Origin of the sequence: Legionella gratiana (assembly GCF_001467695.1) — a bacterium.
Classification (GTDB): domain Bacteria; phylum Pseudomonadota; class Gammaproteobacteria; order Legionellales; family Legionellaceae; genus Legionella; species Legionella gratiana.
Map to the genome: position 1 here is coordinate 492,368 of NZ_LNYE01000020.1, position 115,343 is coordinate 607,710.

Here is a 115,343-nt window from a genome sequence, read left to right on the forward strand (position 1 = left end):
GTAAAAAGCAACAGACACACGCGGTTTATTCAATGTTCCTCTTAAGACCGAACATTTAACCATTGAGTTTTGAGAGAAAATTTCCCGCCAGCGATAGGGGAGATTTAAATAAAAATTCTCTCCATATAAGATCTTCAAATCAAAAGGATTTAATAATTTTAAAGCCTTTCGGGTATCTGCGATGAGTGTTTTGGTGGGCTCTATGGTTTCATCAATTCGGATACCTAAAAAGAATAGTCCCGATGGTGAATAATCATCCTCAGCAACATACTGTAATGCTGCGTTTTCAATGTGAAAATCAAGCTCTACTTCAGAACCCAATCCTGTATAATCAAATTGATTTTGGGCTTGTGGTGTTAAATTATTAACAAGCTCTTGCCCCTCAAAATAGATGGAGTAGGGTTCGCCCACCAAAGCAGCAAAAGCAGTGATGATGTTTTCACTCAAGGTTCCTGATTTAAACAGTTTGCCTGTTTGCTCGAAGGTTGGACTTCCATGAATGTTTTCATCGATGGGAACATTGTTAATCACTATTGCCGAAACTAGTCTATTAGTACTACGTTGGCTTGTAAGCGTATTAATTAATGTTTCGGGTAATATCGTGTATATTTTTTTTCGGAGCAATTGGATATAGTGCTCTCCCCCTAAAGGGTTATATACAATTTCGTTAAACTCCTGTACTAGTTTTTGTTTCTCCTCAGTACCCAGAGTGATTTCAATAATACTTTTTTCGTCCATGGTAATTCCATATTTAAATCCTGTACTTCTGATTAAAAATCAGTCCTGCTTTTTTGCCAAAAGCTATTTTTTAGCTGCGAGGCTTTATATCAAACGTTTCTTGGCAGTTTTAATTAGCGAGGGGATCCTAGGCCAATATTCAAGATAAAATTACCGTAATAAATACGGTATAGATGTAAATTTATAGCTCTCGTGAAACAAAAAAACTTAGCATTTAGGGAATTTATTTAATATTATTAAGGGGCGCAATGTGTAAAATATTTATCTTAATTCAAGATGTTATATATGCATTGCAAAATTTGGTATGAAATCTGAATTGAGCACAATAATTAGAATTAGATTATAATCAGGCTAAGGTAAAATTGAGCGGGAGGCTAATTGAGATGAGTCTAATAGTATGCCCAAGTGAGATAAAATATTAGCTTACAACCAAGTTGATACAAATGTTTTGCAAGGATATCAACTGATAAAGAGTTGTGTATGAAGTATAGGGACTACGATTTACACCAAGAAAAATTGATTCAACCTCATCAAAATGGCATTAAATTGTGTAAGCCTAACGAGATAGTGGATGACTCAATGACTATAAAAGATATATTTAATATGCCACTGAATGTCTATTTTACTAACCATGAAAGTAAAATTTTAAGTCTAAATGATTCTACAGCAAAATTAACCGGATTTTCTTCTACCAACGCCGCTATTGGTAATACAATCGAACGAGTAACGAATAGAGTTACTGCTAGTATCTCCCTCGAACATGATAAACGTGTCCGCAAACATGGTGAAATGAAAATTGTTGAAGAACATTTTTCGCGTTTAGACGATATAAGCTACCCTGCTCTTTCCATTAAATTTCCTTGGTATAATTCAGAAAATAAGATAATAGGTGCCTTTGGATTTTCTATTGTTATGGGAGAATATGCGGAGGCTTCATTAGCTGAATCATTGATGCATATTTTCAATACTGGCTTATTTGTTAAAAAAAATCATTTGCAATCCATAAATAATATTTTACCTGGACATGAGTTAGATGGAGTCTATTTATCTAAACGAGAAATAGATTGTCTTCAGCACCTGATTCAAGGAAAAACAACTAAAATGACAGCAAAAATACTTAGGCTTTCGCCTCGGACTGTTGAATATTACTTAGAAAATATAAAGGCCAAACTTGGAGTTAATTCAAAAGCAGAATTAATTCATAAAGTAATGAGAAAAGTATTAGTTTAATTTAAAAGAGACACATGGAACATATAATTTTAATACTTGGTTCTTATAACAATGATCAAGGTGAGTTGTCTCACATTGCTACTGCTCGATTAATGAAAGGCATATCAGATTATAAAGAACATGGAAATTCTAAAATACTATTAACTGGTGGTTATGGTGATCATTTTAATCGCACAGATAAGCCTCATACCTTTTATGCAAAACTTTTCCTTATAGAAAATAAGATATCAGAAGATGATATTTTAGAAGAGGTAGAAAGTACCTATACTTTAGAAGATGCTTTATTGTCTAAGGAAATTATTGATAAACATTCTCCTGAAAAAATAATAATAGTAACTTCTGATTTTCATATGTCTCGGGTTCAATTTATTTTTAATTCTATTTTTAATGGCTATCAGTTGCAGTATTCTGCTGCAACCACTTATGTTTCAACAGAAGAATACAATGCGATTCTTTCTCAAGAAGAAAAAAAATTAGAGACAATCAAACAAAAAATAGGATACCCGAATGGAATTCCATACTAGTAACTTACCGATCATTATTAATACATCTTATCCAACCGTAGCTATATTAACGAGCACAAATCATTCTTCATTTGTAATACATTTACTTAAAGACTACTTTCCTAAGAGCAAAATAATTGTTGATTCACCATCAGAAATAAAACGTGTGCAACATGCCCACTTAATCATTCTATTGAAAGTAGATAATAGTGCCATAGAGGGTTCTTTTTCAATCCAAAATGGCAATATATCCAATTGTCCTGCCATTAATATTGTTGGTGGAGGTATTGCTGGTGTTGTTTATGCGGTACGCGCATTACAAACTAAAATCAAACAAGAAGATTCTATTTTCATTGACAGTTTAACTATTCATGAGTTTCCCTCTTTGCCTTATCGGTTTTTCTGGACTTGGGATCACAGTACGAACTGGTATTTAGAACAACATGGGTTGCAAGAAATTGGTTTTGCGAATTCTTACACTAAACCTGAGGATGGTTTTTTAAATGACTATTTTCGATTAATAGATTATATGTCAATTCACCGTATCAATGGTTTAACCATTTATGGATTTTTACGTGATAGTCATGGAGGTATTGAATCAGCACAAGTTATTTGTAATTATGCAAAGGAACGCGGAGTTAGGATTTTTCCAGGGGTAGGAATTAATTGCTATGGTGGAATTTATTGGGAAGGTTCTCATCCATATCATTTAAGCAACTGGCTAAAAAAGCACCCATTTTTACGTGCCGAATTTTCACAGCCTTCAGAATTTAATCTTCCTGATTTTCAAAGATTACATTTACCTGAAACATTTTATTTAAATGCTGCTTGTCCATCAAAACCAGAAAATATTAATTATCATGTGGAAGCACTTCAATGGCTAGCTGAAACTTTTGATATTGGTGGTATTAATTTTGAAACTGGTGATTATGGGATATGTCAATGTTCTACTTGTAACAAGCGTCGCAATATTCATCAACAATGGTCTGTGCACGATATGGCAGAGGTTTATCCACAATTATTTACCGCCGTTAAAAAAATGAAGAGTGATGCATGGCTTATTTGCGAGTCTTATTGGGATAATTTACTGGATTTAGATGCACTAGCCCCCTTAAGTGATTTGCCAACTGATTCAATATATCAATTCTGCATAAATAGGCACTATTGGCAACAGCTAAAATCTCAATTAACTTCAGAGCATGTAAAAAAATTACCACAACCTATTAATATTTTACGTACTCATATGGGGTCACAATGGCAGCAAGAGCGTTACACATTTGTTGGCAAACGTTTTTCTGAAATGATGAGACTTGCTTATCAAACTGGATTGAAAGGTGCGACAATCTTTGGTGAAGTAAGTTCCTTTAATCCAATTAATGAAATCAATTACCTTGCTTTTGCGCGTTTTGGATATGATTCAACTCTAACCTGGGAGAGTTTTTTACAAAATGATTTAGCTTATTTGTTTGGTGGTTCGGAAGCAGCCCTAAATTTTATTGATTTATTTCATACCGAACCAAGAATACTCAAATCTGCAATTGACAAGGCGCGAGAAATAGCAAATCAGTACACAGGAGATATTTACCGGCGCTGGGTATGGTTACAAAATCGATTATTTCAAAAATTGTATATGCAATAATAAATTAACGTAACAAATAGAGATATGCATAGGAATAATCAATGTCAATGGAACCGTCCCTGCTTGAGTTTCTCGAAATGGAGTATTTGGGTTTATTGTTTTAATCGACACTAACTCCCTTGACATGCTTTTATAATTTAAGTAATACTTTTTCATACTTTGAATTTGCCGTAAATAGAAAACGCAAAAGCAAAGAATTAATGGAAAACGATATCACCATAAAAATTTATCTGCATGAGGCCGATAAAAGATGATATTCATTTGTGCTGGATGCCGCAGGATGCAAGATGGGCGCAACAGACAGTTGCAATGAATAATCAACTTAATGAGGTTTCAAGATGTCTATAGCAAAATTATCTAGGCTCGATCTATTAAACGAATTTGATTCTGCACCAGAATCCGCATTATTTAACCAACAAACCGTTGCTGCGGTATTAAATTGCTCAACCCAATTACTCGAACGTAATCGTTGGGCAGGTACAAGCCTTCCTTATTTAAAAATCGGGCGTAAAGTGTTGTATCGCAAAAGTGATGTACTGAGTTTTCTCCAACAACAAAAAGTTTATCGTTCAACCAGTGATGTGGGTCAATTGCTGGCGTTGGTTAACGAATAAGTTTTATTGTTGTTTAACGGCTCAAGGAATGAAGCCAATTGGATTTTTATCTGTGGCGATTTCCGTAAAATTTAGCTGGAGAAATTTGTATGGCATTTAATCAAGTTATTACATTACCTCATACTAAAACTCGCCCCGTTGTTTGTGAGTATGCCGGCGGTCATTTCAAAATAAGTTGTGTGGATAAGTTAGGTTGGTATGACGATGTTTTTGTTACCGCTCATGATGCAATTGGCAATGCCAATGAAAAAGTTGTTTTTCAAAATACCCATGTTATTGAACCTGCATTATCTTGTGTAGGGACAGTAGAGGAATGGCGAGATTCAATAGGGCGTATGGCTTTGGGGAATTCCCGGTTAATTTTTGCATTGCTACAGCGTTTGCACCAAGTTTAGCTAAGCTTGCTGGTGAAGATTCAGGTGGCTTTCATTTTAGAGGTGCTTCTTCATCAGGCAAAAGTACGGCATTGAAAGTAGCAGCTTCAGTTTGGGGTAATCCTAAAGCTTATAGTCGTGTATGGCGTAGTACTTCGAATGGATTAGAAGGTTTAGCCGCTTTGCATAATGACGGATTATTGATTCTTGATGAGCTTAGCCAGATTGATCCACGAGAAGCTGCATACCTATTAGCCAATGGACAAGGAAAAACGCGAGCGACTCGATCAGGAACAGTAAAATCATCGACTAGTTGGTCATTATTTTTTCTTTCAGCAGGTGAGGAATCACTAGCCGGACTAATGGCAAAAGCAGGACTTCGGGCTAATGTTGGCCAAGAAATTAGGCTAGCCGATATTGAAGCAGATGCTGGTGCAGGTATGGGACTTTTCGAACAGTTACACGATCATCTTAATCCTGCCACTTTAGCCATAAATTTAAATGAAAATGCGAATCGTTATTATGGAACAGTAGGAATGAAATGGTTAGAAAATCTAGTTTCCAATCGCCAAATGCTTATTCCCATCATGAGTAATAGGAGCAAGCAATTTGTTGATAACGTGATAAACCAAGAAGCTACCGGTCAGATCACAAGAGTAGCTAGACGGTTTGCACTTGTAGCCACAGCTGGAGAGTTAGCCACTCAGTTTGGTCTTACTGGATGGCAACAAGGTGATTCGTTCAAAGCAGCTAATTTGTGTTTCCAGTCATGGCAAGAAACATTTGGCACAGATGGGAACAGAGAAGATCGAGCAATACTCGCCCAAGTACGGGCGTTCTTCGAGTCTCATGGTACCAGTCGATTTGATAATGTCAAAGCGCCTAATAATGAACGCATTCAAAATAGAGCGGGATTTTATAGAGTGGATGATGAAGGCTTTCGTCAGTTTATGGTTCTGCCAGAGGTTTATAAGAATGAACTATGCAAAGGATTTGATCAACGCATGGTAACCAGAGTGCTGCTCAATTACGATTGGATTATTCCTGCATCTGATGGCAAGGCCTCAAATAAACCTCGAATTAGGGGCGTTGGTACTCCAAGGTTGTATCTCTTTACGGATAAAATTTGGGGAGGAGAGTGAGCTTTTATTTGCCCATACACGGGTGTAAGACAGCTTAAAAATGATGAACCCTTGGTGAATGTAGACGGTGAAGAGTAAAAAAATAGTTACGGAAAACCTTATCCACTCTATGTGTTTTCAATTTAGTAACTTCACCACGATTGTTCACCAGTGATTCACCGCGATTTTCTCCAAATTTTTTCTTCAAAACCTAGCAAGATGCTTATAAACAAAGGATTTCCTAAGCATCCAATGGAAATGCGAAAGGTGTAAGACTCTTCTTTTTAATTGATTTCATTATGCTTGCTTGGTTAATTATCGTATTTCTTGCTTATTTTAATTTATTAGCGCATTTCAATTGCGTATTTGTGATTGAATTTGTCTCACCTGTCCCATCATAAAAAAACTTGGTGGGATAAATAAAACCCAATAACCATCAGGGATCCCATCAGTCCCAGTTGTCCCACTAACGAAACCTAAGTTACAATTCATTTGATTAAATGGAGTAATTTAATCACAAACACGCAATTAAAATGTGCTACAAAATTATCCTCTTAGAAATGTGGTATCTATAATATTTCGATGACGTCATTTAAGTACCTAATCAAGACAGCACACCTTACGCAGCATTTGCTGAGGCGTGTAATTCCTTGTATTTACAGGATAAAAAGGCATTTGAAAAAAAAGAGAATGAAAAAATTCAGTTAATGCTCGATAAACATACAAAAAACAGTATGCATTGATGCATCAAATTTTAATTGGGTTAATATTTTTAGTATGCATATTTGCAGACTCTATATAGTTAACTTATTGAAATGAAATAATTAATATAACTAAATTTCCAAACAATTTGTATGCAGTGATGCATCAGCTAAAAAATTCGATGTAATTAAAAAAGATGGTTTATATAAAAAATCAAATCAGTGTAGGCTGGGCTGATAAGCCCAGAAATCTTCATTGAATATCTTCAAGAATTTGGTTATAAATACCGAAAAGGAATATTAAGAAAGTCCAACTCTATGCGATACCGAAGAGCATTGGTGCCAGGTGCCACCTATTTTTTCACATTAAATTTGCAATATAGACAAAGCAATTTACTCATTGATTGTATCGATGATTTAAGATTCGCATTTAGAAAAGTCCAGCAGCGACATCCCTTCTATATAGACGCTATTGTCATCTTGCCTGACCATGCACATATGATAATGACCTTAATACCCAATGATATTGATTATTCAAAACGGTTAAGCTTAATAAAGGCAACTTTTTCCAGACAAATTGAGCCTTATGAAACAATATCAACATCCCGACAAAGAAAACGTGAGCGAGGTATCTGGCAACGCAGGTTTTGGGAGCACATGATACGCGATGCATCCGACTATGAGCACCACATCAATTACATTCATTATAATCCAGTGAAACATGGCTATGTCAAAAATCCTTCAGATTGGCCTTACTCAAGTATCCATCGCTTTATTCGTGAAGGAATCTTGGGTGCTCATTGGGCTTGTGGTGATTGTTTTAAGAAATCCTGGTTTGGTGAGTAGATTAGACATGCTGGGCTTAGCAGCCCAGCCTACGCTTGCTAAGTGTTTATAAAAATTTCCTCGATATCTTGTCAAAAAAAGAAAAAATTACAAAGGAAGAGCTTAACTTGGAAAAACTTTCAGCGAATGCAAATGAATTGAAACTCAAACTAAAGAAATTTTATCTATAATACAATTTTACGCAGCTATGAATCTTTTTGTGGCTCTACGAGGTGCGGACAAAGGTTTTTGCCGTGAATCTAATTCGTGTTCGCCTCAGATCTGTAATTTAATCCATATTTTTTACAAATAGTCTAAAATATTAGTAGCAACCCTGAATAGCCATTCATATAGAAGGAACTTAATAATGGTTAAATGGTATAATTTATTTTTTGTAATATTACTTTGTGGCGCCTATTTGCCAACAATACACGCTACGCCTTCTCAAGCGGATATTAATAATTATAAAAATATGGAATATGAGACTTGTAACAAGCAGTGCTATGCCAACAGAGAAAGCTGTTTTGCTCAATCAAGAAATTTAGCTAGAAATCGCGCCGAGTGGCAATCTATGGATCTAGCCTGTTTTCAACAGAAAAATGCTTGTGTCTCGCAATGCCAATTGATATTAAGCCGGCCTTATTGAGAAGAAATTACTACTGCCAGAATGCCCGGATGAAGTGAAACGAAATCTGGGCTGTTCGAAAAGCTCAATATAACGGATTGTGGCTGAGTCTACATTCAGGCTCGATGTAATGAACTAAACTTATATCTAAAAAATTACATATACAATATGATCGATTTAAATGATTCAACTAAATTGGAGAAATAGTAATGAACAGAGATAGTTGGATTAATGAGCTTATAGAATCTGTAAGGAAAATAGAACAACAAATTGAAGAAAAAAGACAAATAATTGGAAACAAAAACTGGGATCCTAGAGACAAGGCATCTGACTCAAAAAGTCAACGAGAATATGAACAATGGTTAGATATAATCTTTGATCAAGCACATGAACTAAAATTAAAAATCATAGCATTTATGAAATCACAAGAGAAATAATATTGGGCATTTAACAAGGAATGCAACAACGCACAAACTTTAATTTTATTTGAAGAAAAAATTATGCAAACGATTGATGAGCTAGTAAATAATGCTTCAACTCGTTATCGAAATGAACGCACGTTAGAAAGCTATACTCTTTTATGCTCTATTGTGAACTCTAAGAATGAAAGAAAATGGCTTAATGGTGATTATAACGATGAACTTAATCCTATTTCCGAGAAAATGAGAGATATAGAGATACAACACGGTTTAAAAGATGATGAAACATTTTTTATATCTGAAGCTCCAAAGTCTTGGCTAGATCTTGATAAACAATATAATCAGATTATTTTTGAAAAACTGAGTGAAATTTTTTGTACGATTGGATTTCCAGAAATCGGTAAAGAAATAAAAGAAAATTCTAAAGAGTTCCATAATAAACTTGATAAATATAATATCCATCTTCGCGATTCAATAATTTTAATAAAAAAGGGGACCTCTTTAATCAATAAAATAAAAGATGAAATGGATATAATATTCGACCAAAACAATATTGAGTTGTCGACATATTTGCTCCTTACTTATGGAATTGAATCTGCGATATGTTTGATCATGTTTAAATCCTATTTGTCATTTATTGATGAATTCGAGAAAAGGAAGAAGAACGATATAAATTATAAAAATAAAAAGCCATATAAATTAAGTATTGGTGATTTACTTGATATCTTTATAGCTCTCCCAACAAGCCCTTTCAATGAACTTGAAGAACGCGAAAAAAGAAATATAACAGAATATTTATCATGTATTAGAAATGATTATCATCATCCCTGGAGGTTTGTTCATAAGGAAGTAAGACCAAATCAACAGGAAATAATTAATCTTAAAAAAGCATTTGATGATCTAGTTGCTTGTGTAGGAGTTGATCCTGGTTGATGAAGAATATATGAACCTTTAGGTCAAGTATCAATGCACTTAGTGTTAGGAATTTCTGAAATTTCCTTCAAACTTCGACACATATTCGACACGTAAAATTTAAGGTTTGATTGAGTTTCGCCAAAACCCATACTGGGATTGGCTCCCCGGACAAGACTCGAACTTGTGACCTAATGATTAACAGTCATCCGCTCTACCGGCTGAGCTACCGGGGAATGTGGGCGAATCTTAAAACGATTCTGGCTGGGGGTCAAGTAGATTTAATAATAATTTTTTAAATCTGATTTATTTTGAGAATTTTCGTTTAACTATTAAACGAAAAATGGTCCTCGCTTACCAGCAGCGAGGAACGGATTTAGAATTTATTTGCAAAAATCTTGAAGACGATTGAGTGCATCTTGGAGTATTTCCATACTGGTCGCAAAGGAAAGACGAATACAGCCTTCGTTACCGAAAGCGGATCCTGGGACTAACGCGACTCCTGCTTCAGTTAACAATTTTTCTGAAAATTCGAGGTCATTGGCATAACCGCGTTTTTCAATAATGGCTTGTACACTGGGGAAAATGTAAAAAGTTCCATCAGCTGGGATGACCTCGATTCCAGGGATATCTTGTAATCGTGAAGCGACAAAATCATGTCTTTGATGAAAGGCTTTTACCATTTCTAAAACACTCTCGTGACCGCCAGTTAATGCAGCTACTGCTGCTCTTTGCGCAATCGAGCAAGGGTTTGAGGTGGATTGAGATTGAATGGTTTTCATTGCATTCATTAAAGAGGCAGGGCCCGCAGCATATCCTATGCGCCATCCAGTCATGGCATAGGCTTTGGAGACTCCATTGAGTACGATGGTTCTGTCGTATAACTCAGGACAGGCGTTAAGAATATTCGCAAAAGGTTGGCTCCAAAGAATATGTTCGTACATATCATCAGTTGCAATAACAATTTGTGGGTGTTTTTTCAATACCTCAGCCAATGCGTTTAATTCATCTAATGTGTACGCTACCCCCGAAGGATTCGATGGACTGTTTAAAAAGATCAGCCGTGTTTTAGAAGTAATAGCTTGTTCTAATTGCTGAGCATTGATTTTGTAGCGTTGCGCAGGCGTTGTTGAAATAACTACTGGAATTGCATCAGCGAGTAAGACCATATCTGGATAAGAAACCCAGTAAGGGGCAGGAATAATGACTTCGTCACCGGGATTAAGTAATGCTTGGCAAAGATTATAACAACTTTGTTTTCCACCCACGGAGACTAAAATTTGATTCAGTTGATAATCAAGACCATTATCTTTCTTAAATTTATTCTTAATGGCTTCCTTTAATTCAGGTATTCCATCTACTGCGGTATACTTAGTATGACCTTGCTGAATGGCAAGAATCGCGGCGTCCTTGATGTAATTAGGTGTGTCAAAATCAGGCTCTCCTGTACCTAAATTAATCACATCATGCCCTTGTGCACGCATTTGGGTCGCTTTTGCAGCTACAGCCAAAGTAGGTGAGGGTTTAACTTTTTGCACGCGTGTTGCCAATGCGATATTCATTTATTTCTCCTGTGAGATATACTATAAAGATATGAAAGATTTATTTAAAATTTACGCCGATTATCAACCTGCCGGTGACCAGCCAACTGCCATAGCCTCATTAATCGATGGCCTGAAATCAGGTTTGGCCAAACAAACCCTTTTAGGTGTCACTGGTTCAGGTAAAACCTTTACTATAGCACATGTAATTCAAGCTATGCGAAGGCCTACTTTAATTATGGCTCCTAATAAAACGCTTGCTGCCCAGCTTTATGGTGAATTCAAAGCTTATTTTCCGGATAATGCGGTGGAATATTTTGTTTCCTATTATGATTATTATCAGCCGGAAGCTTATGTGCCTTCTTCAGATACCTTTATTGAAAAGGATTCATCCATCAATGACCACATAGAGCAAATGCGTTTGTCTGCAACCAAAGCCTTAATTGAACGTAAAGATGCCATTATCGTTGCAACTGTTTCGGCAATTTATGGTTTGGGTGATCCTGATTCTTATTTGCGTATGGTATTACATCTTTCCCGCGGAGAACAATCCGATCAGCGTAAAATTTTAAGACGACTCGCTGAAATGCAGTACACTCGCACCAATTTCTCTCTAGAACGTGGTCAATTTCGTGTGCATGGCGATGTTATTGATATTTTTCCCGCTGATTCCGAAAAAGAGGCAATACGTGTTGAGTTATTTGATGATGAAGTAGAAAATATTGCTCAATTTGATCCGCTAACTGGCGAAATTTTGCACCGCTTACCTCGGGTTACCGTTTTTCCTAAAACCCATTATGTCACACCGCGTGAACGTATTTTGCAAACTGTCGATTGGGTGAAAGAGGAACTGCAAGAACGCTTGGTTGAGTTTAAGGAACAAAATAAATTAGTTGAGGCACAGCGCTTAGAACAACGCACGTATTTTGATATCGAGATGATGTTGGAGTTGGGATATTGTTCCGGTATCGAAAATTATTCACGTTATTTATCGGGACGAGAGGCAGGTGAACCTCCGCCTACTTTATTTGATTATTTGCCGGACGAGGCGCTATTGATTATCGATGAGTCTCATGTCACCGTGCCTCAAATTGGAGGAATGTATCGGGGTGATCGCTCACGTAAAGAAACTTTAGTGCAATACGGTTTTAGGCTTCCTTCCGCGCTGGATAATCGACCGTTACGGTTCGAAGAATTTGAAGCGCGTTCACCACAAACGATTTACATTTCGGCAACGCCAGGTTCTTATGAACAAGAACATGCTGATAATGTTGCTGAACAAGTCGTTCGCCCAACAGGCCTTGTGGATCCTGAGGTGGAAATTCGTCCAGTTCGTACTCAAGTCGATGACTTAATGTCGGAAATTCGCCAAGTGATCCAACACGATGGACGAGTTTTAGTGACTACTTTAACGAAACGAATGGCAGAAGATTTAACCGATTATCTGAATGAGCATGGAGTTAAGGTGCGTTATTTGCATTCGGATATTGATACTGTAGAACGAGTAGAAATAATTCGTGATTTGCGGTTAGGTGTTTTTGATGTTTTAGTAGGGATTAATTTATTACGTGAAGGTTTGGATATGCCCGAAGTTGCTTTGGTAGCTATTCTTGATGCAGATAAAGAAGGATTTTTACGTTCCGATCGTTCTTTGATCCAAACTATAGGGCGTGCTGCACGTAATATGAAAGGACGAGCAATTCTCTATGCCGACAAAATAACCGGTTCCATGCAAAGAGCTTTGGAAGAAACAAACCGAAGGCGCGAGAAACAAAAAGCGTTTAATGAAGCGCATGGGATTACACCTAAAGGAATTAATAAATCCATATCAGACATTATGGAAGGCGCTTACGCAGGAAAGCGCAAAGCCGTAGTTGCAGAATCGATCCCAGAATATAAGCATTGGTCAACTCAAGAGTTAATGAAACACATTAATACTCTGGAAAAGCAAATGTATTTACATGCTAAAAACATGGAGTTTGAAGCGGCTGCGAAAGTTCGTGATGAATATCTTTTATTAAAGAAACAACTGGTGCAAGGATAGCCCCGACAGACATGGATTATGAACCCTTTCGGTTCAAGTGGGTAGCGGATGAATCGGTTCAGGCTTCCCACTCAGGGTGGGCTTGCACAACGCCGATTTCAGGATGCTTCCCATGCTGTTAGCATTGGTTCTAAAATCACTTGCTATCGGGTTAAGTAGATTATAACATGGCCAGCTTGATTAAAGTCAAGAATAAGAGAAAAAGTCTGTATATTTTTTATCGTGCATATAACGGTGTCAATAAAATCAAATTATGAAGTAGAGTAATGCTGCTTTTGACACACAAGAGGAGGGCGTTATGGTAGCAACCTTGTCAACTATGCTTCCACTGGGGAGCAAGGCTGCTGATTTTAATTTAGTCGATACACGGAACAATCAAATGGTGTCTTTGGCACAAAGTAGATCATCTATTGCAACCGTCATTATGTTTCTGTGTAATCATTGTCCTTTTGTCAAGCATATTCAAGTGAAGCTCGTTGAGTTAGCTGAAAATTATCAAAAACAAGGGATCCAATTTATAGCGATCAGTTCAAATGATGCGGAAAAATACCCTGCAGATGGTCCAGAAAAAATGTGCCTCGAAGCAGAGCAATTTCACTATCCTTTTCCTTATTTGTATGATGAAACCCAAGACGTTGCTAAAGCCTATAGTGCAGCATGTACGCCTGATTTTTATATTTTTGATAAAGAGTTACTCTGTGTTTATAGAGGTTGCTTTGATGAGTCAACACCCGGTAATAATAAACCGGTAACGGGTTCACATTTACAAAATGCACTAGAAAGCATACTGGCTGGAAAACCTGTCAGTGCGGAACAAAAACCGAGTATTGGGTGTAATATTAAATGGAAGTAAATTCTTTTTTTTGATCTATAATAAAAATTATAAATCATTTTAGGGCATCCCTACTATTTAACCCTTGCATGATGCTATAGAGAATGTATTGACATTGAATATATTCCCAGCTTAGCATGCAAAAGATATTTTATTTATGGATACGTAATGGGAATTGATCATTTACGCGATTTAGTGAGTGAAGATTTTGAAGCAGTTAATCATTTAATCATTGAAACAATAAAATCTCCTATCCAATTAATCGATGATATAGCTCATCATGTTATCCAAAGCGGTGGTAAACGTTTACGATGCTTGTTAGTTCTTTTAGCAAGCCGTACCTGTGGTTATGAAGGAAAAGAGCATATCATGCTTGCAGCAATGATTGAATTTTTCCATACAGCTACTCTATTGCATGATGATGTGATCGATGATTCAACCCTTCGTCGCGGTCGAGAAACGGCCAACAAAATATGGGGCAATAAGGCAAGTATTTTAGTGGGGGATTATTTATTCACCAAATATTTGGAGCTTATGGTTGAGGTTGGTGATATCGATATTATTCAGCTACTTATTGGTATAGCGCCTCAGATGGGTTGTGGAGAAATCCAGCAATTTTCTAATCGTCATAATTCGAATCTTTCTGTCGAAGAATATTTTGATATGATTCGTGCCAAAACAGCACTCCTTTTTGCTGCATCCGCTACTATGGGTGCTCTAATCAGTAAATCAAATCATGAAATTCAGAAAGCGATGTATTCTTATGGGTTGCATTTAGGAAATGCTTTTCAATTGATTGATGATGCTTTGGATTATTGTTCGGATGCTCAAACAATAGGAAAAAATATTGGGGATGATTTAGCAACGGGTAAAATAACTTTGCCTTTGCTGCAAGCCCTAAAACATGGCACAGCAGAACAGCAGCTAAAAATAAGAGAAAGTTTAGAGCAAGGAACACTGCTACATTTACCCTCAATATTAGATGCTATCGCTGAAACTAAAGCGATTGAATACACCCGAGATATTGCGGATAAAGAAGCTGATTTTGCTATTGATGCCTTAAGTATTTTACCCGATTCAGAATATAAAAGCGCGCTTGAAGAATTAGCTCGATATGTTGTTCATCGTAAGCATTAAATTTATTAAGTACTCAATATGATCTATCAACTTTATTCGTCACATGGAACCTAATTATGGAAGATCTCGATACACTTCTAAAACCTTTTTGGGGTTCTGAAAAATGGATCCTGGAGGGATGGAACAAAATCACCGATGACGAACGAAAAGACATCAAAAATCGAGTAGAAAAGCTATTTAAAAATGGTCTACCTTTTGCAATAAAACATGACAAGCTTCTGTATCTTTATATTTTCTCGTTAATGGCGCAATTGGAGGTTTTGGGTATTCAATTACCTATGCGTTTTGAAGATAAAATGCATAACCCAGAGTTAAAAAAACGGATGCGTGCTCAATTAGTAGATGAAATTTATCATGCTATTGTTTTTACCAAAATTATATTTACGCTCTGTGCACCTTATGCTACACCTCCCGCTTATAACGAAGAAATTGAACGTATTTGTGAATTCATTCGTGCCCAAGATTGCCTCAAAGTAGGTATGGTTGTTATGAATTTAGTTTGCGAAGGTTTGGTTGAAGAGGTTTTTAATATTTTTTACAAGTACGGTGTCGCAGCGGAGCTTTTTGAACTCATTATTGAAGATGAGCATCGACACGTTTGTGAAGCTGATTTGTATCGAGAAATTGGTCTACCTGACAAAGAGATCTTAGCAGAGAAACTGCAAGCATTAGAAGAACTCCTTATTTCTGCCTTTTCACTACAGCCCAAATATGATGTGGCACTCAGTGTATTAATTGGTCCAAGGGGTACTGGTGAGTTTCTTTTAGCTTTACAAGAGAAGCATATTCGTCAACTCAAAAAGATAGATATGGTTCCAAGTGAGCGATGGGAGTTGGTTTTCCAACTGGCTCCTGAAGCTTTGGCCGAATTAGAACCTCATAAAGAAGAGTTGACTCGAGAAGCTGAGCTTGAAATCTATGAAGTGGAAATGACACCACTGAAAAGAATTTTTATGTACCAATTAGATAACCCTGGTGATCCTACCACCGTTGCTCACTTTAATATTGATGTGAGCAATTTCGGTTATTTTGATAATAGATATCCACCTGAACTTTTAACAACCTTAATGATGCAGGCAGTGAGCCATATGGGAGCCGCTGAGGATTCGTTTCGTAATTTTCTAAGTTATAAAAAAATGTATCGTACTCGAGGCGCTTACGTTGCGCTTTATCAGAAATTACCCGGTTGTGGAGATCACTTGGCTACTATCTTTTTTAGAGATTGTCATGAACTAAGTCCAATTGAGATGCTTCCGCGTATCAAACGTACCCTAGAAATGATGGTGTATTGCTACAAAAAAAGAGAGCAAGTTGAGAAAGAACATCCAGAGCTTAAGCAACGCTTAGATGACTTGCTTTATGAATATGCACACGATGTTTACCCTTGCCCCATCCCAGTCAGTTATGGAGCATATATAGCTAATGCTGGAGAGTATGGCTACGAACAGGTTGTAGCTCCTTTACTGAAACAGACGTGCTTGCAACTTACGCTACTGGCTGTAGATCGAAAACCAGTTTGGAATAACGAAACACGGGCATTTGAACCCCTCGATGTATTACCTGTATCACTTAGTGCAGATGGTCGAATTTTTGACGGAACTTTGCCTATTCCCAAGCTGCTTAATGAGTCTTTTCAATTAATGTTTGAAAACATGAAAGAACGGATGAACAGTTCATTAAGTGATAGTGATATAGCCGAGGCGCTTTACAAGGAAAAAGCGGACAAAATTGCTGAAACTCTATTAACCAAAGATAAGATTAAACGGGGTGAAAAAATCGCTGCTTACTTAGCGAGTAAAAAAATAGTGATGAAAGAAGCACGAAGAGTATTCGGAGATGATATTGAAGATTTCGAGTTATATGGTGAAAAGTTATCACAATACTCTGACTTTAAAAATATTGCCAATAATCTCTTGCTTGATTATTTAGGGTTTAACGCAGAAGAAGCTGCAAAAAACGAAAAGCTGACACGAATGATCGATAAAATGTTGGCTGAAAATGTAGAGATGGGATATCGCATATTGTCAACCTTACAAACTCTATGGCTTGATTATGTAGACATTGAAGCTGTATTTAATACTGCCTATAAAAAAGTAGCACAAACACGGCTCATTAAATTAGCCAAATTTATCCCTACTATTGGCAAACGTTTAAAATATGATGAGCCTGAAGAGTGATGACTTATATCGAAGTCAATCCCTTTTTCAAAGACATGCGCCAATAAAGAATAGCAGACATTCCTATTAAAAAAATATTGATTGTAATTATCATGATCTTATAGGTGAATAATGAATCAGCTGTAATAATTTTCAAGCGCATGCTGATTGTAGTTCCCAGCGAAGCAATTAAATTAGCAAGTGCAAATACGCGAAATATACCATGGGTTCGTAAACGTTCCCCAATGAGTGCAGTAGTCAGTGAAATAAGACAAACTATCATAGCAGCTTCCAAAAATATTGTCCCATAATAAATTCTGATGAAAGAACCGCTTCTTTGTAATAAAAGCATATCCAGGAAATGACAGAGTAAAAGCAATCCAGTAGTCACAAAGAGCATGTATAAAATACCCAATCTATCTCCGAAGCGCCCCATAATCATAGGTCCAATTATCCCACCAAAACATGCGGCGTATTGATAATATTTTATTGGTTTATCTGGTAATACTTGGTGAGCAATGGTTGGTATAAAGCTTAATAAGCCTTCATTAAACCCGCTCAAAAACGTGAGCACAAAAAGATAATGATAACTTGTGAATAATATCTTAAAGGAAAAGGTCGTTTGGGGTGCATCGGGTTGTGCCAAAGTGCTATTTTTTGAAAAATACCAAAATAGTATCAATAAGCCCCCTAGAATATATAAAAAACGATCGAATGCTTCGATATGAACCATCCATGCTTCTTCTATACCAATAGCACGTAGATTTACGACCATCCCCAACCCCGTTAAGATACCTTCTACAGTACTTCGCCAAGCAGGATGAACAAACAATTGCCGCCATGCTTCACTTAAATTTAACGCGTAATTACCGAAAGCAGAAATAAATGAGTAAGTTTGGAGAGAAACCGATTTGGCTATAAGCCCTATGAGCACACACAAAACAACTATCATGAGTAAACGTTGATAATGTATTTTTTGAAATAACTTTAAACAAGAAAGTACTAATAAAAACGTAAAGAGTACTGACGCGAAATGCCTTACTACAGGGAATGTTTGTGATGCGGCATGTTGTTGAATAACGGTGGCTTGAATTACATTACTGGTTGCGCTGGTGATAAACCAAGTTATCAAATAAATGGCGCACGTCACCAGCACAAGTGGTGTATAACGTCCTTGATGTAAATATGATCCCATCATTCATCTCAATGATTTGCACAACATCTTAAATTTTATGATAAATCTTATCTTTATCTCTGTATTTTTAAAATAGCTAAATACTGATTTTAGTCTTACAGGATACGCAGTGCTTGATGGAATAATTCACCAGCTATTTGCCATGGGTATGTTATATCTTTATTTAAAAATTGAACTAAATGAGGTAAGAGCTGTGATGAAAAAGAGATACTACTTTCTAATGGAAAAAACGAAGGCAAATTATCAATAGCCACAATATCAAGATTTTTTTCATTGAGATGAATGCAATGGGTTGGATTTTCATAACTTGTAGTACCGGTATAAATGGGCAAAGGATTATAACTGTATGTTTCTGAAGTTATATCAACAATTAGGGAAAGAGTTTGGCCAGCATGCATTTGTTCGATGCGTAAAAAAGGCTCTATATCATCTTTAACGCAGATACAATTGAAAAACATATCATAATTGAGTATTTCTAATAATTTCTTTGAGGATTTCGTTTCATAACGTCCCCATTGAGTCAATGGTAATTCAAATCGTTGCAGGACGTCGATGACACCTTGACTGCTACGGCCATTTCCTATGATGAGCACATTAGGCTTAACTCTTATAGAAGCCACAGCTTTCTGGGTATCATTTAATCCCTCTTGAAGGCTGGTATAAAATGACTTGATTTTATAGGGTCTGGCCATACCCTGTTGTTTTTGAACCCAAATTAAAAGACCAATGCATGCTGCTGAAAGTCCTGCTTCTCGACCAAAACTAGTAATACGCCGCTTATTTTTATCGACTAATAGCTCTAAATCATAATGCATCCCTTTGCCTTGCTGAAATTGTTGCATTAATGCTGAAATGCCAGAGTCCTCATGAAAAACCTTTTTATCATTGTAGGCATGGGCAAAATATATATGTGTATGCATTAGGGGTATATTGGTCTGAGAAAGTTCTTTCAAACCTAAGATAATCGTTTCTTTCGAAGCAGATACCCAACTCCCACTGGGAGCAATGGAACAACCTGTTTTAATGTATTGGGAATCAGGAAAAACACGATTATTAGAACTTTCTATTACAACCTTATGTCCATGTTGTATTACTACTGATGTATGTTCTGGAATAATTGGCGTTCTTTTTTCTGAGGGGTGTGTTTCGTTGCGTACCCACAATAAAGCCATAATCACATGTCCTTGTGTTTATTAATTAAAATTTTGATTAGGTTTAATAAGTACTACGATAATAAGCTATCTGATAACTATAATATAAATTAAATCCGCCAAAAGGAATTGGTATGAAAAAAGAGACTTTTAATAAAAAAATTATTCTATTGGGATTCGGCTGTATTGGCCAAGCGTTATTACCCTTATTAGTTAATCGCTTAAATATTCTTCCATCGCAAATTTTAATTATCACTGATGATGATTCTTCCATTTCACTTGCCAACAAATTTGCAATTAATTTTTTTATTCAAAAGATTACGAAACAAAATTATAAAGAAATTATTGGTAATCAACTTGCATTAGACGATTTAGTTATTGATGTTTCTATGGGTATTTCAAGTGCTTCTATGATTCAACTGTGCAATGAAAAACAAGCATTCTATATAAATGCTTCTATAGAAGAATGGGGAGAAAGTCTTTTTGAAGAACATATTCCGGAAAAGCGGACTAATTATTGGTTAAGGGAAAAAATTTTAAAATTAAAGAAAACAGTTAACAAAACAGCCGTACTTACTCATGGCGCTAATCCTGGATTAGTTTCTCACTTTGTGAAGCAAGCTTTATTAAATTTGGCCAAGGATAATAATCTTCAATTGACCACTCCCAAAAATCAATTTGAATGGGCTCAACTTGCCTCTACACTGAATATTAAAGTAATTCACATTGCAGAACATGATACACAGGTTACACTCGCCTCTAAAAGATTGGGTGAATTTGTTAATACATGGTCTATCAAAGGGTTTATCGAGGAAATGAAACAACCTGTAGAAATAGGATGGGGGAGTCATGAGCGGCATTTTCCTATCGATGGAAAAATTCACTCACGGGGGAAAAAGTCAAGTATTTATATAGAACGACCAAGTGGTAGTTTTAAAATTCGATCTTGGACTCCAAGCTTTGGTCCTTATCAGGGATTTTTAATTACTCATCCTGAAACAACTTCAATTTCGAGTTATCTCACATTGAACTATGGTAATGCAATTTTATATAGACCAACAGTTCTTTATGCTTATTGTCCCTGTCCTGATGCAATTCTTTCTATTCATGAATTGCAAGGTAACGAGTGGGTTTCCCAAAAAAATAGCCGGTTAATTGTTGAAGAAATAGTGGAAGGAGTCGATGAGCTTGGTGTTTTACTCATGGGTAATCCTAGGGGAGCTTATTGGTTTGGCTCTACTTTATCCATAGGATCAGCCCGTGAACTCGTTTCTCATAATAATGCAACGAGTTTACAAGTTGTTGCGGGGTTGATTAGTGGGATTATTTGGATTATGCGACATCCTAATAAAGGTTTAATGGAACCGGAAGAGTTAGATTATGAGGAGATTTTACAAAATGCTTTGCCTTATCTTGGAAAGGTAAGCGGTTACTATACTGATTGGACGCCGTTACAAAATAGGAAAAAATTATATTTTGAAGAATTAGATTTTTCAGATCCTTGGCAATTCATTAATATGCAATTCAAATAAGTAATTTCATGGAGATAAAAGGTGAGCATTCACGTCTCGTACCGAAAGGCTGCATTTGGGTCATATCTTGCGCTCAAATCCAGCCTCTTTTGGGGAGGGCGACGTTCTTTCGAAAACTTAGAGGTTTGTTATAGGCAATGGAATAAAACGAAACAATATACTCACCCTGAAGCACTCAAAATTTTTCTGGATTGGCTTGCTCCCAATGGATTCTATAACTCTCAGGAATATCAGAGCTCAATAGCTGTCCTGGAGTAAGATACTCATAAATCTCATCAAAAGACTTCACTTCTTGGACACTAACTCGCCTCATAATATGACTGGGTTTCAAATCACTAGGATTATCTAAACCTAATGAACCAACCATTTCTAAAAAGCTCTTCATGGTATTTTTATGAAAATTTGCAATTCGATATTTTTTTTGATCTACAACCAAGCCATATTGTAAGCGTCTGTTTTGCGTTGCTACTCCGGTTGGACACGTATTTGCATTACATTGTTTGGTTTGTAAACAACCTGCAGCCATCATCATTGCTCTTGCGGAATTACACATATCAGCGCCTAAGGCGAGATTGGTGAGCAAGTCAAATCCATTAGCAACTTTACCACTGCAGATAATACGGATTTTATCGCGTACATTAATTCCTACTAACGCATTATGCACGAAAACTAATCCAGCCTCTAAAGGTGTACCAATAAAATTGGTATATTCTACTGGCGCAGCACCAGTGCCTCCTTCTGCTCCATCAACGGTAATAAAATCTGGCAAGATGTTGGTTTTTAACATTGCTTTACAGATTGCGAGAAATTCATCTCTTCGACCGAGGCATAGTTTAAATCCAACTGGTTTTCCATGAGATAAATCACGTAATTTTTTTATGAAATAGAGTAAACCAACAGGAGTAGTAAATGCAGTGTGGGCAATCGGAGACATTACATCTTGGCCCATGGGAACTTTTCTGACTTTCGCGATTTCCTCAGTAAGCTTAGCTGCGGGTAAGATCCCACCATGAGAGGGTTTAGCACCTTGTGAGAGTTTAATTTCTATCATTTTTACTTCTTTACGGTTTGCTTCCACCGCAAATTCTTTTTCATGAAAATTACCTTGCTCATCACGGCAACCAAAATAAGCAGTTCCTATTTGAAATATAATATCGCCACCTTGAAGATGATAGGGACTTAAACCACCTTCACCGGTCGCTTGAGCAAACCCCCCGATCATGGCTCCTTTATTCATAGCCATAATAGCTTTTCCTGACAAGGCGCCGAAGCTCATACCCGAAATATTAAATCGAGAAGCATTATAAGGTTGTAAACAATCAGGGCCGCCGACAGTGATTCTAGACTCTACTTCTGAGTGATGTTTTGGAGCTAATGAGTGCAAAGCCCACGTGTATCCTGTACTCAAAATATCACGTTCAGTGCCATAAGGTATGGTGTCACGTGTATTTTTTGCTCGTTCATAAATAAGCGAACGTGTTTCACGATTAAATGGAAGCTCACTTTCATCGGTAGCAATGAAATATTGTTGAATTTCCGGGCGTAAGAACTCTAAAAAGTAACGTACATGACCCAAGACAGGGAAGTTACGTAAAATGGTATGCTGTGTCTGCACTAAATCATAGATCCATAGGATTATAAGCGGTGTAAGAAAAACAAAAAACCACACAATATCATTCAGCATAATAAAGATGGCAAGAGTAATTAATAGGGCCACTCCAAAGCCTATATACCATTGGCGTCTCATTTTTAATCCCTTTAATGGGTTATTATTCGCACATCACGTTACTGTATTAAACGCCCTAAATAGTTCATTTTCTAAACTTAGGGGCAAGCGATTAATCCGAAATACCTTCTAACAATTCACCATCCACCATTTTATTAATTTTATTTTCTAATGAAGTAATAAATTGGGTTACTTGATGTTGCTGATAGGCATGTTTATTCTTACATAATATTAATTCATGGCTTATATCAAGAGCAGCAAGTAACAAAACTTGTAGATTATCTAGTTGCTTTGATTTCTTTTTATTAATGAGTATTTGGTTGTTTAATTTTTGTACTGCCAGATGTAAGTTAGCCTCTTCACCTTCAGGACATTTAATTTCATAAGTTGAATTAAGTAATTTAATAGTGCAAGTTTTCATATGAGTCATAATAATAGACCTTGTAATTCCACTGAATTGTAAGAATAGTAACAATTTTGCGTGCAAGCAGCAATTAGTAGGGTGAACGCTTGCATTAAATCGGTTATTATGGAGGCTACTTTATATAAAAGAGTTGACTATGTCTGAAAAAGAGCGGTTGCATTTGCCTAATTATGATGAATTTTCTGAGAATATTGCTGTATTAAACTTACAGATATCTGCCAGCTTATTACATGGAGCGATGTGTGGCTATCTATGTGCAGGCGCAGATATTCAAGGTGAAGCTTATTTGCGTGCCTTATTGAATAATAAAAAAGATGAAGCAAGTCGTAATGCTGTTTTAGCCATGTTTGCTGTTTTTTCAATAAGTCAACAACAAATTAGCTGCTTAGATTTTGGATTTGAAATGTTGCTTCCTGATGCGTTTGAGTCTCTACTGGTGCGGGCGCAAGCCTTTAGCGAATGGTGCCAAGGGTTTATTGAGTCGTTGAAATTAGCAGGTATTGGTGTAGCGCGATTTCATGACGAAGAAGCACAAGATGCCTTCCAACATCTTATCGAATTTGCTGAACTTGATTGTGAGACAATAGATGTAGGTGAAGATGATGAACGTGCATTAATGGAAGTGAGCGAATACACGCGAATGGCTGTGCTGCGTTTGTATAATGATTTAGTGATGAATGAACCAAGTGGGAATACTGGAATAACTCATTAATAAAGGATGTTGATATGATTTCTCCACAAGAATATCAAACAAGAAGAAGAACGCTGACCCAAAAATTACTTGAAGGAAGTATTGCAATTATTCCGGCAGCTCATGAGTCTTTACGTAATGGTGATACGCATTATCGTTTCCGTCAGGAAAGTAATTTTTATTATTTAACAGGCTTTAATGAACCTGACGCATTGTTAGTACTTATTTCGGGATCAACTCCACAGAGTATTTTATTTAATCGTCCACGTAATCCAGCTGAAGAGCAATGGACAGGAAAACGTTTAGGCCAAGATGGTGCTTTATCTGAATTAGGGATGAGTGCTGCTTTTCCTATAGAGTGTATTTCTGAAGAGTTGCCTAAATTATTAAGTGGAAAAACAGCGATTTATTATGCTCTTGCTCGCAATTCAGAAGTTGAGGAAATAATTATGCAGGCCTTGATGAAAGGGAAAAATCAAGTGCGACGCGGTGTAAAAATACCGGAACAATTGTGTGATTTAGAGCCTATATTAGGTGAAATGCGTTTATTTAAAAGTGAAGCTGAGTTGGAGTTAATGCGTCGAGCAGCAGATATTTCTGTTAAAGCTCATAAGCAAGCCATGCGTCGTTGTAAGCATTTGGAACATGAGTATCAGTTAGAAGCGGAACTTATTTATGAATTTAGTCGTCAAGGTTGTCGTAGTGTCGCTTATGATCCTATTGTGGGGGGAGGAGAAAATGCTTGTATTTTGCATTATACCGACAACAGTAAACCTTTACGACAAGGTGATCTTGTTTTAATTGATGCTGGCGGTGAGTTTGAAAATTATGCTGCTGATATTACCCGAACATTTCCTGTGAATGGTAAATTCAGTCTGGAGCAAAAAAGTATTTATGAGCTTGTTCTCAAGGCACAAAAAGCAGGGATTGCAGCTATTAAGCCGGGCCTTCCTTGGAATGAGATCCAACAAATTATGTTGCGTATTTTAACGGAAGGTTTATGTGAATTAGGTATCTTGCAAGGAAATGTGGACGAGTTGATCGTTAAAGAGGCTTATAAACCGTTCTATATGCATAATTCAGGACATTGGTTGGGATTAGATGTCCACGATATCGGCTGTTACAAAATTAATAATGAATGGCGTCCTTTGGAACCTGGAATGGTTTTAACTGTAGAACCTGGCTTATATATTAGTTCAAATACTCCTGGAGTAGATAAACGTTGGTGGAATATAGGCGTACGCATAGAAGATGATGTGGTGGTTACTAAAACAGGCCACGAAGTATTAACCGCAGCGCTACCTGTGGATGTACATGAAATTGAGGCATTAATGCGTGATTAATAAAGAGATTGATATACTGGTTATTGGCGGTGGTTTAACAGGCGCAACTTTAATGCTTGCTTTGCAGGGATTAGGCTACAGCACTTTATTGGTAGAGGAAAAACCATTTAGTGATAAAATAAAGCCTGATTTTGATGCACGGTCATTAGCGTTATCACCAGCCAGTCGACGCATTCTCACCATGCTTGGAGTTTGGGAACATCTTAACGCTTATGCAACTCCTATAGAGAGGATTCATGTTTCAGATCAACACCATTTTGGTGTTTCACGCTTACAAAGTCAATCGAATGAACCTTTAGGCTATGTTGTTGAAATGCAGCATATTAACCAAGCGTTGCATCAATTATTACATCCAGATCAGCTCATGGCCTCAGCAACCTTACACTCTTTGGATTATGAAAAAAGCACAGCGACCATTCATACTGATTTAGGTGAAGTAACTGCTGTAGCTCGTTTAATTGTTGCTGCAGATGGAACTCAATCACGTGTGCGTCGTTTTTGTAATTTATCGGCTAAAGTAAAGCAATACGATCAACATGCTCTTGTTGCCAATGTGGGGTTGCTTAAGCTTCATGAACAATGTGCTTACGAACGTTTTACAATTCATGGTCCTTTAGCGCTCTTACCTATGCAAGGTAACCGAATGTCTTTAGTATGGGCAGTACCTCCTAATCAGGCAGCGCATTTGTTGTCTTTATCGGATGCAGATTTTTTACAACAATTACAACAGGCTTTTGGTTATCGTGTAGGTCGTTTTGTTAAAGTCGGTAAACGTTTTTCTTATCCACTGCAGCAAGTAATAATGCCACAGCAAATCCAATGGCCTATTGTTTTTGTAGGAAATGCAGCACATACATTACATCCTGTAGCCGGACAAGGATTTAATTTAGGACTTAGGGATGTGGCAATGTTAGCACAATGTATTGCAGAGCAAGGACTTACTGCGGCAATGTTGCAGCATTATATGCAACAAAGGTTACACGATCAAAAAACAATTACCTGCTTCACCGATGGTTTAATTCGAGTATTTACTAGTCGTTTACCAGGTATGGGATGTGTACGTGGTTTAGGATTGATGGCGCTGGATAATATTCCTCTATTAAAAAATCTTTTAGCGCGTTATGCGCGTGGTTTTGGGGGAGTAATTCCCGATTTAGTATGTGAAATCGCTTTAGATGGCATGAAAAAACATCCTTCTCTTAAATTCTCGGAGAAAAAATGAGTCTGGAATTTAATGTCTTGATAGTTGGCGGCGGCATTGTGGGATTAGCTTCTGCTTTAGCTATGGCACAACGTGGTTATACTGTGGCGATCATTGATTCAGGGCCATTAAAAGTGGATACTTTGCATACTGATGCTCGTGTTTATGCCATTAATCATGCGTCACAAATGCTTTTAAAACAATTAGATGTTTGGCACTATTTGGATAAATCAAGAATTTCACCTTATTGTCATATGCATGTTTGGGATTCAGTAAGCGGTGCACATATTGATTTTGATTCACGATATGTAGCTGAACAAAACTTGGGCTTTATTATGGAAGAGTCCATTCTTAAAGATGCTTTATTCAAGCAAATTGCATTGCAACCCACGATTCATTTATTTCCTAATCATTTTGTGGAAGAAGTATGTAGTGATAATGATTGTGTTTTTTTGAACAGCATCGAACAGAGTTGGAAAGGGCTGTTATTAATGATCGCTGATGGAGCACATTCTCTAATACGGCAAAAACTAAAAGTTTCATTAACAACGTGGTCTTATGATCAGCAAGCCTTGGTAGCTACTGTGTTTACCGAGAAGGAACATAAGCAAACTGCTTATCAAGTGTTTCACCCCAATGGGCCTTTAGCATTTTTACCGCTTGCGGATCCACATCAATGCTCCATTGTTTGGTCTACTGCTCCCAATCATGCGAAAGAATTAATGAATCTCTCGAATCACGAATTTAATCAATCACTTACCCAAGCTTTTGCTAATAGATTAGGCGAGGTAGAAGTAATGAGCGCGCGTCATCAATTCTCTTTACAGATGAGGCATACAAAACAATATACTGGTAATCGTTGGCTGCTTCTTGGAGATGCCGCACATACAATTCATCCTTTGGCTGGTTTAGGTTTAAATGTTGGATTAGCTGATGTAAGTTCATGGATTCATTGTTTGGATGCAGCTTCTAGTGGTCTTTGTGCGAAAAAAGCATTAGGCGCTTATCAACGCGAACGTAAGGCTGCTGTGTGGCAAATTATATTGCTTATGGAAGGATTTAAACGCTTATTTGGCAATTCCTTTGGGCCTGTGGTTACTTTACGTGGTTTAGGTTTGGGATTTTGTAACCAATTTACCCCTATAAAGCGGTTATTTATTCAACATGCTAGGGGTTTGCCAGCATGATGAATGATATGCTAATTTAAACAATAGAAGTTCTATAGAAACTCAACAGGAATCTGAGATGGACATTATAGGATTAATAACAAGTTTAGTTGGTGGTGGTGTTGGAGGAAATGCGCTATCTGAGTCTTGGTACTATTGGTAATACCATCGCAGGCATGGTGGCGTTTTAGGTGGGTACATCTTGCAAGGGGTGAATCTACTGAATCAGTTAGGATTAGCAGATACTACAATTAATTCGTTGATTGGTGATGCAGGGGCCGGTGTGGTAAGTGGTGGTATTCTAACGGCGGTTGTTGGCTTGATTCGAAAGCTATTAATTAAATAAATTTTAGCATGCGTAGCCCGTATTACGCGTTCACTAATACGGGCTACGCTTACCTGTATTTCGTCTGTGCTGAGCAGGTTACGACTTATAAGGTTTTGGTAACCGATTTCTCTATTTTCGTTGTTGAGTCTTGATTTAATTCAGCGGATGTTCCATCAGTTTTTTTCAGCACATCTTTTAGAAGCCCAGGAAAATGGTTTACTTCAGCCTCAATAGGTTTCTCAACCGATTTTTTGACGCCATGTGCCACTTTTTTAGTGGTAGGGGTATCGGGTATTTTCGCCAAAGCGTCATTGAGTTTCGTTGTTATATCCATTGCTACACTGGCGGGTTCTTTGAACACATCTTTATGAAATCCTAAGGTAGCTAAGCGATTAAAGAAATTTTTAATCTTATTTATAAAGTCTGTAAATGTGAAGGGTTTATTTTGCTCTTTAGTTTTTATTTCAGCACAAATTTGAGCGCATTCATTTTTGAATTCGTGGTTCTTTTTAGTTCCTACGTTCCAATTTTTATAGAGCTCATCCAGCGCTTTAAGTTGCTCTGGATATAATTCTTTACTTTTCGGATCTTGGTTTAGTTGTTTTAAAAGATCGCCACAACAGCTGATTATTTGTTTTTGTTGTTCTTCACGCTCACTTTTATCTTTAGCTTTTTGTACTAATTCTTGATGCATTACTGCTTTTGTGGCTATTCCTTGAGCGTACTCTTGTGCTCGATGAAACTCATCATGAGTATCCTCAATAACAGCATAATCAAGTTTAATGTTTGCTTGGGCAAAAATGGATTGAATGTGTGGATCTTTAAATATATCTATGACTTCTTTACAGCTGTGATAACCCTCTTTAATATAGGCGGAAGTCCATAACATCACAATATTATTTATTGTCTCTTCAAGATTTGTATCCGTTTTATGCTTATCAATATATTTTTGCAGCACAACAACTAGAGAATAGGTTGTACCTGATAATGAGGCTACAAAAGGAACTTGGGTATTTGTTTTTGAGTAGCCGCCGATTTTTTTCTCATCTATGGCTATTTTATCTATTTTTTTAATGGGAACTATATTGTCAGCAAAATTAGGAGAATTGGGTTTTATAATACCGGGGTTGGCAGTTAAAATTTGTCCCAACTCTTCTCTTGAACGATCTTTTTTCTGGTAGGTTGCTGATTGAGCTTTTAGTCCCAGTTCGACGTTATCATTAAGCATCACGAACGATAAAATAAGTTTTCTTGCCTCTTCAAAGGTATTAATTTTTGTGAACTCATTAACTGTATACTCGGGTCTGACTTCGTTATAAGCTTCATTTAACCCATCGAAAATGGAGCAATCAAAATCTTTTCTCAAAATCGATTCCAGATGTTCTGCATACAATACTTCATAAAATCGTCGACTTTCATTGTCTTTCGGGTCACTTGTTACTTGAGCTGCTCTAGTTATCAAAAGTTGCACTACGCTTGCACCTAATAGTGCTTCATTTTCTTTACACAGCTTTAAAATATTTTGGAGGGCATCTTTATATTCCTGTTCTAAATACTGCTTTTGAATTTGTTTCAAAAAAATAGGAAAATCATCATTATTGCCTAGTTTTTTTTCAAGAAGCTTGATAGAAAGTAAAATAAAATCTGATTCATCTAATTTAGGAGACTCTAAGGCCAAAAGAAGGCCGCTTTCAATTTTTGTGTATGACATATTAAGGCGCTAAAAAATAATTAATAAGTTTAAATATAGACCATCTTAGATTTACCGGATATATTAAGCTCCAAGTAATACATAAGACGTCTTTTTTGACTACAAATTACACTAGATGATAACATATAAGTCATTTGAATGGAAGTCTGCTTTTTCTAAGTTTATATACAAGAGGAAAACATAATGCCTAATTTTAAGGAAACTCCGAACCCGGTTAAACCAAGTGTGTTTAATATTCAATTGACTCGTTCGGCGGTTGGAAAGCCAAAGCCGGACGTTACAGATAAAAAAAATCCAGTTGATGTTTATTATCCGAATAGCGTATTAGAAAGCTTTCAGGAAATTATTAAAGAAAGTGGCTTATGTGGACAAGAATTCTATAATCCGTTCACAGAACAGATGGAGCAATTTCCCGAACATCCTGCTGAATTCACCGCAAGACATTTACAACTTTTAGCACGCAATGAAAGCAGTAATGTTAGTGGTATTATGGATTGCAGTTTATACGGTGATTTGCTGAGTGAAGATCAAATTGCACGTATTCGATGTTTAGTTAAAGGTACAGTGGTTATCGGTAAAGTTACAGCAACTAAGGTATATGGATTTGGTCGCAAAGTGGAAGAGTTGTCAGAACCCGAAGATGTAATCGTTATTGATCAAGTTGGATTGCAATGGCAAGGTGATTTACGTAATACAGGTGGAATGTTTTTTTATCCTGACGATTCAGAGACTGAAAAGCTACCTAAAGGCTATGCAACATGGCAAAAGGAACTGTTTTTTCAGATGTATGGAGCTGAGAGACAAGAGAAACCCTCCAAAGAAAATGCATTGGAATTGCAATGGGCTCCGAGCTTAGATAGCGATTTGAGAATACGAGGAGCACTTGATTTAGAGGGTGTGCAGTTAGGTATTAAACATGAATTTCATCAAGCATTAGCGGGCTTGGTCAATTACAGTCAAATTCTTTCAGAAGATTCAAATCCAATTAACTTTAAATTCCTTAAAGCCGGGATGGGATTTTTTAGTGCGGGTCTTTATGATCTTGATTTTAATTATCCTTTAACAGCACTTCAAAATGATGGTCTTGCAAAAGTTGAGTTAGCTCGATTAAAAGGTATATTGGCTGCTTTAGAGAGCTATCCTTCTGACACTAACTTTGGGAAAGTGAAGCGCCTGAATCTTCCGTTTAGTGCTTTAGTGCCGGATAATGCAAGTCCAGAAGTCGGGAAACAATACGCACTAATTCTTCGTGCAATAAAAAATGAGTGCACGCGATTAAACTTAGAATGGGGTACTGATCGAATAGAAGATGCATTAGCTCCTGTACCTGGATACATTAATGCGGTAACAAATTGTGCTGATCCCCATGCGCTGATTGGAAATGAAGGTAAATACTCGAGTGTTGATGCAGCCATTTCCAGTAATATTCCTAATATTCATCTGCTTAATTCAGCATATAATGCTTATGTACGTTGTTACTCGTTCACTCCTGGATTTACTATGCCAAAATTAAGCAAACCCGAAGTTACATCTCAAGAAGAAGTTTCTTTTTTATTCAGTTACGTACAAAAGCTAACTGCAGGATTTGTAGACGGCTTAACTAAAAAAACTCCTCCCCCAGAACAAAGTGTGGTTATGAAGTTCGATAAAGTAGGCTTTTTTGAGTCTGCATTAAGTACAAAGAAAGATGAAGTAGAGAAGTGCGACAAAAGAGATCCGGATAAGCATGCCAAACATGATGGTCCAGAGATAAGGTAACAAACAGATAAAGATTTATCTGCCTCAGTTAGCTTTATTAATCAAGGTATTGTTCCTAGCTATTCATGGGTATATCTCGACGTTTCATAAAGTCGAGATATATAAATGTTGATTAATTGTTTAAAATTTGGTATTTTTATTTGAAAATAAACCATTTTGGCGATTTATGAACATTGAAGAAATAATGACTTTTATAGAGAATCTATACGCGGATCACACCAAGGAATCTATAAAATTTAAATCCAGAGCTAAAAATCAGCTTGTATCACCTACGATGAGTAAAAGTAATGCCCAAGAATTATGTAAAATATTAAAAAATATCTTACCCGAACAGGCGCGTTTACAGGTTCATAAATCAAAAGAGGTTGCAGGTGAGTTTTGTGTTGTTCTTTCTAATCCTCAAGAGGTTTTTTCGATTTATGCTAAGCATGCTGCAGAACAGTTAAATCGCTATAAGCCATTACCAAAATTGTCTGCTGAAGAAGAATATTACACATGGGAATATAATCCTTCCTCAATGCTCATAGAGTATCGCGTTTCTTTTTCAATTCCAGAGGATCTTGATACTGAAAAAGAGGTTATAGGTAGTGACGAGAAAGCTAGGCAGCTGAAAGCGATAATTCAGTATACTAAGCGGTTGCAGTCCATCTATCCTGAGCTCAAAATTCTTGGAACTAATGATGAAGATGGGGGGGCTGATAAATTTTTCCTAACATTCAATTATAAGAATTATAAAGTTATTAGTAGTCTTAATAATCCTGCAAGTTTGCGTCAAATAGCGATTGGATTTTTTAGAGCGCATCCTGAGCATTATATAACAGAAATTTCTAAAATTTTACCTAAAGAGATTACGGATGAGTTGACTGATATTAAACCACGCACTCCTGACAGTTGATTTTTATTTTAAACGAGAAAAATTCTCGCGACTGAAGGCTACTTTTTCTGCGACTGATTCTTTGGGATATTGATGATGTCGGGCTTCAATAGTACGATACCTTTTCAATCCGCCTTCCCTATTTGCGATTTGAATGTTTAGCCCTGGGCGTGCATTCAGTTCAAGCATCAAAGGTCCTTGTTCTTTATCAAGTACTATATCAACGCCAAGGTATCCTAACCCAGTTAACTCATAACAACTGGAAGCGATTTCGAGTATTTTGTTCCAATAAGGTACTTCTATGTCTACTATTGGATTCAACGTATCCGGATGATAATCAATGATGTCATTGTGATACACTCCCCCTAGAGTTTTTCCGCTGGCAAGGTCTACTCCAACACCAATGGCTCCTTGGTGTAAATTAGCTTTTCCTCCTGATAATCGAGTAGGGAGGCGCACCATGGCCATAGCGGGATAACCCAATAAGCTAATGATTCGAATATCGGGGATTCCTTCATAACTTACTTCAGCAAATACAGGATCAACAACCACACGTTTCTCAATAATAGCATAGTCTGAAGAGCCGCCAAGACTATATGCACCTGAAAGAAGACAGGATAAATGATAGCTAAGTTCTTGGGTTGTTGTTAATTTGCCATTAATTTGTCGATAACGTCCATAGATTTTATCTTTAAACACTAAAATACCATCGCCACCAGAACCCCGAGCTGGTTTAACTACAAAATCGTTATAAGGTGCCAAACGTTCTTCGATCGTTTTAATTTGTTGCTCTGTTTCAATAATATCGTATAGAGGTGGAACAGCGATTCCTACCTTTAATGCGAGTTTTTTTGTTTTTAGTTTATCATCAACTAAAGGAAATAATTTTCTGGGGTTATAACGCAATACAAAATCCGTATTACGCTGATTAATACTCAATATTCCATGTTTTTTTAAACGACGAAACAAGCTAATCATTCTACTTGGCTCGCAAGTGATTTAAAGCGTTTTAACTCAAACAAGCGGTAACCTCTATATTGCCCGAACCACAAAATTAACGCTAATAAAACTAAAAGTAATTCTGGGAAGGCAAAGACCAAATATTGTAAAGGTTCATAACTCATTGCCCAATAAGAGATAACCGCAGCAATTAGGCTTCCAATACCCGATTTTATCGCTTCTGAGGCACCTCGTTCGTCCCAAGTGATGCACATGCGTTCTATAGTCATGGTTAAAATGATCATAGGAAATAAGGCGACAGACAGTCCTGCATCGAGTCCAAGACTTTGACTGATGACACAAATGAATATCATTAATAAAATGACAACGGTAAGAATTGCAGCGAGCCTTGGTACTAGAAGCAGTCTTAATTGATCTAAGTAAAAACGCGCTAAAAGGCCAAAAGAAATAATGATAACAAAGAGTGAAATTCCCCAGACAACATGAGTTTCTCTGAATGCTAAAGCAATTAATACGGGCATAAAAGTACCAAAGGTTTTAATGCCAATAAAATTACGTAGAATTAAAATAATAAAGGCGCCTATGGGGACAGTTAATAATATTTTATAAGTTGCTTGGACATTAACTGGAAGTTGTAGCAATGAGAAGCGTAGCAATTGTGAGTCTGATTGTAGCCCTCGTGATTTAGCGATACTTAATGCATTGATAGGTGTAGGAGAAACGGTTAAAGTAAATTGTACTTTTTTGCCTCCAACAACCTCAAAAACAGGTTCATTCCCATATTGCCAAATCAGAAAGTCTTTAGGTAATCCCGCCCCACCCGTTTTGGGATTAATATAAATCCAATTTTTACCGTTAAAAACAGCTAAGAATAAATTTAAATCAGCTTTGCTTTTTTGAGATAAATAAATTCCCTTGACAGGAATTGCATGAATTTTAGACTGATTTAAAATGAGAATTGCGGCATTAATGATGTGTTCATCACTAAAGTCATTGCCTGTTAATAACTTGGCATTACCATCTTTTTTATTCAATTCTTTAATGGTGCTTTGAGCAAAGGTTTTAATATCTGCAGAAGATTGCCTCACCTGGTTGGTAATCGTTTCTACTGCTGATTTTTGATTCTCCTCTAGAGGTTGGGATTTTACGGCTGGTGGGGCTCCTAATGGTGATTCATTGGCTTCTGTTTGACGAAAAATGGCTCGGTAATACAATGATTGTTGGCCATGAGCACGTCTTATTGCCCAAACTGTTTCTCGATTATCACCGTTTAAATTAGTTGTCACACCATAGTTTCTTGATACAAAATACTCATCAAGAATCGCAAAATGGGGCGGCAAGTAAGGAATATTAAAACTCGCTTTAATCGGTGTATTCGGTTCAGCAATAAACCGTAAATTGGATTCAACCATCCAACTATTTATTGTTTCCGTATCTGTTAAAGGTACATCAAGCACTAAATGTCGGTATAAAAAAATCCCTGCTCCTAAGATTAATAAGGTAAATATCAGTCCATAAACGTGACGCGTATTGTTTTTCATTGCTTCTTAAGACTCTTATTTCTTAAAGTAAAAGTGAGGGCAGGATCAACCGCTCCATTAAATGCAATAATTGCATCTCTTCCTAAGAGGATAGGATAGAGAAAACGTTTGCGATTGGTTAAGTTAACTTTAATTGTTTTAACTTTATCACCAAGTTGGACATTTAGTAGTACGATAGGCCGTTTGATTGGTGCATGTGCCAATATTTCTGAACCGTGCTCCCCTTCGCGAACTTTGATTTTTACTCGGCCTTTATATTCCGCCTCAAATTGATAATCCCCGTTTTTAGTAGGAACAGTAAAGCGCAAATAGGCTACGCCGTTTTTAGTAATTTCAGTAATGTTGGTTGCATTTAATGATGCTGATTTAGCTCCTGTATCCAGTTTCGCTGATAGAGTTAAATTTTTTTCTGGAAAAGATACTTTTTCAACATAACCATAGATTTGTGTTGTGTTTGTTGCCATAACAGGTCCAGTCATAAATAACACAAAAATAAAGAGAGCAAGCATTGATCTCATTTAATCATCTTTCCTAAGTTGTTTTTATTGCCTAGTGCGATATCGTAGCAGGTTTTGTAGCTTAAGTCACAACCGTAAGTGTGTTTACACTATATTTTTATAGGTGTTGAGGGTAGTAATATGAATAATGGCCAAATAATTTGTGTTTTTTTGGTCCAGGATGAGACTATTATTGACACGAAAATCAATTATACATATAATCCGCGCCATCTTAACTGATGGTCTCTTTGCGTGTAAGCATGTCCCATAAGAGTAAAGATTCAGCTCCAAAATCTAAAGAACTTATCTTTCTTCTAGCTATTGCGGGTCGCATTGATGCGCAGAGCAGACTTCTTGCTCAAAAACTCGATAAAAATCGATATGTTTATCACGCCTATGCTGTTTTAGATTCTCTAAGCTCTAGCTACAGCATGCTTAAATGGTTTTTTGAAGTGTTTATGCCTAGCAACGATCCTGACGTAATGCATGACCTATTAACTTCACCTGAAGGGATCGCCGCAGTTTCAGCAGAAGCCCTCTTTTTAGTTTCTTTTTCTTTTTTGGCAAGTGTTTATGATGGTGAAGAAAAAAATCCTGTCAAAAAATTCATAGCAAGTGCGTGGCCTTATTTTAGGGATGTGATGAAGGGCTTAAAAAACGCATACAAAGGCTGGAAAAGTGCAGTACAAGTCTTAGGCATAATCAGTGAGGCTGATCTTAAGTATATGATTATTCCTGTAGGGCTTGTATTAGGCGTTTTTGCTGCCGCTAATCGACTTTGGATACGGAGCATGCTGGAGTCGCGTAAGAAGAAAATGAATGAAAATAAAGAGCTTTTAATTGAAATCCAACAGTTAAACTCGTTAACACCTTTAGATCGTAAATATTATTTATCGCGTATTGCTCAACAAGATTCTGAGGAACGAGTTCATGCGTTCCTGGCGGTAGCTGCTGGCGGACTGCTTGACGGATTATACCTTTATATAGGGGTAGTTAGTCTTTCTGTTCTTGCTCCGCCTCTTTTTCTCGCCATGTCAATACTCAGTGCTTTTTACGCATTGTCATGCGTCATTACGCGAATTTATGAAGAATACGATTTTCAACTGCGGTTGATGATCACTCAAACCAAGTGCCAACTCGCGCTTGTGACTAAAGAAATGGAACTCTCCCATGCGAAGTTACTTTCTTTAGAAGGAAAAGCAGATAAGACTCCTCAAGATATACGCGAGATTAAACGTCTGAAATTGGAACTTTGTGGACTTATTAAAAACTTTGAAGAGTTGCGCCAAACCTTAAAGAATCAGTCAACCCATAGCTACTTGACCGCTGGTTTGTTAGGAATGAAATATGGTTTATATGCTTACGGGGTGTTGACTAGTATTTTATTTATGGTTTCTTCAGTATTTTTAGTGACTGCAACGGCGTTTCCTCCTGCTTTGTTAGCGGTATTTATTATCTCAGGTTTCGTGTTAATGGCCGGGTTTACTGCGTACACCTTAAGAGCGCACTCTCAACATCTAAAAAAACAAAAAGAAGTGCAAGAGGAGGAACATCCCTATAAGCAGTTAATGGAAATGAAAAAGAATATAGAAATTGATGGAGAAGATGCAGAAATTTTAACTTCTGATAGTTTTGGTTCTTCATTAAAAGACGGTCTTGCTCTTGATCCATCACCACAATTCTTTTTTCAAGAATGGTTTGAGGTTTTTCGTTCGCTGGCATCGGGTATTTCTAAGGGAAAAAATTTCTCCAATTTTGCGACAATCCCTCTTCAAGAGGCTGATTCCGAAGGACATTATCATGATACGCCAATCATGGGTGTTTTAGCTGCAGCTAATGCTGTGTTGTTTTCCCTGATTCTTGGCTTTAGGGCATTGGCACGAGGATTGGGACGTCCTCCTTTAGGACAGAGTAATTCAAGTAACGTGAAGCAAACAGATACGGTTACGTCGTCAAGGGATGACATAAAAACCAAGTCTCGAGGGGAATCAAGTAAGCCTTCTGAGAAAAAAGCCCCTGATTCCCTGTCGAAAAACGAACCTTCCATAGCAAACCTTGGCTTCTTTAGCTCCAAACTTAAAACCTCCCAACAAGATAAGCGTCTCGTCCATTCAAAAAGTGAAATTGTTTTATCTTCATTAATTGAATCATCTAGCGGCGGTATAATTCTGGGTTTAGATTAGGATCATTATACATTTTAAATTGATGATAGATTCTGAACGTCCTTTTTTTTGTTCGTACCTCATCAAGCAATTCCTTAAGACATTGAGTTAATTGTTCTAATTGTTGATGAATGATGATTAATTTGTTAGCGCAGTTTTGTTGATGATCTTCTGTAACATCAGTGCGCTTTGTTTGTAAGGACATATGATAGGATTTTAAGGATAGGATAGAGAGTCTATCGATAATCATCCCTGGTGATTCAGAATTAACAGGACAAATGCTGGATTGCTCAGGCTGTAATTGCTTGAAAAGCCATTCATCCATTGCCTCCATCCGATTATTGCGTAATTGATTAAATTTATCGATTTCACGCTTTGCTTGATACACAAACTCATAACCTAAGTCATCACGACGTGCTCGGTCTTCTGCATGCCATAGTTGATAATTAAACGCGTGATTTTCTTCTACCAGTCGATAGAAGTCTTTTTGTTGATGGGTTATGCCTGATGTTTTCCAAAGTATAATAGAAGTTTGATGGAGACTCGTTATTTCTGAAACCTTAATACTATCTGGCATTTTTTATCCTACTTAACGTGAGTTCGATATAAAAAAAACAGTAATTTTTTATATCGAACTGATTTTATTTTGAACCGAATCCCGTATAAATGCTGCGCATTTTACGGGATAACGTGCGTTTAGAGACCTATAAGGCATTTTTATGCCTTTTATGTCGAACTCACGTTACTTATGAAAAAACAGGTGCCAGTTTAACCTATACCTTATTTTGTCACAATTCGGAGATTATTTTTTGTAAGAAAAAAAGACAAAAAGGTAATTTCATGTGGGATTGGGATAAAGATGATTTGTTTTCTTATTGCGAACGGTTTTTATTTAAAATTAGATAAAGTCATAGAAATGCCTTTTGCATCGAGCTCACCTTACTTACCAAAATATTTAGCATAAATTGTTTCATAAGTTCCATCATTTTCTATTTCTAATAAGGCTTTATTGACTTTGTTAATAAGTGCGGCATTTTTATTTAAAGCCAAAATCCCATATCCATTTCCAAGAGTAACAGGATTACCTACGAGTTGAGCTTGTGTTAGTTTATTGTTCATTAAATATTTAACGATATTCGCATTGAGCAGTGCGGCATCGATAGAGTTATCCGCTAAATCCGCAATTAAATTATTTAACTGGGTATATTCTTTAATATTTTCATCAGAAGTATACAGTTTAATGACGTTCTCAAGATTAGATTCACTCATTACTCCAATTTTTTTATTTTGAAGATCAGGTAGTCCTTTTATATTGGAATTATTTGTTATAAATTGTCCATTACTTGTCATATAAGGTATGCTGAAAATAAATTCTGTGGATAGCTCATTAGAAATAGGGGTTGAAGTCAGAGAAATATCAACAGCTCCTTTTTCTAGTTCGTCTAATATAGATTGCGGTGCAATTGCTATGTATTCGCATGTCTCATTGATGCGTTTACATACTTCATTAAGTAAGTCAATGCAAAATCCAAAGTAATGATTACTTGTATCTACCGACGAAAATGGAGGTAGGAATTTTACAACGCCTACTTTCACTGTAGTACTGAAAGCACATATACTGCTCATTAATAAGGTGAAGAAAATGATATGTCTTATAAGTTTCATGCTCAACTTCCTTTTTGATTATATTTTGAATCTAGGTTGTTGGCGGTGAATTGTCAAATCAAAGACTATTTGGAGTTAAAGAGAAAAGATCTAATGAGCTAACCTAGGCAACGATAGTTACTCATTTTAGAAAGTTTACTTACCAAAATATTTAGTATAAATTTTTTCATAGGTGCCATCATTTTCTATTTGCATTAAAGCTTTATTGATCTTATTAATGAGCTCCGCATTTTTTCTAAGTGCTAACAGACCATAACCATTTCCAAGAGTAACAGGTTTACCTATGGGTCGAAAATTAATTATTTGATTATTCATTAAATACTTAAGAATATTTATATTAAATAATATGGCATCAATATCATTGTTCTCCATGGCTGAAATCAAGTTAGTAACTTGTGTAAATTCTTTAATGTTTTCAATAGCCGTATAGAGTATAAGTGTGCTCTTTAAGTTAGATTCTTTGAGGACACCAATTTTTTTACCCTGAAGATCTTCAAGTGATTTTATGTTTGGGTTGTTGGTTACAAATTGTCCGCTACTCGTCATATAAGGCATACTGAAAATATATTCGGGAGATAGATCTTGGGTAATAGGGGTTGGACTTAAAGAAACGTCAACTAGTCCTTTAACCAGTGAACCTTCTATGCCTTCATCCATGATTGATTTGTATTCGCAAGTATCGTTCATGCGCTTGCATAGTTCATTAATTAAGTCGATGCAAAAGCCAAAATAATGATTACTTGTATCTACTGCTGAAAATGGAGGAGCAAATTTTCCAACACCTACTATGACAGTACCACTATAGGTGAATATACTGTTCATGAATAAAGTTAAGAAAATGATTTGCTTGATAATGTTCATGAAACATATCCGTTGCAATTATATCTAAAATCTAGATTGGCGTATGTTAATTGTCAAATTTAAGTGACGATTTTATTGAAAATTACAATTTGATTGTGTTTTAGGATAATATCAACATAGTTCGAAAATATAATGATAATTTTGGAGGAGAAAAGATTCATGAGAGTTTTAGCCGTTTTTTGTTGTTTACTGTTCTCTTTTCATGTTGCAGCTGAATCTACTTTACCTTCAGGTTGTCAGGCTGTGGCTGTTCAAGGAGAATCAGTAACACTAAAAACTAAGAAAAACAGTTTGTTCTTTATTCATAATCTGACTGCTGCAGATTTGTGGATCACCCATCCTGTAACGAACCCAAGTGCTAGTGCTGGATGGACAACTCGATTGAAAGGTGGAAATTGGTCCGCATTAGCATTAAAAAAAGGTCCCTTTATTTTAAATTGTGTTGAATCTAAACCAGGGCATGAGCAACAATCGCCTTGTGAAGGAGCAATTGCAGTATGTCAATGGAAAGCGAAGGGAGTAAAAATTCCTGCAAATGCTAGCAAAACTACGTTTTGGGTTGCAGAGGATATGTCCTTATCAGGATTAACCGCAGCAGTTGGTGCGCGTGGCTTTGTTATCCCTGTTGCTAAAAATGATGAGTAAGCGCTTTTTGTTACTCACCTTATTATCTTGCTACTTCTGAGGATAAGTGATAGAACAAAGTAAATGGTGTGTAATTGACTCCTATTATGGCAATAAAATACAAACAAACAGGATGAAAGTTGAGTAAAAAATCAAAAGATCCCTTTTACGAAAGGGAAAGTGAAAAGTATAACGATCCTGTGCCCAGTCGTGAATTCATTATGAAAATTCTTAATGAATACGGAAAACCGATGTCGCGCAATCGATTATTTGATAAATTAAATCTAAGCGACGAACGCAAACAAGAATCTATGGGATTTAGATTGAAAGCCATGTTGCGTGATGGACAAATTATGCAAGATAGGCGAGGGCGTTTTTGTCTCATGCAACGAATTAATTTATCCCGAGGCACAGTTCAAGGTCATCCAGATGGCTTTGGTTTTTTTATTCCTGATGATGGTTCGGAAGATCTGTTTTTGTCTGCTAAAGAAATGCGGGCGGTGATGCATGGAGATATTGTTCTTGCATATCAAATGGGCATGGATCGCCGTGGAAGACCTGAGGGTAAGATCCATGAGGTAATCGAACATGCGAATGCCACCGTTGTTGGTCGTTTTTTTACAGATCATGGGGTTAGTTTTGTTTTACCAGACAGTAAGCATTTGACTCAGGATATATCCATTCCTCAAGAAATGGTAAATGGGGCTAAAAATGGCCAGATCGTTTTAGTTGAATTAATTGCTTTTCCCAGCAAACGTACACAGCCAATAGGGAAAATAATCCATGTATTAGGTGAGCATATGGCCCCTGGCATGGAAATTCAAGTGGCGCTTTATGCTCATGGGATTCCTTTTGAGTGGCCGGATGACGTCAGTATTGAAGTAGCCAAAATACCGCAACAGGTTACTGAAGAACAAATGGAAGGTCGCACGGATCTCCGCAGCCTTCCTTTTGTTACTATAGATGGTGAAGATGCTAAAGATTTTGATGACGCTGTTTATTGTTATAAAAAACCTAAAGGAGGGTTTCAATTATATGTTGCTATAGCCGATGTCAGTAATTATGTGACACAAAATTCGGCGTTGGATAAAGAAGCTGCTCGTCGTGGTAATTCCGTTTATTTCCCGGGTAAAGTAATTCCTATGTTGCCTGAGGCTTTATCCAATGGGCTTTGCTCGCTCAATCCTCATGTTGATCGTTTGTGTATGGTTGCTGAAATGGCAATAAGTAGCGAAGGTAAAATATCACGTTCGCGTTTTTATCGTGCAGTTATCCATTCACATGCACGCTTGACCTATACCCAGGTTGGGTTATGGCTTCAACAGGGTATGACGGATGAACAGCATGCTCCTTTATGGCCAATGCTTCACGCACTCCATGACTTGTATCGTGTTTTCCTTGTTACCCGTAAGCTTCGTGGTGCGATGGATTTTGAGACTACTGAAACTCGAATTGAATTTGACGAAAATAAAAAAATTCAGTGTATTGTTCCAGTAGTTCGCAATGATGCACACAAATTAATTGAAGAATGCATGTTGGCAGCTAATGTTTCAACAGCGCGATTTTTAGAAAAAGCAAAAATTCCTACGCTATATCGGGTGCATGCCGTTCCTGATGAAGATAAAATTACCGCTTTAAGACAATTTTTAGGTGAATTGGGATTACACTTGGGCGGGGGTAAAAAACCTGGACCTAAAGATTTCCAGCGTACGATGAGCGCTATAGAAGACCGTCCTGACAAGCATCTTATTGAAACAGTAATGTTACGCTCATTGAAACAAGCGCAATATGTTGAAGCGAATGAAGGACATTTTGGTTTGGCCTATTCTGCCTATACTCATTTTACTTCACCGATTAGGCGTTATCCCGATTTATTAATTCATCGTGCATTAGGTTATTTGTTAGATAACCATCCAATTTATGAGTTTGGTTACACTCATGAGGATATGAATCGTTTAGGCAAACATGCATCAATGACGGAGCGTCGCGCCGATGAAGCAACTCGAGAAGTGATTACTTGGTTAAAATGTGAATACATGCAAGATAAGTTAGGACAAATATTTAAAGGTCGGATTTCTGCAGTAACCAGCTTTGGAATTTTTGTTGAACTTGACGAAATTTATGTCGAAGGCTTGGTGCATGTCACTTCTTTGAAAAATGATTATTATACTTTTGATTCTATAAAGCATCGACTGACTGGAGCTCGTGGTGGTCAAGTGTATTGTTTAGGTGACACAATGACGGTTTTAGTGGCTCGTGTTGATTTAGATGAGCGTAAAATTGATTTTGAGCCGGTGGAGGATACGGCAAGTCATGAATGAGCAGTATGTTTATGGAATACATGCGGTTTCTGCTTTATTAGCTAATCCACACCGAATGACCAAAAAGCTCTATATCAGTTATGACCGTGTGGATAAGCGCTTGCAGTACATAATTGATAAAGCGATGCAAGCGCATATCAGTATCGAGAAGTTAAGCATGGAAAAAATGAATCAACGTTTTACCAATTTTGCCCATCAAGGAGTTGTTGCTTGGGCTTCTGCATTACCCGAATATAATGAATCTCATTTGCTTGCTTTATTGGAGTCCAGCAAACAACCCGCATTAATCCTTATTTTGGATGGAATCACAGATCCGCATAATTTAGGAGCCTGTTTACGCACTGCTGATGCGACTGGCGTTGATTTTGTGATCATTCCAAAAGATAAAAGTGCCAGCATTACTCCAGTGGTGAGCAAGGTTGCATGTGGTGCAGCTGAATCAGTACCTTTAGTTAGAGTGACTAATTTAGCCCGCAGTATGAAACTTTTAAAAGAACATGGTGTATGGATTTATGGTGCTGCAGGGGAGGCAACAAGCACATTGTATCAAACAGATTGCTCTGGGACTGTTGCTATAGTGTTGGGGGCTGAAGGAGAAGGTTTGCGTCGATTGACACGTGAGAACTGTGATAGCTTATTTTCTTTGCCTATGTTGGGTAGTGTTGATAGTTTAAATGTTTCTGTAGCCACGGGTGTGTCTTTATACGAAATTTTAAGGCAAAGAAAGGAGGGAGGTTAATGAGTGATTTAAAAATTAAAGCAGCAAAAGCTGCGTTGGATTACATTGAAGATGATATGGTTGTTGGCGTAGGTACAGGCTCCACAGTTAATTACTTTATTAAAGAGCTCGCTGCTATAAAACATAAAATCGATGCTTGTGTTCCGAGTTCTAAAGCAACAGAAGCTTTATTACGAAAAGAAGGAATACCCGTTATTGATTTAAATTCAGTACAGGACTTATCAGTTTATATTGATGGTGCAGATGAAGTGACTGATTATGGTGAAATGATAAAAGGGGGAGGAGGAGCCCTGACTGGTGAAAAAATTGTTGCTCAAATCGCTCAAAAATTTATTTGTATTGCAGACGAGTCAAAGCACGTACGTCACTTAGGAGTATTCCCTGTAGCTGTTGAAGTAATTCCAATGGCAAGAAGCATGGTTGCTCGAGAATTGGTAAAATTGGGTGGTGATCCCGAATACAGAGAAGGTTTTGTGACTGATAATGGTAATATTATTCTTGATGTTTTTAATTTATCAATCAATAAACCTATGGATTTGGAAGAGCGCATTAATCGTATCACAGGAGTTGTTGAAAATGGTATCTTTGCTCATCGCATAGCAGATGTGATTTTATTAGGTTCTCAAGATGGAGTGAAACGACTGAAATAGTATGAAACAAGATGGTACTACTCTCTAACAAAAACAGGTTTTAGTTAATGAATGAGCATAAAGTTTATGTAAATCGAATTCTGAATATGAAGAAAATCAAGTTGATTGGTCTCGATATGGATCATACCTTGATCCGTTATCATTCTGAGAATTTTGAATCCTTAGTTTATCAGCTTGTCAAAGAGCAATTGGTCGAAGTAAAACATTACCCCGAACCCATAAAAAAGTTGAATTTTAATTATCGCGACGCAATTCGTGGGTTAGTGATTGATAGGAAAAACGGTAATATATTAAAACTAAGTCGCTATGGTGCTATCCGACAAAGTTATCATGGCACCAAATTGATTGATTTTGCGGAGCAGCAAAAGATTTATCGGAGTATCTATGTTGATTTGAGCGATCCTAATTATATGGCCATAGATACTGCGTTCTCAATCGCTTTTTGTGTTCTATATGGTCAATTAGTTGACTTAAAGGATGCATCCTATCCTGAGCAAATGCCTAGTTATCAAACCATGGCTACAGATGTACAGTTTTGTGTCGATAAAGTGCACTCTGATGGTAGTTTAAAAACAATTATCAGCAAGAACTTGCCTACTTATGTTATAAAAGAACGTGCTGTGGTTGAAGGATTAAAGCATTTTATTCACCATGGCAAGAAAATATTTATTCTGACAAATTCTGATTATTCTTATACAAAGCTTCTGCTCGAATACGCTATCAATCCTTTTTTAAAGAAAGGAGAACATTGGGTAGATTTATTTGAATATGTTGTTACTTTAGCAAATAAACCGCGCTTTTTTTACGATAATCTTCGATTTTTATCCGTTAATCCGGGTACGGGAATGATGACAAATACAATAGGCCCTATTGTTCCCGGCGTGTATCAAGGAGGTAATGCCAAGAAATTCACCGAAGACTTACATATTCGTGGTGATGAAATTCTTTATATTGGTGATCATATCTATGGTGATATCTTAAGATTGAAAAAGGATTGTAATTGGAGAACCGCATTGGTTGTTGAGGAGCTTGGCGAGGAAATAGCAGCACAGACTGAAGCTATTCCAATAGAGAGAAAAATCACTGATGCTATGGAAGTTAAAAAGGATTTAGAAAAACAATACGTCAATTTATACACTAAAATCATTGATGAGGGGACTCCTAAAGAACACAGTAAAGAACTTCAAGAGTTACAAGCACAGATTAGTCGAATTGATGCGCAGCTCACAAAGTTAATCAAAGAGCAACAAAACTATTTTAATCCTAAGTGGGAACGAGTTTTTAGAGCTGGAGCAGAGGAAAGCTACTTTGCTTATCAAGTAGATCGTTTTGCATGTATTTATATGGAAAAGTTATCGGATTTATTGGAATATTCGCCTGTAACGTATTTTCGTGCTAATAGACGTTTATTGGCACATGATGCCGATGTATAAGCGTTCTAAAAAAAATCGAATAGCACTAAGCCATTATTATCTTGGCCATTACTAATAGTACAAAGCCAATCGATAACCAATAGGTGTGTATGCGCAACGGGATCCATAAGGTCTACATGCACTGTCGCGGTATTATCCTCAAAAACACTTAGACGACCAAACACAGTTAAGAGTTTTCCTGATGGATGGTCTATAAAAAGTTTCATGGATGTGGTCACGGTGTCTATTAATCGATCATCAATTTTTAGATGAGCATGAAAATAGTGGGTAAAGTTAAATCGAGTTGTGGCTCCAGATAGTATTCTCTCTAAATGAGTATCAAGGGAATCAGGAGCTGTCACTATACAGCGATCAAAATGAATAATAGCTCGCACATTATTACCGTGTTCAACGGCTTGAACGAGTTGCTGGAAATTAACGAGAATATTATTATTAATAAGAATATTATTAATCAGTGCATGAGCCTGATTTAAAGAAAATAGCAATAAAATCCCAACACCAATCAAGCGCCAAATTCTCATTTATATCCTCCATGATTTGTTTTTAATAGATAACTTTTCTTAATTGGAGAAAAGATAATCACAATTAAGGTTTGTGAAAAATAAATGGCCATATGGTATATTAATTGTATTATATATCATTAATTTTTCCATTTTTTTATGGAACCTCTCGACTAATTGGAAGCACTATACTCGGGATAAAGTGGGGGAGTTGTGATTTTTTATTGAAGGATAAAAAAAGAGCCCTAAATATTTATTGTTTCTTAAGTGTTCCTTAAGGTTTGATCTTTATACTTAACCGCAACTAACAGGGAGTCTCGACGCGATGCATGTATTAATTATTGAAGATAATGCTTTTAATGCATTTTGTTTGTCTCGATTATTAGAAACAGTTACGGTTTCCGTTTCAGTAACAGTGGTGAATAATAGTCAAGATGCTTTATCGGCTATAGATATTAATGTGCCTGATCTTGTAATCATTGATGGTGAATTAAATTTAATCAATGAATCATCTACACATGGTCCACAACTTGCTGCAATTCTATTGCAAAAACATCCCCATCTTCCTCTTATAGCTTGGTCAGATTCAGAGTTTATGCGAGGCGCTTTTACTAAAGTGTTTATGCAACATAATCGCTTAGTTAATGAATACAATACTTGGACTAAAACGCTAAATCCAGACTGTATTCGTAAAACGATGGATTATTACTTTGATGAATTAACTGGAAAAACAACCAAATCATTCTCACATGCATCAAGTGCTCAAAGACATTTGAGTTACCGTATGGATTGCATCTAGTGTCTAATTTATTAAATTAGGCACTAGTTTAATTTAATACCCTAGGACCTTCATTTTTGTTGATTTTATCTACTATGGTATCAACATCTACAGCTTCCTTACCCTCTATAATATCCCGAACGACTTTTTTTATTTCTTTATCGACTTGTGTATCTAATTCATCATCTTTTACTGCCTTATAAATTTCTGTTCTTTTAACTGAGTTATTCATATGATAATTTTGGGAAATATTAGAAAGTTTATCTATTAATGTATTCGGATTCGTTTTTTCTCGAATACGCGATATCGTAGAAATCGCTTTGAATAGCCTGCCCACATCGATAGGGTTCATACTTGCTTTATTTTCATGAATAGGTAAAGAAGTATTGTGCTGAATAAATTGAAGCACTTCATTGTAAAATTCTGCAGTCGAAGAGCGTCTATTCTTTGAATTTGTATCTAATCGATCCTTACATATATCTTTTATCTTATCGAGCTTCTCATGGTCACTCATATTATTTTTATTTAGTACATTTTTAATTGCTCTTATACCTGTTGGTAGAATAAATAATTTATTGTTTTTTAAGAATTCATTAAGATGTCTATTAACCTCCTCAATTTTTGTTCCTTCAATCTTTTCTGAAGAAGGTATTTTTAATTCCGCATAATTCTTAATCTTCTCATGGGCTATGAAATGTTTAACTCGGCTTATAGCAAATAAGTTATCCTTATCGTTTAAAATGTAATCGATACATTGATTGACTTTTCTACCCATTTTATTCTGTTTACTTTCTAATAAGCGTAGCATCGCTTGGCATTTAACATCATTTTTATCATCTGATTTAGCAATATTTTTCAAATCCTCTTGAAGCGTGTCAACTTGGTCAATTAATGTATTGCGATTGGGAATATATAATCTGTATCTTTACATACGTTTTCAATGGCACTTCTTTCACTTTTGCTAAGATTTCGAATAAATTTAGAAACAATTTCATTGGATTTTTTGAGTCATACTCTAATGATAATGATTCTAGTGTACTTAATATTTTTTCACGTAAATTACCTTCTAATTTAGATGTAAGTTTCTTTAAAAACGTATAACGTACAGTGTTTTTATCGAACCCATTAGTTGCCGGTTCATCAGTACCACAGAAATATATATTTAATGGGTTCGCCATAACTTCGATTTAAAGTAGAACATATAATACAAAAATAGTTCATTTTGATTTGGGTTTCAAATATCAATGCTGGCCAACGAACAACCTCTTGTTATGAACACTCATGCTTATGGCTTCAGCAAGAAGTTATGAGTAACTGAGCTATAATTAGTATTATGAAGAGTATTTCTGGAAGAGAATATAATGGAATATACCCAATTAAACATGGAAATGCAGAGCGATCAAAATAGACAAGAAATGAATGTCCAATATTCATTGAATGGAAAATCACATAAAGTACAAAAGACTCACACAAAAAAAAGAAAAAGCGTCCTTGATTTAGAGGAACAAATGTTTAAATCAGAAGCTCATTATACGAAAAGCACTCTGCAAAGTATTTTGGAAAGCTCTATTGAATATTCTATTGTTGGTACCGATCTCAATGGGACAATTTTAGTATGGAATAAGGGCGCTTGTCGTAATTATGGTTATCAAGCGGATGAGATGCTCCACAAAAACAATATTCTCATGTTGCATACACCTGAAGATATAAAGTCGGGAGTGGCTCAAAAATTTATAAAAGCAGCCTTAGAGCAAGGAAAAGCAGAAGGCACCTTTGAACGTATTCGTAAAGATGGATCACGCTTTACCGCTTCCGTTACTTTAACTGTACGTCGAGATGATGAAGACATTCCTATTGGTTATGCAATGATTTCTAGAGACATTACTGAAGCGAAAAGAATTGAAAATGAACTTATCAGGAGCAATGAGGAGCTGGAGCAGTTTGCATACATCGCCTCACATGATTTAAAAGCTCCTTTGCGGGCAATACAACGATTAGCCTGTTGGATTGAGGAGGATAATAAAGATAAGCTTGATGAAAAATCCAAAGAGAACCTCGCGCTATTACGAAAGCGTGCAATTCGCCTTGCCAACTTGATTGATGGAATATTACAGTATTCGCGAGCGGGGCGGATGAATTTAAATACTGAAGTTGTTGATACCAAAGAAATTTTAAAAGATATTGTTGAGAGCCTTAATCCAGAAGGTCGCTTTAAGATTAATTATCCAAAAAAATGCCCCACTTTTAAAGCTGCTAAAATTCCATTAATTCAAGTATTATCCAATCTAATTGGTAACAGCATAAAACATCATCATCGAAAAAATGGCACTATTTCAATTGATGTTGATGTTATGGGTACATTTTATCTGTTTACAGTTAAAGACGATGGACCCGGGATTGATCCTGAGTTTTTTGATAAAATTTTTGTTGTTTTTCAAACGATTCAATCTCGAGATGAATTAGAAGCAACGGGTATTGGCTTAAGTATTGTAAAAAAAATTGTAGAGTCTCAAGGTGGAAAAGTTATGGTACAGTCTCAAATAGGTCAAGGCACTACCATGTCATTTACTTGGCCTAAATATGTTAATTAGACTCATGGGGAAATTCGAGGAGATTCCAGTAGTGATGTAAGGCGTTCACCACTTCCTTAAAGTCGGAAAATTGGAACGGTTTTATGATATATCCAGCAACATTTAAGTTATATGCATCTATTTTATCCTGCTCATTATTTGAAGTAGTAAGAATAAAAATCAGTAATGATTTTAGTTTATTATTAGAGCGAATAGTTTTCATAAATTCTATGCCATTCATTTTAGGCATATTGATATCTAGAATAATGATTTTGGGCGTGGGATGAAGTTTTTTTTCTCCAGCTTTTCCCAATAATTTATTTAGTGCATCTAATCCATTGGTTGCTATGTGAAGAGGATTATTAATATTATTTTTTTGAAATGTTCTTTGTATGTCTTGGATATCTACTTCATCATCATCTACTAGCATTAGATTTATGGATTGATCAAATTGAAACATAATTCATCCCTCAGCTCCATATTTATATATATTATAGGCAATAAAATCATTTTTTCATCATTGCCAGTGTAAGCAATACTATAATGATAAGAAGAGCTCTTTATTAATTCAGATTTTTACCTATTTTGTAATTTCTACCGGCTTAGTGAATTGGATAGGGAAGAGCGCAAAAGGAGGATGATCATGGAACCCCAAGAAAACACGGTCGATATTTTATATGTGGAGGATGATATAGTTGATGTCATGGGCGCGCAGCGGTTATTTAAAAAAGTTAAAGAGTCTTGTGCTATTGAAATTGCTTCTAATGGACAAGAAGCATTAAATAAATTATTTGGTCGTGAAGGAGAAAAAAAAATACACCCTAAAGTGATTCTTCTCGATATTAATATACCAAAAGTAAATGGAATCGATTTGCTTAAAATCATTCGTCAAGAACCTTCATTAGCTTTTACAGAAGTATTTATTCTAACCAATGCTTATACCACAAAAGATAAACTTGCAATCAAAGACTTGAATGTAAGAGGTCAAATTATTAAACCTCTTGAATATGGTGATGCATTAAATATTTATTGGGCAACTCAAAATACATAAGAGTATCTATTGACTGTGATAGGATCTAATGAGCAGCATCCCAATTGGTACCTGTGCCAATAGAGACTACAAGAGGAACAGAAAGTGTAACGGTATGCTCCATCAATTCACGAATTATTTCTTTACTTGATTCTAGTTCATTTTTGTTTACTTCAAAAACCAATTCATCATGTACCTGCATGATCATTCTTGCTGGAGGTATTTCATAAGCGTTTTGCCATTTTGCAATGGAAAGCATCGCATTTTTTATGATGTCTGCAGCGGTTCCTTGCATGGGAGCATTAATAGCAGTTCGTTCTGCAGCTTTTTGACGCACTAAATTACGCGCATTAATTTCAGGTAAATACAAACGTCTACCAAATAAGGTTTCTACATAACCTTGGTGATGTGCTTGCTGACGGGTGCGATTCATGTATTCCAGTACCTTAGGGTAGCGTCGAAAATAAGTGTCTATATAATATTGGGCATCTTGACGTTCCACACCAATTTGTTTTGCTAAGCCAAAAGCAGACATCCCATAAATTAAGCCAAAATTGATTGCCTTGGCTCTTCGGCGGTGTTCATTGGTTACTTCTTCTAAGGGGATTTGGAAAATTTCGCTAGCAGTTGCGGCATGAATATCCCAGCCATGAGCAAATGCTTTGAGCAAATTCTCATCTTGTGACAAATGAGCCATGATTCTCAATTCAATCTGTGAGTAATCTGCTGCAAGAATAAGGCTGTCTTGGGGGGCTATGAATGCGGTGCGAATGAGTCTTCCCTCTTCACTGCGGATAGGAATGTTTTGCAAATTGGGTTCGCTTGAAGAAAGTCTACCTGTAGCAGCGACAGCTTGGTTATAGGAGGTATGCACTCTATTTGTCTTGGGGTTAATTTTTTTAGGTAATGCATCAATATATGTAGAAACTAACTTGGTTAAACTCCGATACTCAAGAATTACAGCAGCAAGGCGATAATCATAGGCTAACTCTTGTAAGACGGATTCTGCTGTTGAAGGTTGTCCAGTAGGAGTTTTTGCAATAACTGGCAGTTTATGTGAATCAAAAAGAATTTCTTGTAATTGCTTGGGTGAATTCAAATTAAAAGATTTTCCTGCTAGATGTAATGCTTCTTCTTCTAATGCTTTGATGCGTTCTTTTAAGCGTTCTCCATGTTGCTTTAAAGTTATAGCATCTATAAGCACTCCAAATCGTTCCATATCTGCAAGTACCGTCACTAATGGCATTTCGATATTATGAAAGACATTTTGCACTGACTCTGGTATTAAAGGATAAAGCTTATTATGCAGTTGCAAGGTAATATCAGCATCTTCTGCAGCGTAAGCCCCCGCCTTATCTACAGGGATCTGATCAAAGCGAAGTTGCTTCGCTCCTTTACCTGCAACTTCTTCATAGCTTATAGCTTTATGACCTAAATATTTTAAAGCGAGTGAATCCATATCATGACGACCTACACCGCTGTTGAGCACATAAGATTCTAACATAGTGTCGTAAGCAATTCCTTTTAAGGTAATGTTATGATTTTTCAAAACAGCATAGTCGTATTTAAGATTTTGACCGATTTTTTTTATTGCAGGGTTTTCGAAAATGGGTTTTAATGCAGTTAACACTTCTTCACGAAGTAATTGAGGGCTACCATCAGTGTGCGTAAATGGAATATAGGCTGCTTTTCCTTCTTGGATTGCTAAAGAAATTCCTACAATTTCTGCCATTATAATATCAATGTCTGTTGTTTCTGTATCGATGCAGAATAGTTCACATTGTTCGAGTTGGTTTAACCAATGATTGAATTGTTGATTGGTTGTAATTAATTCAAATGACACGCTGACTACTTTTGTGTTGCTGTCAAATGGTTCTTCTTCACTCAGGAGCTCTTTGAGCCAATTTTTGAACTCTAATTCACGGATTAATTCAATTAACCGTTGTTTATTAACCGGATTAGGTTTTAATTCACCCCATCCTACGGGTAAACTGACGTCTGTTTTAATCGTAACTAATTTTTTAGATAAAGACAGTTGAGATATACTTTCACGCAAATAGTCACCAATTTTACCACTGATTTGACTCGCGTTTTGTATTAAATTATCAAGAGTTTGATATTCTGTAAGCCATTTAATTGCTGTTTTGGGGCCGCATTTAGTTACCCCTGGAACATTATCTACACTATCACCAATGAGTGTTAAATAATCAATGATTTGATTGGGCATAATACCAAACTTTTCTTTGACTCCTGCAATATCCATGGCTGAGTTATTCATGGTATTAATTAATGAAATATGTTCGTTGACAAGTTGTGCCATATCTTTATCGCCCGTAGAAATAACAACGGGAATGCCTTGTTCAGTAGCCTGTGTTGCTAAAGTGCCGATTACATCGTCTGCTTCAACACCTTCAATAATTAAGATGGGAATTCCCATTGCTTCTAATAACTCGATTAAGGGGGCGAATTGTGAGCTAAGTTCTTGGGGCATAGGGGGTCTGTGTGCTTTGTACTCAGGATACCACTCATCTCTGAATGTTTTTCCTTTTGCATCAAAGACTACAGCTAATTCTTCAGGCTGATAATCTTTAATGAGTTTTTTAATCATATTTGCAACCCCATAGATTGCTCCTGTAGGCTGTCCCTTTGAATTGGTCAAAGGAGGAAGTGCATGGAATGCACGAAAAAAATAGGATGAGCCATCAATGAGAATCAATGGGGAGGATGTCATAGTTATTCTGCCTCTTCTCTGGCTAACAGTTGTTTTTTTAACAAATCAACTTGTTCTGAAAGCGCCTTAATGTTTTTACGCATTAAGGGAATTCGATTGACGCCAAGCTCATGTTGAATTGCAAGATCTTTAGGACGAGCGGGGTTTCCCAAATAAATATTCCCCTCTTTCAAGTGCTTATTTGGCGGCACGCCGGTTCGTGCTCCTAATACTACGCCATCATCAATGCGCACATGGTCACTGACTCCAACATTTGCAGCAAAAATAACATTATTGCCAGAAGTAGTGCTTCCAGCGATGCCAGTAAATCCACAAAGAATATTATGTTTCCCTAATTTAACCGAATGAGCTACTTGAACCAGATTGTCAATTTTAGTCCCTTCGCCTATAACGGTTGAACCTATTGTCGCTCGATCTATAGCGGTATTTGCACCAATTTCTACATCATCTTTAATAATAACATGTCCAACATGAGGGACTTTTTGGTGTTTTCCATCAATAAAGGTATAGCCAAAGCCATCAGAGCCAATAACAGTAGAGGCATGAATAGTCACTCTGGATCCAATTTGACATTTATCATAGAGAGTTACATGTGGATGAATGGTGGTATGGTCACCGATGAGCACTTCCCGCCCAACATGAACATGACTTTTCAAAACACAGTGATTTCCTATAATACTTCCTGCTTCAATCACCACATAGGGGCCTATAAATACATCATTCCCTAATCGTACGCCTTCTCCAATAACGGCAGAAGGATGAATATTTGGAATGATTTTTGGGGGGGGATTAAATTGTTGGATCAACGTCATAAATGCATTGAATGGATGTTTTACCTGTATCAATGGTTTATTGGAAATCGAAACCTGTTGATTTACAAGTATAGCTGCGGCTTGTGATGCCTCAGCTTTTTTTACATTTTCAATACTATCAGCAAATACTAAGCTTCCAGGGGTAATTTCATCGATAGGCGATAGGAAAGAAACTTTTATTGAGTCATCACCAATGACTACCCCATGCACCTTATTCGCTATATCAGATAGTGAATAACTCATTTGTTGGCCTTTTTGTAAAATAGCTGATTATATACCCAAGAAACCGCCAATGCCACGTTTTGACAATTTGATTTTATCTCTTTGAATTTTACCGCAGAATAAGTGAAGTGTAGAAAATTGGCTCCAAATACTGTATAAAATTAATCTGATTGCATTTGGACTTCATGGTTAAAAATCAAAAGGATAGGTATGTTTAAAGAACGAATAGTTTTAGTGTTTTGTGCTTTATTTGCTGTAAATGTTTTTGCCATAGACCCATATGCTCCCGTAATACCTCAAGTATGGTCATCGATTATTACGATAAGTGGAGGACCAGCTTGGTCTAACCCTGGAAAAGATCAATATCTGTATCCTTATCCCCCTCCCATGTTTAATTACTATATTGCTGACTCACAATCTGATTTTTTAGGTACGGGCGAGCTCTTTTTTGGGTTACAACGTTTTATTGGAGCAACTAATATTATTGGACAATTAGGTCTTGGAGTTGCGGCAGCGAGTGATGCTTATCTTTCGGGAGTGGTTAATGTCAATGGTATTCCCAATGTTTATACCTATCAGTATAGGATTAGTCATGTCCGTGCAGAAATGAAAGGTAAACTCATCGCTAATGGGTTTCAAACAGTACAACCTTATCTTAGTGGTAGTTTTGGTGTGGGTTGGAACCATTCTCATGATTATATTCCTACGACCATAGATCCTGTTCTTTATCCCACCTATTGGTTTAGTACCACCAGTATAGTTGCTTTTTCTTATACTCTTGGAGCCGGCATCCAAAAAATGTTAACCCCTCATTGGCAAGTAGGCATGGGGGTTGAGTTTGCGGATTGGGGAAAAAGTTATTTGGGCGGCGATGGAGCTACTCTTAATCAAGGCCCAGGTATGCCTCATTTATATACTACTGAATTGTTATTTAGTTTAAGTTATATGTTTTAAGCCATTATTTTACAAATCTACGTAGAATTAAGGCGACATTGGCACCTCCAAAGGCAAAATGGTTGGATAATGCAATATCGATGGATTTTTTACGCGCTTGATGAGGAATATAATCGAGATCACAAACAGGATCAGGTGTTTCTAAGTTGATTGTTGGTAATAATAAGTTATGTTGTAGACTTAAGCAGGAAGAAATAATTTCCATGACTCCAGAAGCACCTATAGAATGACCTATCATTGCTTTTTGGGCAGTGATTGGAATTTCATAGGCTCTATCTTTAAATATTGATTTAATGGTTTGGGTTTCAGTTTCATCATTTAACGCAGTTCCAGTACCATGGGCTTTTATGTACTGAATGTCTTGAGGTGATACTTTGGCATTATCTAAGGCTGCTTGTATCGCACGCTGTTGTCCTTCCGAAGAAGGAGCAGTGATATGAAAGGCATCACAACTGGCACCAAAGCCAATGATTTCTGCAAAAATAGGCGCTCCTCGGGCTTGTGCTTGACTTAATTCTTCAAGAACTAAAATTCCAGCTCCTTCTGCCATAACCATTCCTTCACGATTCAGATCAAATGGACGGCAGGCTTTTGTTGGATTTTCGTTGTTAACAGACATCACCCTTAACTTGCACCAAGCGGACATCATAGACTCCCAAAGTGGGGCTTCGGTTCCACCACAAATAGCTGTAGAAATGATACCTTGAGCGATTTGTTGGTAGGCGGTGCCTATAGCATCAGCTGATGAAACACACGCATTTGAAATTGTAGAGTTAGGCCCACCAATACCAAATGCAATAGCAATAAAATTTGCAACGGAATTCGGCATGCCTCTAATTACAGTTAAAGGCTGCATTTTTTTCCAGTTATTAGAGAAAAACATCTTATAACTGGTTTCTGATTCAGGATATCCTCCCATTCCTGTGCCTATGTATGTTCCTGCTCCGCGTAATTCATGCTCAGTAAGTCCAGATTGTAAGAGTGCATTATGGGTACAATACAGTGCAAATTGGGCCACACGTACGTAGCGTTTGTTTTTATTCAATTCGGGAAGATGTTCTAATGAAAAGTCTGTTATTTCACCTGCTATTTGGGTTGGGTAAAGAGATGGATCATAGCATTGAATGCGTTTTATTCCGCATTGCCCTTGACTTGCTGCTTCCCAGAATTTGCTGAGTCCAGTTCCTATGGAAGAGGTTATTTCCATACCGGTTATTACGACCCTTTTTTTCATTAATGATCCTTTAGTGTTTATCAACAGCAATCTTTTCTTAAATATATGTATAAAAATGAATTGGAATTGAATTGTTCCATTTTTTCAGCTCAATACTAAAGGTGAGGTTTAAATTTTGTCAAGTTCTATATTGAGTAAACATATATTTTTAAGACTCCATTATTGCTGGAATCATGCTCGAGTTAACCTTTGTGACAAGCCTTTTCCTTCTAGAAAAGAAGATATTGAGAGTGTGCTAAAGAAGCTGAATTTATCAATAAGCGATTTCACGACGAGCAAGAAGTTAATTAACGTTTTAAAATAAAAACAGTTGGATATAAAAAATCACTTTATTTTATATCTATCTTAGGTTTACTGCCTAGGACTTATACGCTTTTATTGCCCTGTTTTGGTTTAATGAGCTTTTCCAATTGGTAAAGATCTATTTCCCAATAATCACATGCATTTTGAGTTAGAAAACCCAGACGAGAGTAGAGATTAAGCGCTTTCTGATTATGTGTTTCCACATCGAGATTAAGATGCGGTTTCCCTTCACTTAAAGCAAAATTAATACAGTGCGCTATTAAAGCGGTTCCCAAGCCTTTACCTTGTCTGATGGGTAATACTGCAATATCAGAAAGCGTTGCTCCATGTTTTTGCCAACGTAAATGGGCTTTACCTACAAGATGGTTATCTTCAAAAGCGAGTACTATTTGATAATTTCTATCACTGAGTATGTGCTGGAAACGTGGAATTAATTCTGTTTGTGTTTTAAAAAAGCAGGCTTCGTCCAGAACACAAAGAAAAGGAATATCGTTAACTGTTGCTGTACGATAAGTTAAATTCTTTTTATAATCAAGTAAAGGATTTAAATCATTTCGTTCCATATAGTATTCACTGTGCATATAGGAATACCCAAGATCGGGTAACCAGTGATTATTTAAATGGGAAGGGCTTGAAAAAATTAAATTGAGAAAATTATGCTCCTTGACAAGAGGTAGAATATTTTGCAGTAATTTTTTGGCGATGCCTTGGCGGCGAAAAGAAGGATGAACAAGCAGTGAAACTTCAACGGCATCTTCATAAAAAAAATAAACACTCAAGAAACCGACCAATTTCTGATTTTCATAGTGTAACAGAATGGTTGGAAAGTTTCTTTTTTGGGTTAATAAGTGAGTATATAAATTAGGTACGCTACCATCGTTTTTTTTACAAATGGCTTTTAATTCTTCCAGATCTTTAAATTGATCTTCATTAAGTTGATTTGTATTGCTCAGCATAATTTTATTAATCGTATAGCCCTTTTGGTTAAGAATAGCTGGTTTTAATGAAATTTGCTCTTATTAATTGATTAAACCTAGAAAAAGAAGTTGAATTCTATTGCTCGAATCCAACTGCATTTCTAGGTTAAAAATGCCAGTTTAGAACAGCAATCATAATTTCTAAAGCAATCAAAATAATAATGATTATTTCTAAATTATGACCATGTCGATTATCTAAATAGTTATTAAACATATCAAAGATTTCGTTTAATGTATCAAGACGATGGTTAATGGCGTTGACGCGTCTTTGTATATGTAAGTATCGTTCAAGCATCGTAAAATGCTCTTCTAAAGTTGGATGTTGCCAAAAATATTTTGGGTGGTAAAGGAAATTACTAATTAAATTCATCTCACTTTTGGCACCAAGAATTTCACCAATAATTTGTTGGATTTGGGTGCGGCTAATTTTCATCTCACCAGTCAGTGAAAGTGTTTGAATCATGGGATTGTATTTCTCAATCAGTACTTCAATAATTGTTTCAAAATATTGCAACTTAGCTGATTGTGAAAATCCATAAGACAGACTTAGCTTTAACTCATCACTGTCATCTTCAATAGTTAAACAATCGACATCAAAAAAATCATGGGGTTCTATGGTGGTTTTATCATCGTATTGATAATGAAATTCATCATGCACCAAAAGAGTTACTGGTTTATCAACGAGACTTTTAACAATATTTAAATAATCATTAATTTGATAACGTTTGACACCCCAAGAAACTACCGTGCCATTTTTAAAAATAAATACAGTATGATTTTTATTATGATTAGAATTTAGCTTCAGAACATCGCGAGTCTTCATCGAAGTAAATTCAACAGAAGAGTTTTTAAAATAGTTATCTACGCGTGTTAAATCAATTGACTTAGCAATACAAAAACTTAAGCATTCCATAATGGTTATAATCCGCGAACTCAAAGCATTTAAAGAGGTATTAGCAATTTGCTGTATCTTATCATAATGATCAGATACAGCGGTTCTTTTTAGTATATAATAATTTCAATAGTTATCTCAAATGACGCAGAGTTAATGGATGTAAAAATACTCTAGTTACTATGTTACTCCACTAGGAAATACTATCTGCTGTCTCACGGTTTAGATAGGATCTTTTTCGGTCACTAGCTCCGCCTAACCATTGAGGACAAACCTCCAAAATTTCAGCGATTTTGTTGAGCTGCTCAACTCCTGGAAGTATATGACCAAAAATGAGGGAGTTTGCTAAATGACGTGAAACACCAAACACTTTAGATACTGCTTTTGTCTTTTCAGTTAACTCTTCTGGGAACCCTAAAGAAGCTAATTCGCGATTGAAACGTTGCGAAAATACTTTACTGTTCATTTTCTCACTCCATGAAAAAATATTTTTCAGCATCATGCTGCCACACCCTAGTTACTTATCAAATCCATAAGCTATGGTAAGGATGTTATAACTTATTTTTTTTTAATAGAAAAGTTCTTTTAGTATGAAATCAATTGGTTATTTTTAGATTCAAAGCTTGTTTTTTAAATAAAGAGTTTATTTTTAATTCTATTGTCAGTTTTATTTAGATCAAAATACGAATTAATTTATAATTTTTTACACTAATCGTATGAAATAGGGTATAATCTTGTGCTGAAATTCATTAGTGCTAAAAAATTTGTTAGAGTTATCAATTATTAAGGGCTGTTGATAATTTATCTCCATACATCTACTTTGCGCAGAAGATGTAGATAACGTGAGTTCGATACAAAAAATAAAATGATTTTTTATATCGAACTGATTTTATTTAGAACGTTAGATAATGAGATTGTCACAATGTTTCTTAATTTTCCTTGTTCCTTGGTATCGTTTAAGGATAATTAAACATGGCAAGGAATGTTTATTTCACATTTAGGAGCTAAAACAGAATGATGAAAGTAACCACGATCCTATTAGCTTTTGTTGTAACCGGTTTGGCTTTTGCTAATGATCCTAAGGAAATAACAGCTCATACTGTGACTCTTTCAGGGTTACAACCTGGAGAAGGCCGATATATTCGAAGTGATGTATTTAAAAACAATAAATTTCAATCAGGCTATTATTTTTGTGCTGGTGCTGATAGTTTGCTGTATGATCTGCACTATGTTTTTTCAAAAAGCCAAGAGCCTTTTCATGCAGAACATTTAATTAAGTTTTCAATATGCCAAGATGAAACTATGGCACAATGTCACGAGTTTGCTATCGATAAATATCTTACTTTTAGAAATCTCGATGGGTATTTGCAAAACGATGTGTCTCAAACAACAGTAGACATTTCTCCATTAAAAACAGCTTATCAGTCTTGTGAGCCCAGTGCAGATATGGATGAATTGGTGAAACAATCAATTTATGAAAATGATCGCCGTTTTGCCCATATCGGTTGATTCATTATCGTTCTATTCAATTTCAGTGAGCGGTTTATTAGTTGGGATGTATAAGATGCGTCCTATCATCCTAATGGCCTCCTTATTTGTTTAAATAAAGTAAATTATGTTGCTTTTTTGTTAAGTTTTAGCAAAATCAGCCAATTTATTTGTACAAAATAACACTTTAATGATTAAATTACGCGCATTTGTGTTTGTTTATACTTTAATTTGGAGGTTTCTTGAATGAAAAAAATGAAAGTATTAGGCTGTTGTTCCTTATTAATACTTGCATTGGATGCAAATTCCTACCAAACTCGAGAGAGTAAAATATATGATGAAAAAGGCCAAATTGTTCATATAGATGGATTATCATGGTCTGGGTTTCAAGACACTAATGTGTTTCAAGGGTTACAAAGCAATCCCTTTTATGCTATTCCATCACTTCAATCCAACCCTAGAGCTTACGGCATGATGGATTTAATCAGCAAACCCTGGGAATTTCCTGATTCAGGTGTTGATAAAAGCTCAGCTGTATCTTTTAAAACCATACGATTACCGATTCAACCTGAAGTGCTTTATGATGATCAACGTGAAGTAGATTTGAATAAATGGCTTTCGGATAAAGCCCTACCAAGTGCAGGTAATGGCATTTTTTGTAAAACCTGGCAGAGTAATGGAAGTGGATGTGAAAAAGCAGTTAGCCCAAAACAGGCTTTTTGGATTGTCTTACAAGAATTAAAAAAGAATAATGTCAAAGTAATGATTGATATCCATCACCGTCAGGGATATGGCGATGCAATGCGTGATGGAACTGTTTATGACATGAGTAAATACGAACAAGATATTGCTTTATTAGCTCAAGAAATTAAAGAGCGTCAATTAGATAATGTTCTGGGCATTGATATTTTCAATGAGCCTTATCGTTTGAATTGGTTTAAAACACATGATTCTCAAGTTCCGTGGACAAAAGTCATAGCAACTGCTGCAAATGCGGTACAAAAAAATAATCCTGATTTATTGTTGTTTGTAGAAGGTCCAGATTCAGGCAATGATGACTCAAATAATCCTGTTATTTGTGTCCCTAAATCACAAGTGATTGATGATAATGGTTATAGTCATTCTTCAGATCCTTCTTTATGCGGTACACTTGAGCGAGTATTTTTCAAAGGCAATTGGGGCGAAGATTTTAAACCGTTACTTAATGAACGATTGGCCCAAAATGGAGTTGCTGTTTTTGATGCGGTGAAATTGAAAGATCAGTTAATTCAACAAGGAATAAATCAATCTGCTTTAGACTGGTTAATGGGTGATGAGCAAGCTCAAAATAGTCATTTAGTCTTTTCCCCTCATGTATATCCTGCAGAAGTTGCTGGCTGGGAAACTGCACCGGGTATGCCGAGTCAATTACGTTTTGATTGGTCATGGGGCTTTTTATATAAAGCAGGTTATCCTGTTGTACTGGGTGAGGCATCTTGGAAAACTGCTCAAGGAAAAGCATTTTTTACAAATTCATTAATGCCTTATTTACAAGATAATATGGAAACAAATAACCTCTTTTTCTGGGCAATTGGTTATCTTGGCGATACGGTAAGTGCTATAGATCCAAATACGGGCAAACTTAATTTGGATGTACAGCAAACGTTAAAACAATACTTTGATGATATTTAAGGAGTTATTGTCTGAGTAGCTCGAAGCGACATAAAAGGCATTTTATGTCTTTTATGTCGAACTCACGTTGATTAGGAGCACGAATAATTAAATACTTCTTGCTGCTGTTCTGAAGAGTCAGGATGTTTTGTATGAAAGAAACTACGTTGATGTGCTTGTTGATTCATCTCAGGTTTCTCTTCAATAATCATCTGCTCTAAAGGTAATCTTTGTGCTTGTGGAGGAGTATCGCCATAACCTAAACGAACAAGCATCCATAAATCATGTTCACGCGAATCATTTTTGAAGTGCGCATCCATCTCTTTATGTGCCTCATGATTCGTAATAACACTACCAAAAGGATGTAAATACACGCCATACTTAGTCATGGTTAGCCATATTCTAGCCATCATATGGCCTGCTTTTTCCCAATCAGTAGGCTTATCAAATGGCCCAGAAATCCAAGCAACTGTAGCGGTTCCTTGCATTGTTCGCTCATAAATCCAACGCACCAATTGATAAACCCCAGGAATATTAAATATCCAATTAGCGTGCACAAAAAGCCACATCACAACACCAGGAATCTGCATGGCATATGCCGCAAGACCATCCGCTTTTTTTTCAGCACTTTCTCGGCTAAAACGCATCCAAGAACCCACTTCATTACGTGCCACAACCTCGCGCATGTCGGCAAACATCGTATTTGCATTGAGACGAACTACCCAATTTACTTCTGCTTTATCGTTAGAAAATTCAAAAAGATGATTATATTCTTTAGCAATAGCAGCAAGCTCTTGGAGTAATTCTAATTGAATGGGTTGTCCATTGTAGGGTAATCGTGATGTTCTACGATCCAAAATAAGCTGTCTATTTAATTTCTCTTCTTTTTTACGAGGAATAAGAGTTAAACGGGCTAAAGGTTGCGGCCCTATTTTGTTGGCATCTAATTGATCCACCTTATATTGAACTTCAATATCAAAACCCAGTGGTGCAGCAGCAATAGATAAAGTTTCATTGAGGATGCCAAATCCAACCTGCATAAAACTACCCGTTGGATTTGTTCCTGGGATTAAACGTTTAGGATCATAGAGCAAAGTAATACTTTCTGGATTATTATCATCAAACTTAAATAACCAGGGTTGGGTATTATGAGGTGATGGAGCCCATCGACCGTATTCTAATAGTTCGCGCCAAATTTTTTTACTCATTAATTATCCCCTTGAATTTATAGACACTGAAATGCTAAATCAGTGGTTTCTCCTTGCTCGGCAGTTAATAAAGCACGGCTCATCGGTACTTTCACCCCACGACAAATATCTTCTTCTGGGAAGCGATAGTTTTCCGGTAAATTTTCTTTTTGGAACACCAATACTTGTTTTCGGTGTCCTTCTGCTTCACTAATGGGGCTTTGGCCTCGCTTAAAGAAACGAACCATTGGCAATGCAGCACCATCACTCAGGTGCTCAATTTGATAACGAAAATCTTGATTGATATTGACCAGTTGAGAAATAAGTTTTTTTGCATAGCACTGCATTGTTTCTTTATCAAATAATTCAACACCTTCTTCCAACTCTAACCAAAACTCCAATTGATCATTTCCTTCCCTATCTTGATAACTATAAAATGCTTTTTTAAGAATTTGTCCTTCGGTATCAATGTTCGTTAGTGCTCGCTCTAGCTCAGTAAATGCTAAATTAGCGCCATTAAATACTACGGTTGAATCACGTCCCCAAATAAACATTAGGGGAAGAGGAGAGCGGGGTTGATGAAATATTCCATATTTAGCCAATAATGCTTGTACATCGCTAGCTGCATAAACTCTTCCTTTATCTCCTAAATTGTATCTAATTCTTGGTGAAGAGCGATCGTCACGTGTACAAGTAAATATTAAACTGTCTTTGTTTTCTTCTTGGTTGTCGCATTCTATATGAGTATTCATCGGATCAAAGTGAAATATCATCGGTAAGCCTCTATTTACCCCATAGAGTTCACGAGCTAATCCGGGATTTTGTTCTATTGCCTTACGTATAATAATTTCATCGTCTGTTTCTTCACCTAAATTGACATCTAAATCAGACGCCCCATAAGAAGAGTAAATATGGTTAAACCCATCTCTAATAAGCGAGTCACGCATTGCTTCTGAATTTGCTTGACCACCAACGATACCAATAACAGAGAAATCACTTAAATGATGGCCTTTGGCTCTAATGTACGTCGCTAAGTCTTTGAGAAAGGGAGGATAACCAGTAAGCAGTATTTGTACTTTTTCCTGATTGAGCTTTTTAGCAATTGCCACAATATGACTTTTATAGCGTTCAATTAAGTGTTTCTCTTTTTTATCTAAGGAGGATATTTGTTGTGCTAAAATGGCATCAAACGAGGTATGCCGATGCTTTAAGGCATTTTTTAAACTGTTATCAACAAATTTACTGATTACTAGGATATCTTCTGGAGTACTACTTGGATTTTTTTCACATAATTGCGCTATTTCCAGTTCAAGTTGATGTGTTTCATAGTGTTTAATACGTAATAACTCATCAAGAATCTTTTCTTTATCAGCCCCTGTAGCAAAAACACTCCCCGTATTTCGCATAAGCTCGTAAGCAGTTAATCCAGTTGCCCATGGACCCAGTGCAAAAGCATTAATAAAAGCGACTCTACGGTTGCCAAATTGTGCTTTTTCAGCCAATTCTAAAGTCTTTTTAACGGAGTTTAGTTCTCGCTCACCTCGTACCCACGCAGTAGGCTTGCCCGTAGTACCGGTAGACGTATCTACTTTAGCAAATACAGGATACTTACCATAAAAGTGGGTATCTGCATCAAATTTTTGATACTTGATGTAATTGTCTTTAGTAGTTATTGGTATATCACGCAAGGTCGTATGATCTACTGGTTTGCCTTGGAAACGGGTAATATGGTGTTTATAAGCAGGAACTGCTGTATAAGCTTCATGAAAACGAGTTTTTGCTAAAACTTCACCGGCTTCAAATAAATTTTTTTCCGTACGTACTATTAAAAATCGGGCTTTAAAAAAATTAAAACTGGCTAGAGTCTTTTGAAAAAGCCAACTTAAAAATTTTCCTACTAAGTTATCCCAAAGCGAATATTTCATTTTGATGTGGTTGTATTCACCAGCATGGCGCAAATGATCGCCTGCTTGTTTCTGGCGTAACTTATCTTGCTCAGTAGGCCGATTTAAGGAGGAGTGATACATTTTTTCATGCAATTTTCTGATAAGTACTTCATCACTGTCTGCATTTGAAGCACTGGAACCGATATATTTTATCAAGCTGCTTTTATTGATTATAAAACGTTGATTTTGGTGTCTACCCTGCGTATCAATTAAGGTAGCTTCAATAGTTATTGTTTTATAGAATAGTGCGCTGAACCAATGATGCACGGTAACACCATTTTTACCTAATTGATTTCTTGGATTTGCTTCACCCTGTTGGAATAATAATCGTGTGCCATATTGATCATGATTAAATAGAACTACAGGAGATTCAATGGAATATACAGGCATAATATTGTTTATTAAAAAAACATCATGGCATTTTAAATAAACAATATTAAGGAATTCTTAAGACGGAGTTACTTTTCGTGTTTACCCTATGATAGTTTGGGGTTTCACATTCCACGCAATACAATCCCATAGTTCAGAATGCTCTTTATTCTCAAAGATGCATAATGCTCCTGTAGCAATTTTAATTCCATATTGCCCACTAAATGCTTCAAAATTACCTGTCAAATAAGGTAAAAAACGGGCAATGCCATTACTTGTGATGATCAAACAGGTTTTTCCTGTATACTCTGTACGAAGACGAATAGAAAAATTCAGCCAATTTTTAATGAGCGTATCAGGATCAACGTTCCAACCTTGGGGCACTATGGCTTGGGCTTCCCAAAAGCGAAGCGCTTCTTTTCCAATTCGAGCTACTACTTGCTCTTCGGGTTGGTTTTCATCAGGTCCATAATCGATTTCGTTGAAAATAGATAAGGTTTCAATAGGTAAATCAGTACCCATAGTATTTTGTGCTTGTTCTGCAGTTTGGATGGCGCGTTTTAGTTTTGAAGTAAAAAGTACATCAGGAATGAGATGATTTTGTTTCAAATAGTTACCCAGTAACCGTCCCTGATGTAAACCACTATCCACTAGGGGTAAATCAGTGGTTCCTACTCTTCGAATCACGTCACCAGGAGCAAAAGTATTACCATGACGTGCAACAAGTAATCGTGTAGTCATATTATAGAGTCTCTTGCGATTGAATGGACGAGGAGGAGAATAATTCACCATATCTGGCGATCAATGCTTCTGCACGAATGATATCTTGTGGGCTATCAATCCCGGACATGCTTGCTCTGTTTTTATAATCCACAGGAACACAGCGAATAGTGTACCCATTTTCTAATAGACGCAATTGCTCTAATCCTTCTAATTTTTCAAATTTGCTTTCGGGTAAACTAATGTATTTTTCCAACATATTGAGTGAATATCCATATAAACCAATATGACGAAATATAGGGCTTTTGTCGCTTTTTTGGCGTAGCTCCTCTTCTTTACGCACCGCAGGAATTATACTTTTGCTAAACCAAAAGGCGTTACCAGTTTGTTCATCGAAAACAGCGGTAGTACCACTAAAAGGAGTTACCTGTTTATTTTGGCGTAGATCATCGAGTTGTGTCCAGGTTAATTGGGTCACCGGAGTTACTGCATCGCAGGGAGAGGTAGCAAAAGCATCGATCATCGCGCGTAAGAAATCGGGGGGTGTTAGCGGCGCATCTCCTTGCATATTTAAAATAAAATCAGGTTTGCTGGCCATTTGGTGTATTGCTTCAGCAACACGATCAGTGCCACTGGGGGCTTCTGGAGAAGTCATCACAGAGGCAACGCCAATTTCAGTGCAATGCCGAACAATTCGCTCATCATCAGTTGCGACGATTACCAAAGCATTTTTTAGTCCTTCAGTAGCAGCGAGCGACAAACGCACAACACGTTGCAGCATAGTTTGTCCATGAATCATTACCAAAGGTTTTCCTGGTAATCGGGTTGAAGCATAACGAGCAGGAATGACAATGGCAGTTTTCATAGCAAAAAATGGCTCAAAAATAAAAAAAACAATAATAGCCTAAATGATAGGCGGTTACTATAGTAGAATAATCACGCAATAATTTGGGTTAAATAACATTCCAAATAAAAACTATTCGCTATAAAAAATTACTTTATTTTTTATAGCAAACTGACGTTAAATAAGGATATTGATGATGAAAAAATTAAAAGCAGTCATGATGAGTTTCATGATGATGGGGTCTTCTTGTATTATCGCTGATCAAAACTCTTTGGCAAAATTAACTGATTTGGCAGGCGCCTCTGGGTTTGAAAAATCTGTTCGTGATGCAGTAAAGCAACAATGGCAACAATCAATGAGTCACGTTGCTGTAGATGGTATGGGTAATTTAATTGGACGATATAAAGACAATGCGAAAGGTCCTCATGTTCTCTTGATGGCTCATATGGATGAAGTAGGGTATATGGTTGAATCGATCACTCCTGATGGGTTTTTAAAAATTATTCCCCTAGGTGGGATCCCTGCTTCGGTTATTTTTGCACAACGCTGGACTGTTTCTACTCCTAAAGGTCCTATTCTTGCTTATTCTGGAATGGACTCAACCCATCTTCTTGAAGAGACCAAAAAAAATAAATTACCTGCGGTTAATGCAATTTTTCTTGATATTGGTGCTGAAACAAAAGAGCAAGCGGAAGCTCAATTTAATGTGCGACCAGGATTACAAGTGACTCCAGCGAGTCAATTTAGTCCTTTAAGCGAAAATCGTTATTTAGCAAAAGCACTTGATGATCGATTAGGCTTAGCTTTGATTGGAGATGTTCTGGAATCCATCAAAAATCAGGAACAGCCCAATCAACTTTTCACAGCAGCAACAGTACAAGAAGAGGTTGGGTTGCGAGGAGCCAGCACAGTTTTTAACAGCACCCATCCCGATGTGACCATTAATGTTGAAGTGGGTATTGCTGATGATTACCCTGCGTTGATTGCTGCTCGTAAAGGTAAGATTGTCTTAGGGAAAGGACCTACATTATTTGTTTATGACCGTTCCATGATTCCCCACCAAGAGTTGTTGAGTTGGATATTAGATTTGGCTAAAAAAAATAACATTCCAGTACAATTGGAGTCTGAAGTAGGTTATGGACAAGATGGATCTAAAGTACAAGGTTCAGGTTCAGGGGTTCCGAGTATTAATATTGGAGTACCAATTCGATATGCACATCAACAAGCGGGTGTATTTGATAAGCGTGATTATGATCAAGCAGTAAAATTAATTAGTTTAATCGTAACTCATCTTAATCAAAATGTTGTCGATCAAATTAAAGCGGGTTAGTGGTTCAAAAAAAGAGCTGGGCTTAACCAGCCCAGCCTAGGGATTGTTATCTTTATACTGCTGTATATAAACAGTTCCTTACTTAGCACTTATACGCCAACAGGCCAGGTCTTCTTGTGTTGGGCAATAAACGAATATTTTACTTCGTTTCCTGAGCAAAGAAGACCGCCGCCTTCCTAAGAAACTCATTTTACTTAGGGTTGGGATTTTCCTTTAAGATATATCCCAGAGCAGCTGCTTTTTTTGATATTTGATAGCGTTCTTCATAATAATTTGCCCCAGGATGTAAAATGCTTGCTGGTAGGCCAACGCGACATATCATTTCTGCATTCAGCGATTAATCTGAAACTACATGTTTGCCATTTCATGAAGATCTGTTGTAAAACTTTGAAAAGTACGTACCGGTTCTTTTGATTTGTTACCGCTCACTGCTACTACATGAAATTTTGATCCGATACCTGCAGCATTTGGATGGACAACAGGCATATCAGATTGTTTATTAATAGCCATTCTATTTCTCTAAAATTAAATCAGCCAAAGAGCGGGGTAGCAAATAAAAATCACCTTCCTAAACAGGGTCACTTAGTGCCTTCAATGCCGGGTACGCAGTACGCCCTGGACCATGTTTTTTAACGGGGTAATAGCCACCAATAGGCGGACGGTCGCTCTCTTTGGGGAATAAGAGTATAGAGAAAAAATGCAGTGGAGTTTCTATTTAACAGGGCAAGATTGTGTCTTTCGGTTGTTTTTTAATATTTCTTTCTCCATCTTTAGGCGTTTATTTTCTTCTTTTAACTGGCGAATTTCTGCTTGCTCTGCACTCAGCTTTCCGTTGCCTCGAAATGCCTCACTATCAGGTTCTTGGTGTTCTCTAATCCAGCGACTAAGAAAAGCTTGATGAACCCCTAAACTTTTAGCTGCCTCTGTGCAACCATAGCCTTGATCTAATACAAGACTAACTGCATCAAGTTTAAATTCTTTTGAATACTTCTTTCTTACTGCCATTATCTTCTCCAGTTAAGTACATTAACTCTTAACTGGGGTGTCAAAATCTATTAGACCACGTCAATTTTATCAGGTATCCAATAAACCAATAAAAATCAGAGTTATTCCAAATTTTTATATCCTATAGATATTAGAGATTTTTTACTAAGAGGTAGTTAAGTTTTCTTAAATAAACTGGCTAATAGAAGCTAAATTTATTGGAGAGAATCATGACTTATGACGAATTTAATCTGTGGTTAGAAAAAGTTAGGAGTGAGAATAAAAACATAGAGATAATTGACGGCTTTGCCATTAAGTCACTTAATCAAGAAGATGCTCTTGATAAGGTCTACAATTTTTTAACAAGATTGATAAATTCAACGCCAAATTCAATCAAATATCCTGGTAAAACTGCTGGTTTAATTTTTGAGGATATCCAACGTAATACACAGATTTTTACAAGTGGTTTTCCCTCTAAAAGTTATTATGCAATAGAAGAAATAATAAATAATATTCCACTGCCAAATTCAGATGAAAAATCATTATTATCTTTTTTAGAGATGATTAATAGCTGGGGTAAAAACGGCATGGATAGCAAATTAACTACAGAAGAAAAAACATTATTAAAAGACTCTTTTAATAATGTAAGTGATGAAAAAAAAGCGGCCCTTGCTACAATTCAAGACATATTTGATAGAATATCTAAGAGCTCTGCATTTGGCTCTTCGCATGCCATTATTTCTTCTAAATTTAAAATGATTACTCAACAATTTTATAACAGCTTTTTATCTGAAAATGAAAGAATTGATGGCCGTCGATCTGACGAAAAAGATGTCACTGCTCGGTTTTATAATGTCTGTTTTGAATATCTTATTAACGAAATAAAAGAAAAAAATGATGCTACTCTATTGTTGGAAAAGAAGAATTATATAAGTAAATATCAAGGTGTTTTTAGCAATAGACGAGAGCTAAGTCGGTTTATAGATGTGGTACTTATAGCTCCAGCTGAGGAGCGTTATCGATTGGACGCATTGAGGGAGTTACAAATAAGGATTTACCAGCTTAGTAATTTAGAAGAAAAAACTAATGCACAACGAGAATATGATAAATTACTTGGTGCAGTTATAAATAGATTTACGCAAAAGACAGAGCAAGATAATTATGATAGTGATATCGCGGATACCTTGAGTTTATTGCTTCAACAATATGAAGAACTTAATAGGTCTACTGGGAATGGGGAAATGGATTTAAACAGTATTGCAGGGAAAACCAAAAAATCATCACCCATATCAGCAGACTTTTTTCTAGCTATTTTCACTAGCAAAGAAGCAAAAATAGCCGCAGGAATTTTGCTTGTGGCTGGGCTGGCGGCGCTTACTGTCGGCACACTGGGAATTGGCGGTGTTATCACCGCTATGACAGGAGCTGTAGCAATTGCTGTTGCAGCAACAGGGAGCGCTGCGGTGATTTCCGGTATAAGCTTGGGTGCCGTAGGATTTTTCAAGTCCAGGCTAAATGCCGTTAAGAATGAATTGAATTTAGATGAACTATCCAACGAAAATGGTCAAGCTACTCCGTCAAAGTAGTGAAGTGCAATTGGACTTATCAGCCCAATTGCACTTACTTAAGCTGTACAAAAAAGAGTTTTTTAGGATTAACTATTTGATTTATAGAGAAATCAGTTTCCATTTTTGTAAGGTGTGCTTGCGAAAGAAACATCTAAAAAAGGAAACTGACCTATGAATGTTAGAGCCTATCCGAAAAATCACTGACGTCGTGGCGATACTTTATGTGTTGTACGTTTAGATAAACTTGGGCGGCGTATGATGCAATTAGTGGAGCTTATTAATAATTTCAAAGAGAAAGGCATTGAATTTGTATCGCTTGAGAATAACTTAGATACTTCGCGCATATGGGGATGCTACTTTTTAATATTTGTGCAGCATTTTCTGAGATGGAACGAGAATTAATTCGTGAACGGGTTAAGGCAGGACTGGATTCAGCAAAACAACAAGGTAGAAAAGGAGGCAGGCCAAAAGCATTAACTGATGAGCGGGCTGATGCAATCCGGGCGTTCCATCAGACAGGAAAAATGTCTGTGAAGAAAATTTGTGAAACAATGAAAGTAAGTCGGTCAGTATATTACCGTTGCATTAATCAAAATGTTGGTTTGTAGTTATGGGCCTGCATTAGAATTTTTTTAAAAGTGATAAAAATGAACTGGAAAAGTATATTGCCTCCTGGAATTGATATAAATGTCTTAACCTTGGATGAGTGTCGAAACTTTAAAAAATTCCATGAGCTATGGGGTTCAATACATAATGTAAGTGATTGCACCATAGTGTGAAACGCTATTTCCTTTTTTTAGTTTATTTTTTCCTTACATTGCTCTAGAAAATAGCTTGCAGATGAGTCTTGAGGATTAATAGAGAGTATCTTTTTAAAAAGGTCTAAAGCTTCCTTAAATTTTTTTGCTTCATAATGGCTTAAAGCGGTAGCAAAAACAGCAGCAGAGTCATTTTTTAACTGAATTTGTGCCGGTGAATTATGGTTAAAAATTTCATAAATTTTTATGGGTAGGTTTTTGCCTTTTACTTTAGTTAAACCTAAAAAACGAAAGTTATATCGTTCTTTGTATTGTAATTGTATAAAAGTTTTTTCGCTAATTAAGAGCTCAATATCAAAAATTCGAGTTAAATTTTCTAGTCTTGAGGCGATGTTGACCGCGTCGCTAATAACACTACAATCCATACGCTCTTCAAATCCAACTGTGCCCAAAATCAGATTACCCGTATTGATGCCAATGCCTACATGTATTGGTTCAAGATGGTTGTGTATTCGAGGGGCGTTAAAATGGTCTAGAGCGGTTAACATTTCCGATGCAGCCATAATGGCATCATCTGCATTGTTGAATAATGCCATTATGGCATCGCCAATATACTTATCAATAACACCAGAGTTTCTTAGGATTACGGGCTCCATATAACTCATCAATGTATTAATTAGATTAAAAATTTCAACTGGGGAAAGCTGTTCAGCAATTGAGGTAAAAGACTTAATGTCTAAAAAAAGAACCGTCATGACTTTTTCGACACAATCGCCTAATTTGATATCCGCAATATTTTTTCGATTCAGTACCTTAAGGAAATCTTGAGGCACAAAACGAGCTACAGCAATAGCGTTTTGTTGAATTTGAAGTAGCTTATCAAGTAATTCGTTATTTAAGGCCCTAACTTTTTGTTCAGCGATTTGCAATTCTTGAAAGTAAGAATTGGTTCGAACCATGTAACGGACACGATAACCAAGTAAAGTAGGGTTAATAGGCTTTGTTGTAAAATCTGTAGCACCCGCTTGGAATGCAAGATTAATTGATTCATAATCTTCTAAACCCGTGACTATCATGATTGGAAGATAATGCCAGTCAGGTAATTTTCGAATTTCAGCGCATACTTGAAAACCATTTAAACCGGGCATTTCTACATCTAACAAAACAGCATCGGGTTTAGAGGTTGTAAGTAATGATAAAGCGTGCTCACCATTTTCAGCTTGAATGACATTAAAGCCTACTTTCATTAATGCATCGCAGGTAATTAAACGCATAGTCGCACTATCATCAACAACTAAAATCAATGGATTTTCTTTTTCCATAAAAAATCACTCGCTTTTAAGAGTACAAATTTTTGTTAAATAGCCCGCAATATGTTCTAATTCAATAACTTTTTCTACGGCATCTAATGATTGTGCTACAGCACTCATGCCGAAAACGACAGAGCTTTCTTTGTCTTGAATCAAGGTGCGTCCATTGGCCAGTTTTAATTCCAATAATCCTGTTGCTCCATCATCACTCATTCCTGTTAAAAGCATCCCAATGGCTTTTTCTCCTGAAACTTTGGCAATTGATTGAAATAATCGTGTAATTGAAGGACAAAAACCAGAAACGGGAGGAGCATCGACTAATTTGCACATTAAGTTTTTCTGAGCTCGATCGATCTCCATATGTTTCTGTTCAGGAGCTATGTAAACGGTCCCTGCTTTTAAGACTTCATAGTTTTCTGCATTTTTAACAGTAAGATCCACATTTTCTGCAAGCCATTGTGCAAACCCTCGAATAAAACCACTACTCATATGTTGCACAATAACAATAGGAATAGGGAAATCAGCTTGTAATTGAGAGAGAATTGTCTTCAATGCCCTGGGACCACCAATCGAAGCCCCTATGGCGATAATTTCATAAATAGGTTCGCCTGTATATAGGGTTTTTTCTTTTTTATGTTTGTGGGGTAGATATTTTTTTAATGGTTTTTTTATTACTCGAATATCTGCGAGACTGCGAAGAATGTCAATGATACGATTTTTACTGTCTTCAAAAGAGGGTGAAAATACACTGACAGGTTTTTCTAAAGCAGTTAATGCACCTGCATCAAGAATATGAAAGGTAGCGTGGACAGATTCGTCATTTATCATGGAGCTGATGACTACGATTGGTACCGGATGGTGAGCCATAATGATACGAGTAGCTTCCAGTCCATCCATAACTGGCATGTGTATATCCATAGTGATGAGATTGGGTTTTAATCGTTCAGCTAATTCGATTGCTTCCTTGCCGTTTTTTGCAACTCCAATAACCTCCATATCTTTTGCGGATTCAATGATATTTTGAATTAGTGCAATTTCCGTAGGTGAGTCATCAACAATTAAAATTTTTATCATAGGCGGTTTCACTATAGCAGCATTTTTTTAATTATCTCTGATGAGTTTAATACGAAATTAATTTGATTGCTGCCTGTTAAAGTAGCTCCAATGACACAAGGTAAATTTGTTAAAGGTTCTTGCAATGGTTTAAGTACAATTTCTCGTTCACCAATAATTTCATCGACAAGTAAGGCAATACACTCTGCATCTTTCTTGATGACAACAACAGAATAATTTTCTTTGGGGTTTTCTTTATTTTCATCAAGGTGCAGCACCTCTGATAATGAGCATAGCAAAACGGGCTGTTCCTTGACAAGAACAGTTGGATTTCCTTCTACAGGAACAATATCTTCTTTTTGTAACAGCAATACGCATTCTACAGAGCTGGTAACAATTACAAATTTTTGGTTACTGCACCTAATAATTAAGCCTCGTTCAGTAGCTAAGGTAAGAGGAACTTGCAAGAAAAAAATAGTTCCTTTACCTGGTTGACTTTCTACATTAACTTGGCCTTTTAAACGAAGCAGATTAGATCGAACCACATCAAGTCCTATTCCGCGTCCAGAAATATCAGTAGCTGACGTGCGGGTAGAAAAACCTGGGCGAAAAAGGAGATCATAAATATTATCTTCCTTCATGGTATCCAGTTCTGTTTGGGTAATAATATTTTTTTGTAACGCAATACGAATGACATCATCTGTTTTAATTCCGATACCATCATCAATTATTTTAAAAACAATGAGATTGTTTTTCTGAATGACTTCAATAGTGATATTTCCTTGCGGTGACTTTCCTGACTCCAAACGAGACTCAGTATTTTCTATGCCATGATCAATTGCATTGCGCAAAAGGTGAACTATAGGATCTTTTAGACCATCAAGTATTAGTTTATCAATCTTTACATTATTACTTTTAATTTCGAAGTTCACTTCTTTTTTTAGCTCTTGGGCCAAGTCACGTACTATGCGCGGTAAATAAAGTAATTGATTGGTTACCGGAATAAGACGTAAGGTACGAATTTCATCCTGAAGTGCATTTAATAAAATCGATAATTCGCTCACTGGCGTACGCAATTCTCTTTCAATGAAACGAGCATCTTTTTTGATTTCAGTGAGTTCAGTAAAGTTTGTAACAGATAATGTATCTAAATATTTTATTTCGTTTCCAGAATAATTTTTTATTAAATTAGAGGTATTTTTTTGCCAGGCTTTAGTCATATGATCCAATTTGAAATTTACTTTAGTTAATTTGGAATAGTTTTCTTCAATAGCAATTTTAATTGCTTGAATTTCTTCCATATAAACTGAAATACGCTCCAAATTGTGTAAAGAGACACGTATTGATTCAAATTCATTTTTTGGATGTATTATTGGAACCCTATCTTTTTCTTTAAGCTTTGTTGGATTTTGATCACTTGGAGGTATTTTAGAAGGCCTTTCTCTTTGAGTGCCTTCAGCACAGCAAGTTAATTGCTGCAAATGACTTTGTAAGTCGAAAGATAAGGAGCGTTGTTCACAAAAGCATTGCATCGCTTCGTTCATATAATCAATTGATTGCAAGCAAAGATTAATTATTTCAGAAGAAATCTTTATCCTTTTTTTCTGAATTGCAGCAAATAAAGTTTCTAAATAATGAGCAATTTCACCTACATCAACCGCTCCTATACCCCGAGCAGAACCTTTAATATTATGGGCGACTCGAAAAATTTCTTCCAATAAATTTTGGAAGTCTTGATTCGATTCGGTTCCTTTTTCAAGTTGTAGCAGTCCATCTGTTATAGTGATTAAATTTTCTTGAAGCTCTGTTTTAAATGTTTCGACAATTTTTCTTATAAATTCATTTTCTGGGGTTTTAGGAGCAGATATTGGGGAAGATGTTTCTTCATGAGATCTCTGTTCCTGTGCAGTAGTTTTTGGTGTTATTATCTGTTTTTCTTCTTTATTTTCCTCCTCCTGTAAATGGGACTCAAGTTGATATAATAATTCATTAAGATTGGCTGAGAGCGGTATTTTTTCTATAAAATCGTGCATCGCTTCACGCATCCCATCAACAGCCCGAAACGTTAATTGAATGATCTGTGTAGAGATTTTCTGATGGGGCTCAAACAAGCGTTCCACAAATTCAGCGATCTTGCCAAGATTCTGCATACCTACTGAAAATGCCGAAACTTTAATATTGCGTCCTGCACGAGAAATTTCAGCCATCATAGAATCGAGATTGTTTACTGCTTCTGCACGTTCAATTTTTTTTAAATTATCAGTAATAATGAATAGTAATGACTCAAGTTCAGGGCCAAATGTTTCAAGTAACTGTTTTAATAAATGATCGTTTGGAGTCATATTGAAGCTCTAAACTTTATAAATATTCACACCGTCTTTGAGATGTTTTGCAATATCATCTAACTTATGGATAAAATCCATCAACTCTTTAATGCCACTTGAAAAAGTTGAGGTGGTGCGGTTAATTTCATTCATACTTTCAACGATTTGCTCAATACCTACAGTTTCCTGACGTATGGCTACTTCGATATGCTGGCTTGAAATAGATGCTTCATTAATCATTTTGCTAAGCGTCTGAATGACCTGGCCCGCTTTATCAATGAGTTTTGTTTCTGACTCAAGGGCTTTTGCTCCTTCTTCGGAAACCGTAACGGCTTTTTCAGTAGTTCGTCGAATATCTTCAAGAATTTTTTGTACTTGTACTGTAGATTGTTCTGATTGTTCTGCAAGATTTCTTACTTCGGTGGCAACAGCAGCAAAGCCTTTTCCAGCTTCGCCTGCTTTAGAGGCTTCAATTGCTGCATTCAATGCCAGCATCTTTGATTGTTGTGCTAGAGTATTCACTACCGAAGTGATGTCTCCAATTTGTTGCGTGTGATTGCTTAAATCAAGAATGGTGTGGGCGATTAGCTTCATTTTTTCTTCTAAGGCATTGATTCCTTCAATGCTTTGCGCTACCGATTCCGTACCTAATTTCCCTTGTTCATAAGTATTCTTAGCAACTTCTCTTAAGTTTTGTGCTTTAGCCATAGTTTGTTTTGAGCTTTTGTCAATTTCTTCTAAAGATGCGCTAATCTCATTAATTGCAGTTGCTTGTGACGTAATACTTTCAGCTTGTTCGTTTGCGGAAGTGAGAATTGTTTCAACCATGGCAACTATTTGATTGCCTGCTGTAGTAATTTTTTTAGTAATTGATGCTAGACCATCGGTCATTAAATTTAAATCTCTACCCAGATCTTGTAAAATGTCTTCCTTATCAATTTCAAGGTGTTCTCTAAGATCGCCTGCAGCAACTTTACTGCTGTGCTCACGAAATTTCTTTGATGAATTGACTAATTTTTCAAATAATATTCGGGACTCTTCTTCTTTAGTACGAAGACTTTCTTCATTCTTCTTAATTGCTTCTTGCATCGCTTTTAGTGATAGAAGCAGTTTCCCTAATTTATCTCTGGATAAAATTTGGATCATTATATCACGTTCACCTTGGGCAATTCGTTCCGCAATATTAATCGCCCTATCGATTGGAATTGACATAGATCTGTAGGTTATATAGGGAACAACAATGGTTAAAATAATAGCTAAAATTAATAGCCAATAGGAGGAGTTCTTTATAGAAATTAAATTCTTATTAATTTTGCTTGTATTCTTTTCGATTTCTTGAGAGAGCAAATAAAACAGTCCACCTATTCTTTGTCCCGTATCAGAAGAATAAACACCGTCTATAATTCTAATCATCGCCTCTTCAATACTTTTTGTTTTGTTTCTAGCATTTTCTACATTATCAGGATTATTGGGATCTCTTGGAATATTTAATACCGCGTTTTGAGCCTCGTAAAGAGGTAAATATAATTCTTCCAGCTTATCCCATTCAGTTCGTAACTTGAGATTGCCTGTAGAATGCATTACTTGATTCCATTGGTTTCTGACATTAGTGATTTGCTTCCATAGGTGTTCGAAATGGTCTTTAGCCTGAGGATCGCCGGTCATTGCCCAATGTTCTAGTATGTCTTGAGCCTCATAAATTTGACTATCAAGAATTTGTGGTAAATTTTCACTGCGTATTTTTTGACTTAGTTCAACTACAAAGTTAACCTTGGGTATCAAAAGCATAATTAATAGTACTATAGGTAGGCTAAGAGTCATAAATCCAATGATTAAGCGGGCACGAACTGTAATCACCAAGCCTCGATTATTAATGGTTTCCATGAACTTCTCCTCTCCTATATAAACTTTTTTTAATTTCCAGACATAAACTCGATACTAAAGCTTCAACATGAATGATTGCTGTTACTGCATGATGCAGCCCCAGGATATATTCAGGTTTTGCTGTATTTATCGAAGATAAAGGAGTGGTCAACTGATTTAATTGATAAACAGCACTACCTTCGATTTGAGGAGTAAGCAAGCCAAGAGTGATGTTGTCGGCTTTGACAACAATTATAAATTCGTTTTTTTGTTCCAGATTATGTGTCGTTGGAGGTGTATGAAAAAATTGAAATAAATCAATCACTGTAATTAATGTACCTCGCCAATTAATAACCCCAGCAATAAAGTGAGGTATGAAAGGAGGTTTTACCAAGACTGCATGATGTAAAACTTCTTGAACATATGGATAGGGAATTCCATAATGTTCCTCTTTGCTAAGACTGAAACGCACAAAAGAAACACCATTATTTTGAGTTTTATCCATTTCCTGTTTTGCAAGTTGCTGAGCCCTCGCTTGCAATATTTTTAATGCTTCTTCACTTTTAGGCATCAATTCAGAAGCATGTTTTTGTTCTTTTATCATCATTCAAAATCCTTTTTTGTTTCATCACCTTTTAGAGAAAAATAGATAGCATCATTATTATGATGAAAAACAAGATTAGTTCCTGATGTAACAATAGGATCTGATGCACCAAGTAAAAGATAACTGTGCTCGGCCATGCAGGCGCTTAACTTTTTCATAATTCTTGTAACGAGCTCATTGTCAAAATAAATTAGCACATTACGGCATAATATTAAATCAACATCGAATATTCCATTAATAACAGAAGGATAACTATTATCACACAAATTCAGGTATTTAAATTGTACTAAGTTACTAATTTCGGGAGAAAGAATGTAGTAACGATTATCTTTTTTGAAATATCGCTTTATGTATTTTTCGGAAATAGAGCGCATGGACCATTGGCTGTACGTACCTGAGTTTGCTTTTTGAAGTGCAGCAGTATTGATATCGGTTCCTATTAAATAGAGATCCCACATATTAATATTAGGAAGTAAGTCTGTTAATAACATAGCAATGGTGTATATTTCTTCACCCGCGGAACAACCTGCACTCCAAATTTTTAACGTAAAATCATCTGATTTTTGTTTAATGAGTTGAGGCAATAGAATTTTTTCCAGTAGAAGCATTTGATTTTTATCACGAAAAAAGTAACTTTCGCCTACAGTAATTGCTGCAAGTAAATCAGCTAGCAAAGAAGAGTTCCAGGAGCAACTTTTCAGGTGAGCTAGATATTCTTGTGGTAAGTAATTAAATTTAATACATGCCGCAATAATTGCTTTCGTGAGTTCTGTAGCTTGATGCACATGGATAACAAGACCAAATCGTTTGTGAATGAGTTCAATAAACTTTGGCTCAAGTTTTTTTATCTCATTTATTATTGTATTAGTACTGTTACTCATACTCAGTTATACTCATGATCAGTTATTGGATTCATTTCTTGTGTCAGCTTAAGCGTAAATACCCAATCAATATTGATTAATAAGGAAACACCTATTTCTAAAGTCACGGCGCCTAGAAAAGGTGAGCTGCCATTTGTAAACTCTTCGTGTATTTCGATCTTTTTTTCATCAATTTCACTAATGCCAAGTACTTTATCAACAATCAAGCCTATCTGCTGTGAGCCGTTATCACAAAGAAGGACAGGTATATTTAAAGGGTATATTTGTTCGCGTAGCAGGCCCATGCTAATACCTAAATCAAGAACAGGAATGCATTTGCTTTTAAGATTCATCAATCCCACACAATAGACAGGGCAAGATGGAATTATTTCAAGCAAAGGCAAGGGAAGTACTTTTGCTACATGACTCAATTCAATACAGCCTTGAATGTCTTGCAAAAGAAAATGGAGAACAGTCATGTTCTTGATTGACACTTTAGGTTCTTCCTTAATAAAAAATATTTTTGGATCTATGTATTATATTTATAGACTTAATGCTATTTATGTACAAGATAATTTCTAACAGGAGATCGATTCTTTGCAAACATCACTCTAGCGAAAGTAGCTGAACCTTTTATACAAGTTACCGAAAAGCCATATTAAGTCCATCTTGAATGAAAATCGGATTTTTCCCCAAAATTTTTAATTTGTGATAATGATTCAGGTGAAAGCTAAGGGTTTAATGAAGGGGCATGCTACAAGAGCTTAGAGCAAAGTTTGTTACTTCTAGGCCTTCCGCTTCCGCGGAAGGTGATGGATTAGATCCAGAGAGAAACAATAAGAAGATGAGCTATCCTGTTTCGTTGTCTTTATGTGCAAAATAATTTAAATCCAACTCTCGAGCAGCTTTGACATCATCAAGTCTTTTAACAGGTAAAGAGTGGGGTGCTTCTTTAATTATGCTAGGATTTGTAGCTGCTTCTTCCTTAATCGATTTCAGTACCTGCACAAACTGATCCAGTTCTTCTTTACTTTCAGTTTCTGTAGGCTCAATAAGCAAGCATTCAGGAATAAGCAAAGGAAAATAGGTGGTTGGGGCATGAATGCCATAATCTAATAATCTTTTGGCAACGTCCATGGCTGTAATGCCATAAGTTTTCTTTTCTGGACTTAGCGTTAAGATGAATTCATGCGAAGCGCGCCGGGTTGGGTAGGCTGGAGTGAATCCCACTTTAGTTAATTCTTTAAACAGATAATTTGCATTCAGTGTCGCATATTCCGAAACACGCAATAAACCCTCTTTACCAAGTAAACGGATATAAAAGTAAGCGCGAAGTAATATACCTGCATTTCCCATAAAGCACGATAAACGACCTATACTTTGAGGATAATCCTGATGAGATGCCCATTGATATCCGGAATCTGTTTTTTTCACGACGGGTAATGGTATGAACGGAAGTAAACGTTTGCCTACCGCAACAGGACCAGCCCCAGGTCCACCACCACCATGAGGGGTTGCGAACGTTTTATGAAGGTTTAGATGCATGACATCAAAGCCCATATCACCAGGTCTAACTTTTCCTAAAATGGCATTAAGATTGGCACCATCGTAATACAATAAACCACCGGCTTGATGCACCAGGGCGGCTATTTCTTTAATTTGCCGCATAAACAATCCAAGCGTAGATGGATTGGTTAACATAATTCCAGCAGTTTTGGGGCCAAGTTTGCTTTTTAACTCTTCAAGATCAATATCACCGTCCGCGGCGGTAGCTATTTCAACAATTTTAAATCCACACATGACCGCAGATGCCGGATTTGTGCCATGAGCTGCATCGGGAATCAACATTTCATCTCGTGCTGTATCACCTCGAGATTGATGATAAGCTTTAATCATTGCAACGCCTGCAAACTCACCTTGAGAACCTGCCATAGGCGTCAAAGACACACCAGCCATACCTGTCATTTCGGCTATATATTCTTGCAAGCGATGAAGTGGTTCTAAAAAACCTTGGCTGTCTTGTTCTGTAGCAAGTGGGTGACGATTGAGAAAATTCGCATTGGATGCTGCTTTATGTACTCCACGCGGGTTATATTTCATGGTACACGAACCTAATGGATAAAAATTACTGTCTATTGCGAAATTTTTATGAGAAAGACGTGTGAAATGTCGTACTACTTGTAATTCAGAGCAAGCCGGTAATCTTGGTGGTATTTTTCGCTCCAATTCGGCAGGAATGGCGTATTTACTCTTTGAAATTTTCGGTGCTTGAGCCGTAGCTTGACGGTTTTTTTTGGATAATTCAAAAATCAACATAATTTGCCTTCCGTTTTCTGAATGAGTTCTTTGAGTTCAACTCGATGATTGACAGGAGTAAATTCAATAAATTGATACTCGGCTATCTCTGCTAAATAATAGGGGTCATTTTTGAATATGGATTCAAGATAAGCGCGATCGTTTGTGGCTGCAATGATAATACCACCTGTGCGCGGTTTCATTGGGCCAGAAGCTATCAAGAGCCCTTGTTTGTAATAGTAATCAAGGAATTCTCTATGCGACTGTAAATACTTATCTACTTCACTCAGCGGTACTAGATAAGTTAACTGAATTACGAACATACGGCACCTCGTTCAGACAGGATGACTTTTAATGTTTTTGCATAAAGTTCGATCTCTTCATCTGTACGCATTTCTGTAGCACAAATCAAGAGAGTATTTGCTAATTGTGGGTAATGGATTCCTGGAGCATAACCACCAGTAATACCTGCATTTGCTAACTTTTTTAATACTTGGTCAACGGGTTGATTTAATTGAAGCAACGCTTCATGAAAATAAGGAGTATTAAAAACTAATTCTACACCATCAATTTGAGTTAGAGCCTCAGCTAATACATGGGTATTATGGTGGCATTGGCTCGCTACTTGGCGCAGCCCTTCAGCACCTAAAAGACTCATATGGATGGTCGCTGCGGTAACCAGCAATCCTTGATTAGTGCATATGTTTGAAGTAGCTTTAGCTCGACGAATATGTTGTTCTCGAGCTTGTAATGTTAAAGTAAACCCTCTTTTGCCCTCTTTATCTAAAGTACAACCAATCAGCCTTCCTGGAAGTTGCCGAACATGCGTCATACGAGTGCTTAAAAAACCAAAATAAGGTCCACCAGATGCCATAGGTGAGCCTAAGGGTTGACCTTCACCACAAGCAATATCTACGCCATGGGTACCCCATAAACCTGGAGGTTTTAATAATGCAAGCGATATGGGATTAACGCATGCAATACTAATGGTTTTATTTTGATGCGCCCAATCACTGAGTTCGTCTACTTTTTCAAGACAACCAAAGAAATTAGGTTGGGCAATGACGAGTGCAGTAATATCTTCACCAGAATATTGCTCTAGTGAAGAAAGAGTAATAATGCCTTGCTTTTCATCAAAAGGTAAAACAATGGCTTCGATATGTTGATTACGTAAGATCGTTTCAATGGTTTCACGGTAAAAAGGATGAAGGGTACCGGCGATTAATACGCGATTTGTTTTACTGTGCTTATTGATGCGTACTGCCATTAAAATGGCTTCTGCTAAGGAAGTAGCGCCATCATACATCGAGGCGTTAGAGACATCCATGCCAGTGAGCTCACAGATCATAGTTTGATATTCATATAATAACTGTAAGGTGCCTTGACTGGCTTCAGCTTGATAGGGCGTATATGCGGTTAAAAATTCTCCGCGAGAAGCAATATCCCACACTGCTGCAGGAATGTGATGTTCGTAACATCCTGCTCCCATGAAGCAGACTCCATTGCGGTTTTTATTCGCTAAGTTTTGCGCTTCTTTCAACATATCCATTTCATTGATACCAGCAGGTATGTTTTGAAAGCCTGCATATTGCAACGTTAATGGGATTTCATCGAATAAGGCTTGCGTATCTTCTGCCTCGATGGCGTTAAGCATGGCCTTGGTGTCTTCAGGGGTATGTGGGATATAAGGCATAATTAATGTTCCTCAGCAATCTCATTTTGATATTGTTCAGCGCTTAATAAACTATTGAGTTCATCAGGATGGCTTGGTTTTAATTTGACGAGCCAGCCAGCAGCATAGGGATCGCTATTGACGAGTGCTGGATTTTCAACAACCAGTTCATTAACTGCCACGACAACACCACTAACTGGGGCATAAAAATCAGAAGCAGCTTTTACAGATTCAACAACACCTAACTCTTCACCGGCACTTACTTTATCTCCTATTTCTGGAAGTTCAACAAAAACCATATCTCCCAAAAGTTCTTGAGCATGATCCGTAATACCTATGGTTACTTCTTCATTTTCTTTTTTTAGCCACTCGTGTGTGATTGTGAATTTTAAGTCATTCATTGTATTTATCCTCATTTTTAGTGTAGCTTAAATGAAGCGAGGTGAGACTTCAGAAATTTGTACTACTAAAATGTAGCATCCTAATCTTGCTCGCTATGAACTTAATTGTATTTCTTAGAGTCTGTTTACCATTCTACTTCCTTGGCCAAAATGCCTTGATTTTCTGCGCTACGTTGCTCGAAAAACAAACCATTTTGATTCAAGCTAGCGAATTGTAAATCGACTCTAAGTTAAAGTGCTTTTCCCAATTTAACAAAACGTGGTTTACTTACTTTTGCTGGGACTAATTTACCACGAATGTCTACCATCACTTCATCACCTGTTTCAACAGGGACGCGTGCTAGGGCTATGGACTTTTCTAAGGTGGGAGAGTAACTTCCACTAGTAATAATTCCATCCGCACAACCAGGAACAACTATTCTTTGACCCTGACGCATGATTCCTTTATCTAAGAGGGTAAGTCCTACCATTTTGCGTTTAAGCCCTATTTGCTTTTGTGAAAATAAAGCCCCCATTCCAATAAAATCACGATCTTCGGGTTCCCACTTAATAGTCCAGGCAAGGCCTGATTCCAAGGGGCTGGTGGTTTCATCCATATCTTGACCATAAAGAAGCATACCTGCTTCTAATCTTAAAGTATCTCGAGCGCCTAAGCCGCAAGGGTGAATTTCTGCTTTCATCAAATCATGCCATAATGAAACAATGATTTCTTGCGGAACAATAATTTCTAAACCATCTTCTCCAGTGTATCCTGTGCGTGCAAAGAACCAATTTTCTACATCAACGCATTCAAAATGGGTTAATGTAGAAACCGCGTCAACTTGTGCAGGATTAAGTGTTTTTAATACTTTTTCTACAGCATTAGGTCCTTGTACGGCTATCATGGCTAATTCTCTTCGTTCTTGCAAGCCAACAGCAAATCCCTCACTTTTTTTGCGAATCCAGACTAAATCATTTTCTCGTGTTGCTGAATTCAGAATAATTCGATAATTATCTGAAGCACGTTGATAAACAATAAGGTCATCAATAATTCCGCCATGCTCATTGCACATACAACTGTAAAGAGCTTTTCCGTTATGTTCCAATAAGTCAACATCATTAGTTAGAAGTTTGCGTAAGAATTGACGGCAACCAGCACCAAGTACATCAACGATGGTCATGTGTGAGACATCAAACATACCCGCATCTTTGCGAACATAGTGGTGTTCTGTAATCTGAGAGCCGTAATGCAATGGCATTTCCCAACCATGAAAATCAACCATTTTTGCACCACATTCGACGTGAGTGGCATGAAGTGGAGTTTTAGCAATCATTGCTTATCCTTTTAATAGAACCTAGATGTGAATGATTATACCTATTGCAATATATACTGTATATTGCATAAAGCATATTTCTTAGGACTACGTTAATGACTTGGCTAATTGTTTGGCGATGGATGCTCGATATAGGATGGTTATTGTTTCTTTTGATTCTGTTTCGACACTTTTGGCAAGATAGGCGAGTGTTAGTACGTGCGCAATCTTGGTTAATCACCAAAGGTCGCATTATCTCTTGTGAATGGGCGGAAGTGGGTCATAGCGTTTGGCCTAAAATCGAATATTCGTATCAAATTGATGATAAAGAGCTGACGGGTGAGTATTTATTTTTAGACACCGCTCATAATAATCCTAATAGTAAATATTCTCGAAGTATTGCTTATAAAGCAGCAGTTGCTTTTAAAGAAGATAAAGAAATCGATGTTTATTATAATCCCAATAATCCTGAACAATCTGCTTTGGATGTAACTGTGCCAATCAAATTGAATATCATTTTAATTTTGATTGGCGCATTTTTTATGTTACATCTAGGACTTATTGCTTGGCGTTATTTGGGGTAGGTGGACTCGATGGTGGCAGTGGGCTCTCTTCTTCAATATCACACTTACAAGGAGCTTTATTGATCACCGATTGCAAACTCGCGATACTATACCCTCTTACACCTTGGCCTGAGGGGGCAACCATAAAATTGATCGTTACCTGCAAGTGTTGTTTTTGCTGATATTGAGGATTTCGGTATACAACTAATAAACCCATAGTTGCTTTCCAATGGGTGGAATCAATATTAGAAATGACAGGCGGTTCAGTGGCTACAGCGGTTACATAATAAAGATTTTTTTGTACTGCTTCGGGTAATTTTGAAGCATTTAGTGCCTTGCTATAGGCGATCCAGCCATCGGCTGTAAAGTATTTGGCTATTCTTTTTTGGTCTTCTAAATAATTTTTATAACTGTAAGTGTAGGTGGCAACAATAGCTTCATTGGCCCAGACTGACAATTGAACTGGATCAGGTTGTGCATAACTGAATTGAGAAAAAAGTAATAGTATACCTAAGAAGCTTGTTAATTTTTTGTTCATGAATAATGCCTCTGTTGTCAATAGAATAGGATGAGTTTAATCATTTTTATTTCAATTAACTACTTCCAATAAAAAAAATCCCCGGCTGAAGCCGGGGTAAATCAAGTGTCTAGATCATAAATCTAAACATTTCTTCGCTTAAGAGGGGGTAAAGCGAAGTTAAGCATTCGGGGGAAATGCTCACTATATTAGACACCCAAAGTTTAAAAAAGTTCAATTTTTGATCAAATCATTGTAATTTGGTTCGATATAAAAAAATAAAGTGATTTTTTATATCGAACTCACGTTAATTTAGAATGATATTCATAGAGTTTTATCTATAGATTAAGCCTTCTTTATGGTATTTTATTTCGCAATTAAACGGATAAAGAAATAACTGCGACTGCTTTTTTCGGTGTATTATTAATACTGCTCGTTTAATTCCGCAAAGTTTATTCGGTAAGTAGATCAACAAAGTTTATTAAGGAGGCATCGTGCGTGAAAGTCGGTTCTACTTTGCTAATCCTGATAGAGTTGGTCGATATATAAATCGTTGGGATTTACTGCTTCTTATTCTCATCTTTTCTATCTTATTTTTTTTAGGTTGGGCTGGCTCCCAAATGGCTACCCCGTATCAGTTAGGAGAGCAGATCCCCATTTCTTTAGATCCTTCCAATCTTCCTTTTTATGCATTACGTACCGTTTTACGCATGTTTATTGCATTATTTTTTTCCATAATTTTTACTTTTACTGTGGGGCTTTGGGCTGCTAAAAATCGACGCGCAGAGCAGATAATTATTCCTGCTATTGATATTTTACAATCCATACCTGTTTTGAGTTTTTTATCGATTACAGTAACCGGGTTTATTCATTTGTTTCCTAATAGCTTGTTAGGCCCTGAATGTGCTTCCATTTTCGCTATTTTTTGCGCCCAAGTCTGGAATATGACTTTTGGTTTTTATCAATCAGTAAAAACCCTGCCTCATGATTTAAAAGAGGTTGCTTCTATGTTTCGATTATCTGCATGGCAGCGTTTTTGGAAACTGGAAGTGCCTTTTTCCATGTCGAGCTTATTATGGAATATGATGGTTTCCATGTCTGCAAGTTGGTTTTTTGTAGTCTTATCGGAGGCTATTTCTGTTGCACATCAAAATATTCGGCTGCCTGGAGTAGGTTCCTATATCGCTTTAGCCATACAGCAACGTGATTTACATGCTGTGGGTTATGCAATTTTGACTATGGTTGTTGTCATTTTTTTATATGATCAAATTTTCTTTCGGCCTTTAATTGCATGGTCCGAAAAATTTAAAGCAGAGACATCGCATGATGAAGCGGAATATCAATCTTGGTTAGTGGATTGGATGCGCGGTAGTCGGTTAATGAAGCAATTCGCTGAAATTATTGGGATTTTCACCGATCATTTTGTGAACGCACGCTGGCTGCGCCTCAATGAGGCCAAAGCAATTAAGGAAATTGATTTTAAAAAACAAAAGCGCCTTGATCGATTTTGGAGCGCTTTTGTTTTGTTATGTGTTTTTTCGGGAACATGGTTTTTACTGCGTTTTATCCTTGCGGAGTTGAAAGTTGCTGATATTGTGCATGTGTTTTTGCTAGGAGCAGCAACAGGGACACGGGTAATATGTTTAATTGTCATGAGCTCATTAATTTGGATTCCTGTAGGTGTATGGATAGGCTTGAGACCAAGAATCGCACAAAAAATACAACCAGTGATTCAATTCGTTGCGGCATTTCCGGCCAATTTATTCTATCCTTTATTTGTTATTGCCATCGTTAAATTTCATTTAAATGTAGAAATTTGGGTTACTCCACTGATGATACTCGGAACTCAGTGGTATATTTTATTTAATGTGATTGCTGGCGCATCAGCAATTCCGCGTGAACTCTATCTTGCGGCGGATAATTTTGGTTTGAAAGGATGGCTTTGGTGGAAAAGATTAGCGGCGCCAGGGATCTTCCCTTTTTATATTACTGGTGCCATAACTGCCGCAGGTGGTGCATGGAATGCCAGTATCGTGGCAGAATTCGTAAGTTGGGGAAATACTACGCTCAGAGCTACAGGTTTAGGTGAGTACATTCAAGCCAGTACAGCAACAGGAGATTTCCCAAAAATTGCTTTGGGTACAGCCATGATGTGTTTGTATGTGCTTGCTTTTAACCACTTGATTTGGCGTCCGCTTTATCGGCTAGCGGAAGAACGTTTTAATTTTAATTAATAATCATCATGTCTGAAACCATTATTTCTATAGAAAGTTTGAGTAAGTCGTTTAAGAAATCATCAGAGCAAAATTTACTTGTACTTGAGGATGTGAATTTTAAACTTCAAGAAGGTGAAATTGTTGCTTTATTAGGCAAGTCTGGTTCAGGAAAATCGACGTTGCTGCGTATTATTGCCGGTCTAGTTGCTCCAACAAGCGGTTCAGTGACTTATCGAGGAAAACCGGTGACACGGCCTGTGGATGGTATCGCGATGGTTTTTCAATCTTTTGCATTGATGCCATGGCTTACTGTATTAGAAAATGTAGAGCTTGGTCTTGAAGCACAAGGTGTGGGTCGAGAAGAACGAAGGCATCGTGCTATTGAAGCAATTGATATTATTGGTCTTGATGGTTTTGAATCTGCTTTCCCAAAAGAACTTTCTGGTGGTATGCGCCAACGTGTTGGGTTTGCGCGTGCATTAGTCATTAATCCTGATGTTTTGTTAATGGATGAGCCTTTTTCCGCACTTGATGTGCTTACTGCTGAAAACTTAAAATCGGATCTGTTGGAATTATGGAAAGAAAAGAAAACCAATACGAATGGAATTTTATTGGTAACTCATAATATTGAGGAAGCTGCTACTTTGGCAGATAGAATCGTCATTTTTGGTAATGATCCTGGATATATTCGTGCTGAGTTACCTGTAACCTTACCACAGCCACGAGATCCGGAGTCTTCTGAATTTCGAGCTTTAGTTGACAAAATTTATACCTTAATGACTACCGGACCTAAAGAAAAAGCAAAGCGAGCACAAAGAGAACGGCAAATCGGCTTAGGTTATCGTTTGCCTGACGTAGAGCCTTCGGAGTTGACGGGTTTGATTGAAACGATGACTTCTTTTGAAGAACGGATTGACTTGCCAGAGCTTGCTGATGAACTCATGATGAACATTGATGATCTATTTCCTATCCTTGAAACATTAGAAATATTAGGTTTTGCTCAAGTTTCTGCGGGAGATATTCAATTAAGTGATTTAGGAAAGCAATTCTCTGAAGCGGACCTTCAGGAACGCAAGCAATTATTTGCGCAAAGATTATTAGAGAAAGTGCCTCTTGCACGTTACATTCGCAGAATTTTAGATGAAAAAGTAGGACATAGAGTTTCTGAAGAACGATTTTTAAGTAAGCTTGAAGATTACTTAAGTGAAAAAGAAGCAGAACGTGTTTTACGTACAATGATTGATTGGGGGCGCTATGCAGAGATTTTTGCTTATGATTTTAATACGGGCATTTTAAGTTTAGAGAATCCTGGTATAGGTATTTAGTATGGAGCACAAAGAAGAGTATGATGAACAGTTTAAGATAATTCTTCTTGGTGATAATTGTGTTGGCAAATCATGCTTATTAGCAACTCTTTTTGGCCATGCCGATTTTAATGACTATGTCGACACTATGGGTGTTGATCAAAAAATAAAATTTCTTAGAACTTATAATAAAACAATAAAATTACGTATTTGGGATGCTTCCGGGACTCCCAAACTTCAGAAAATTGTTTCATCCTATTTTCGTCACACTGACGGTGCTTTTATTTGCTTTGACCTTACTAATTCCCAATCTTTTTATAATATCAAGGCATTAGTCGAGCGTTTTAGAGCAAGCAATCAGCAGGTACCTATCATTCTCGTTGGTTGCAAAGCTGATTTAATTGGGTTGCGAGAAGTTTCTTATAAAGAGGCTAATGAACTGGCTCATCAATTAGGTTTTACTTATTTAGAAGCTTCTGCCCTTAAAGAAATTAATGTTAAAGAGGGATTTAATTTATTAGCACAACAAATATACTTTATGGCTCAATTAAAGAAAATAAAACCTATTTTGGAAGAGCAGTACAATAATTACCAAAAATTAGAGATACAAAAAGATCGTTCATGTTTGTTTTCAGCATACCGACAAAATCTTACTAAAGAAGCTCCATTAAAGAAGGAATATCATCTCAGTCTGCAACAATTTTTACGAGGAACCGATCCTTCCGCTTTGAATGAATTCTGTATCAAGATATTAGATCTTATCGAAAGAGTAGATCAGTTTTATAAGCATGAAAATCCTTACTGGAGTATCATTTCTCATAGTCCTCTATCCAAAATTTTGAGGCATGCATTGGATGTTTTATGCAGCATGCCCTCGGGAATTACTGAATTATCGGACATCAGGGAATTGATACGTAAAGATAGGGTTTTTAATTTTGGAGAAACATAACCCTAGAAAAAGCAGTAGGACTCAACTGCTTTTTCTAGATAACGGACTTATCCTGATAGATTTTCTAATTTTTTAGCAGGGTACAGATACAAGTGCGCGCGCTTTTTTTATTGAATGTATTGAATTGATTTGGAGAGTTTGGGTGCTTTTCAAACATGCTATATTCACTGACTCGAGTTGTTTCTGTAGTGGATTTAAAGTCTTCTTTGGATGTTTCTTGATAACTATTTAATTGGTGTTGGGCGGCCATTTGGGTGATCTTTTCTTTGATTTTGGAGAAAACACAAGTATAGAAAAACGTACCATCAACTTCGATACTCTGTTTTCCATCAACTTGAAAAGCAGTTTCATCACCAAGATGGTGCATACATGCAATGATTTTATTTATATTTTCTTCGTTGATATCCCTAAATGTGATTACTAAGCGAGCGCGATCTTCCCCAACAACAAGTCGGAATAGATTTTCAGAATGGATTTGTACATCGGCTATGGATAAAACCATATGTGCGAGCACATCACATTTTTCTGGATTAATGCGGTAAGGAATTAAAAATTCTTTGAATTCTTTATGGAGTAACGTATTGCTAAGGACTGATTCATTGCGATGATAACGTTCAAATAAAGCAATACTTTCTAGCATCATGATGAGTTGAGCACATAATTTTTGGTTACCACTAATTTCTTTTAGTTGCAAAAAATGATTAATTTCTTGTTTGCTCTTTAAGATATCTACATAAAAGTGCGGGAAACTATCTAAATCATGGATGCGACCGGATAAAGTTGAGATAAAACTAATGAGATTTTTTAGCGTCTCAGTAAGTAGAGTATGGGGGTAATCAGCCATTATCATTAGTTTTACTTCTTCAATCTGTTTTTTAAGCATATTTTTCGCATTTGTTTCCAAAAGTGGGGCTGATCGTGCTTTATATTGGGCAATTATTTCAGATGAATTTTCTTTTAATGTTTGGAAATAGTTTTTAAAATAAAAAATGAAGTATTCGACAATTGCATCATCATTGAGCAATAGTGGTTTACCATGTAGGTATTTTTCTTCTGGGATTTTAAAAAAGTTGAGTATTTTTTTGATTTGAGAAAAATCGAGTCCTGTTGCAATGGAAAATGTTATTTTTTCTTTATCCATTGTTTCTTCATGTTCAAAAGTAAAGCCTTGGCTTAGCTGTTCTTCATTCACTTTAATATCAGCTAACTGATAGGTAATGTAATTGACTATCCCTGAATTAAGACTTATTCGTTCTTGCTCCAGAAATTGCTGCAACTCTCTCCTCAACTTTGATTTCATGAACTATCCTTTTATTTTCCTAAATCCGACAGTTGAATCTACGAGTAGAGCCAACTGCCGAATTTGGATTATTCAAAAACGAGTTATACTATTAAACAGATTTTCGTGATAGATAGCTCAATATTTCAAGTAAACGATCCGGGCTACCAGCCATTTGTAAATCAGTTTTATATTTATGGTTTACCACGAAGGCAGGAACAGCATTAATTTGATAGCTTGCCATCAAGCTCATGCCATTTTGTACGCGCATATCAATAGTTGGGGAATTTTCAAAAGCACTTTTAGCAATTTCTCTATCCACACCTTGAGCCACAAAAAACTGGATCATCGATTGTTTTGAATCTAATGGTTTTTTGTCTTCTTGTATGGCTTTAAATAATAAAGAATTCATTTTATCTGAAAGAGCAAGTGTTTTTGCCGTGTAATAGGCTTTAGCATAGAGTTCCCAGGATGGTTTAAATATTACAGGTACACGTTCAAATTGAATGTTTTTTCCTGTTTTGCTTACCCATTCATCTAGGGGTGCTTCAATTTTATAACACCAAGGGCAACCATAACTAAAAAATTCCTCGACAACAGGAGTTTTATTTTTGTCATTTGCTGCATTTGGATTAGTCACAATTTGATAATCTTTGCCTTCAACAAATGTTGTAGCCAAGGCTATGGCTGGGAAAAGAAAAAACAGAACAATTAATTTTTTTAACATAATTTAGTTTCCTAATGTAAACCTTCAATATAATGTGCAACAGCGTCCATGTCCTCTTGACTCATTCTACTGCTAATATCTTGCATAATATGGTTCAAATCGTTTTTTCGTTTGCCCTCTTTAAATGCATTTAATTGTAATACAGTATAAGCAGCATGTTGCCCAGAAAGGGCTGGGAAGCCAGCTTGGGCATTGCCCGTGCCTTTAGGACCATGGCAAGCAATACATGCCGTGATCTTTTTTGCAAAATCTCCGCCACGGTAGATTTGTTCACCGCGTTTCAGAAAATTTTCAGGTGTACTGCTTTGAGCAAGAGGCATTTTAGCATAATATGCAGCCAAGTCATCCATGTCTTGATCGCTGAGGGTAGCAACTAGGGCGCTCATTACTGGTGCATTACGCAAAGAAGCGTCCTTCATGTCTTTAAGTTGCTTTATAAAATATTTGGGATGTTGCCCAGCAATATTAGGCCATTCCGGATTTGTACTATTGCCTTGTTGTCCATGACAGGCAGCACAGACAATTGCCTTATTGGCTGCAGATGAACCATCTTCTTGAGCAAAAAGAGCGAGTGGGGTATACAGAATAAAAGCGAGTACAAATTTTTTCATCGATTTCTCATCATAAACTCTCAAGTAATGGTACACTGTCTTGGTTGAAATCCCAAAAAGTATTATGTTCATGTTAGCAAACCCGTATTCTAAAGCAGTATTTCTAAAAAGCGCAGCTCTTGTTTCTCAGTTGCCTGATGACTCAGGTTATGAAGTTGCTTTTGCTGGACGTTCCAATGCAGGAAAATCTAGTGCTTTAAATTGTTTAACCGGTATTAAAAACCTAGCTCGAACAAGTAAAACTCCCGGACGAACTCAATTGATTAATTTGTTTCAGTTGGATGAAGCACGCCGTCTTGTTGATTTACCCGGTTATGGCTATGCCAAGGTTGCTTTACGAGTGAAGATGGATTGGCAAAAAAATTTAGCGCATTATCTTGAAGTAAGGCAAAGTTTAAAGGGTTTGATTCTATTGATGGATATTCGTCATCCTTTAAAAGACTTAGATGTAATGATGATTGATTGGGCTTTGGATCGGGAATTACCCGTGCACATCCTACTCACCAAATCAGATAAATTAAGCCGTAGTGAGGTAAAAAATACCGTATTTAAAGTGCGCAAGTATTACGAATTGGCTCAAAATTTAATTACTGTGCAGTCCTTTTCGTCTTTAAATAAAGAGGGAGTTGAGGAGCTGATTGCTTTGTTAAATCGATGGATTGATCTAGCATAGTTTGCAGGTATCCGTTCAGGGGTATGCTTTCCACTTGGTGAAAGGAATGGATTTTCGCGCAAGATGGGCCAAATGCAGCCTTTCGGTGCATGAGGCGTGAACGCTTACATTTGCAGAGCGCCATCAACGGCTGCCTCTGCACGTCTATCATGAGATTCAAATAATAAGAGTTCGGAATATAATTATTACCCTTTAATTTCCGCGTTTTTCAATACCTTTTCTGCTTGGGCAGCGCGATAGTTTTTAATCGCTTCACGGTATTCAGGATATTTATTGCTTAAAATTGTTGCTGCTAAGAGAGCAGCATTAATAGCCCCTGCTTTGCCAACCGCAAGGGTACCTACGGGGATACCTGCTGGCATTTGCACGATAGATAGAAGTGCATCAAGGCCATTCGTAAAAGTGGACGAAGGCATGGGCACTCCTAAAACGGGTAATAAGGTTTTTGCTGCGACAACACCGGGTAAATGGGCTGCGCCACCTGCTGCAGCGATAAATACTTCAATACCATGTTGTTCTGCTGATTTTAAATAGTCAAACAAAGCATTCGGAGTGCGATGAGCAGACAAAGCACGTACTTCATGAGGAATATTTAATTGGTCCAGAATTAAACTTGCTTCCTCCATAATTGTCCAATCTGATTTAGAGCCCATTAATATAGATACGAGTTTTTTTGACATGATCACCTCATTGATTTGCTAAGTTTTCTAAGACTTTATAACTGCAAATGGATTGTATTGCCTCAACGAGGGCAGCTCCCTCTAATTCTTGTACCCTGGCTTTCAAAAGTTCAGGAGTATCATTTGCATTGACCGGACATTTTTTTTGTAAAATAATAGGTCCTGCATCCACTTCTTCAGTCACGTAGTGCACAGTACACCCAGTTTCAATTTCGGCCGCATCTAAAACAGCTTGGTGTACATCAAGATTCATCAGTCCAGCGTAAGCGGGTAGAAGTGATGGGTGAATGTTAATGATTTTATTGTTCCATGCTAAAACAAATTCAGCAGATAAGATACGCATATAGCCAATGAGTACAACAAGTTCTATGTGATGTTGTTTCAGTATTTCGGATAAACAATGGTCAAACTCGGTTCGGCTTAAACCTTGCGAATTGACAAACATAGACTTAATACCAAAATGGGCTGCCTTTTGTAGAATCAATGCGTCTTCTTTATTGCTTAGCACTAATTCAATCGAGGCGAGTAACTTTTTTTGCTTAATGGCGTCAACAAGTGGGTTAAGATTAGTGCCTCGAGTTGAGCCTAAAACGGCGATACGAATCATAAAGTACGTATCCTTAACATCTGTTCAATGCGTTGCTGAATTAAGGGTTCGGTACCTATATCTTGACGATGAAACAAGGGACCTTCGATTAATGAAACTTCATGTTCAGCATTCATTTCTGCAGCAAAAATGGAATCCGCAATGCCAACATAAGCTGCGGTGCGAGAACCTAGCGCAATGATTTGTTCATCAACTTGATTAACGGAGGCAAGGTATAAATAATTTTGGCAAGCGATTTTTGAAAAATCAACGACAAAATTTTTCTTGGGTGAATCTGGGTATCCTTCAGGAACAGTATATTTACAGACTGTAGCCTGTTTTGCAAACGTCACTTTATCTTCAGTCAGACTACCATTAACTAGTGCGTGGCATAGAGCTACAAAATCAGACTCTAAAATCGAGAGTACGTTTAAGGCTTCAGGATCTCCAAAACGGGCATTGAATTCGATGACATAGATTCCATTTTTAGTTGCAATAAAACTTCCATACAAAATGCCAATGTATTGTTCCTTACATTCATGAGATAAGGCATGAAAAACCGCATTGTTAATGGCTAATGCATCCTGAACTTCATTTGGAGTTAGAAAAGGAAGACTGTGATCCGTGTCAGAATAACTACCCATTCCACCCGTATTGGGGCCGCGATCGCCATCATAAGCGCGCTTATGATCTTGGACCAAAGGCATAGGAATAAGGCACTCTCCATCAGCGAAACACATTAATGAAAATTCTTGACCAATAAGTTTCTCTTCAATGAGAATGGTTTGTTTTTGATTAAGAATTTCCTGGCAAAAACTCAACGCTTCTGTGATTGAGTGCAGATGCTCTCCCGCTACTTTTACACCTTTACCACCCATTAAACCGTTTGCTTTAATCACATAATTGCCTTCACCCAGTTCATGAAGAAACGATTCTATTTGATCCAGATTGGTGAATTTTTTATAACGTGGCAGACCTTGGATGTTGTATTTCTGCATGAGATCGCGAGCAAATTCTTTAGAGGTTTCAATTTGTGCCAGGTTCTTTTTGGGACCAATTGTGGGGATGCCAATCTTCCATAATGCATCAGCCATTCCTTGTTCTAGGGGTGCTTCAGGACCAATAATTGCTAAATCAATCGCCCAAAGTTTTGCTGCAGATAAGACAGCGGCACAATCAGTAATATCACCAGTATCATATTGGGCAGTTAATTGATGAATCCCTGGATTAACTGAAGTTCCATAACAAAATAAAGATGGGTTTTGTGGCGAGCGATGCAATGCTTTGATGAGTGCATGTTCACGTGCACCAGAGCCTATAACAAGAATGTTCATTCCTCCAAGTCCTCTTTATGTGGTTGGTTATTATGCCGCCCTGTTTCGCGTTGTAGTTCCAATTGCTGCATTTTTTCTTGAGTTATTTTTTGGCAGAAATAATCGCCATCCATACACGCCATACATGGTTTTTTGATTTGGTGTTCGCCACGACGTGTTACAGCCTCTACCAAATCTTCGTGTGATTGGTACATTAAAACATCGACACCCAGATAGTTTGCAATTGCTTCCTCCGTTTGATTCGCTGCAATGAGCTCTTTACGTGAGGGGATATCTATGCCACTGAAACAGGGATTTTTAAGTGGGGGCGAGGTCGAGGCAAAATAAATCTCCTTTGCTCCAAATTCTCTGACCATTTTGACAATTTCACGAGAGGTTGTTCCGCGCACAATACTATCATCAATGATCATCACCACTTTATTTTCGATTTCAGTTCGTTGCGGGGTTAATTTATAGCGAATATTACGGGTTCTTGCCTTTTGGTTCGGCATAATGAAGGTTCGACCAATAAAAGGATTCTTATACAAACCCTCGGAATATCGAACGCCTAACTCATGTGCAAAAGATAAAGCCGCCGTGTTCGCGGTAAATGGTGCTGGAATAACCACATCAGGGATTATATTAGGATATTTTTTCTTCCATTGGAGGGCGAGATTTTGTCCCATACGCAAGCGGGCTCGGTATACGCTGACATTATTCAGTGTTGCATCAGGACGAGCAAAATAAACGTATTCAAAAACACAGGGCCTGAATTGCTCCTTTTGAAGCACACGGCGATGTAACTTTCCCTTAAGATCAACATAGGCTACTTCACCGGGTAATATATCTCCTTGTGGTTCGAATCCTAAAGCATAGAAAGGTGTTGTTTCTGATGCAAAAATCGTATCTGTTGTTCCATCAGTGTTTTGACGTGTACCCCAAACTAAGGGACGAATTCCGTGTGGATCGCGAAAGGCAACAAGTCCTTTACCAATGACCATGGAGACAATGGAATAAGCACCTTCAATTCGGTTAAAAACATGCGACACTGCATTGGTGAGTAGTTCAAAAAAGCTTTCATAATCCTCTTCAATACTGTAGGCACTGCTTGCTAGTTTGTCTGCAAACATCAGCAATAAAGCTTCAGAATCAAGTGAGGTATTAAGATGACGATGTTGCTTTAAACGAATTTCATCTGCCAATTCCTGATAATTAGAAAGATTGCCATTATGTGCGAGCGCAATACCGCGTGGACTACCAATCCATAGGGGTTGAACATCAGTAGTGGTATAACCTCCTGCAGTGGGATAACGCACATGACCAATCCCTATATTGCCTTCAAGCGATAAAATATTTTCTGGGGTAAAAATTTCTCGTACTAAACCCAATCCATGTTTTGTATAAAAACGCTGATCACAGGTGAGAATACCTGCAGCATCTTGTCCTCGATGCTGTAGATGAATTAGACTCTCGTATAATTCAGAGGCTACTGGCTCATGACTGTAAATACCCACTATTCCACACATGGATGAACTTACCTTAAATAATTGGCAATATGACGCATAATACGCTGCTCGGCAGGTTCTTTATGCGCTGTGAAGTTAAATTTCTCACCAGTAATTCGTTCATAAAGCTGAATGTAGCGGGCAGAGAGCTCTTCAACTAATTCTTGGGGTGCTTGGGGGAGTTGTACATCATTGTAAGGATCCGAATTTTTGGCAAACCATAAACGCAAGAACTCTTTGTCAATATTTTCAGGTTCTAAGCCAGCCGCAATGCGTGTTTGATAACTGTCGGCAAGCCAATATCGGCTTGAGTCAGGGGTATGAATTTCATCAACAACTCTAATTGTTCCATCAGCATCTCGACCAAATTCATACTTAGTATCCACTAAAATCAAACCATGATCGCGAGCGATTTCAGCACCACGTTGATAGAGCTTAAGTGCTAATGTACTTGCTTCTAACCAATCTTCTTTACTCATCCATCCTTCAGATATAATTTCAGCTGGAGAAATAGGGCGGTCGTGAATTTTTTCTTTAGTTGTTGGTGTTAAAACAGGGTGTTCCAGTTTCTGATTTTTTCTTAATCCCTCTGGGAAAGTAATGCCGCAATATTCACGTACGCCGTTTTGATATTGAGTCCATAAAGAAGTGCTTGTTGTGCCGCTAATATATCCTCTTACTACAAACTCAATCGGAAAAACAGTACATTTTTTAGCAATAACCACATTAGGATCGGGAACTGCAACGATGTGATTAGGCACAAGATTTTTAGTTTGTTCAAACCACCATGCACTGGTTAAATTGAGCACGGCTCCCTTATAAGGAATTAAAGCCAAATGGCGATCAAAAGCACTTAATCTATCTGTAGTAACCAGCATGATGTAATCACCAAGATCATAGGCGTCTCTCACTTTCCCTTGATATTTTTCACCTATAGGCAAGTTTGTTTGGTCAAGGCAAAAAGCCAAAGCTTCTTGAATTTCATCGCTATAATGAGTAGTTGTAGCATTCATGAGCATGTGGATTCCCAATAATGTGCGTTAACAAGAGTTGATCGATAAGCGTGGATATAGCGACCTCACCGCTGGTGAACTGCCATAAAACGCCATGATTTATGTTATTGATTTTTGGAGCTGCATAATGAGCTTTAAGTGTTTGTAAGGTTTGTTGTCCTTTCAGGTCTTCTTGAGTGCGAACAAGATAGGTCAAAGTATTTTTAGAGCAAAGCTCGTTTAAGGATATTTCTCGTTCTTTTCGATCGGAATACAAGAGCCCTGTTTTTTTCAATAATTCAAAACTTTCTAAAGTATCACACTCAATTTCCCAATGCTCAAAGCGGTTTACGGTGACTGGAAAACCTAAGTGTCTTAAGGTTTTTTGCACGGTTAATGCTTGGTTATCAGTAATAATAAGCTTGACCAGACATAGGTAACTGTTTGGTTTTTTACTAAAGCTCTCAGGTTTTTGATGTAGCGTGGAAATAGATGGATCCGTAACTTGGGGAACAGTTAATTTATTGTCTTCACCAGAACCTAGACTACGCTGGTCTTTTATATAATCGCGCATGGATGTAAAAATGGGATCACCATTAACGGTACGTTCAGGATGTGGCATCATTGCCATCACATTACCTGCTTGATTCGTAATTGCTGCTATATTACCAGCAGATCCGTTAGGATTGATGGGGAAATTATCAACAATAGCACCTTCAGCAGTACAGTATTGGAACAGGTTTAAGCCTTGCTCTTCGATTTGATTTAATAAAGAGTCAGGCATAAGAAAACGTCCCTGAGCATGTGCAATGGGGAGGTGGATTAAATCAGTGCTTGAAAGATGACGAGTAAACGCATTATTTTGATGCTTATCAGACAAACGCATGTGAACCCAAGCATTATAAAAACCAGTCCCGATGATTTTGCGATTTACGATACGCTTATTTTCCGTAAGTGCCATATGAATCTCATGGCGCTCTAATCCGGGTACCAAACCTGATTCAACTAGGATTTGTGCGCCGTTGCAAATGCCTAGCACTGGCTTGCCTCGTTCACTTTGGGCTTTGATTTCTTTAATGACGGGATCAAGTGCCGCAATAATTCCAGCACGGGAGCGATCTTCATAAGAAAAACCACCAATAAGAATATAACCATCCAAACAACGCAACTTCTCTAGGGGTTCATTCCATAGAAATTCAACAGGCTCCATTCCTGCGCGTTTTACAGCAAGAGCTGTTTCACGCTCACAATTAGAACCGGGGAATTGAATTAAGCCTATACGTATCATAAAAGCGTCACCTTTTGCTCTCCTCCTATGACGTGTCCGATTTCATACAGAGGGAAGGATGGAAAATCGCGTAATACTTCGCGGATTGCAGAGAGTGTTTCTGGTGCTATAAATAGAACCAAACCTGCACCCATATTAAAAGTACGATACATTTGTTCATCATCAAGATGACCTAATTTGCGTAATAAATTAAAGATTGGGAGTTCGGGGATCAAGTTTTTGTGGATTTCAACAGCACAATTTTTAGGGAGAATACGAGGAATATTTTCCAGCAAACCCCCTCCAGTGATGTGTGCCATTCCTTTAATCGGGATGTTTTTTTCCAAAAGGCTTAAGATAGGGCGCGTATAATTAATGTGTGGAGTCAAGAGTTCTTCACCAATAGTATGGGTGAACTCTTGAAATTGTGATTCCACTTTGTAACCGGCTACTTCAAAAAGTAATTTTCTTGCCAACGAATAACCATTAGTGTGTAAGCCACTTGAAGGGAAAGTGACTACCACATCCCCTACAGCTATTTCTTTTCCTTCAATTGCTTTATTTTTTTCCACGACTCCAGTAATAACGCCAACTAAATCGTGCTCTCCAGGAAGATAAGTTCCAGGCATTTCGGCTGTTTCGCCACCGACCAAAGAAATTTGATTTTCTTGGCAGGCTTTTACCATCCCCCGAATAATTTGCTCGATAATTTCAGGCTTTAATTTATCATTAGCAATATAATCGAGAAGAGTAAGTGGTTTTGCGCCCAAAACAATAATGTCATTGGTGGTCGCACTCACCAAATCGATGCCAATAGTGTCAAATTTTTGCATCATTTTGGCCACCATCATTTTGGTACCCACTCCATCAATGCTTTGCACAAGGACTGGATGCTCATATTGATGGAGAAGACTTTTAAGGTCATACATGGCGCCGAAGCTCCCAATTCCTGTAAGCACTTGTGGTGAAAAAGTACTTTCTACGGATTTTTTAATACTGCGAACTGCTTCGTTACCTGCTTCTATGTCCACACCTGCAGCTTTGTAATCGATAATTGACATTATATGAGCCTCTCAACTAAACCATTTTCCCAAGCAGTTTTTGCTGCGCTAATAGATACATTAACTACGGAATTTATCATCAAGGTTGGGGTTGCTGTTGTTTCGCCTATTGCTTGGAATGTTATAGAATGGTTATGAAATAGCGTTTCTATTTTTTTTAAATGTTCAGGAGAAATTTCGAGGATAAAACCTCCGCTTTCCGAGAATAGTTTTTTGTCATTAGGCAAATCACCAGGAATAAACACATCAACGCCAATTTGATTTTTAAAGCTCATTTCAGCAAGAGCAACAGCGACTCCTCCTTCTGAAATGTCATGAGCTGAAAGAACCAATCCTTCTTGCATGGCCGTATGGAGTGCACTAATTTCGCTGGCAAATGAAGCAAGATCAGGTTTGGGTAGTTGGCTACCAAGCTGATGATGTAATTGGTAATAAACGCTACCACCGCATTCATCTCTACGCTCTCCAACCATGAGTAACACCGAATTGGTATGTTTGAAGTCGTAGGTTATTGCTTTGGAATAATCAGTCATAGAGCCAATACAACTGATAATCGGGCTTGGAGGAATAGCTCCTTGAGCTGATTCATTATAAAGCGATACATTACCCGATATAATCGGTAAGCAAGAATCATTATGTATCATTTTTACGGCTTTACACGCATCAGTGATTCCTTGTACTGAGGCTACAAACTCACCCATTTGAAATTCATTCTCTGGATTGCCAAAACACAAACAATCCGTTAATGCAAGAGGCCATGCACCCACTGCGATAATATTACGCACGGATTCAAGAACGGCGTTAATTGCTCCCCAATAAGCATCGATTTTATTATAACGAGGGTTATGATCAACCGATAACGCAACACCTGTTTGACGAATTTCCTCAGGATATTTATCTTCATTAAATGGAGCAATCAAGCCTGCATCAGCCCATCCCGGCTCAAGAACAGAACGACCTTGAACTTGCTTATCATAGCTTTCGTAAATAGGAGCACGAGAGGCAATGTTTTCATGAGAAAGCAAATGCAGTAGTTGTTCATTAAAATTATCAATGGTAAATGGTGCTGGCTCATTATGAGTGGGTTGTTTTATTTGGTAAGGCCTATCGTAGAGAATGCCTTTAGTAATGTCTTTGGCTTGTGCAGAAACAATCTTTTTGCCCTGTGCATTAACCACGTACAAGCCATCAGTTCTTATTTTTCCTACTACGGTTGCTTGTGCGCCATCACAGATTTCTGGAAGGGCAAAGCGCTCGTTGTAATGTTTTAAGAAGGTATCTACCAGTTCTTGAGGCACAACCCACATAAAACGTTCTTGAGTTTCGGAACATAAAATAACCGCAGGAAGCAAATTATCCATACTAGTGGGGACCAGATCCAGATTAATTTCTGCACCATAACCACTTGCTTCTGCTAATTCAACACTAGCACAAGCAATCCCACCGGCACCTAAATCTTTAAAACCAACACGCTCAATGAGGTTCTTTTCACGCAGGAATTCAAACATGGCATAATTTGCTTTAAGAATATGCCGTTGTAAAAATGCATTAGGCTCTTGGACGGCCCCTTTATTCTGCTCTTGTTGTTCTTCACTGAGTGTTGCTGAAGCAAAAGCAGCACCGCCAAAGCCACTATTATCTGTTGGTTTTCCTACTAAAATAAATTGATAATTTTCGGCGTGAGAGGGGGCGTAAGAATGGATAATATGATCCTCTCGGACTACGCCTAAAGTCACTACCGTTACCAAGCAATTTTCATTATAGGCTTCATCATAATAAGTGTCGCCGGCGAGATTAGGAATGCCAAGTGGATTCCCATATCCAGCAATACCCTGAACTACCCCTTGATGAATCCATTTTGTTTTTGCACGATTAATGTCCCCAAAGCGCAGGCTGTCTGCAACGGCAATAACTTCTGCTCCCATACAACAGACGTCGCGTACATTACCTCCGACACCAGTAGCTGCTCCTTCGAAAGGAACTAATTGTGACGGATGATTATGTGATTCATGGCTGACAACAATACCATAGCGCCTGTTTTGTTGATCAGTAGCTACGGCAACAATACCCGCATCTTCTTTAGGGCCTAAGATAACGTGAGGAGCATTAGTAATGAATTGATTGAGGTGTTTACGACTGCTTTTATAAGAGCAATGTTCAGAGCCTTGAATAGACCATAATACACATTCTGCATAGGTGGGCGGTCGTTTTAATAACGAGTTCTGGATAGTAAGTGCTTCATCAGGAGTTAGGCGCAGGTTAAAACGTTGGAGTAAATGAGCTATTTCATCCAAGGATAATTGGGAAAAATCAAAACAATCCGGTGTTTCTAGCATTTTTAAGAAGAACCATCAGCTAAAACGTCAACAAATTGTAATCGTATTTCTGACAAAAAGCAATAAAAATTTTGTCATTTAGTTGTCAAATTGACAAAAAATTTAACTTTTTGTCAGGGCAAAAATAGGAGCAAGAAACCGATTTTTTTGCAAAGACTTTAAGATTGAATAGACTCTTTCCACAATTTCTCAACAATTTGTGGGTTTGCTAAAGTTGAGATATCGCCTAGTTCATCAAGACTTTGTATTTCTTTTCCTGCTATTTTGCGCAAAATACGACGCATGATTTTACCGGAGCGTGTTTTTGGCAAGTCATTGACAATATGAATAATATCCGGTTTTGCTATGGGGCTTATTTCTTTATTCACTTGTTTGAGTAATTCAGTTTTTAAACGTTCATGTGCAATGAAGCCTTCTTTTAAAATGACAAAAGCATAAATTCCTTGCCCCTTTAACTCATGAGGAATGCCAACAACTGCGGCTTCAGCAACAGCAGGGTGGCTTACCAAAGCACTTTCAATTTCTGCAGTACCTAGGCGATGACCTGAAACATTAATGACATCATCCACACGCCCCGTGATCCAATAATCCCCCTCTTCATCACGTTTGGCGCCATCCCCAGTGATGTAATAGCCATGATGCAAATAAGTGGTACAATAGCGTTGGTGATCTCCTGCAATGGTTCGTGCCATAGAAGGCCAGGGATATTTTATGGCTAAATATCCTTCACCAGCTCCTGTTATTTCATGGCCATGCTCATTAAGTAATACAGGAACAACTCCAGGAATAGGTTGGCATGCAGCGCCAGGTTTGCTGCTAGGGTCGTCCGCTCTTGGACTAATCATTACCGCCCCGGTTTCTGTTTGCCACCAAGTATCTATTATTGGGCATCTACTTTGGCCTACTTTTTGATAATACCATTGCCATGCTTCAGGGTTAATAGGCTCTCCTACTGAACCCAGTAAACGCAAAGAACGGCGAGAACTGGAAGCGAGCCAATCATCACCTGCGCGCATTAATGCGCGTATCGCAGTGGGTGCCGTATAAAATACATTTACTTGATGCTTATCTACGATTTGCCAATTTCTGGAGGGATCAGGCCAAGTAGGGATCCCTTCGTAAATTAGTGTGGTGATCCCATTACAAAGAGGTCCATATACTAAATAGCTATGGCCAGTAACCCAGCCTACGTCAGCGGTACACCAAAATACATCATCTTCGTGACAATTAAAGAGTAATTGATGGGTATAGGCTGTTTGTACCAAATAACCTCCTGTAGTATGAACTACTCCTTTGGGTTGTCCGGTGCTGCCCGAGGTATAAAGGATAAACAAAGGGTCTTCTGCGTCCATAGGTTCTGGATCACAACGGTCGCTTACTTTCTCCCTCAATTCATGCCACCAATGATCTTTATGTTCATCAAAGGCAATAGGTTCATCACTGGTTTTAATGAGAAGTCTCGGTAATGATAAATCGTTACATGCTTCATCGATCTGTTCTTTTAAGCCGACTAATTTACCACCACGATAACTGTGGTCTGCAGTAATGATGCAAGTACATTCGGACGCGAGTACACGTTGTCTTAAAGCGTGAGCAGAAAAGCCTGCAAATATGACCGTGTGTACTGCACCAATTCGAGTGCAAGCAAGCATGGCAATTGCTGCTTCAGGGATCATCGGTAAATAGATAGCGACTTTATCCCCTTTTTTTACATTAAAGTGTTTGAGTACATTGCTCATGCGACATACTTCGGCGTGTAATTCCGCAAAAGTTAATGTCTTATTTTTGCGTGGCTCATCTCCCTCCCAAATAATTGCGGGATGAGTTGCTTTATGGGCAAGATGTCTATCCAGACAATTTGAACTGACGTTTAATGTTCCACCCTTGAACCAGGTCACATCACCATGTCTTAAACCTCCGGTCAATACGGTATCCCAGGGACGTAACCAATCCAGAGTTTGTTGCGCCACTTCGGCCCAAAATTCAGTTAAGGAGTCTTCTGTATGGGTTAATTGGGGATGGCGTAAATGAGCATGCATATTATACCTCTTTCCCTTGAGCGATTAATTTGATTATGGCTGAAAAATCAGACTCACCAAGGCCTTGATCAATAAAATGCTGGTACATTTGAGTTGCTTTCGCACCTAAAGGGGTTTCCAGATTCACTGAGCGTGCCGAATCTTGGCTGAGTAATAAATCTTTAAGCATCATTGCCGCAGCGAATCCTGGCTTATAATCATTATTTGCGGGAACATTTTCTAAAATTCCTGGAACAGGCGCGTATTTAGTCATTGCCCAGCATTGTCCGGAAGCATTACTCACTACCTCAAAAAGTTTTTGTGGCGATAATTGTAATTGTTCTGCGAGAATGAAGGCTTCTGAAATAGCAATCATTGAGATACCAAGGATCATATTATTACATATTTTTGCTGCTTGCCCACTTCCTGCGGTCCCGGTGTAAATGATTTTTTGTCCTATAGTTGCCAGAATTGGCTTTGCTGCATCAAACGCTTCTTCTTCACCACCCACCATGAAGGTTAGTGTCCCAGCGGTTGCTCCGGCTACGCCACCTGAGACCGGTGCATCAACAACTTGGAGAAGATGTTGTTTCGCCAGATGATGCAGTTCACGTGAACTGTTGACATCAATAGTTGAGCAATCAATGAATAAAGCTCCTTTTTTAGCTGCCTGAAATAATCCATTATTGCTATGACAGACCTCTAATACTTGTTGCCCAGTTTGCAGCATGGTAATGAGCACATCTTTATCTTGAGCTAATTCATGTGCGTTATGGGCTATTGAACCACCAGCTTGAGAAAAATGCTGTAAGGCTGTTGGTTGTAAATCATATCCGGTCACTTGATATCCTGCTTTAATTAGGTTGATGGCCATAGGTAAGCCCATATGCCCAAGTCCTACAAATCCTATTGTTTTCATTGCATTCTCCATCTGAATTAATAATGTAGCCTGAGTGAAGCGAAACCCGGGTTTGTTGAACTCAATCAATTTCCCGGGTTCGCTTCACTCAGGCTACACATTATTTCTAAATTATTTTAATCATGTGTAGGCATAATAAAAGCGCTTTCCTTGATGTCACTAATAGGCCATCTACTAGTAACCGTTTTACGTCGTGTGTAAAATTGAATACTTTCTTGACCGTGCATGTTTGTATCACCAAAGGAAGAATGCTTCCAGCCACCAAAGGGATGATTTGCGACAGGAACTGGAATAGGAATGTTTATTCCAACCATGCCCACTTGTACTCGTTGGCTGTATTCGCGGGCACTGAACCCATCACGAGTGAAAATTGCGGTTCCATTGCCGTACTGATTTCGGTTGACTAAGGCTAAAGCATCCTCAAAGCTATCTACGCGAACTACAACAAGAACTGGACCAAAAATTTCGTTTTGATAAATAGACATATGTTCATTGACATGATCAAATAAACAGGGGCCCATGAAGAAACCTTGAGGATAGTCGGGATGCTTAAAAGATCGCCCATCAATAAGTAATTGAGCTCCCTCGTTTATTCCTTGCTCCACAGCAGCTAAGACTTTTTGTCGATGGGCACTACTAATTAAGGGCCCCATGTCTGTTCCGGGAATATCACCAGCACTAATTCGTGTTGCATGAATTTGGGGCGTTATTTTAGCAATGAGTGCATCAGCAGTATGCGTTCCTACTGCAACGACAACCGATATCGCCATACACCGTTCGCCAGCAGATCCATAAGCAGCGCCAACAATAGCAGAGGCTGCTTGATCAAGATCGGCATCAGGCATGACCACACAATGGTTTTTTGCTCCACCAAAAGTATGTGCACGTTTTCCATAAGAGGTGGCAGTCGTATAAATATGTTGTGCTACTGGTGTAGAGGCGACCGCAGTAAAAGTGGCAATATCTGGATGAGTGAGTAAATAGTCGACTGTTGTTTTATCTCCATGGACGCAATTGGCAACTCCGTCGGGCAATCCAGCATCACTTAATAATTCCAGTAAACGAATAGGGGCAGAAGGATCTTGTTCTGAGGGTTTTAAGATGAACGTATTACCGCAAGCAATAGCTGGGATAAGCATCCAGACCGGAACCATGACTGGGAAGTTAAATGGTGAAATCCCAGCACAAACACCCAGTGGTTGCCTTAAAGTATGGCAGTCAATACCCGTAGTTACGTCTGCAGAAAAATCTCCTTTAAGTTGGTTCACAAGGCCACAATGTAATTCAACTACTTCTATGGCGCGAGCTACAGAACCTTTAGCATCATCTAAAGTTTTACCATGTTCACGAGTAACAATTCGCGCTAAATCTAATTGATTTTTTTCGAGTAATTCTCTGAACTTAAAGAGGATTCGTGCCCGTTTAATGGCTGGAGTTTGTGCCCAATCTATTCCTGCTTTCTTCGCAGAAGCAATTGCGCTGTCGCAAAGAGATTTTGATGCAAAATAGACTTGGCCGATTACTTCTCCTAAAGCAGGATTATAAACAGAGTGGCTTGTCGTATTTGTTTCGTTAATTAATTGACCATCAATATAGTGTTGTACAATGTAGCCCATTAGCAAACTCCTTTTATTATTTTTAGCAATTAAGTTGTTTATTGTAATTGTTTCATGGAATTATTTATACAATAATAGCGAAGAGATTAGGACTAAAATAACCTCTTTTTGAATCACTCTATACTGGAGTTATTTTAAATCGAGGTAAGCAGTTAAGGAAAATAAGCGATGGGAAAAGGAATTATTATACGAGTGCCCCATGGCACTGAATTATCATTAGAATTAATTAGTGCCTTAGAAGTTCGCTTTCCGGGCTATATTCTAGAAACCTACCACCAGAAACCTGATTATCACCGTAGTTTTGCTCGTCGTGTAGATAGCCTTCACAAAGCGTTCTCTTTTCTTCTTGACGCTTATCCATTTCCTACAAAAAGCACTCCTTTAACTAAAGAAACGTTAAAGGCATACGTGGATGAGTGTAAGTTAGCCACTACTGAAGCAAAAGGATCAGTAGATGAATTGCATAAAGAGTTGGAGCGATTCACTGCCAAATTAATCGAGCTTATTGCTTTGAATTGGGGCTGTTCTGATATTAAAGAGGCTGTAGAACTACTGAATGAGGCAGAACAATATGCGTTAATGCGCGAAGGTCGTTATGACTTAGCCACATTAATCCCTATGAAGTTGGGACAAGATGTAGATTATGTCCTTCAGTTAGACGAATCACTACCCCCATATTACGATCAATTACTGGATGAATTAGAGTTAATTAAAGCTAAAAAATATCCAAAAACACCCGAGTGGCTGCGTGATCTTAAGGAATATCAACATGCCTATTTTTGTAACTTAGATCAAGGAATTACATCCTATCTTGAAGTGATTCGAGATTTTAATAGTTTTTTAGTGAATTGGTCTTCAATAAAAAAGAAAGCACTAAACATAAACACTGATTTACAACAAATTGTTAGTGGATCCCCACCACTTCCTTCTTGGTTTAATGCGTTAAGTGTCCATCAACGAGAAATGGTTCGAATTTTAGCGGAGGATCCATTCTCGTTCGATAAAAAATTAACTCAATTTAAAGGGCTGCTCACTAGTGATGTTTTTAAGTGGGAAATCTGGGATACAGCAACGCAGATTTCTAGTCTTCCTCAATGGTACTGGGTATTGTCTGAGCATCAACAGTTTTTCTTAGAGCACGCACTTAAAGGAGTTGAACACGTAGAGGATGCGGTATCCTTTTTATCGAGCCGTCATCGTACCTTGCCATTGCCTGCAAATTATGCGGCTCACAGCTTGTTAGGATTAAGTCAAAATGGACACATACGTGAACTATCGGCCAAGCGTTATCGTTCAAGCCATATTGCAACTCGTGACGGATTAAAGTGGCCTAAGGCTGTACAACAAAGACATAGTGACTCAAATCTCGATAAAGTGATGGAGTACTCAAAGCCAGGTCGACTTGCTCTATTGCAAACACTGATTAGCCCAATACATGGCACAGATTATGTGCCTAACTGGATTACGGATTATTTGCCAACGTTGCCACCTGATTTTGATTTGTACCATTTAGCTCGTTCTGCTGTAGAACGGCGGCGAGAGATTCAACCCATTCTCCAGAATAATCATCCTTATAATATTGCAAAGCGACTTTATTATACTCAAGCGTATGATAAAGACAGTTTATCTCTATTAAATGAGGCAAAGAAATACGTTTCTTTCACGCCGGGGTTACAGGAGCTCTTAGATCAATATCAATCTGTTCTAAAGTCAGCACTAGGTACGGCAACAATTTTTGATTATGCAGGTAGAGAATTATTTTTGAGTTCTCTTGAGCAATTAATTATCTTAAGACTCGGCGGACATTCTTATGGGTCTTGTGTTAGTGGCAAAGATAGAAAAGCTATAGAGCTTATTCACACCGATGCAATGATTCTATATAAGGAACTGTATGGTAGTTGGCCGATATTTGATGAGTTTCCGGATAAAGAAAATCGCATTCGTTTTGTTTCTCTAGTAGCCGACCTTTATATGAGCCGTCATCAACATGAGCATGCAGGACAAAATGCCCCTGGATCGGAGGGGATTAAAACTCCTGACTGGTATCTACCCGAAGATATTGCAGCAGAAATCAGAAAACGTTTGGATAGTGATCGAGCACTTAAAGACGATGATCGTGCAGCAACGGATAATGAAGTAAAGAATATTTTTATTGGGGGCAGTAAGAAACTCAAGGAGTATCTGCTCCCTGAAAATAAATTGTTATGTTGTTTGGTTGCTAGGCAATTAGGTGAGGTCAATTGTACGAAACTTTACGATGCATTACATTCATTGATTAATGAAAGAAATCTATTTATTCCACAAGAACTAAGTTCGCGTTGGACTACATCGTTCTTTTCTTCCGAGAGTAACCCGACTCCTGATGGTATAAAACAGATTCTTGAATTAATGCTGAATCCCTCATCGGGTAAAGATAATATCATACGAATTGAAAAAATATTGCAAATCGCTTCAGAGCGACCTCAATCTGACTGTAGTCGTACTGAGGCAACTAATTCAGTTTATGGATGCTTACGCTCCTTTTTAAAACGTAGTGAAAAGGGGGCTAATTTTTCCGAACTTGTTGCAACAACGGTAGAAGAATGGACAAAATTATTCGAAGAATCCAAAAAGGCACATGTTAAAGAGATTGAGTATACCCACAATTAGTCAAGTATCCCTTCAGGGGGTATGCTTTCCACTTGGTGAAAGGATGGATTTGAGCGCAGGTTGCACGAAAATAATGCTGAGGAAACGGAGCATACGTCAGTATGTGAGGCTTCCGAAGTGCTATTTTCGTTCAAGATGCGCCAAATACAGCCTTTCGGTGCATGAGGCGTGAACGCTTACTTAGTCAATGTGGCCTGGTTTATATATGTATCCCAGGCTACATTGCTTTTAAGGTTAGAGTATATGTTCCAGTCCATAGAGTAAGGTAGTTAATCCTAATACTTTTTGACAGGACAGAACGATACCGGGCATAAAAGAACGGCGGTCAATACAATCATCTGTAATTGTTAGTGTTTCACCTATACTGCCAAAAATAACCTGTTGGCGTGCAATCACTCCCGGGATTCGTAAAGAATGGATATTTACATCGCAGTGAGAGCCACCACGGGCGCCGGGAATTAATTCTTTGAGATTTAATTTATTTCTAGGGCTTTTTCTTGCTTCAGCAATCATTTCAGCTGTTTTTAAAGCAGTGCCCGAAGGCGCATCCAATTTTTGTTGATGATGTGCTTCGATAATTTCTACTTCAGGAAAATATTCTGCAGCTTTAGCAGCGAAGATCATCATTAAAACAGCACTAATTGAGAAATTGGGAACAATAATTCCACCTATACGGTGGCTTTCACAAAGTGCGGTTAATTCTTTAATTTGGCTGGGAAGAAGGCCTGATGTTCCAATAACAGGATGTGCTTTATGATTGATAATCGTAAGGCTGTTTTTGTAAACACAGTCTGCACGAGTTAAGTCAACAACGATTTGAGCTTGGGTATCATTAATCGCTTGAGCTAAATTATCCTCTCTCCCAAGTTCTGCCACTAAATCAAATTCCTTGTGATTTTTCAGCGTGTCACAAGCTAGAGCGCCCATTTTACCTTTGGCTCCATTAACAATAATACGAGTTAGCATAATACTCCTTAACGAAGTTTATTTTTTTCTTTCTTATTTTTTTTAGAACCATAGTGAGTATTCCAAGCCCAAACTGTTGCAAAAGGCCAACCAATAATGGTAACTTGCATGATCAATGAAATGATTGCTCCACCGGGATTATCATCTATAAGAAGCAAAAGCCATGGAAAGAATGTCGCAACAAATAATATAAACAGTTTTTTAAAAAAATCCATCATTTACTCCACAAGTTTCGTTATAAAAAGGTTACACATTCACGGTTTATCAACGAAGTTGCCAAGAAATCTTGGTAATACAAATTCTATTAGACTTCTTTCCAAACGCTACTGGAGTGGAGAATGGTTTCGTCTCATGTACTGGCGTGAACACTCCAGTTCTATGCTCCGTTTCTCCTCGCACCTCTCTCACTGCAGTGAGTTTGGGAAGAAGTCTAGTCTAATTATAGGACTATCATCCTCTTTTTTTCTACTTAGATTATCTATTTTTACCTTATGCTATGAGACATCACAGAGTACTTGCAAACAATCAATAAACATTGTACATTGTGCGCTCATTCTAAATGTGCATGATTTAATTCCAGATATGACAATCAATATCTAAACAAGGGTACACTTATGAGAAAACAGGAGCTGCACCCACGCACCGCTGTTATTAATAAAACTCAGAAAAACAAGTCTAAAAAAGCACGAACAAATGCTTTGTTATGGCTGGCTGTAAATTTTCCTGCAGCATTTGATAATTCGTTACGAATCCGCCCATTAAAAATAGGGATTATGGATGATATTTTGCTTCACGCAGAAAAAGCGGCAGAAGTTGGTATTTCTAAAAGCAAATTAAGAGAAGCTGTGGTTTTATTTACTCGCCGTCTTGATTATTTAGCATGCTTAAAGCTCCGAGAAATGCGAATCGATTTGCAAGGCAATGAAGTTGGTGAAGTGAGTGCCGAGGAAGCTGAATATGCAGCAGCTAAGATTAAAAAACGTGTTGAAAAAAGTGCACGAAATGCGCGTAAAGTTCTGACAGATAAAGCAACCTCCACTTCTACTTCTAATCAACAAAGTTCGAGTTATCATTCAAAAGTAATAAATCAATCGACTAACTCAACAGACGATTATTTTCCTACTTATCCAGCACGATCAGCCTACAATTCCCTAAGTGCAACAACACAACCGGTTAGAGCGACTGCCGTGGTGGTAAAACATAAATCAACAAAACAGTATGATCCTGATGCTGTAGCACGATTGAAAGAAAAATTAGGGTTGTCCAGAAACTCCGAAGAGAAAAAAGAAATTATTGAAGAGTAAGGTGGTAATCGTTCAAGCCTCATACGTAATAGCTCAGGTGCCCCTAATCAGCAAGCCTGGTTTGTTGATCGTACCGATAAGGTACTGTTGATCCCGTATTACGGCTATGCCTAATACGGGCTACATTTGCATAGATACTCATTCAATTAGGGAGTAAAGGTTTTTTCTATACTCTCTTTTACTACTGATACTCCTGACTCCAATGTGAAAAAGCGACTCGATGCTCTGGGTGAATATTGAGATTTCTCTACTGAATTATTCTTGATATTTTCTGAAGAATTCAATGAGGTTGGTTCTGAGTTTTCTTTCTCTTCTGTTTTTGTTGCAGAACTTTCAATGTCACTTTGTGCTTGCCATTGTTGTAACACTTTATTCATGCCCAACTGATTCAGCAATGCATTTTGTTGTTCTGTAAATGAAAACTGTGGGGGACTTTTTACATATTGCTGTAACAAAGCGAAGCATTGATTAATGTAATCATTATCCTGAGTACTAATAAACTCATCAAGCTCATTGTTCTTAATCTTTGCCAATTTTGCCAAAACCACAATGAGCATTATGAATTGGGAGGCTTCTGTTTGTGTTGCCAGTGAATCGTGGGCATTGATCACTTTGCGGGTCAATGGGCAAATAACTTCTTCATGAGTTAAATCTTCTCCACTATCATCACGTAATTTTTTTCGATGTGATTCTAACTCTACCGCCTGTTGGGTAATTAATTCTTCAAGATATTGAGGAAGCAATTTAAATCCATCTGATTTATCAGAGGACTTCAAGATTTTCCAATAATCATCAACCAAATGTGCTACATTCTGGTCACCAATCTGTTTCAGTCTATTGATTATAGCTATTGATGCTTCTTCATTTTGTTTGGCAACCATGTGCGCCATTATTAACCCACCGTTGATGGCATTGCATATCATACGAATTTGAGCCTTGTCTTTCCCTTCAGCTACAAGAAATCGTAAAATATTTTTTAATTCTGCCTCATAAGATTTATCTGTATTGCTACTTTGAACAACCAAAGCAATCTCACTTTTATCTTGTGGTGCTTTGGCTATAAATTGACGACTTTCCTCCATTTGCTTTGTCATTTCTTGTAAACTGCTGGCTGACATCAATCTTAATTGATCTGGTTTTCGGTAAGAAACAAAAACAGGATCGTTAGGGATAACAAGAGCAGCCGGATCAACAAGGCGATTGACAAAATCCTCAATTTGAACACTAGAACTCGACAAATCGATATTTTTCAGCCATTTATACATACCTATCTCCAATATCATTTTATTTTAAATCAGATTTCTATTCTATTATTTGTTTTGTGTTGAGGCCTATTATTTCGCTCCATCGAAAATTGATTATAACAATGCTTATCGCATTGCTATAAAGCTTTAACCATCTGCTGTTTTGCTAGATGATTTTCTGAGATAATCTCAGGGGTATTATTCTTCTTGAAAAAGCCAAGTTTAATTCGAACTGTGACTACCGGCTCGGGTTTGGCATTCTTTGTATCCAAATTAAAATTATTAGTAATCTCTTCGACTAATGTTTTTAAATAGGAGTTGTTGGGGGTTTCTAGGTTATATTGATCCATGCGTGATTGAAAATAAGCACCTAAATCATCTTTATCTAGATTAAATTGTCTTGATAGAACGCTCATTTTTAACAATTTAAGCATCGTTTCAATTTCAAATACATAAGCATTTGCTTCATTATTTTTAATTTTGCCATAAACGTTAAATGCATGGCCTGCTTCGTGGACGAGTATCCCAATAATATCAATTTTGCTTCTTTTGGGCTCAACTAA

Annotated in this window: 100 protein-coding genes, 1 tRNA gene, 1 other RNA gene and 3 pseudogenes (1 of these 105 cut by a window edge); 44 read left to right on the plus strand and 61 right to left on the minus strand. The window is 37.3% G+C overall.

Annotated elements, in window-relative coordinates; genetic code table 11:
* Window positions 1-738, minus strand: a 738-nt coding sequence (locus Lgra_RS06910; RefSeq protein ID WP_058498721.1) for a hypothetical protein, incomplete at its 3' end; no start/stop codon positions are given.
* 480 nt (window positions 739-1,218) lie between these two features.
* Between Lgra_RS06910 and Lgra_RS06915 the strand changes: the two genes are divergently transcribed.
* From Lgra_RS06915 to Lgra_RS06955, 9 genes and pseudogenes are all read left to right on the plus strand, one after another.
* Window positions 1,219-1,968 carry a LuxR C-terminal-related transcriptional regulator gene (locus Lgra_RS06915; RefSeq protein ID WP_058498517.1) on the plus strand — a complete coding sequence of 250 codons (750 nt, stop codon included), beginning with the start codon at window positions 1,219-1,221 and terminating at the stop codon, window positions 1,966-1,968.
* A 14-nt stretch (window positions 1,969-1,982) separates the two neighbouring features.
* Entirely contained in the window at window positions 1,983-2,492 is a 510-nt protein-coding gene (locus Lgra_RS06920) for a YdcF family protein (protein WP_058498518.1), read from the plus strand.
* A complete protein-coding gene (locus tag Lgra_RS06925) occupies window positions 2,476-4,110 on the plus strand; it encodes a hypothetical protein (RefSeq protein ID WP_058498519.1) in 1,635 nt (544 codons plus the stop codon). The genes Lgra_RS06920 and Lgra_RS06925 overlap by 17 nt, the downstream gene beginning before the upstream one ends.
* A gap of 338 nt (window positions 4,111-4,448) precedes the next feature.
* Window positions 4,449-4,724: a helix-turn-helix domain-containing protein gene (locus tag Lgra_RS06930; RefSeq protein WP_058498520.1), complete on the plus strand. Its 276-nt coding sequence runs from the start codon at window positions 4,449-4,451 to the stop codon at window positions 4,722-4,724.
* A gap of 176 nt (window positions 4,725-4,900) precedes the next feature.
* A pseudogene (locus Lgra_RS06935) lies at window positions 4,901-6,240 on the plus strand (DUF927 domain-containing protein); the annotation flags it as partial.
* A gap of 998 nt (window positions 6,241-7,238) precedes the next feature.
* Window positions 7,239-7,766, plus strand: a complete 528-nt coding sequence (locus tag Lgra_RS06940) for an REP-associated tyrosine transposase (RefSeq protein WP_058498521.1) — start codon at window positions 7,239-7,241, stop codon at window positions 7,764-7,766.
* Between the two features lie 346 nt (window positions 7,767-8,112).
* Window positions 8,113-8,391 carry a hypothetical protein gene (locus Lgra_RS06945; protein WP_058498522.1) on the plus strand — a complete coding sequence of 93 codons (279 nt, stop codon included), beginning with the start codon at window positions 8,113-8,115 and terminating at the stop codon, window positions 8,389-8,391.
* 188 nt (window positions 8,392-8,579) lie between these two features.
* Window positions 8,580-8,807, plus strand: coding sequence for a hypothetical protein (locus tag Lgra_RS06950; RefSeq protein ID WP_058498523.1), 228 nt, complete (start codon window positions 8,580-8,582; stop codon window positions 8,805-8,807).
* A gap of 63 nt (window positions 8,808-8,870) precedes the next feature.
* Window positions 8,871-9,722: a hypothetical protein gene (locus Lgra_RS06955; protein WP_058498524.1), complete on the plus strand. Its 852-nt coding sequence runs from the start codon at window positions 8,871-8,873 to the stop codon at window positions 9,720-9,722.
* Between the two features lie 139 nt (window positions 9,723-9,861).
* Here Lgra_RS06955 and Lgra_RS06960 read toward each other — a convergent pair.
* Both Lgra_RS06960 and Lgra_RS06965 read right to left on the minus strand, forming a co-directional pair.
* Window positions 9,862-9,937: transfer RNA gene (locus Lgra_RS06960), tRNA-Asn, on the minus strand.
* A gap of 147 nt (window positions 9,938-10,084) precedes the next feature.
* A complete protein-coding gene (locus Lgra_RS06965; protein WP_058498525.1) occupies window positions 10,085-11,263 on the minus strand; it encodes a pyridoxal phosphate-dependent aminotransferase in 1,179 nt (392 codons plus the stop codon).
* Between the two features lie 31 nt (window positions 11,264-11,294).
* Here Lgra_RS06965 and uvrB point away from each other — a divergent pair, with 31 nt between their 5' ends.
* The gene (uvrB, locus tag Lgra_RS06970) at window positions 11,295-13,286 is read left to right on the plus strand and encodes an excinuclease ABC subunit UvrB (protein ID WP_058498526.1); all 1,992 of its coding nucleotides are present in this window, start codon (window positions 11,295-11,297) and stop codon (window positions 13,284-13,286) included.
* Here the strand turns inward: uvrB and ssrS are convergent.
* A non-coding RNA gene (gene ssrS, locus Lgra_RS17215) (6S RNA) lies at window positions 13,281-13,451 on the minus strand. The two genes, uvrB and ssrS, sit on opposite strands and share 6 nt — an antisense overlap.
* A gap of 133 nt (window positions 13,452-13,584) precedes the next feature.
* On the opposite strand from ssrS, the gene Lgra_RS06975 reads away from it, so the two are divergent.
* The 3 genes from Lgra_RS06975 (at window position 13,585) to Lgra_RS06985 (ending at window position 17,432) form a co-directional block, all read left to right on the plus strand.
* Window positions 13,585-14,139, plus strand: a complete 555-nt coding sequence (locus Lgra_RS06975) for a thioredoxin family protein (protein WP_058498527.1) — start codon at window positions 13,585-13,587, stop codon at window positions 14,137-14,139.
* Window positions 14,140-14,286: 147 nt separating this feature from the next.
* The gene (locus tag Lgra_RS06980; RefSeq protein ID WP_058498528.1) at window positions 14,287-15,255 is read left to right on the plus strand and encodes a polyprenyl synthetase family protein; all 969 of its coding nucleotides are present in this window, start codon (window positions 14,287-14,289) and stop codon (window positions 15,253-15,255) included.
* Between the two features lie 56 nt (window positions 15,256-15,311).
* Complete coding sequence (locus Lgra_RS06985) at window positions 15,312-17,432, plus strand: hypothetical protein (RefSeq protein WP_058498529.1); 2,121 nt, start codon at window positions 15,312-15,314, stop codon at window positions 17,430-17,432.
* 4 nt (window positions 17,433-17,436) lie between these two features.
* On the opposite strand, the gene Lgra_RS06990 is transcribed toward Lgra_RS06985, so the two are convergent.
* Window positions 17,437-18,609: a hypothetical protein gene (locus Lgra_RS06990; RefSeq protein WP_131743525.1), complete on the minus strand. Its 1,173-nt coding sequence runs from the start codon at window positions 18,607-18,609 to the stop codon at window positions 17,437-17,439.
* A 92-nt stretch (window positions 18,610-18,701) separates the two neighbouring features.
* Window positions 18,702-19,778: a Rossmann-fold NAD(P)-binding domain-containing protein gene (locus Lgra_RS06995; RefSeq protein ID WP_058498531.1), complete on the minus strand. Its 1,077-nt coding sequence runs from the start codon at window positions 19,776-19,778 to the stop codon at window positions 18,702-18,704.
* 113 nt (window positions 19,779-19,891) lie between these two features.
* Between Lgra_RS06995 and Lgra_RS07000 the strand changes: the two genes are divergently transcribed.
* The gene (locus Lgra_RS07000) at window positions 19,892-21,289 is read left to right on the plus strand and encodes a saccharopine dehydrogenase C-terminal domain-containing protein (protein ID WP_058498532.1); all 1,398 of its coding nucleotides are present in this window, start codon (window positions 19,892-19,894) and stop codon (window positions 21,287-21,289) included.
* 175 nt (window positions 21,290-21,464) lie between these two features.
* Here Lgra_RS07000 and Lgra_RS07005 read toward each other — a convergent pair whose 3' ends face one another.
* Both Lgra_RS07005 and Lgra_RS07010 read right to left on the minus strand, forming a co-directional pair.
* On the minus strand, window positions 21,465-23,036 hold the full coding sequence (locus Lgra_RS07005; RefSeq protein ID WP_058498533.1) for an FMN-binding glutamate synthase family protein: 1,572 nt from the start codon (window positions 23,034-23,036) through the stop codon (window positions 21,465-21,467).
* A gap of 91 nt (window positions 23,037-23,127) precedes the next feature.
* Window positions 23,128-23,445 carry a cell division protein ZapA gene (locus tag Lgra_RS07010; RefSeq protein WP_058498534.1) on the minus strand — a complete coding sequence of 106 codons (318 nt, stop codon included), beginning with the start codon at window positions 23,443-23,445 and terminating at the stop codon, window positions 23,128-23,130.
* 130 nt (window positions 23,446-23,575) lie between these two features.
* Between Lgra_RS07010 and Lgra_RS07015 the strand changes: the two genes are divergently transcribed.
* The 5 genes from Lgra_RS07015 to Lgra_RS18115 all read left to right on the plus strand — a co-directional run bounded on the left by Lgra_RS07015 (window position 23,576) and on the right by Lgra_RS18115 (window position 28,186).
* Window positions 23,576-24,151, plus strand: a complete 576-nt coding sequence (locus tag Lgra_RS07015; protein WP_058498535.1) for a UPF0149 family protein — start codon at window positions 23,576-23,578, stop codon at window positions 24,149-24,151.
* 14 nt (window positions 24,152-24,165) lie between these two features.
* Window positions 24,166-25,473 carry a Xaa-Pro aminopeptidase gene (gene pepP, locus Lgra_RS07020; RefSeq protein ID WP_058498536.1) on the plus strand — a complete coding sequence of 436 codons (1,308 nt, stop codon included), beginning with the start codon at window positions 24,166-24,168 and terminating at the stop codon, window positions 25,471-25,473.
* Complete coding sequence (gene ubiH / locus Lgra_RS07025) at window positions 25,466-26,695, plus strand: 2-octaprenyl-6-methoxyphenyl hydroxylase (protein WP_058498537.1); 1,230 nt, start codon at window positions 25,466-25,468, stop codon at window positions 26,693-26,695. The genes pepP and ubiH overlap by 8 nt, the downstream gene beginning before the upstream one ends.
* Entirely contained in the window at window positions 26,692-27,861 is a 1,170-nt protein-coding gene (locus Lgra_RS07030) for an FAD-dependent oxidoreductase (RefSeq protein WP_058498538.1), read from the plus strand. Before ubiH ends, Lgra_RS07030 begins: the two co-directional genes overlap by 4 nt.
* 181 nt (window positions 27,862-28,042) lie before the next feature.
* On the plus strand, window positions 28,043-28,186 hold the full coding sequence (locus Lgra_RS18115; protein WP_202967165.1) for a hypothetical protein: 144 nt from the start codon (window positions 28,043-28,045) through the stop codon (window positions 28,184-28,186).
* A gap of 85 nt (window positions 28,187-28,271) precedes the next feature.
* Here the strand turns inward: Lgra_RS18115 and Lgra_RS07035 are convergent, their stop codons facing one another.
* A complete protein-coding gene (locus Lgra_RS07035) occupies window positions 28,272-29,879 on the minus strand; it encodes a hypothetical protein (protein ID WP_058498539.1) in 1,608 nt (535 codons plus the stop codon).
* Window positions 29,880-30,062: 183 nt separating this feature from the next.
* Between Lgra_RS07035 and Lgra_RS07040 the strand changes: the two genes are divergently transcribed.
* Together Lgra_RS07040 and Lgra_RS07045 are read left to right on the plus strand one after the other, a co-directional pair.
* Window positions 30,063-31,637 carry a hypothetical protein gene (locus tag Lgra_RS07040; protein ID WP_058498540.1) on the plus strand — a complete coding sequence of 525 codons (1,575 nt, stop codon included), beginning with the start codon at window positions 30,063-30,065 and terminating at the stop codon, window positions 31,635-31,637.
* A gap of 166 nt (window positions 31,638-31,803) precedes the next feature.
* Window positions 31,804-32,532 carry a type IV secretion protein Dot gene (locus tag Lgra_RS07045; protein ID WP_162264314.1) on the plus strand — a complete coding sequence of 243 codons (729 nt, stop codon included), beginning with the start codon at window positions 31,804-31,806 and terminating at the stop codon, window positions 32,530-32,532.
* A gap of 3 nt (window positions 32,533-32,535) precedes the next feature.
* Here Lgra_RS07045 and Lgra_RS07050 read toward each other — a convergent pair whose 3' ends face one another.
* Genes Lgra_RS07050 through Lgra_RS07060 form a run of 3 tightly spaced genes read right to left on the minus strand, consistent with a single transcriptional unit; the run spans window position 32,536 to window position 35,530 of the window.
* Window positions 32,536-33,489 (minus strand): alpha-L-glutamate ligase-like protein, encoded by a 954-nt coding sequence (locus tag Lgra_RS07050; RefSeq protein WP_058498541.1) that lies wholly within the window; start codon window positions 33,487-33,489, stop codon window positions 32,536-32,538.
* Window positions 33,486-35,012 carry an inactive transglutaminase family protein gene (locus tag Lgra_RS07055; RefSeq protein ID WP_058498542.1) on the minus strand — a complete coding sequence of 509 codons (1,527 nt, stop codon included), beginning with the start codon at window positions 35,010-35,012 and terminating at the stop codon, window positions 33,486-33,488. Before Lgra_RS07055 ends, Lgra_RS07050 begins: the two co-directional genes overlap by 4 nt.
* Entirely contained in the window at window positions 35,009-35,530 is a 522-nt protein-coding gene (locus tag Lgra_RS07060; protein ID WP_058498543.1) for an ATP-dependent zinc protease family protein, read from the minus strand. Before Lgra_RS07060 ends, Lgra_RS07055 begins: the two co-directional genes overlap by 4 nt.
* A 239-nt stretch (window positions 35,531-35,769) precedes the next feature.
* Here Lgra_RS07060 and Lgra_RS07065 point away from each other — a divergent pair, with 239 nt between their 5' ends.
* A complete protein-coding gene (locus tag Lgra_RS07065; RefSeq protein WP_058498544.1) occupies window positions 35,770-37,692 on the plus strand; it encodes a hypothetical protein in 1,923 nt (640 codons plus the stop codon).
* Here Lgra_RS07065 and Lgra_RS07070 read toward each other — a convergent pair.
* The 3 genes from Lgra_RS07070 to Lgra_RS07085 all read right to left on the minus strand — a co-directional run bounded on the left by Lgra_RS07070 (window position 37,661) and on the right by Lgra_RS07085 (window position 40,197).
* The gene (locus Lgra_RS07070) at window positions 37,661-38,248 is read right to left on the minus strand and encodes a DUF4254 domain-containing protein (protein ID WP_058498545.1); all 588 of its coding nucleotides are present in this window, start codon (window positions 38,246-38,248) and stop codon (window positions 37,661-37,663) included. The two genes, Lgra_RS07065 and Lgra_RS07070, sit on opposite strands and share 32 nt — an antisense overlap.
* A gap of 362 nt (window positions 38,249-38,610) precedes the next feature.
* Window positions 38,611-39,336 carry a transporter substrate-binding domain-containing protein gene (locus Lgra_RS07080; protein WP_058498547.1) on the minus strand — a complete coding sequence of 242 codons (726 nt, stop codon included), beginning with the start codon at window positions 39,334-39,336 and terminating at the stop codon, window positions 38,611-38,613.
* Between the two features lie 135 nt (window positions 39,337-39,471).
* The gene (locus tag Lgra_RS07085; protein ID WP_058498548.1) at window positions 39,472-40,197 is read right to left on the minus strand and encodes a transporter substrate-binding domain-containing protein; all 726 of its coding nucleotides are present in this window, start codon (window positions 40,195-40,197) and stop codon (window positions 39,472-39,474) included.
* Window positions 40,198-40,356: 159 nt separating this feature from the next.
* On the opposite strand from Lgra_RS07085, the gene Lgra_RS07090 reads away from it, so the two are divergent.
* The 5 genes from Lgra_RS07090 to Lgra_RS07110 all read left to right on the plus strand — a co-directional run bounded on the left by Lgra_RS07090 (window position 40,357) and on the right by Lgra_RS07110 (window position 45,964).
* Window positions 40,357-40,842: a hypothetical protein gene (locus Lgra_RS07090; protein WP_058498549.1), complete on the plus strand. Its 486-nt coding sequence runs from the start codon at window positions 40,357-40,359 to the stop codon at window positions 40,840-40,842.
* A gap of 119 nt (window positions 40,843-40,961) precedes the next feature.
* Entirely contained in the window at window positions 40,962-43,142 is a 2,181-nt protein-coding gene (gene rnr, locus Lgra_RS07095) for a ribonuclease R (protein ID WP_058498550.1), read from the plus strand.
* Entirely contained in the window at window positions 43,135-43,881 is a 747-nt protein-coding gene (gene rlmB / locus Lgra_RS07100) for a 23S rRNA (guanosine(2251)-2'-O)-methyltransferase RlmB (RefSeq protein ID WP_058498551.1), read from the plus strand. Before rnr ends, rlmB begins: the two co-directional genes overlap by 8 nt.
* Window positions 43,881-44,531 carry a ribose-5-phosphate isomerase RpiA gene (gene rpiA, locus Lgra_RS07105; protein ID WP_058498552.1) on the plus strand — a complete coding sequence of 217 codons (651 nt, stop codon included), beginning with the start codon at window positions 43,881-43,883 and terminating at the stop codon, window positions 44,529-44,531. The genes rlmB and rpiA overlap by 1 nt, the downstream gene beginning before the upstream one ends.
* Window positions 44,532-44,578: 47 nt before the next feature.
* Window positions 44,579-45,964 (plus strand): HAD-IG family 5'-nucleotidase, encoded by a 1,386-nt coding sequence (locus tag Lgra_RS07110; protein ID WP_058498553.1) that lies wholly within the window; start codon window positions 44,579-44,581, stop codon window positions 45,962-45,964.
* A gap of 5 nt (window positions 45,965-45,969) precedes the next feature.
* Here Lgra_RS07110 and Lgra_RS07115 read toward each other — a convergent pair whose 3' ends face one another.
* Entirely contained in the window at window positions 45,970-46,485 is a 516-nt protein-coding gene (locus Lgra_RS07115; protein WP_058498554.1) for a hypothetical protein, read from the minus strand.
* A 304-nt stretch (window positions 46,486-46,789) separates the two neighbouring features.
* Here Lgra_RS07115 and Lgra_RS07120 point away from each other — a divergent pair, with 304 nt between their 5' ends.
* Entirely contained in the window at window positions 46,790-47,263 is a 474-nt protein-coding gene (locus Lgra_RS07120; RefSeq protein ID WP_058498555.1) for a response regulator, read from the plus strand.
* Window positions 47,264-47,291: 28 nt separating this feature from the next.
* Here the strand turns inward: Lgra_RS07120 and Lgra_RS07125 are convergent, their stop codons facing one another.
* Window positions 47,292-48,101 carry a hypothetical protein gene (locus Lgra_RS07125; RefSeq protein WP_058498556.1) on the minus strand — a complete coding sequence of 270 codons (810 nt, stop codon included), beginning with the start codon at window positions 48,099-48,101 and terminating at the stop codon, window positions 47,292-47,294.
* Between the two features lie 502 nt (window positions 48,102-48,603).
* On the opposite strand from Lgra_RS07125, the gene Lgra_RS07135 reads away from it, so the two are divergent.
* A complete protein-coding gene (locus Lgra_RS07135) occupies window positions 48,604-49,833 on the plus strand; it encodes a sensor histidine kinase (protein WP_058498558.1) in 1,230 nt (409 codons plus the stop codon).
* On the opposite strand, the gene Lgra_RS07140 is transcribed toward Lgra_RS07135, so the two are convergent.
* Window positions 49,826-50,272: a response regulator gene (locus Lgra_RS07140; protein ID WP_058498559.1), complete on the minus strand. Its 447-nt coding sequence runs from the start codon at window positions 50,270-50,272 to the stop codon at window positions 49,826-49,828. The two genes, Lgra_RS07135 and Lgra_RS07140, sit on opposite strands and share 8 nt — an antisense overlap.
* A gap of 183 nt (window positions 50,273-50,455) precedes the next feature.
* On the opposite strand from Lgra_RS07140, the gene Lgra_RS07145 reads away from it, so the two are divergent.
* A complete protein-coding gene (locus Lgra_RS07145) occupies window positions 50,456-50,863 on the plus strand; it encodes a response regulator (RefSeq protein ID WP_058498560.1) in 408 nt (135 codons plus the stop codon).
* A gap of 25 nt (window positions 50,864-50,888) precedes the next feature.
* Here Lgra_RS07145 and polA read toward each other — a convergent pair whose 3' ends face one another.
* Both polA and lpxD read right to left on the minus strand, forming a co-directional pair.
* Entirely contained in the window at window positions 50,889-53,573 is a 2,685-nt protein-coding gene (polA, locus tag Lgra_RS07150) for a DNA polymerase I (RefSeq protein ID WP_058498561.1), read from the minus strand.
* A gap of 2 nt (window positions 53,574-53,575) precedes the next feature.
* On the minus strand, window positions 53,576-54,628 hold the full coding sequence (gene lpxD, locus Lgra_RS07155) for a UDP-3-O-(3-hydroxymyristoyl)glucosamine N-acyltransferase (protein ID WP_058498562.1): 1,053 nt from the start codon (window positions 54,626-54,628) through the stop codon (window positions 53,576-53,578).
* Between the two features lie 189 nt (window positions 54,629-54,817).
* Between lpxD and Lgra_RS07160 the strand changes: the two genes are divergently transcribed.
* Entirely contained in the window at window positions 54,818-55,561 is a 744-nt protein-coding gene (locus tag Lgra_RS07160) for a hypothetical protein (protein WP_058498563.1), read from the plus strand.
* A gap of 4 nt (window positions 55,562-55,565) precedes the next feature.
* Here the strand turns inward: Lgra_RS07160 and Lgra_RS07165 are convergent, their stop codons facing one another.
* The 4 genes from Lgra_RS07165 to Lgra_RS07180 form a co-directional block, all read right to left on the minus strand.
* On the minus strand, window positions 55,566-56,795 hold the full coding sequence (locus tag Lgra_RS07165; protein WP_058498564.1) for a beta-ketoacyl-[acyl-carrier-protein] synthase family protein: 1,230 nt from the start codon (window positions 56,793-56,795) through the stop codon (window positions 55,566-55,568).
* Window positions 56,796-57,160: 365 nt separating this feature from the next.
* On the minus strand, window positions 57,161-58,054 hold the full coding sequence (locus Lgra_RS07170; protein ID WP_058498565.1) for a GNAT family N-acetyltransferase: 894 nt from the start codon (window positions 58,052-58,054) through the stop codon (window positions 57,161-57,163).
* A gap of 127 nt (window positions 58,055-58,181) precedes the next feature.
* Complete coding sequence (locus Lgra_RS07175) at window positions 58,182-58,988, minus strand: RMD1 family protein (protein WP_058498566.1); 807 nt, start codon at window positions 58,986-58,988, stop codon at window positions 58,182-58,184.
* A 172-nt stretch (window positions 58,989-59,160) separates the two neighbouring features.
* Window positions 59,161-59,433, minus strand: a complete 273-nt coding sequence (locus Lgra_RS07180) for a hypothetical protein (protein ID WP_058498567.1) — start codon at window positions 59,431-59,433, stop codon at window positions 59,161-59,163.
* 548 nt (window positions 59,434-59,981) lie between these two features.
* On the opposite strand from Lgra_RS07180, the gene Lgra_RS07185 reads away from it, so the two are divergent.
* Together Lgra_RS07185 and Lgra_RS07190 are read left to right on the plus strand one after the other, a co-directional pair.
* Window positions 59,982-60,476: a hypothetical protein gene (locus Lgra_RS07185; protein WP_058498568.1), complete on the plus strand. Its 495-nt coding sequence runs from the start codon at window positions 59,982-59,984 to the stop codon at window positions 60,474-60,476.
* 225 nt (window positions 60,477-60,701) lie between these two features.
* A complete protein-coding gene (locus Lgra_RS07190; RefSeq protein WP_058498569.1) occupies window positions 60,702-62,126 on the plus strand; it encodes a cellulase family glycosylhydrolase in 1,425 nt (474 codons plus the stop codon).
* 71 nt (window positions 62,127-62,197) lie between these two features.
* Here the strand turns inward: Lgra_RS07190 and Lgra_RS07195 are convergent, their stop codons facing one another.
* From Lgra_RS07195 to kdsB, 4 genes are all read right to left on the minus strand, one after another.
* Complete coding sequence (locus tag Lgra_RS07195) at window positions 62,198-63,313, minus strand: hypothetical protein (protein ID WP_058498570.1); 1,116 nt, start codon at window positions 63,311-63,313, stop codon at window positions 62,198-62,200.
* Between the two features lie 17 nt (window positions 63,314-63,330).
* Window positions 63,331-65,628, minus strand: a complete 2,298-nt coding sequence (locus Lgra_RS07200) for a phenylacetate--CoA ligase family protein (protein WP_058498571.1) — start codon at window positions 65,626-65,628, stop codon at window positions 63,331-63,333.
* 81 nt (window positions 65,629-65,709) lie between these two features.
* Window positions 65,710-66,348 carry a histidine phosphatase family protein gene (locus Lgra_RS07205; RefSeq protein WP_058498572.1) on the minus strand — a complete coding sequence of 213 codons (639 nt, stop codon included), beginning with the start codon at window positions 66,346-66,348 and terminating at the stop codon, window positions 65,710-65,712.
* A 1-nt stretch (window position 66,349) separates the two neighbouring features.
* On the minus strand, window positions 66,350-67,192 hold the full coding sequence (gene kdsB / locus Lgra_RS07210; protein WP_058498573.1) for a 3-deoxy-manno-octulosonate cytidylyltransferase: 843 nt from the start codon (window positions 67,190-67,192) through the stop codon (window positions 66,350-66,352).
* A 196-nt stretch (window positions 67,193-67,388) separates the two neighbouring features.
* On the opposite strand from kdsB, the gene Lgra_RS07215 reads away from it, so the two are divergent.
* On the plus strand, window positions 67,389-68,501 hold the full coding sequence (locus Lgra_RS07215) for a M42 family metallopeptidase (protein WP_420795200.1): 1,113 nt from the start codon (window positions 67,389-67,391) through the stop codon (window positions 68,499-68,501).
* A 348-nt stretch (window positions 68,502-68,849) separates the two neighbouring features.
* Here the strand turns inward: Lgra_RS07215 and Lgra_RS17780 are convergent, their stop codons facing one another.
* Together Lgra_RS17780 and Lgra_RS07220 are read right to left on the minus strand one after the other, a co-directional pair.
* On the minus strand, window positions 68,850-69,011 hold the full coding sequence (locus tag Lgra_RS17780) for a hypothetical protein (protein ID WP_157068259.1): 162 nt from the start codon (window positions 69,009-69,011) through the stop codon (window positions 68,850-68,852).
* 237 nt (window positions 69,012-69,248) lie between these two features.
* Window positions 69,249-69,506, minus strand: a pseudogene (locus tag Lgra_RS07220) (transposase); the annotation flags it as partial.
* 209 nt (window positions 69,507-69,715) lie between these two features.
* On the opposite strand from Lgra_RS07220, the gene Lgra_RS07225 reads away from it, so the two are divergent.
* From Lgra_RS07225 to Lgra_RS07230, 3 genes and pseudogenes are all read left to right on the plus strand, one after another.
* The gene (locus Lgra_RS07225; protein WP_058498576.1) at window positions 69,716-71,071 is read left to right on the plus strand and encodes a hypothetical protein; all 1,356 of its coding nucleotides are present in this window, start codon (window positions 69,716-69,718) and stop codon (window positions 71,069-71,071) included.
* A 240-nt stretch (window positions 71,072-71,311) separates the two neighbouring features.
* Window positions 71,312-71,445: pseudogene (locus Lgra_RS18520) on the plus strand (recombinase family protein); the annotation flags it as partial.
* Window positions 71,440-71,661 (plus strand): helix-turn-helix domain-containing protein, encoded by a 222-nt coding sequence (locus tag Lgra_RS07230; RefSeq protein WP_238584392.1) that lies wholly within the window; start codon window positions 71,440-71,442, stop codon window positions 71,659-71,661. The pseudogene Lgra_RS18520 and the gene Lgra_RS07230, both read left to right, overlap by 6 nt.
* Before the next feature lie 188 nt (window positions 71,662-71,849).
* Here Lgra_RS07230 and Lgra_RS07235 read toward each other — a convergent pair whose 3' ends face one another.
* The 12 genes from Lgra_RS07235 to gcvT form a co-directional block, all read right to left on the minus strand.
* Entirely contained in the window at window positions 71,850-73,133 is a 1,284-nt protein-coding gene (locus tag Lgra_RS07235) for a response regulator (RefSeq protein WP_058498578.1), read from the minus strand.
* Between the two features lie 6 nt (window positions 73,134-73,139).
* On the minus strand, window positions 73,140-74,195 hold the full coding sequence (gene cheB, locus Lgra_RS07240; RefSeq protein WP_058498579.1) for a chemotaxis-specific protein-glutamate methyltransferase CheB: 1,056 nt from the start codon (window positions 74,193-74,195) through the stop codon (window positions 73,140-73,142).
* 11 nt (window positions 74,196-74,206) lie between these two features.
* Complete coding sequence (locus Lgra_RS07245) at window positions 74,207-76,516, minus strand: chemotaxis protein CheA (RefSeq protein WP_058498580.1); 2,310 nt, start codon at window positions 76,514-76,516, stop codon at window positions 74,207-74,209.
* Window positions 76,517-76,525: 9 nt separating this feature from the next.
* Entirely contained in the window at window positions 76,526-78,382 is a 1,857-nt protein-coding gene (locus tag Lgra_RS07250; RefSeq protein ID WP_058498581.1) for a methyl-accepting chemotaxis protein, read from the minus strand.
* Window positions 78,369-78,968 (minus strand): chemotaxis protein CheW, encoded by a 600-nt coding sequence (locus tag Lgra_RS07255; RefSeq protein WP_058498582.1) that lies wholly within the window; start codon window positions 78,966-78,968, stop codon window positions 78,369-78,371. The genes Lgra_RS07250 and Lgra_RS07255 overlap by 14 nt, the downstream gene beginning before the upstream one ends.
* A complete protein-coding gene (locus Lgra_RS07260; protein WP_058498583.1) occupies window positions 78,965-79,846 on the minus strand; it encodes a CheR family methyltransferase in 882 nt (293 codons plus the stop codon). Before Lgra_RS07260 ends, Lgra_RS07255 begins: the two co-directional genes overlap by 4 nt.
* Before the next feature lie 2 nt (window positions 79,847-79,848).
* On the minus strand, window positions 79,849-80,319 hold the full coding sequence (locus Lgra_RS07265; protein WP_058498584.1) for a chemotaxis protein CheW: 471 nt from the start codon (window positions 80,317-80,319) through the stop codon (window positions 79,849-79,851).
* Between the two features lie 355 nt (window positions 80,320-80,674).
* Complete coding sequence (gene gcvPB / locus Lgra_RS07270) at window positions 80,675-82,141, minus strand: aminomethyl-transferring glycine dehydrogenase subunit GcvPB (RefSeq protein WP_058498585.1); 1,467 nt, start codon at window positions 82,139-82,141, stop codon at window positions 80,675-80,677.
* On the minus strand, window positions 82,135-82,443 hold the full coding sequence (locus Lgra_RS07275; protein WP_058498586.1) for a YciI family protein: 309 nt from the start codon (window positions 82,441-82,443) through the stop codon (window positions 82,135-82,137). The genes gcvPB and Lgra_RS07275 overlap by 7 nt, the downstream gene beginning before the upstream one ends.
* Window positions 82,434-83,813: an aminomethyl-transferring glycine dehydrogenase subunit GcvPA gene (gene gcvPA, locus Lgra_RS07280; protein WP_058498587.1), complete on the minus strand. Its 1,380-nt coding sequence runs from the start codon at window positions 83,811-83,813 to the stop codon at window positions 82,434-82,436. The genes Lgra_RS07275 and gcvPA overlap by 10 nt, the downstream gene beginning before the upstream one ends.
* Window positions 83,814-83,815: 2 nt before the next feature.
* Complete coding sequence (gcvH, locus tag Lgra_RS07285; RefSeq protein WP_058498588.1) at window positions 83,816-84,193, minus strand: glycine cleavage system protein GcvH; 378 nt, start codon at window positions 84,191-84,193, stop codon at window positions 83,816-83,818.
* A gap of 230 nt (window positions 84,194-84,423) precedes the next feature.
* The gene (gcvT, locus tag Lgra_RS07290; RefSeq protein ID WP_058498589.1) at window positions 84,424-85,506 is read right to left on the minus strand and encodes a glycine cleavage system aminomethyltransferase GcvT; all 1,083 of its coding nucleotides are present in this window, start codon (window positions 85,504-85,506) and stop codon (window positions 84,424-84,426) included.
* 95 nt (window positions 85,507-85,601) lie between these two features.
* On the opposite strand from gcvT, the gene Lgra_RS07295 reads away from it, so the two are divergent.
* On the plus strand, window positions 85,602-86,069 hold the full coding sequence (locus Lgra_RS07295) for a DUF3592 domain-containing protein (protein WP_058498590.1): 468 nt from the start codon (window positions 85,602-85,604) through the stop codon (window positions 86,067-86,069).
* On the opposite strand, the gene Lgra_RS07300 is transcribed toward Lgra_RS07295, so the two are convergent.
* A complete protein-coding gene (locus tag Lgra_RS07300; RefSeq protein WP_058498591.1) occupies window positions 86,044-86,586 on the minus strand; it encodes a DotI/IcmL family type IV secretion protein in 543 nt (180 codons plus the stop codon). The two genes, Lgra_RS07295 and Lgra_RS07300, sit on opposite strands and share 26 nt — an antisense overlap.
* Window positions 86,587-87,059: 473 nt before the next feature.
* Between Lgra_RS07300 and Lgra_RS07305 the strand changes: the two genes are divergently transcribed.
* Genes Lgra_RS07305 through Lgra_RS07315 form a run of 3 tightly spaced genes read left to right on the plus strand, consistent with a single transcriptional unit; the run spans window position 87,060 to window position 91,034 of the window.
* Window positions 87,060-88,799: an ABC transporter permease gene (locus tag Lgra_RS07305; RefSeq protein ID WP_115385465.1), complete on the plus strand. Its 1,740-nt coding sequence runs from the start codon at window positions 87,060-87,062 to the stop codon at window positions 88,797-88,799.
* Window positions 88,800-88,807: 8 nt separating this feature from the next.
* Window positions 88,808-90,106: an ABC transporter ATP-binding protein gene (locus Lgra_RS07310; protein ID WP_058498593.1), complete on the plus strand. Its 1,299-nt coding sequence runs from the start codon at window positions 88,808-88,810 to the stop codon at window positions 90,104-90,106.
* A gap of 1 nt (window position 90,107) precedes the next feature.
* Window positions 90,108-91,034, plus strand: coding sequence for a Rab family GTPase (locus tag Lgra_RS07315; RefSeq protein ID WP_058498594.1), 927 nt, complete (start codon window positions 90,108-90,110; stop codon window positions 91,032-91,034).
* 64 nt (window positions 91,035-91,098) lie between these two features.
* Here the strand turns inward: Lgra_RS07315 and Lgra_RS07320 are convergent, their stop codons facing one another.
* The 3 genes from Lgra_RS07320 to Lgra_RS07330 all read right to left on the minus strand — a co-directional run bounded on the left by Lgra_RS07320 (window position 91,099) and on the right by Lgra_RS07330 (window position 93,651).
* On the minus strand, window positions 91,099-92,334 hold the full coding sequence (locus tag Lgra_RS07320) for a hypothetical protein (RefSeq protein ID WP_058498595.1): 1,236 nt from the start codon (window positions 92,332-92,334) through the stop codon (window positions 91,099-91,101).
* Between the two features lie 91 nt (window positions 92,335-92,425).
* The gene (locus Lgra_RS07325; RefSeq protein WP_058498596.1) at window positions 92,426-93,040 is read right to left on the minus strand and encodes a thiol:disulfide interchange protein DsbA/DsbL; all 615 of its coding nucleotides are present in this window, start codon (window positions 93,038-93,040) and stop codon (window positions 92,426-92,428) included.
* A gap of 11 nt (window positions 93,041-93,051) precedes the next feature.
* A complete protein-coding gene (locus tag Lgra_RS07330; protein WP_058498597.1) occupies window positions 93,052-93,651 on the minus strand; it encodes a c-type cytochrome in 600 nt (199 codons plus the stop codon).
* A 70-nt stretch (window positions 93,652-93,721) separates the two neighbouring features.
* On the opposite strand from Lgra_RS07330, the gene yihA reads away from it, so the two are divergent.
* On the plus strand, window positions 93,722-94,324 hold the full coding sequence (gene yihA / locus Lgra_RS07335; RefSeq protein ID WP_058498598.1) for a ribosome biogenesis GTP-binding protein YihA/YsxC: 603 nt from the start codon (window positions 93,722-93,724) through the stop codon (window positions 94,322-94,324).
* 185 nt (window positions 94,325-94,509) lie between these two features.
* Here yihA and purE read toward each other — a convergent pair whose 3' ends face one another.
* The 11 genes from purE to Lgra_RS07390 all read right to left on the minus strand — a co-directional run bounded on the left by purE (window position 94,510) and on the right by Lgra_RS07390 (window position 108,617).
* Complete coding sequence (gene purE, locus Lgra_RS07340) at window positions 94,510-95,004, minus strand: 5-(carboxyamino)imidazole ribonucleotide mutase (RefSeq protein WP_058498599.1); 495 nt, start codon at window positions 95,002-95,004, stop codon at window positions 94,510-94,512.
* 7 nt (window positions 95,005-95,011) lie between these two features.
* Window positions 95,012-95,611 (minus strand): phosphoribosylglycinamide formyltransferase, encoded by a 600-nt coding sequence (purN, locus tag Lgra_RS07345; protein WP_058498600.1) that lies wholly within the window; start codon window positions 95,609-95,611, stop codon window positions 95,012-95,014.
* A complete protein-coding gene (gene purD, locus Lgra_RS07350; RefSeq protein WP_058498601.1) occupies window positions 95,608-96,924 on the minus strand; it encodes a phosphoribosylamine--glycine ligase in 1,317 nt (438 codons plus the stop codon). The genes purN and purD overlap by 4 nt, the downstream gene beginning before the upstream one ends.
* Window positions 96,921-98,429, minus strand: a complete 1,509-nt coding sequence (gene purF, locus Lgra_RS07355) for an amidophosphoribosyltransferase (RefSeq protein WP_058498602.1) — start codon at window positions 98,427-98,429, stop codon at window positions 96,921-96,923. Before purF ends, purD begins: the two co-directional genes overlap by 4 nt.
* A gap of 8 nt (window positions 98,430-98,437) precedes the next feature.
* A complete protein-coding gene (locus Lgra_RS07360) occupies window positions 98,438-99,427 on the minus strand; it encodes a phosphoribosylaminoimidazolesuccinocarboxamide synthase (protein WP_058498603.1) in 990 nt (329 codons plus the stop codon).
* On the minus strand, window positions 99,396-100,688 hold the full coding sequence (purQ, locus tag Lgra_RS07365; protein ID WP_058498604.1) for a phosphoribosylformylglycinamidine synthase I: 1,293 nt from the start codon (window positions 100,686-100,688) through the stop codon (window positions 99,396-99,398). The genes Lgra_RS07360 and purQ overlap by 32 nt, the downstream gene beginning before the upstream one ends.
* Complete coding sequence (gene purM / locus Lgra_RS07370) at window positions 100,685-101,728, minus strand: phosphoribosylformylglycinamidine cyclo-ligase (RefSeq protein WP_058498605.1); 1,044 nt, start codon at window positions 101,726-101,728, stop codon at window positions 100,685-100,687. Before purM ends, purQ begins: the two co-directional genes overlap by 4 nt.
* A complete protein-coding gene (gene purL / locus Lgra_RS07375) occupies window positions 101,728-104,064 on the minus strand; it encodes a phosphoribosylformylglycinamidine synthase subunit PurL (RefSeq protein ID WP_058498606.1) in 2,337 nt (778 codons plus the stop codon). Before purL ends, purM begins: the two co-directional genes overlap by 1 nt.
* Window positions 104,065-104,222: 158 nt before the next feature.
* Window positions 104,223-106,103, minus strand: coding sequence for an acetate--CoA ligase (gene acs, locus Lgra_RS07380; protein WP_058498607.1), 1,881 nt, complete (start codon window positions 106,101-106,103; stop codon window positions 104,223-104,225).
* A 1-nt stretch (window position 106,104) separates the two neighbouring features.
* On the minus strand, window positions 106,105-107,013 hold the full coding sequence (gene mmsB / locus Lgra_RS07385) for a 3-hydroxyisobutyrate dehydrogenase (protein ID WP_083502867.1): 909 nt from the start codon (window positions 107,011-107,013) through the stop codon (window positions 106,105-106,107).
* Between the two features lie 104 nt (window positions 107,014-107,117).
* A complete protein-coding gene (locus Lgra_RS07390; RefSeq protein WP_058498609.1) occupies window positions 107,118-108,617 on the minus strand; it encodes a CoA-acylating methylmalonate-semialdehyde dehydrogenase in 1,500 nt (499 codons plus the stop codon).
* A gap of 168 nt (window positions 108,618-108,785) precedes the next feature.
* Between Lgra_RS07390 and Lgra_RS07395 the strand changes: the two genes are divergently transcribed.
* Entirely contained in the window at window positions 108,786-111,266 is a 2,481-nt protein-coding gene (locus tag Lgra_RS07395) for a hypothetical protein (protein WP_058498610.1), read from the plus strand.
* A 234-nt stretch (window positions 111,267-111,500) separates the two neighbouring features.
* Here the strand turns inward: Lgra_RS07395 and dapB are convergent, their stop codons facing one another.
* Both dapB and Lgra_RS07405 read right to left on the minus strand, forming a co-directional pair.
* The gene (dapB, locus tag Lgra_RS07400) at window positions 111,501-112,232 is read right to left on the minus strand and encodes a 4-hydroxy-tetrahydrodipicolinate reductase (RefSeq protein ID WP_058498611.1); all 732 of its coding nucleotides are present in this window, start codon (window positions 112,230-112,232) and stop codon (window positions 111,501-111,503) included.
* A gap of 8 nt (window positions 112,233-112,240) precedes the next feature.
* Window positions 112,241-112,447: a hypothetical protein gene (locus tag Lgra_RS07405; protein ID WP_058498612.1), complete on the minus strand. Its 207-nt coding sequence runs from the start codon at window positions 112,445-112,447 to the stop codon at window positions 112,241-112,243.
* 399 nt (window positions 112,448-112,846) lie between these two features.
* Here Lgra_RS07405 and Lgra_RS07410 point away from each other — a divergent pair, with 399 nt between their 5' ends.
* Window positions 112,847-113,536: a ProQ/FinO family protein gene (locus tag Lgra_RS07410; RefSeq protein WP_058498613.1), complete on the plus strand. Its 690-nt coding sequence runs from the start codon at window positions 112,847-112,849 to the stop codon at window positions 113,534-113,536.
* Between the two features lie 146 nt (window positions 113,537-113,682).
* On the opposite strand, the gene Lgra_RS07415 is transcribed toward Lgra_RS07410, so the two are convergent.
* Together Lgra_RS07415 and Lgra_RS07420 are read right to left on the minus strand one after the other, a co-directional pair.
* Window positions 113,683-114,801: a hypothetical protein gene (locus tag Lgra_RS07415; protein ID WP_058498614.1), complete on the minus strand. Its 1,119-nt coding sequence runs from the start codon at window positions 114,799-114,801 to the stop codon at window positions 113,683-113,685.
* A 116-nt stretch (window positions 114,802-114,917) separates the two neighbouring features.
* On the minus strand, window positions 114,918-115,343 hold the 3' portion of the coding sequence (locus Lgra_RS07420; protein ID WP_058498615.1) for a hypothetical protein. Its footprint extends 240 nt past the window's final position; the window shows 426 of its 666 coding nt (coding positions 241-666); the start codon falls outside the window, past its right edge — the gene reads right to left on this strand; its stop codon occupies window positions 114,918-114,920.

What these genes read in the sequence shown, in the direction of transcription:
- Lgra_RS06915 (WP_058498517.1), top strand. Translation starts at nt 1,219, where the DNA reads ATGAAGTATAGGGACTACGATTTACACCAAGAAAAATTGATTCAACCT.
- Lgra_RS06920 (WP_058498518.1), top strand. Translation starts at nt 1,983, where the DNA reads ATGGAACATATAATTTTAATACTTGGTTCTTATAACAATGATCAAGGT.
- Lgra_RS06925 (WP_058498519.1), top strand. Translation starts at nt 2,476, where the DNA reads ATGGAATTCCATACTAGTAACTTACCGATCATTATTAATACATCTTAT.
- Lgra_RS06930 (WP_058498520.1), top strand. Translation starts at nt 4,449, where the DNA reads ATGTCTATAGCAAAATTATCTAGGCTCGATCTATTAAACGAATTTGAT.
- Lgra_RS06940 (WP_058498521.1), top strand. Translation starts at nt 7,239, where the DNA reads ATGCGATACCGAAGAGCATTGGTGCCAGGTGCCACCTATTTTTTCACA.
- Lgra_RS06945 (WP_058498522.1), top strand. Translation starts at nt 8,113, where the DNA reads ATGGTTAAATGGTATAATTTATTTTTTGTAATATTACTTTGTGGCGCC.
- Lgra_RS06950 (WP_058498523.1), top strand. Translation starts at nt 8,580, where the DNA reads ATGAACAGAGATAGTTGGATTAATGAGCTTATAGAATCTGTAAGGAAA.
- Lgra_RS06955 (WP_058498524.1), top strand. Translation starts at nt 8,871, where the DNA reads ATGCAAACGATTGATGAGCTAGTAAATAATGCTTCAACTCGTTATCGA.
- Lgra_RS06965 (WP_058498525.1), bottom strand. Translation starts at nt 11,263, where the DNA reads ATGAATATCGCATTGGCAACACGCGTGCAAAAAGTTAAACCCTCACCT.
- uvrB (WP_058498526.1), top strand. Translation starts at nt 11,295, where the DNA reads ATGAAAGATTTATTTAAAATTTACGCCGATTATCAACCTGCCGGTGAC.
- Lgra_RS06975 (WP_058498527.1), top strand. Translation starts at nt 13,585, where the DNA reads ATGGTAGCAACCTTGTCAACTATGCTTCCACTGGGGAGCAAGGCTGCT.
- Lgra_RS06980 (WP_058498528.1), top strand. Translation starts at nt 14,287, where the DNA reads ATGGGAATTGATCATTTACGCGATTTAGTGAGTGAAGATTTTGAAGCA.
- Lgra_RS06985 (WP_058498529.1), top strand. Translation starts at nt 15,312, where the DNA reads ATGGAAGATCTCGATACACTTCTAAAACCTTTTTGGGGTTCTGAAAAA.
- Lgra_RS06990 (WP_131743525.1), bottom strand. Translation starts at nt 18,609, where the DNA reads ATGATGGGATCATATTTACATCAAGGACGTTATACACCACTTGTGCTG.
- Lgra_RS06995 (WP_058498531.1), bottom strand. Translation starts at nt 19,778, where the DNA reads ATGGCTTTATTGTGGGTACGCAACGAAACACACCCCTCAGAAAAAAGA.
- Lgra_RS07000 (WP_058498532.1), top strand. Translation starts at nt 19,892, where the DNA reads ATGAAAAAAGAGACTTTTAATAAAAAAATTATTCTATTGGGATTCGGC.
- Lgra_RS07005 (WP_058498533.1), bottom strand. Translation starts at nt 23,036, where the DNA reads ATGAGACGCCAATGGTATATAGGCTTTGGAGTGGCCCTATTAATTACT.
- Lgra_RS07010 (WP_058498534.1), bottom strand. Translation starts at nt 23,445, where the DNA reads ATGACTCATATGAAAACTTGCACTATTAAATTACTTAATTCAACTTAT.
- Lgra_RS07015 (WP_058498535.1), top strand. Translation starts at nt 23,576, where the DNA reads ATGTCTGAAAAAGAGCGGTTGCATTTGCCTAATTATGATGAATTTTCT.
- pepP (WP_058498536.1), top strand. Translation starts at nt 24,166, where the DNA reads ATGATTTCTCCACAAGAATATCAAACAAGAAGAAGAACGCTGACCCAA.
- Lgra_RS07030 (WP_058498538.1), top strand. Translation starts at nt 26,692, where the DNA reads ATGAGTCTGGAATTTAATGTCTTGATAGTTGGCGGCGGCATTGTGGGA.
- Lgra_RS07035 (WP_058498539.1), bottom strand. Translation starts at nt 29,879, where the DNA reads ATGTCATACACAAAAATTGAAAGCGGCCTTCTTTTGGCCTTAGAGTCT.
- Lgra_RS07040 (WP_058498540.1), top strand. Translation starts at nt 30,063, where the DNA reads ATGCCTAATTTTAAGGAAACTCCGAACCCGGTTAAACCAAGTGTGTTT.
- Lgra_RS07045 (WP_162264314.1), top strand. Translation starts at nt 31,804, where the DNA reads ATGAACATTGAAGAAATAATGACTTTTATAGAGAATCTATACGCGGAT.
- Lgra_RS07050 (WP_058498541.1), bottom strand. Translation starts at nt 33,489, where the DNA reads ATGATTAGCTTGTTTCGTCGTTTAAAAAAACATGGAATATTGAGTATT.
- Lgra_RS07055 (WP_058498542.1), bottom strand. Translation starts at nt 35,012, where the DNA reads ATGAAAAACAATACGCGTCACGTTTATGGACTGATATTTACCTTATTA.
- Lgra_RS07060 (WP_058498543.1), bottom strand. Translation starts at nt 35,530, where the DNA reads ATGAGATCAATGCTTGCTCTCTTTATTTTTGTGTTATTTATGACTGGA.
- Lgra_RS07065 (WP_058498544.1), top strand. Translation starts at nt 35,770, where the DNA reads ATGTCCCATAAGAGTAAAGATTCAGCTCCAAAATCTAAAGAACTTATC.
- Lgra_RS07070 (WP_058498545.1), bottom strand. Translation starts at nt 38,248, where the DNA reads ATGCCAGATAGTATTAAGGTTTCAGAAATAACGAGTCTCCATCAAACT.
- Lgra_RS07080 (WP_058498547.1), bottom strand. Translation starts at nt 39,336, where the DNA reads ATGAAACTTATAAGACATATCATTTTCTTCACCTTATTAATGAGCAGT.
- Lgra_RS07085 (WP_058498548.1), bottom strand. Translation starts at nt 40,197, where the DNA reads ATGAACATTATCAAGCAAATCATTTTCTTAACTTTATTCATGAACAGT.
- Lgra_RS07090 (WP_058498549.1), top strand. Translation starts at nt 40,357, where the DNA reads ATGAGAGTTTTAGCCGTTTTTTGTTGTTTACTGTTCTCTTTTCATGTT.
- rlmB (WP_058498551.1), top strand. Translation starts at nt 43,135, where the DNA reads ATGAATGAGCAGTATGTTTATGGAATACATGCGGTTTCTGCTTTATTA.
- rpiA (WP_058498552.1), top strand. Translation starts at nt 43,881, where the DNA reads ATGAGTGATTTAAAAATTAAAGCAGCAAAAGCTGCGTTGGATTACATT.
- Lgra_RS07110 (WP_058498553.1), top strand. Translation starts at nt 44,579, where the DNA reads ATGAATGAGCATAAAGTTTATGTAAATCGAATTCTGAATATGAAGAAA.
- Lgra_RS07115 (WP_058498554.1), bottom strand. Translation starts at nt 46,485, where the DNA reads ATGAGAATTTGGCGCTTGATTGGTGTTGGGATTTTATTGCTATTTTCT.
- Lgra_RS07120 (WP_058498555.1), top strand. Translation starts at nt 46,790, where the DNA reads ATGCATGTATTAATTATTGAAGATAATGCTTTTAATGCATTTTGTTTG.
- Lgra_RS07135 (WP_058498558.1), top strand. Translation starts at nt 48,604, where the DNA reads ATGGAATATACCCAATTAAACATGGAAATGCAGAGCGATCAAAATAGA.
- Lgra_RS07140 (WP_058498559.1), bottom strand. Translation starts at nt 50,272, where the DNA reads ATGTTTCAATTTGATCAATCCATAAATCTAATGCTAGTAGATGATGAT.
- Lgra_RS07145 (WP_058498560.1), top strand. Translation starts at nt 50,456, where the DNA reads ATGGAACCCCAAGAAAACACGGTCGATATTTTATATGTGGAGGATGAT.
- polA (WP_058498561.1), bottom strand. Translation starts at nt 53,573, where the DNA reads ATGACATCCTCCCCATTGATTCTCATTGATGGCTCATCCTATTTTTTT.
- lpxD (WP_058498562.1), bottom strand. Translation starts at nt 54,628, where the DNA reads ATGAGTTATTCACTATCTGATATAGCGAATAAGGTGCATGGGGTAGTC.
- Lgra_RS07160 (WP_058498563.1), top strand. Translation starts at nt 54,818, where the DNA reads ATGTTTAAAGAACGAATAGTTTTAGTGTTTTGTGCTTTATTTGCTGTA.
- Lgra_RS07165 (WP_058498564.1), bottom strand. Translation starts at nt 56,795, where the DNA reads ATGAAAAAAAGGGTCGTAATAACCGGTATGGAAATAACCTCTTCCATA.
- Lgra_RS07170 (WP_058498565.1), bottom strand. Translation starts at nt 58,054, where the DNA reads ATGCTGAGCAATACAAATCAACTTAATGAAGATCAATTTAAAGATCTG.
- Lgra_RS07175 (WP_058498566.1), bottom strand. Translation starts at nt 58,988, where the DNA reads ATGGAATGCTTAAGTTTTTGTATTGCTAAGTCAATTGATTTAACACGC.
- Lgra_RS07180 (WP_058498567.1), bottom strand. Translation starts at nt 59,433, where the DNA reads ATGAACAGTAAAGTATTTTCGCAACGTTTCAATCGCGAATTAGCTTCT.
- Lgra_RS07185 (WP_058498568.1), top strand. Translation starts at nt 59,982, where the DNA reads ATGATGAAAGTAACCACGATCCTATTAGCTTTTGTTGTAACCGGTTTG.
- Lgra_RS07190 (WP_058498569.1), top strand. Translation starts at nt 60,702, where the DNA reads ATGAAAAAAATGAAAGTATTAGGCTGTTGTTCCTTATTAATACTTGCA.
- Lgra_RS07195 (WP_058498570.1), bottom strand. Translation starts at nt 63,313, where the DNA reads ATGAGTAAAAAAATTTGGCGCGAACTATTAGAATACGGTCGATGGGCT.
- Lgra_RS07200 (WP_058498571.1), bottom strand. Translation starts at nt 65,628, where the DNA reads ATGCCTGTATATTCCATTGAATCTCCTGTAGTTCTATTTAATCATGAT.
- Lgra_RS07205 (WP_058498572.1), bottom strand. Translation starts at nt 66,348, where the DNA reads ATGACTACACGATTACTTGTTGCACGTCATGGTAATACTTTTGCTCCT.
- kdsB (WP_058498573.1), bottom strand. Translation starts at nt 67,192, where the DNA reads ATGAAAACTGCCATTGTCATTCCTGCTCGTTATGCTTCAACCCGATTA.
- Lgra_RS07215 (WP_420795200.1), top strand. Translation starts at nt 67,389, where the DNA reads ATGATGAGTTTCATGATGATGGGGTCTTCTTGTATTATCGCTGATCAA.
- Lgra_RS17780 (WP_157068259.1), bottom strand. Translation starts at nt 69,011, where the DNA reads ATGGCTATTAATAAACAATCTGATATGCCTGTTGTCCATCCAAATGCT.
- Lgra_RS07225 (WP_058498576.1), top strand. Translation starts at nt 69,716, where the DNA reads ATGACTTATGACGAATTTAATCTGTGGTTAGAAAAAGTTAGGAGTGAG.
- Lgra_RS07230 (WP_238584392.1), top strand. Translation starts at nt 71,440, where the DNA reads ATGGAACGAGAATTAATTCGTGAACGGGTTAAGGCAGGACTGGATTCA.
- Lgra_RS07235 (WP_058498578.1), bottom strand. Translation starts at nt 73,133, where the DNA reads ATGGAAAAAGAAAATCCATTGATTTTAGTTGTTGATGATAGTGCGACT.
- cheB (WP_058498579.1), bottom strand. Translation starts at nt 74,195, where the DNA reads ATGATAAAAATTTTAATTGTTGATGACTCACCTACGGAAATTGCACTA.
- Lgra_RS07245 (WP_058498580.1), bottom strand. Translation starts at nt 76,516, where the DNA reads ATGACTCCAAACGATCATTTATTAAAACAGTTACTTGAAACATTTGGC.
- Lgra_RS07250 (WP_058498581.1), bottom strand. Translation starts at nt 78,382, where the DNA reads ATGGAAACCATTAATAATCGAGGCTTGGTGATTACAGTTCGTGCCCGC.
- Lgra_RS07255 (WP_058498582.1), bottom strand. Translation starts at nt 78,968, where the DNA reads ATGATGATAAAAGAACAAAAACATGCTTCTGAATTGATGCCTAAAAGT.
- Lgra_RS07260 (WP_058498583.1), bottom strand. Translation starts at nt 79,846, where the DNA reads ATGAGTAACAGTACTAATACAATAATAAATGAGATAAAAAAACTTGAG.
- gcvPB (WP_058498585.1), bottom strand. Translation starts at nt 82,141, where the DNA reads ATGTTGATTTTTGAATTATCCAAAAAAAACCGTCAAGCTACGGCTCAA.
- Lgra_RS07275 (WP_058498586.1), bottom strand. Translation starts at nt 82,443, where the DNA reads ATGTTCGTAATTCAGTTAACTTATCTAGTACCGCTGAGTGAAGTAGAT.
- gcvPA (WP_058498587.1), bottom strand. Translation starts at nt 83,813, where the DNA reads ATGCCTTATATCCCACATACCCCTGAAGACACCAAGGCCATGCTTAAC.
- gcvH (WP_058498588.1), bottom strand. Translation starts at nt 84,193, where the DNA reads ATGAATGACTTAAAATTCACAATCACACACGAGTGGCTAAAAAAAGAA.
- gcvT (WP_058498589.1), bottom strand. Translation starts at nt 85,506, where the DNA reads ATGATTGCTAAAACTCCACTTCATGCCACTCACGTCGAATGTGGTGCA.
- Lgra_RS07295 (WP_058498590.1), top strand. Translation starts at nt 85,602, where the DNA reads ATGACTTGGCTAATTGTTTGGCGATGGATGCTCGATATAGGATGGTTA.
- Lgra_RS07300 (WP_058498591.1), bottom strand. Translation starts at nt 86,586, where the DNA reads ATGAACAAAAAATTAACAAGCTTCTTAGGTATACTATTACTTTTTTCT.
- Lgra_RS07310 (WP_058498593.1), top strand. Translation starts at nt 88,808, where the DNA reads ATGTCTGAAACCATTATTTCTATAGAAAGTTTGAGTAAGTCGTTTAAG.
- Lgra_RS07315 (WP_058498594.1), top strand. Translation starts at nt 90,108, where the DNA reads ATGGAGCACAAAGAAGAGTATGATGAACAGTTTAAGATAATTCTTCTT.
- Lgra_RS07320 (WP_058498595.1), bottom strand. Translation starts at nt 92,334, where the DNA reads ATGAAATCAAAGTTGAGGAGAGAGTTGCAGCAATTTCTGGAGCAAGAA.
- Lgra_RS07325 (WP_058498596.1), bottom strand. Translation starts at nt 93,040, where the DNA reads ATGTTAAAAAAATTAATTGTTCTGTTTTTTCTTTTCCCAGCCATAGCC.
- Lgra_RS07330 (WP_058498597.1), bottom strand. Translation starts at nt 93,651, where the DNA reads ATGAAAAAATTTGTACTCGCTTTTATTCTGTATACCCCACTCGCTCTT.
- yihA (WP_058498598.1), top strand. Translation starts at nt 93,722, where the DNA reads ATGTTAGCAAACCCGTATTCTAAAGCAGTATTTCTAAAAAGCGCAGCT.
- purE (WP_058498599.1), bottom strand. Translation starts at nt 95,004, where the DNA reads ATGTCAAAAAAACTCGTATCTATATTAATGGGCTCTAAATCAGATTGG.
- purN (WP_058498600.1), bottom strand. Translation starts at nt 95,611, where the DNA reads ATGATTCGTATCGCCGTTTTAGGCTCAACTCGAGGCACTAATCTTAAC.
- purD (WP_058498601.1), bottom strand. Translation starts at nt 96,924, where the DNA reads ATGAACATTCTTGTTATAGGCTCTGGTGCACGTGAACATGCACTCATC.
- purF (WP_058498602.1), bottom strand. Translation starts at nt 98,429, where the DNA reads ATGTGTGGAATAGTGGGTATTTACAGTCATGAGCCAGTAGCCTCTGAA.
- Lgra_RS07360 (WP_058498603.1), bottom strand. Translation starts at nt 99,427, where the DNA reads ATGCTCATGAATGCTACAACTACTCATTATAGCGATGAAATTCAAGAA.
- purQ (WP_058498604.1), bottom strand. Translation starts at nt 100,688, where the DNA reads ATGATACGTATAGGCTTAATTCAATTCCCCGGTTCTAATTGTGAGCGT.
- purM (WP_058498605.1), bottom strand. Translation starts at nt 101,728, where the DNA reads ATGTCAATTATCGATTACAAAGCTGCAGGTGTGGACATAGAAGCAGGT.
- purL (WP_058498606.1), bottom strand. Translation starts at nt 104,064, where the DNA reads ATGCTAGAAACACCGGATTGTTTTGATTTTTCCCAATTATCCTTGGAT.
- acs (WP_058498607.1), bottom strand. Translation starts at nt 106,103, where the DNA reads ATGCATGCTCATTTACGCCATCCCCAATTAACCCATACAGAAGACTCC.
- mmsB (WP_083502867.1), bottom strand. Translation starts at nt 107,013, where the DNA reads ATGGAGAATGCAATGAAAACAATAGGATTTGTAGGACTTGGGCATATG.
- Lgra_RS07390 (WP_058498609.1), bottom strand. Translation starts at nt 108,617, where the DNA reads ATGGGCTACATTGTACAACACTATATTGATGGTCAATTAATTAACGAA.
- Lgra_RS07395 (WP_058498610.1), top strand. Translation starts at nt 108,786, where the DNA reads ATGGGAAAAGGAATTATTATACGAGTGCCCCATGGCACTGAATTATCA.
- dapB (WP_058498611.1), bottom strand. Translation starts at nt 112,232, where the DNA reads ATGCTAACTCGTATTATTGTTAATGGAGCCAAAGGTAAAATGGGCGCT.
- Lgra_RS07405 (WP_058498612.1), bottom strand. Translation starts at nt 112,447, where the DNA reads ATGGATTTTTTTAAAAAACTGTTTATATTATTTGTTGCGACATTCTTT.
- Lgra_RS07410 (WP_058498613.1), top strand. Translation starts at nt 112,847, where the DNA reads ATGAGAAAACAGGAGCTGCACCCACGCACCGCTGTTATTAATAAAACT.
- Lgra_RS07415 (WP_058498614.1), bottom strand. Translation starts at nt 114,801, where the DNA reads ATGTATAAATGGCTGAAAAATATCGATTTGTCGAGTTCTAGTGTTCAA.